The organism is Vibrio sp. D431a (assembly GCF_030248655.1).
Lineage (GTDB): Bacteria > Pseudomonadota > Gammaproteobacteria > Enterobacterales > Vibrionaceae > Vibrio > Vibrio alginolyticus.
The window spans coordinates 1-80,848 of the sequence record NZ_JAHGAP010000031.1 but is presented as its reverse complement, the minus strand read 5'-3'; the positions used below and the strand labels follow the sequence as shown (position 1 = coordinate 80,848).

The 80,848-nt window shown below is 44.3% G+C and carries 70 protein-coding genes and 2 tRNA genes; 23 read left to right on the top strand and 49 right to left on the bottom strand.

Annotation, left to right across the window (positions count from 1 at the left end):
* Window positions 1–14 precede the first annotated feature (14 nt).
* The 3 genes from KJB35_RS24035 to KJB35_RS24025 form a co-directional block, all read right to left on the bottom strand.
* Complete coding sequence (locus KJB35_RS24035; RefSeq protein ID WP_285356618.1) at window positions 15–419, bottom strand: hypothetical protein; 405 nt, start codon at window positions 417–419, stop codon at window positions 15–17.
* Between the two features lie 147 nt (window positions 420–566).
* Complete coding sequence (locus KJB35_RS24030; protein WP_025634814.1) at window positions 567–1,085, bottom strand: hypothetical protein; 519 nt, start codon at window positions 1,083–1,085, stop codon at window positions 567–569.
* Window positions 1,086–1,232: 147 nt separating this feature from the next.
* Complete coding sequence (locus KJB35_RS24025) at window positions 1,233–1,706, bottom strand: hypothetical protein (RefSeq protein WP_239717814.1); 474 nt, start codon at window positions 1,704–1,706, stop codon at window positions 1,233–1,235.
* Window positions 1,707–1,967: 261 nt separating this feature from the next.
* Between KJB35_RS24025 and KJB35_RS24020 the strand changes: the two genes are divergently transcribed.
* Entirely contained in the window at window positions 1,968–2,930 is a 963-nt protein-coding gene (locus KJB35_RS24020) for an integron integrase (protein ID WP_017636093.1), read from the top strand.
* 43 nt (window positions 2,931–2,973) lie between these two features.
* On the opposite strand, the gene KJB35_RS24015 is transcribed toward KJB35_RS24020, so the two are convergent.
* The 8 genes from KJB35_RS24015 to KJB35_RS23980 form a co-directional block, all read right to left on the bottom strand.
* A complete protein-coding gene (locus KJB35_RS24015; RefSeq protein WP_017820440.1) occupies window positions 2,974–3,447 on the bottom strand; it encodes a DUF2947 domain-containing protein in 474 nt (157 codons plus the stop codon).
* 13 nt (window positions 3,448–3,460) lie between these two features.
* Complete coding sequence (locus tag KJB35_RS24010; RefSeq protein WP_005376917.1) at window positions 3,461–4,048, bottom strand: HD domain-containing protein; 588 nt, start codon at window positions 4,046–4,048, stop codon at window positions 3,461–3,463.
* Window position 4,049: 1 nt separating this feature from the next.
* Window positions 4,050–4,634, bottom strand: a complete 585-nt coding sequence (gene rimJ, locus KJB35_RS24005; protein WP_005388271.1) for a ribosomal protein S5-alanine N-acetyltransferase — start codon at window positions 4,632–4,634, stop codon at window positions 4,050–4,052.
* Window positions 4,635–4,670: 36 nt separating this feature from the next.
* Window positions 4,671–6,215: a transcriptional regulator TyrR gene (gene tyrR / locus KJB35_RS24000; protein ID WP_017820442.1), complete on the bottom strand. Its 1,545-nt coding sequence runs from the start codon at window positions 6,213–6,215 to the stop codon at window positions 4,671–4,673.
* 100 nt (window positions 6,216–6,315) lie between these two features.
* On the bottom strand, window positions 6,316–7,356 hold the full coding sequence (locus KJB35_RS23995) for a YcjF family protein (RefSeq protein WP_170893453.1): 1,041 nt from the start codon (window positions 7,354–7,356) through the stop codon (window positions 6,316–6,318).
* Window positions 7,353–8,729 carry a YcjX family protein gene (locus tag KJB35_RS23990; RefSeq protein WP_170893454.1) on the bottom strand — a complete coding sequence of 459 codons (1,377 nt, stop codon included), beginning with the start codon at window positions 8,727–8,729 and terminating at the stop codon, window positions 7,353–7,355. Before KJB35_RS23990 ends, KJB35_RS23995 begins: the two co-directional genes overlap by 4 nt.
* A gap of 255 nt (window positions 8,730–8,984) precedes the next feature.
* A complete protein-coding gene (locus KJB35_RS23985) occupies window positions 8,985–9,170 on the bottom strand; it encodes a hypothetical protein (protein ID WP_005376906.1) in 186 nt (61 codons plus the stop codon).
* A gap of 174 nt (window positions 9,171–9,344) precedes the next feature.
* Window positions 9,345–10,862 (bottom strand): fumarate hydratase, encoded by a 1,518-nt coding sequence (locus tag KJB35_RS23980; protein WP_005376905.1) that lies wholly within the window; start codon window positions 10,860–10,862, stop codon window positions 9,345–9,347.
* Between the two features lie 270 nt (window positions 10,863–11,132).
* On the opposite strand from KJB35_RS23980, the gene pabB reads away from it, so the two are divergent.
* Entirely contained in the window at window positions 11,133–12,497 is a 1,365-nt protein-coding gene (pabB, locus tag KJB35_RS23975) for an aminodeoxychorismate synthase component I (RefSeq protein WP_213908178.1), read from the top strand.
* 311 nt (window positions 12,498–12,808) lie between these two features.
* Here pabB and KJB35_RS23970 read toward each other — a convergent pair whose 3' ends face one another.
* Both KJB35_RS23970 and KJB35_RS23965 read right to left on the bottom strand, forming a co-directional pair.
* Complete coding sequence (locus KJB35_RS23970; protein WP_005388280.1) at window positions 12,809–14,509, bottom strand: ATP-binding protein; 1,701 nt, start codon at window positions 14,507–14,509, stop codon at window positions 12,809–12,811.
* 7 nt (window positions 14,510–14,516) lie between these two features.
* The gene (locus KJB35_RS23965) at window positions 14,517–15,056 is read right to left on the bottom strand and encodes a heme NO-binding domain-containing protein (RefSeq protein ID WP_005388282.1); all 540 of its coding nucleotides are present in this window, start codon (window positions 15,054–15,056) and stop codon (window positions 14,517–14,519) included.
* Window positions 15,057–15,287: 231 nt separating this feature from the next.
* On the opposite strand from KJB35_RS23965, the gene KJB35_RS23960 reads away from it, so the two are divergent.
* The 5 genes from KJB35_RS23960 to KJB35_RS23940 all read left to right on the top strand — a co-directional run bounded on the left by KJB35_RS23960 (window position 15,288) and on the right by KJB35_RS23940 (window position 21,434).
* Window positions 15,288–15,887, top strand: a complete 600-nt coding sequence (locus KJB35_RS23960) for a CoA pyrophosphatase (protein ID WP_005376901.1) — start codon at window positions 15,288–15,290, stop codon at window positions 15,885–15,887.
* Window positions 15,888–16,232: 345 nt separating this feature from the next.
* Window positions 16,233–17,486, top strand: a complete 1,254-nt coding sequence (locus tag KJB35_RS23955; protein ID WP_005388284.1) for an aromatic amino acid transport family protein — start codon at window positions 16,233–16,235, stop codon at window positions 17,484–17,486.
* Window positions 17,487–17,583: 97 nt separating this feature from the next.
* Complete coding sequence (locus KJB35_RS23950; protein WP_005376899.1) at window positions 17,584–18,945, top strand: L-serine ammonia-lyase; 1,362 nt, start codon at window positions 17,584–17,586, stop codon at window positions 18,943–18,945.
* A 211-nt stretch (window positions 18,946–19,156) separates the two neighbouring features.
* Entirely contained in the window at window positions 19,157–20,872 is a 1,716-nt protein-coding gene (locus KJB35_RS23945) for an EAL domain-containing protein (RefSeq protein ID WP_169628565.1), read from the top strand.
* Window positions 20,873–20,966: 94 nt separating this feature from the next.
* Entirely contained in the window at window positions 20,967–21,434 is a 468-nt protein-coding gene (locus tag KJB35_RS23940; RefSeq protein ID WP_169628564.1) for a GNAT family N-acetyltransferase, read from the top strand.
* A gap of 89 nt (window positions 21,435–21,523) precedes the next feature.
* Here the strand turns inward: KJB35_RS23940 and queD are convergent, their stop codons facing one another.
* Window positions 21,524–21,886 (bottom strand): 6-carboxytetrahydropterin synthase QueD, encoded by a 363-nt coding sequence (gene queD, locus KJB35_RS23935; protein WP_005376896.1) that lies wholly within the window; start codon window positions 21,884–21,886, stop codon window positions 21,524–21,526.
* A 293-nt stretch (window positions 21,887–22,179) separates the two neighbouring features.
* On the opposite strand from queD, the gene KJB35_RS23930 reads away from it, so the two are divergent.
* Entirely contained in the window at window positions 22,180–23,805 is a 1,626-nt protein-coding gene (locus KJB35_RS23930; protein ID WP_025767294.1) for a methyl-accepting chemotaxis protein, read from the top strand.
* 189 nt (window positions 23,806–23,994) lie between these two features.
* Complete coding sequence (gene asnS, locus KJB35_RS23925) at window positions 23,995–25,395, top strand: asparagine--tRNA ligase (protein ID WP_017636101.1); 1,401 nt, start codon at window positions 23,995–23,997, stop codon at window positions 25,393–25,395.
* A gap of 91 nt (window positions 25,396–25,486) precedes the next feature.
* On the opposite strand, the gene KJB35_RS23920 is transcribed toward asnS, so the two are convergent.
* Window positions 25,487–25,711 (bottom strand): hypothetical protein, encoded by a 225-nt coding sequence (locus tag KJB35_RS23920; protein ID WP_017636102.1) that lies wholly within the window; start codon window positions 25,709–25,711, stop codon window positions 25,487–25,489.
* Window positions 25,712–25,809: 98 nt separating this feature from the next.
* Window positions 25,810–27,201, bottom strand: coding sequence for a PLP-dependent aminotransferase family protein (locus KJB35_RS23915; protein ID WP_213908177.1), 1,392 nt, complete (start codon window positions 27,199–27,201; stop codon window positions 25,810–25,812).
* Window positions 27,202–27,460: 259 nt separating this feature from the next.
* On the opposite strand from KJB35_RS23915, the gene KJB35_RS23910 reads away from it, so the two are divergent.
* The 3 genes from KJB35_RS23910 (at window position 27,461) to KJB35_RS23900 (ending at window position 29,759) form a co-directional block, all read left to right on the top strand.
* A complete protein-coding gene (locus KJB35_RS23910) occupies window positions 27,461–27,691 on the top strand; it encodes a hypothetical protein (RefSeq protein ID WP_005376886.1) in 231 nt (76 codons plus the stop codon).
* Window positions 27,692–27,936: 245 nt separating this feature from the next.
* The gene (locus KJB35_RS23905; protein ID WP_005376885.1) at window positions 27,937–28,236 is read left to right on the top strand and encodes a hypothetical protein; all 300 of its coding nucleotides are present in this window, start codon (window positions 27,937–27,939) and stop codon (window positions 28,234–28,236) included.
* Between the two features lie 332 nt (window positions 28,237–28,568).
* Window positions 28,569–29,759 (top strand): amino acid aminotransferase, encoded by a 1,191-nt coding sequence (locus KJB35_RS23900; RefSeq protein ID WP_017636105.1) that lies wholly within the window; start codon window positions 28,569–28,571, stop codon window positions 29,757–29,759.
* An 89-nt stretch (window positions 29,760–29,848) separates the two neighbouring features.
* Here KJB35_RS23900 and KJB35_RS23895 read toward each other — a convergent pair whose 3' ends face one another.
* Window positions 29,849–30,490: an outer membrane beta-barrel protein gene (locus tag KJB35_RS23895; protein WP_005376883.1), complete on the bottom strand. Its 642-nt coding sequence runs from the start codon at window positions 30,488–30,490 to the stop codon at window positions 29,849–29,851.
* Between the two features lie 314 nt (window positions 30,491–30,804).
* Between KJB35_RS23895 and KJB35_RS23890 the strand changes: the two genes are divergently transcribed.
* Entirely contained in the window at window positions 30,805–32,694 is a 1,890-nt protein-coding gene (locus tag KJB35_RS23890; protein ID WP_169628544.1) for a DUF294 nucleotidyltransferase-like domain-containing protein, read from the top strand.
* A gap of 8 nt (window positions 32,695–32,702) precedes the next feature.
* On the top strand, window positions 32,703–33,422 hold the full coding sequence (locus KJB35_RS23885; RefSeq protein WP_005376881.1) for a 3'-5' exonuclease: 720 nt from the start codon (window positions 32,703–32,705) through the stop codon (window positions 33,420–33,422).
* Window positions 33,423–33,492: 70 nt separating this feature from the next.
* Here the strand turns inward: KJB35_RS23885 and KJB35_RS23880 are convergent, their stop codons facing one another.
* Complete coding sequence (locus tag KJB35_RS23880) at window positions 33,493–35,376, bottom strand: methyl-accepting chemotaxis protein (protein ID WP_005376880.1); 1,884 nt, start codon at window positions 35,374–35,376, stop codon at window positions 33,493–33,495.
* A 231-nt stretch (window positions 35,377–35,607) separates the two neighbouring features.
* Window positions 35,608–37,179 carry a BCCT family transporter gene (locus KJB35_RS23875; RefSeq protein ID WP_005376879.1) on the bottom strand — a complete coding sequence of 524 codons (1,572 nt, stop codon included), beginning with the start codon at window positions 37,177–37,179 and terminating at the stop codon, window positions 35,608–35,610.
* A 387-nt stretch (window positions 37,180–37,566) separates the two neighbouring features.
* Here KJB35_RS23875 and KJB35_RS23870 point away from each other — a divergent pair, with 387 nt between their 5' ends.
* Complete coding sequence (locus KJB35_RS23870; RefSeq protein WP_005376877.1) at window positions 37,567–38,043, top strand: MarR family winged helix-turn-helix transcriptional regulator; 477 nt, start codon at window positions 37,567–37,569, stop codon at window positions 38,041–38,043.
* A 40-nt stretch (window positions 38,044–38,083) separates the two neighbouring features.
* Here KJB35_RS23870 and KJB35_RS23865 read toward each other — a convergent pair whose 3' ends face one another.
* The 6 genes from KJB35_RS23865 to KJB35_RS23840 form a co-directional block, all read right to left on the bottom strand.
* Window positions 38,084–38,722, bottom strand: coding sequence for a response regulator transcription factor (locus KJB35_RS23865; RefSeq protein WP_206949232.1), 639 nt, complete (start codon window positions 38,720–38,722; stop codon window positions 38,084–38,086).
* Window positions 38,715–40,070, bottom strand: a complete 1,356-nt coding sequence (locus KJB35_RS23860; RefSeq protein ID WP_205461184.1) for a cache domain-containing protein — start codon at window positions 40,068–40,070, stop codon at window positions 38,715–38,717. Before KJB35_RS23860 ends, KJB35_RS23865 begins: the two co-directional genes overlap by 8 nt.
* A gap of 151 nt (window positions 40,071–40,221) precedes the next feature.
* The gene (locus KJB35_RS23855) at window positions 40,222–41,508 is read right to left on the bottom strand and encodes a TRAP transporter large permease subunit (RefSeq protein WP_005376871.1); all 1,287 of its coding nucleotides are present in this window, start codon (window positions 41,506–41,508) and stop codon (window positions 40,222–40,224) included.
* Between the two features lie 12 nt (window positions 41,509–41,520).
* Window positions 41,521–42,060: a TRAP transporter small permease subunit gene (locus KJB35_RS23850; protein WP_005376869.1), complete on the bottom strand. Its 540-nt coding sequence runs from the start codon at window positions 42,058–42,060 to the stop codon at window positions 41,521–41,523.
* 115 nt (window positions 42,061–42,175) lie between these two features.
* A complete protein-coding gene (locus KJB35_RS23845) occupies window positions 42,176–43,267 on the bottom strand; it encodes a TRAP transporter substrate-binding protein (RefSeq protein ID WP_017636112.1) in 1,092 nt (363 codons plus the stop codon).
* Between the two features lie 414 nt (window positions 43,268–43,681).
* The gene (locus KJB35_RS23840; RefSeq protein ID WP_005376863.1) at window positions 43,682–44,086 is read right to left on the bottom strand and encodes a hypothetical protein; all 405 of its coding nucleotides are present in this window, start codon (window positions 44,084–44,086) and stop codon (window positions 43,682–43,684) included.
* A 273-nt stretch (window positions 44,087–44,359) separates the two neighbouring features.
* Here KJB35_RS23840 and KJB35_RS23835 point away from each other — a divergent pair, with 273 nt between their 5' ends.
* Complete coding sequence (locus KJB35_RS23835) at window positions 44,360–45,025, top strand: DUF2982 domain-containing protein (RefSeq protein WP_005376857.1); 666 nt, start codon at window positions 44,360–44,362, stop codon at window positions 45,023–45,025.
* A gap of 18 nt (window positions 45,026–45,043) precedes the next feature.
* On the opposite strand, the gene KJB35_RS23830 is transcribed toward KJB35_RS23835, so the two are convergent.
* The 15 genes from KJB35_RS23830 to nrfB form a co-directional block, all read right to left on the bottom strand.
* Window positions 45,044–45,700: an MBL fold metallo-hydrolase gene (locus KJB35_RS23830; RefSeq protein WP_005376855.1), complete on the bottom strand. Its 657-nt coding sequence runs from the start codon at window positions 45,698–45,700 to the stop codon at window positions 45,044–45,046.
* A gap of 129 nt (window positions 45,701–45,829) precedes the next feature.
* Entirely contained in the window at window positions 45,830–46,378 is a 549-nt protein-coding gene (locus KJB35_RS23825; RefSeq protein WP_031778936.1) for a DUF882 domain-containing protein, read from the bottom strand.
* A 166-nt stretch (window positions 46,379–46,544) separates the two neighbouring features.
* Window positions 46,545–48,086 carry a murein L,D-transpeptidase gene (locus tag KJB35_RS23820; RefSeq protein WP_213908176.1) on the bottom strand — a complete coding sequence of 514 codons (1,542 nt, stop codon included), beginning with the start codon at window positions 48,084–48,086 and terminating at the stop codon, window positions 46,545–46,547.
* 153 nt (window positions 48,087–48,239) lie between these two features.
* Complete coding sequence (locus KJB35_RS23815; protein ID WP_005376850.1) at window positions 48,240–49,322, bottom strand: DUF1513 domain-containing protein; 1,083 nt, start codon at window positions 49,320–49,322, stop codon at window positions 48,240–48,242.
* Window positions 49,303–50,340, bottom strand: a complete 1,038-nt coding sequence (locus KJB35_RS23810; RefSeq protein WP_005376849.1) for an imelysin family protein — start codon at window positions 50,338–50,340, stop codon at window positions 49,303–49,305. The genes KJB35_RS23815 and KJB35_RS23810 overlap by 20 nt, the downstream gene beginning before the upstream one ends.
* 10 nt (window positions 50,341–50,350) lie before the next feature.
* On the bottom strand, window positions 50,351–51,733 hold the full coding sequence (locus tag KJB35_RS23805) for a di-heme oxidoredictase family protein (RefSeq protein WP_065274667.1): 1,383 nt from the start codon (window positions 51,731–51,733) through the stop codon (window positions 50,351–50,353).
* Between the two features lie 92 nt (window positions 51,734–51,825).
* Complete coding sequence (locus KJB35_RS23800) at window positions 51,826–53,088, bottom strand: imelysin family protein (RefSeq protein ID WP_199266795.1); 1,263 nt, start codon at window positions 53,086–53,088, stop codon at window positions 51,826–51,828.
* A gap of 174 nt (window positions 53,089–53,262) precedes the next feature.
* Window positions 53,263–53,859, bottom strand: coding sequence for a GTP cyclohydrolase II (ribA, locus tag KJB35_RS23795; RefSeq protein ID WP_025767283.1), 597 nt, complete (start codon window positions 53,857–53,859; stop codon window positions 53,263–53,265).
* Window positions 53,860–54,130: 271 nt separating this feature from the next.
* The gene (locus tag KJB35_RS23790) at window positions 54,131–54,307 is read right to left on the bottom strand and encodes a hypothetical protein (RefSeq protein ID WP_020480909.1); all 177 of its coding nucleotides are present in this window, start codon (window positions 54,305–54,307) and stop codon (window positions 54,131–54,133) included.
* Window positions 54,308–54,453: 146 nt separating this feature from the next.
* Window positions 54,454–54,864, bottom strand: coding sequence for a heme lyase NrfEFG subunit NrfF (gene nrfF, locus KJB35_RS23785; RefSeq protein WP_213903913.1), 411 nt, complete (start codon window positions 54,862–54,864; stop codon window positions 54,454–54,456).
* On the bottom strand, window positions 54,851–55,384 hold the full coding sequence (locus KJB35_RS23780; protein WP_213908174.1) for a DsbE family thiol:disulfide interchange protein: 534 nt from the start codon (window positions 55,382–55,384) through the stop codon (window positions 54,851–54,853). Before KJB35_RS23780 ends, nrfF begins: the two co-directional genes overlap by 14 nt.
* A complete protein-coding gene (locus KJB35_RS23775) occupies window positions 55,362–57,269 on the bottom strand; it encodes a heme lyase CcmF/NrfE family subunit (protein ID WP_213908173.1) in 1,908 nt (635 codons plus the stop codon). The genes KJB35_RS23780 and KJB35_RS23775 overlap by 23 nt, the downstream gene beginning before the upstream one ends.
* A gap of 9 nt (window positions 57,270–57,278) precedes the next feature.
* The gene (gene nrfD, locus KJB35_RS23770) at window positions 57,279–58,250 is read right to left on the bottom strand and encodes a cytochrome c nitrite reductase subunit NrfD (RefSeq protein ID WP_005443386.1); all 972 of its coding nucleotides are present in this window, start codon (window positions 58,248–58,250) and stop codon (window positions 57,279–57,281) included.
* On the bottom strand, window positions 58,247–58,933 hold the full coding sequence (gene nrfC / locus KJB35_RS23765; RefSeq protein ID WP_285358569.1) for a cytochrome c nitrite reductase Fe-S protein: 687 nt from the start codon (window positions 58,931–58,933) through the stop codon (window positions 58,247–58,249). The genes nrfD and nrfC overlap by 4 nt, the downstream gene beginning before the upstream one ends.
* 1 nt (window position 58,934) lies before the next feature.
* Window positions 58,935–59,537, bottom strand: coding sequence for a cytochrome c nitrite reductase pentaheme subunit (gene nrfB / locus KJB35_RS23760; protein ID WP_064354129.1), 603 nt, complete (start codon window positions 59,535–59,537; stop codon window positions 58,935–58,937).
* 450 nt (window positions 59,538–59,987) lie between these two features.
* Between nrfB and nrfA the strand changes: the two genes are divergently transcribed.
* On the top strand, window positions 59,988–61,415 hold the full coding sequence (nrfA, locus tag KJB35_RS23755; protein ID WP_213908172.1) for an ammonia-forming nitrite reductase cytochrome c552 subunit: 1,428 nt from the start codon (window positions 59,988–59,990) through the stop codon (window positions 61,413–61,415).
* A 130-nt stretch (window positions 61,416–61,545) separates the two neighbouring features.
* Here the strand turns inward: nrfA and KJB35_RS23750 are convergent, their stop codons facing one another.
* The 3 genes from KJB35_RS23750 to gyrA all read right to left on the bottom strand — a co-directional run bounded on the left by KJB35_RS23750 (window position 61,546) and on the right by gyrA (window position 65,603).
* Entirely contained in the window at window positions 61,546–62,100 is a 555-nt protein-coding gene (locus KJB35_RS23750; protein ID WP_047103266.1) for a hypothetical protein, read from the bottom strand.
* A gap of 42 nt (window positions 62,101–62,142) precedes the next feature.
* Window positions 62,143–62,766, bottom strand: coding sequence for a tetratricopeptide repeat protein (locus KJB35_RS23745; protein WP_025767276.1), 624 nt, complete (start codon window positions 62,764–62,766; stop codon window positions 62,143–62,145).
* Window positions 62,767–62,891: 125 nt separating this feature from the next.
* Entirely contained in the window at window positions 62,892–65,603 is a 2,712-nt protein-coding gene (gyrA, locus tag KJB35_RS23740) for a DNA topoisomerase (ATP-hydrolyzing) subunit A (RefSeq protein WP_017636128.1), read from the bottom strand.
* Between the two features lie 475 nt (window positions 65,604–66,078).
* Between gyrA and ubiG the strand changes: the two genes are divergently transcribed.
* From ubiG to yfaE, 4 genes are all read left to right on the top strand, one after another.
* Window positions 66,079–66,786: a bifunctional 2-polyprenyl-6-hydroxyphenol methylase/3-demethylubiquinol 3-O-methyltransferase UbiG gene (ubiG, locus tag KJB35_RS23735; RefSeq protein WP_017636129.1), complete on the top strand. Its 708-nt coding sequence runs from the start codon at window positions 66,079–66,081 to the stop codon at window positions 66,784–66,786.
* Between the two features lie 501 nt (window positions 66,787–67,287).
* A complete protein-coding gene (nrdA, locus tag KJB35_RS23730; protein ID WP_005376819.1) occupies window positions 67,288–69,570 on the top strand; it encodes a class 1a ribonucleoside-diphosphate reductase subunit alpha in 2,283 nt (760 codons plus the stop codon).
* 83 nt (window positions 69,571–69,653) lie between these two features.
* Window positions 69,654–70,787, top strand: coding sequence for a class Ia ribonucleoside-diphosphate reductase subunit beta (gene nrdB / locus KJB35_RS23725; protein ID WP_005376818.1), 1,134 nt, complete (start codon window positions 69,654–69,656; stop codon window positions 70,785–70,787).
* Window positions 70,787–71,068, top strand: a complete 282-nt coding sequence (gene yfaE, locus KJB35_RS23720) for a class I ribonucleotide reductase maintenance protein YfaE (protein ID WP_005376817.1) — start codon at window positions 70,787–70,789, stop codon at window positions 71,066–71,068. The genes nrdB and yfaE overlap by 1 nt, the downstream gene beginning before the upstream one ends.
* A 96-nt stretch (window positions 71,069–71,164) precedes the next feature.
* Here the strand turns inward: yfaE and KJB35_RS23715 are convergent, their stop codons facing one another.
* Window positions 71,165–72,397, bottom strand: a complete 1,233-nt coding sequence (locus KJB35_RS23715; RefSeq protein ID WP_213908171.1) for a CinA family nicotinamide mononucleotide deamidase-related protein — start codon at window positions 72,395–72,397, stop codon at window positions 71,165–71,167.
* Window positions 72,398–72,588: 191 nt separating this feature from the next.
* On the opposite strand from KJB35_RS23715, the gene KJB35_RS23710 reads away from it, so the two are divergent.
* Window positions 72,589–73,491, top strand: coding sequence for a DUF3943 domain-containing protein (locus KJB35_RS23710; RefSeq protein ID WP_005376815.1), 903 nt, complete (start codon window positions 72,589–72,591; stop codon window positions 73,489–73,491).
* Window positions 73,492–73,712: 221 nt separating this feature from the next.
* A complete protein-coding gene (locus KJB35_RS23705; protein WP_005376814.1) occupies window positions 73,713–74,225 on the top strand; it encodes a glycine cleavage system protein R in 513 nt (170 codons plus the stop codon).
* 77 nt (window positions 74,226–74,302) lie between these two features.
* Here the strand turns inward: KJB35_RS23705 and nspC are convergent, their stop codons facing one another.
* From nspC to KJB35_RS23680, 5 genes are all read right to left on the bottom strand, one after another.
* Window positions 74,303–75,436 carry a carboxynorspermidine decarboxylase gene (gene nspC / locus KJB35_RS23700; protein ID WP_213908170.1) on the bottom strand — a complete coding sequence of 378 codons (1,134 nt, stop codon included), beginning with the start codon at window positions 75,434–75,436 and terminating at the stop codon, window positions 74,303–74,305.
* A 103-nt stretch (window positions 75,437–75,539) separates the two neighbouring features.
* Entirely contained in the window at window positions 75,540–76,784 is a 1,245-nt protein-coding gene (locus tag KJB35_RS23695; RefSeq protein ID WP_012841628.1) for a carboxynorspermidine synthase, read from the bottom strand.
* An 18-nt stretch (window positions 76,785–76,802) separates the two neighbouring features.
* Window positions 76,803–79,679: a pyridoxal phosphate-dependent class III aminotransferase gene (locus KJB35_RS23690; RefSeq protein ID WP_191115988.1), complete on the bottom strand. Its 2,877-nt coding sequence runs from the start codon at window positions 79,677–79,679 to the stop codon at window positions 76,803–76,805.
* Window positions 79,680–80,577: 898 nt separating this feature from the next.
* A tRNA-Gly gene (locus tag KJB35_RS23685) sits at window positions 80,578–80,653 on the bottom strand.
* A 13-nt stretch (window positions 80,654–80,666) separates the two neighbouring features.
* Window positions 80,667–80,753 (bottom strand) — tRNA-Leu (locus tag KJB35_RS23680).
* Window positions 80,754–80,848: the final 95 nt, after the last annotated feature.

Sequence of the window (80,848 nt, the reverse complement as noted above, 5' to 3'; positions counted from 1 at the left end):
TCTTAAACAGTTTGTTATGACTGTAGCCAAAGAGGGAGATCAATTGGTTTAGGCTTTGAATTGTGGCTAGGTTTATAGGCTTGAATTAAAAGCGTTTCGAGCAATAACCTACTACTTTCCTCTGGCTCTTGAACAAAACGCATTTCCGACCACTGTTCCCACCAACCTTTATCTTTATGAGGGGAAGTTTTGTCGTGTAGCCTCGCTTTCACTCTTCGACCAGTCTGACCTACATATAAACAAGTGCCCTCTGTGTCAAAATACGCATAAACAGCACCAGTCCCATTATCACCCAAGCCATTTCGTTCAAAGAATACCGTTCTGTCAATACCGCTTGAGTTTTGAATAAACCAATCTTTAGATAGTGATGCTGTGTGTTCAACTGCACCTACAAGCTCTTCAAGTAATGTGCTTTTCATAAATTCCCTTGAAAGTCATAACGCCGCATTAAGGTGTGAGCAACGCGACCACGAAACTCGACCATACCACCGTAAACACAAAACCCAACGTTGGAATGAAAAATGCCAAGCGTTGGGAATCACTCTTAAATGCTTTGTTAGGCATTTTTAGTACAATTCACGATTACCTAGTTTAACGAAGTCATCATGAGCTTTTATAAATGCTGGAACTAAACCGTTAATCTCTTTTGCTTCTTCTTTTATGTGATCTGGTATTGGTCCAAATGCTAGGTTATCCGGTCGTACTGAACGCATTTTGTAGGTTGGTGCTATTGTTACCGTGTTGCCAGCAATAGCTATCCCTAATTTTTCTGCTGCTTCGTAAAGCGTCTTGTGCTGCTTTTGAAGCTTACTATTGGAGAACTCAAAATCGGGTTTATACCAATTATCTACATAACTAGATAAAGGTCGCCAATAATCTTCAGAGAACTGTGCCAAAAAGTCATGTTGTCTATAAAATTCGGCAGCTCCCGTCGTAACAAACATCCCTTTATATTGTTCGAATAACTCTAAGTCATGGGTATTTACCTTGCTGGTTCCAAGAGTGAACTCTCGAGCCTTATCCCAGAAAAACCAAACAGCGGTAACCCCACCGAGTAAAGTTGCAATCGCTAAAACTATTTCCATTTACGCCTCATTGATGCCTAACGCCCAATTAAGGTGTGAAGCACGCTACCACAATACTCAAATTGGACGCCATAGACACTAAACTTGACCCAAACCAAAATTGCCAAGCGTGCTGAATCACTCTTAAATTGTTTGTTAGCCCTGATCTTACTTGGTGCCTAGAGGGCGGAAATTAGGAGAGCGCCACTCTGTCTGTTTCTTGGTGAAACGCTTAAATGGTTTGACGTAGATTGGCATACACTCCCACTTAACTCTCTCCCAATCATGCTTAAGCAAGAACGACATAGCATTTGAAAAGTCAGCCATAGAACCTTTGTGAGTCAGTTGATCAAACAACACCAATAAGTGTTTATCGTAATCACAATTCGGGTTAATTGATGTAGAAAGACGTGCTCTTAACTTTTGGATTTTATCATCTGCCGGAATTAAATCTGCACTAAATAGCTCTGCTACTTCTTGAGTTAATACCCGCATTTCTTGACGCCACTTAGTCCGTTCTTTTGTCACTTGCTCAATATGAACAGCTCTCTCTTCCTTTCGTAGGGACAAAAACGAAGCAAACCACCCACCTATTGCCGTTATGCTGATACCTGCAAACAACGAAGTTAAATCTATATCCATTAATACCTAGCTTTATCTAAAATTTAAATTTGTGCGACAAGGGCTAACGCTTTCTATACGGCGATTTGCCGTTTTTCTGGCAGGCTACCGCCTTCTTTCTTATCAAAAGCGCTATCAATCGTAGCACTTATATGCATGAAACAAATAGAAAAACAGTATGAATATGTGTGGTGGCGCGCGCAATTAGGCGGCGCACAGCACGCTAATTTCAAAAGTGGTGATACATTAACGGAGCTGTATAAATAAACAGGTTAATTTATCATGAAAAGTCAGTTTTTACTTAGTGTAAAAGAGCACATGCTTACTCGTCATTATGCGAATAAAACTATCGAAAGTTATCTTTTTTGGATAAAACGTTTTATCACTTTTCACCAGCTCGCCCACCCATCAACACTAGCAGAAGATGATGTCATTCAATTTCTGAGTTACTTAGCGGTAGAAGAAAAAGTTGCGGTAAAAACGCAAGCTTTGGCGCTGAACTCAATATCATTTTTATATCGTGATTATTTTAAAACCCCACTATCACTTGATATGAGATTTCAGAAATCCTTGACCGAAAAGAAACTTCCCGTTGTGTTAACCAGGGAGGAGATCCGAAGATTCGTTCAGCATATCGACCCGAGGTATAGACTCCATATTCAGCTACTTTACGGCTCCGGGCTTCGAGTTATGGAATGTTTACGCTTAAGAGTTCAAGACATCGATTATGATTATGGTGCAGTTCGCGTTTGGCAAGGAAAAGGAGGTAAAAATCGTACAGTCACATTAGCCAAAGAACTACATGAACCACTCAAAGCTCAAGTTAATTTAGCAAGAAACTACTACTTTAAAGATAGGCACATGCCTGGTTATGCGGGCGTATATATCTCTGAAGGTTTACGACGTAAATACCCAAAAGCGGAGCTAGATTTTAACTGGCACTTTTTGTTTCCATCAACAAAGTTAAGCGCAGATCGAGACACTGGTGAACTCAGAAGGCATCATATCAATGAAAGCGCAATACAAAGAGCTGTAAAGCGCGCGGCAAGCGACGCAAGCATTGAGAAAACTGTAACTTGCCACACACTAAGACACAGTTTTGCCACGCATTTATTGGAATCTGGCGCAGACATTAGAACTGTTCAGGAACAATTAGGGCATACTGATGTAAAAACCACGCAAATCTATACTCACGTTATCGAGCGCGGGGCTGGTGGTGTGTTGAGTCCATTATCCAGCCTTTAGAAAAACAAAGCCACCTCGAAAGGTGGCTTTGTTTTATAACTCTTTATTGACGAACACCGAGTTTCACATTGCCTTTTGAATCAAACCAAAGTGCTTGCGAACGGCGACGTCCTATTAGTATCGGACCATCGTCATAAAAGAGAAAGTTCTTCCAGTGCTTTTTAAAAATAGACCATTTCGTTTCGATGACATTGTACTTCTCGTAGCAAAAGTAAACGGTTACATCGTCTTGCCAATCGATATGTGCCTCAGCTTCCACTGGCATGTCAGGATCGTCCGACTCCCACGCAGCCATCCAATCCACAGTTTCAGACCAATTCGCCTCATTCATTGGCCAGTCTTGGGAACTAAGTCTATCCATATCAGGGCTTTGAGCACTGATATTTTCTTTCCAAAATTGTGCTGAGCGGGCTTGGCTCATCGGCTTAATAAAAGCCAAATCTTCTTCTGGCACAGGCATCGACTGATGCGTAAAAATCCATTTTCTTTGGTATTCGTCCAAAGGCAAATAAGACATTCAGTCTCCTTTATTACGATTTCAGCCAACCTTTCTCTGTGGCTTCTTCAATCAACTCTTTCGCTTTGTCCCATAAGGTAACAGAGCCAAATTCAATTCGTTTATTAATGGTAAGTGCTTGTTCGCGTGAGACACCATGTTCCTTCCAACTCTGACCATTATTATGGTAGTTCAAGAGCATTGGAATTAACCGATCGAGTGCTTTTGCATACTTAGCATCATCGGTCTGCGCGGCTTCAAATTCATGCCAAAGCGCCAATAGCTCTTGCTCCTGATCGCTGGGTAACATACCAAACAAGCGCTCTGCGGCTCTGATTTCTTTTTCTGCTTGCTCTTGAGACGCAGCAGTATCATAAACAAAGGTATCGCCCGCGTCGATCTCTACTACGTCATGTATCAATAACATTTTCATCACTCGGCAAATATCAACAGGTGCATTCGCATGCTCTTCCATCAATATTGCCATCAGTGCGACATGCCAACTATGCTCACCACTATTTTCGAGGCGCCCTTCAGCACTTTTAACTCGAGTTCGGCGCAAAATGCTTTTGAGTTTATCGAGCTCGATTACAAGTGCTAACTGCTTTTCCAATCGTTCCATACTATCGCCCTTCTGGCTGCCAATTCGGATTAATAAGCGACGTTAGAACGTGGTCTTGCCACTCACCATTAATCAAAAGGTAATCTTTTGCATACCCTTCTCGGTTGAACCCTACATGCTCTAGCACAGATTCACTGCGTTTATTGTGAGGCATGTAGCCAGCTTGAATACGATGCAGTTTCTGAACGTTAAACATGTAGTCGCAAGCCATGGTTAATCCACGACGCATATAACCATGCCCTTGCGCTTTTTCAGCGAGAGAATATCCGACGTTACAAGAATAAAAAGGAAAACGACTCAAACTACTAAAGGATATCGTACCTAGCATTTCACCCGAAGAGGCTCTGACTAAAAGGCAATAATACCCCAATCCCATTCGATGCAGCTCATTGAGCTTGATAAGCTTTTGCAACCAACCGTTCACTGAGAAAAAAGCCTCTTCACGTTTCGGTTCAAACGGTTTCAGGTATTCTCGGTTGGCTTGAAAATATTCGGCAATCATATCTGCGTCACCGATTTCAGCGGTACGAAGAAGCAAGTCACCGTCCAACTTATGAACGGCGATAGATGAGCTGTTATCTTCCATTACAAATGATTAATTCCGTCTTTTCGTTCAATTCGATTAATTCTTACGTATACCGTAATCACGCAGTTTATTAGCGATTGAGGTATGCGATACATTCAAGCGCTTAGCAAGCTTGCGGCTTGATGGGAATGACTGATACAAACGTTCCAGAACTTGAGATTCATAATCACGCATGATCTCATCCAAAGAACCGTCGATGTTAAGCGTTGCACTACCAGCGCCGACTGACTGAGGCTGAGGTAAATTGAAGTGATCCGCGTTTAGTATATCACCATCCATTTCCGTGAGCGCTCGAAGAACCATGTTATCCAGCTGGCGCATGTTTCCTGGCCACTGATAATTTGCAAGGGCATCAACTAGACCATCATCAAACTCTGGCTTATCAATCCCAAGCTGTTGAGCATGTTTCGCCACAAACAACTCAAGCAATGGTGCAACGTCGTTTGAGCGCTTACGTAACGGAGGAATGCTGAGCGTAAGTACGTTGAGACGATAATACAAATCTTCACGGAACATTCCTGCTTCAGAAAGCTCGGCAAGGTTATGTTTTGTTGAAGCGATGATACGAACATCGACATGCATCTCATCTTCTGCACCGACACGACGGAAATTACCATCCTGTAGAAAACGTAACAGCTTGATTTGAAGGTGCGAACTCATTTCACCGATTTCATCAAGAAATACCGTGCCGCCATTTGCTTGCTCAAAGATGCCTTTGTGGCCTTGTTCATGATTGAATGAACCCGGCGCATGACCAAAAAGTTCGGTTTCTGCTACATCGTCAGGCATCGAAGCACAACTCAAAACTAGGAATGGCTTGCTCGCGCGGCTAGAACGGCTGTGGCAAGCTTTAGCAAGCATTTCTTTACCAGTCCCCGTTTCGCCCTCAATCAACAATGGTTGGTCAAGCACAGACAGCTTTTTAGCTTGGTTCATTAGTGCTTTATGACGGTTCGATATACCAACAAAGTGCTCAAAACCCAGAGGATTATGCAGCGGTAGTGCTTCTTCAATTCTGGCAACTTGCTGACTAGAGCGAATCGTCATTAGAGTACTCGCTAGAGTCGAGTTTTGCGCTTCGTCTCGGATATAAACGGGCATCAACTCTAGAACATAGTCCAAGCCATCAATCACAAGGTTTTCCCGCGTTCGACCATTAACACCTTCAGACCAACGAGAGAAACGAACACTTGGTAACAAAGCACCGATTTGAGTACCAATCACTTCTTGCTTGTGAAGGCCAAGCAATGAAAGTGCAGACATGTTTGCCATGTCTACGGCACCTTTAAGATCAATGGCAAAAACCGGATCGGGCAAGTTATCAACTAACGAGAGCAGCTCCGTATTGTGGCGCTCCATCGGCATAAACTGGATTTTACGTACGTCTTTCACCCCCGGAATACGGCGGATTTCAGCCATCAGCTCACTAAACGTATCAAAATCAATATCTGGGCAATTCAAATAGATAATACCGCTAATATCGATTTCGATACCACGCAAGTCGATGCTTTTAGACGCTAAAATATCGAGCAGTTCTCGGGTCAAGCCGAGTCGATCTTCACATAAGACTTCAAGACGCACTTAAAATATCCCAATTCACAACTGTCAGGAAAAGTTGACAGTAGTTTCTATCATGCTTGGAATGGCGTCAAGCAATCCTATCCATCAAAGTTGATATTCGTTACGGTTTCATCGTAATTGATGCAACTTTCGCCGCCACTGCCTTGCGTATGGTGCCCAACTTAACCTGACGGTCAGGATACCAGGGTAGTGGACGCAATAAGGTCATCGCTTTCAAGCCCAAACGTGCCGTTAGAATACCAACACCTAGTCCCTGCCCCGCACGAGCAGAAACTTTGCCAGCAAGATCCATCGACATCAAATCCATACTGGCATCAATAGCGAGCTCACTGGCACCAGCCGCCGCCATATTGACAAATACCGCTCTTAGTAACTTGATGCGAGATGCATAACCTAGCTCTACCCCATATACCTTGGAGAGGTTGTCGATCATTTTGAAATTTCGCCAAGCCACCAGCAACATATCAGCGGCAGCCAGAGGGCTCACGGCGACTAGGGCCGCACACTCGGTTGCGTGCTGTGATACGATTTTCGTTGCCAACTTGTCTTGTTGGCTCACCACCATCGAGTCATACATATCAAGAATTTCAGCGTCACTATGAGCAGGGTTGATACTGTTCTGCCAACGATCAAAGCCCGGATTCTCTGCCATCACACCACTTTGTTCTGCTACGGTTTCGCAAAAGTCTTCCCCTTTCCCAACGCTCTCACTATTAACAAGTGCTTCTGCTTCTTCTTGAACACTAAAATGATTTCGTAGTTTTCGCAGTTTCCAAAGCTCTTTACCCATAGCTCCTAAACCAAGCGAAGCGATCGCAGCAATAAACCCCGTCCAGCTTAAGGCCAGCCAATCAGAAGCCTGAATTGCGGTTATAACCGAGTCCACCGCTTGCCAGCCAACCAAACCAGCAAAAGTTGCAAATACGCCAGTCACGAGCCATTTTCTGCCCGATTTTGGACGAATGACATGCTCGAGTTGCAATTCCTGTTCGGTCTCCTGGTGCGCTTCTTTAACTTCAACAGGTACAAATGTTTCTTTTTCGCCGAATGTTTGCTGCGCCGTCAACTCCGGTTGATTCGATTGCTGCTCTTTTTCCATTACCTTTTCAGAGAAAACTTGTTTTTGCTTCAACTCACTCATTTCAATTTATCTCCAATCAGGTAATCCAATGCTTTGTCTAAGCGTATGTGCTTCATTGGCTCATCATTCGGTGAGGGCATCGGACGAAACGACGTAAAATCAAACCCGTTGTTTTGCCAATACGCTGCATTTGGTAGCTTTTTCGGCACCTCTCCGGGAAACATAGTCATCGGCTCACCACCCAATGTTGTTCCTTGTAACGCCGGGATGGTCTTATCTCCAGAGGAAATAAACCCCGTCGTGGTTGCTTGGATGGAAGCGATACTCATGCAGCTCATCTCAATATTCTCGTAGGCTGCCGTTTGCCACGCTGGATGCACCATTTGTTGGAGCAGAGACACCAAATTGGGGTGCTGATCGGGCGTGATATGATCCGCTTTTGTAGCAGCAAACAACACTTTGTCGATTTTTGGTGAGAACAAACGACGCAAAAAGCTACTACGACCATAGCGGAAGCTATGCATGATCTGTTCTAGCGCTTGGCGCATGTCGTAAAACGCTTCATCACCGGCATTGAGAGGCTGCAAACAATCCACCAGTACAATCTGGCGATCGAAGGTCGCAAAATGATGCTTATAAAACGCTTTCACTACTTTCTGTTGGTATTCCTGAAAACGGGCTTCTAGCATCGCTAAGTTACTGCCCTTGGGCGCTTTGCTTTCCGAATCAGCACGACACGGAAAAAACTGTAGCACCGGCGCGCCTGCTAGCTCACCAGGTAATACAAAGCGGCCAGGCTGAACCCAATGAAGGCCAGAGTCTTTACAAGAATGAAGGTACTCTGTGTATGTGTGTGCAACTTTCTCAAGTAGTTTCTCATTCACTTCTGCAAAGAGATCCACTTTCTCCAGTTCAGAAAGCCAAGCTTTGGCTAAATCGCCACGCTGGCCTTTAAGTGCATCAAACTGAGTTTGCGACCACGTTGCAAAGTCCATGTCCAATAAAGGCAGGTCGAGCAACCACTCTCCTGGATAGTCGATAATATCAACATTTAAAATTGCGGTTTTACTCAACAGCTTTTTCGTAGTTTTATTTGGTTTGTACTTGAGCGCTAAGCGAATCTCACTCACATCACGTGTCGGTACTGGCCACTGAGGTGGAGTGGCATGAATTTGGCTCATCGCCTCATCGTAAGCAAAGCTTGGCACCATCATATTCGATTGAGGCTCACGCTTCGCCCCAATAAGGCGCTTATCTCTAGCCGCAGTCAAAAGAGGCAAATTGTCATGGGTTGCAGTATGAAGAAGCTGATTCACTAATGACGTGATGAATGCCGTCTTACCGGCACGAGAAAGTCCGGTGACAGCAATTCGAACATTAGAGTCCATACCTCTGTTGATAAAGTCATTAACTTCTTTCTTTATTCTCTTCATTACGCTTCTTTATCTTACTCCACTTTAAAACAACGTTGTCAGCGACTTCGAATTTCGATCTATGAATACTGTTCTATCCCGAATTCTATGAGTTTAACTTTATATACCTTAATAAAAGATGAACAAAACATCCGGCTTAATGCTGTGTTAAAAAAGAAAAGCCCCTGAGTGGTTCAGAGGCTTACTTAATCTACAGCATTAGTAACTCTATATGCGCTGATTACTATGTTAAACAGGAACCCGCTTTCTTTAAGCCTAGTCGTCTTCGATTAACTTATAGATAACAAATAGAGCGATTTCCAAAATCAACCACAACACACATGTGATGGTCACGTACTTTTCATCAAAGATGCTGATACCGTGAAGAATCAAGTCATAGCCAACAAAGCCACCTATCACTACAGCAAGAATAATTTGTAGAATCTGAATAAAACGAGGCATGCCGTCTCCTAATTATTGTTCGCATAACGTTTGATTGCTATGCCTAAAGGTTTATATCCTTAATTATATAGACAAAAAGTGCAGGTTTCGCTGCACTTTTGTCAATTGTTTGCTAGGTAAATCAGCACCTTGTCACATTCTCTCTACTGAGACGCAGCAAGATTGCCCTTTGCCTTATGCTTCCATCTCTTGAATTTTCACTTTCCAAGTGTCTGGACCAATTTGGTGCGCGTTAACACCATTTGAGTCGACAGCCACTGTTACTGGCATATCTTCAACTTCAAATTCGTAAATCGCTTCCATACCTAAATCTTCAAATGCGACAACGCGAGCTTTCTTGATCGCTTTCGCCACCAAGTACGCAGCGCCACCGACAGCCATTAGGTAAACCGCTTTGTGGTTCTTGATAGATTCAACCGTTGCAGGGCCACGCTCAGCTTTACCGATCATGCCCATGATGCCGGTCTTTTCTAGCATCATGTCGGTGAATTTATCCATACGCGTAGATGTTGTTGGGCCAGCAGGACCAACGACTTCATCACCAACTGCATCAACAGGGCCTACGTAGTAAATGAACTTACCGTTTAGATCTACGCCTTCAGGCAGACCTTCGCCATTATCTAGCATGCCTTGAATACGTTTATGCGCAGCATCACGACCAGTCAGAATTTTACCTGATAGAAGAACCGTTTCGCCTGTCTTCCACTCTTGTACTTCTTCTTTAGTAATTGTATCTAAGTTTACGCGACGCGTATTTTCGCCCGCTTCCCAAGTGATGTCTGGCCAATCTTCTAGTTTAGGTGGTGTTAGCTCTGCTGGGCCGCTACCATCAAGCGTGAAGTGCACGTGACGAGTCGCCGCACAGTTCGGGATCAAACAAACAGGCTTAGAAGCCGCGTGCGTTGGCGCAGTTTTGATTTTAACGTCGACAACAGTCGTCAAACCGCCAAGACCTTGCGCACCGATACCAAGTTTGTTCACGCGATTGAAGATATCCAAACGAAGCTCTTCTTCTGCGTTTTGTGGGCCACGGTCAATAAGCTCTTGAATATCGATGTGTTCCATTAGAGATTCTTTTGCCAATACCGCTGCTTTTTCAGCCGTACCGCCGATACCAATGCCAAGCATGCCAGGAGGACACCAGCCCGCCCCCATTGTTGGTAGCGTTTTTTCTACCCACTCAGCAATATCGTCAGATGGGTTTAGCATCACCATCTTAGTTTTGTTTTCGCTACCGCCGCCCTTCGCAGCGATCTGAATTTCAACTTTATCGCCCGGAACCATGTTGATATGTACGACGGCAGGCGTGTTGTCTTTGGTATTAATACGTTTACCAGCAGGGTCCATAAGTACTGACGCACGCAACGGGTTATCAGGGTTCGTGTACGCTTGTCGAACACCTTCATCTACCATCTGCTGAACCGTCATGTCGGTCGAATCCCATTGCACGCCCATACCGATGTTGACGAAACACGTCACAATACCAGTATCCTGACAAATTGGACGGTGACCTTCTGCGGACATTCGGGAGTTAATTAGGATCTGAGCAATCGCGTCTTTCGCGGCTTGACTCTCTTCGCGGTGATAGGCTTTTTCAAGAGCTTGAACAAAGTCTAGCGGGTGGTAGTAAGAAATATACTGTAGCGCATCAGCGACACTGCTGATCACATCCTGCTTGCGTATTACCGTCATTACATGCCTCGTTATAGTTATGCTTCCATTATTGGCTTGGCTTCAATCGTGTTTGTTAAGCTTATTGCTCTTTTGAGCTTCGTTTTTTATAAACAATTGTCGAACGGCTGATATCGACACACGAAATGCTGAAGTTGCCTACTTGTAAACCATCTCAAAACCCTATGAATAGAGGGAGTTTGGCTACACAGAGGAATATGATACTCTTGCTGCCCATGACATGCCATGCAGTGAACGATCTCTTTGTCACAAATTACACAAATGAACAACATGGACAATCAATTCATTGATTTTAAAGCGTTGGAATACGCACCAGAGTTTGCTCTTCACCTTTTTTCTCGCATTCAACACCAGCCTTGGGCGATGTTGCTGCGTTCTGCATCAAAAACGCATATCGATAGCCGCTTCGATGTATTGGTTGCCAACCCAATTGCAACGTTAGAAACCACTGCCGACAACACACAAGTTGAAACGCCATCGAATGCCTATTCAACTCAAGATGACCCATTCACGCTGCTTCATCAGTTGCAAGAACAGTGGCTTCCTCACGTAGAGTTAAATAAAGAATTGGATTTGCCTTTTGTCGGCGGTGCGCTCGGTTACTTCAGTTACGATTTAGGTCGCCGCGTAGAAACGATGCCAGAAGTGGCAGAAAAGGACCTCAACACGCCGGATATGGCGGTAGGTCTGTATGAATGGGCCGTTGTTGTTGACCACCAGCTAAAAAAAGCATGCTTAGTTGGTCAGAATATCGAGCAAGCTTGGCAGTGGTTAAACGAGCAAAAAGCAGAACAAACCGTTGACTTCGCTTTGTCTGGTGCTTGGCAGTCAAACATGACGAAAGAGAGCTACGCCACTCGCTTTGACCAGGTGCAAGAATACTTGTTGAACGGTGACTGTTATCAGATCAATTTGGCGCAGCGCTTTAACGCACCGTATCAAGGCAGCGAGTGGCAAGCGTATCTGAAATTGGAGTCCGCCAACCAAGCGCCATTCTCAGCGTTTATCCGTATGCCTGAGTCTTCGATTTTGAGTATCTCTCCAGAGCGCTTTTTAGAGCTCAAAGATCGCGTCATTGAAACAAAACCAATCAAAGGTACTCGCCCACGCAGCGAAGATCCAAAGCAAGATAACGCTAATGCCCATGACTTGCAGACAGCGGAAAAAGATCAGGCAGAAAACCTGATGATTGTCGATTTGCTGCGTAATGATATTGGTCGGGTTGCATCACCGGGTAGCGTTCACGTGCCAAAGTTGTTCGATATTGAAAGCTTCCCTGCCGTGCATCATTTGGTGAGCACCATTCGTGCAAGTTTGGATGAACAATACGCTCCTGCGGATTTGCTGCGAGCGTGTTTTCCAGGCGGTTCAATTACGGGCGCTCCTAAAGTTCGCGCAATGCAGATCATTGAAGAACTGGAGCCGCATCGACGCAGCGCGTATTGCGGCAGTATTGGCTATATTTCACGCCATGGTCGTATGGACACCAGCATTACCATCCGAACTCTTGTCGCGGAAAAAAACAAACTTTACGCTTGGGCTGGCGGCGGCGTCGTGGCAGATAGCGATTGCGCCTCTGAGTATCAAGAAACGTTGGATAAGCTTTCAAAGATTTTGCCAGCGCTGCAATCGTAGGTTTCAAAAGCGGACAATGCCGCTCGTTTAACAGCGAGTGGCATATTTCTGTATCTCATCACCCTGCACAACGACGAAGGAGCGTGATACAGGTTCTTCTATTCAAGCACTTTGTGGTCAAATTTGTTTCATTACCCGCTCATCGTGCTGCTACTAGATTCTTAGTCTCGCCAAGGCTCGCTAGAATGACCCAAAAAACATCGTTAAATGATCGGCATTATCCGGTGTGGTGCGTTTTTTTGTGTGTTTTATTTGCATGTACTTTAGCTTTTAGCCGTTGGCCAACAAACATACTTTTTAAGAGGCAGCGTCTACTGCTCAAGCCACTTACACATAATCTGTTCGATATCGGTTGCTGTGTACGGCTTAGTGAGGATGTCGTCCATGCCTGAATCAATGCACTTTTGACGCTCTTCGATGGTAGTGCCAGCGGTTAATGCAATAATAGGATGAGTAAAGCCACGCTCTCTCAGATACATCGTCGCCTCATAACCATCCATTTCAGGCATTCGGCAGTCCATGAATATCAGTTCGTAGTCTTTACTTTTCACCGCTTCTAATGCTTCTTTTCCGTTGGCTTTTAAATCAGGTGTAATGTCGAGTTTTTTCAGCATTTGAGTAACAATGACTTGATTCATTCTGATGTCATCAACCACTAATATTGAGCGTCCTGCTAAATCGCTTCGCTCTATGGTGACCAATTCCCCCTCTGCTGTGCCTTGTGCTTGCCCTTCCTCAAGAGGAATAGCAACTTTAAAAGTTGTCCCTTTGCGCTCTTCACTCTCAAAGCTAATTTGACCTTGCATCAAATCCACGAGGTTTTTACAAATCGCGAGACCTAAACCTGAGCCTTCAAAGCTGCGTTTCGCCGAGCGATCAACTTGGACAAATGGATCAAAGAGTGACGGCTGTGCTTTTATTGGGATGCCAATACCAGTGTCTTCAACCTCAAAATAAGCCGTGCCGTTAAGCCATTCCACCCGTAACACGACACCACCCAAGTGAGTAAACTTAATCGCGTTTCCCACCAAGTTAACCAAAATTTGTGTAATGCGCTCTAAGTCACCGACTAAAAATTCAGGGATCCCCAGCTTTTTGTCGATAGAGAAATGGATGCGTTTTTCCGCAGCCTTAGCTGCAAATACACCCATGATGGCTTTTTCAAGCTCCTCCCAGGCAAAAACTTTATGTATGATTTCCATCATACCGGCATTCATCTTACTGAAATCAAGAAGATCATTAATGATAACTCTCAGTAAGTCCCCTGATTGAGTCAAATTGCTCAAGTATTGACGCTGCTCTTCTTCTAATTGGGTTCGACTCAATAACTCCGCACTACCCAATACGCCATTGAGAGGAGTTCGCAGCTCATGGTTAATCATGGCGACAAACTCCTTCGTCGCTTTTTCTGATTCCTCAGCCCGCTTTCTCAGCTCGACCTCTCGCTCTAAACTTAAGTGTCGACCAATAACACCATGAACTAAGTCAGACACGAGCTCCATCTGTTTGGAAATAAAAGACTGATCGATTTGATCTTGCAACACAGAGAAAATCAACTCCCCAACCGTTTCCCCATCAATGATAACTGGCAAATGCAAATTCTCTCCCTGCCAATTAGGAGAAGTTAAAATCTCGTTGTTATGACGAAGCTGTAAGTGACCAAAGTGATGACGACGCAATGAGCTCAGCTTTGTAGCGTCAAGAAACAAGTAAGCCGCAGAAATGATCGAGTTAGAAGTGAGCTGCTCAATAAAGCTCGCTATCATTGCTTCATCGAACGTGCTCGATAAAAAAGTACGACCGAACTTAATCAACGTGGCATCAATTTGCTCTTCAAACTCAAACTTACGCAGATCCTTTTTAGATTTCAGCTCCAGCTTTTTCAATGCAACACTGAGTTGCTGGTTGGATTCATATAACTCTAAGCTTTTCTGTTCCAACAGCTGCTCAGCTGCTTTTCTTGATGCAACTTCTCGTTTGAGTTTCCTTTCTAATGAGGAACTTCCCGTCATATCGTTCTTATTGAGCCTCTAACCAAAAACGTACTTTGCTGCCATCTTCTGACTGGTTTTGATGTTTGATATGAACTACCTCACCAAAATGTGCAGCACAACCTTTTATCAATCCTAAGCATACGTGAGACATACATCTTGCGCTGTGGTAGTCAAATACCAATTGGGATTGGTTTTCACTAATGAAATCAAATTGCGGAGGGTTAGCATCAGGATAGAGCTTCTTAACTTCGACATGAATAAAGTCTTCAACATGGCGAACAAATTGAAACGTCGTTTCACACTGTTGCAAACTGGCGTGACTAGGAATGGAGCGAAGTAAATTCAAAAAGACGCACTCTCCAAACACTTCTTGCAGTTGCTCGGGGGGAACACCAGATACTTTACTGAGATTCACGATCAACTTAACCAAGTCTTTGTGATCGTAACTACCAACAGCGGTGTAAACACCTTCATCGTTAGAAAGATCGAGAACTTGGTCTAACACATCAAGGCCGAATTTCTCTTCTACTAACTCCATGAACTCGGTGAAAATAATCCCTTTCATTGGCCAATACTTGCCCTATAGTGACGTCCTAAAATAAAGAATGGTGTATAACCTTATAAGTTTCAAATTAATATGTTCAAGCAGAGTGAGACACACAACACAAAGAGGGAAAGTGCTGGCGAGTGCTTTAATGCGAATGTTTTATTTGGTAACCAGTAACGATAACGCCATACGCTTTGCCGTCTTTGAGTATAATAAATAATGGTTAGGCACGATAAATAAGGACTCAGTTTGGTTATCGACAAAACTCATTTACTACAGAACTTTCAATTTCGGCTTCCAACGGGCTACCACAAAGAGTCCCTTGCACGACTGAAATGGATGAAAGAAAAGTCCCTGAGAGATGCGGCAGTCTTAATCGGTTTTGTGGAACGCGATGACGGGTTACAAGTCATTCTGACTAAGCGTGCAGCCCACTTACGCCATCATCCGGGACAAATCAGCTTTCCCGGTGGCAAATATGAGCAGGAAGATATTCAGCTCGTGAATACAGCTTTAAGGGAAACCAAAGAAGAAGTTGGGATAGAAGATGAGCATATTCATGTGTTTGGTCAACTGCCTACACTACCAACGATTAGTCAATTTAATGTGACACCTTTTTTGGCTTTTGTTTCTCCGGAATATAAAACGCATATTGACCCAAATGAAGTAGAGTCAGTTTTTGAGGTTCCTGCCAACCATATTCTGAACCCCAAAAAATTGTATAGCACCAAATTTGACCTAAAAAGAAGCAGTCATCGTGTATTTGCTATCCCATATAGACAGCATTTCATCTGGGGCATGACGGCACAAATTATCGAATCAATGCAAAAACATATTATTTCACATTAAACAGTTGTTGATATCGGTGCTTTTATAGGCGCGATCATTATGCGCATCAATATTAATAAAACGTTGCTTCATAAACATTCATTCACATTAGATTAATTTTCCATTTTCACCGCAAACGCTTGCGGTGAAATAAATTTATACAAACAGCCCTATTGATAAGTTTTTCTAATTTTACTCATTAGCAGAAATCACGAGTAGCACATCATTTTCGTGATAAAAAGCAGGTTTTTGACATATCATTCAATAAGCGTAAGCAATAAATGATTTAGATCTAATTTTCCTAGTGTAAAATCTTGCAAAATTACTCCCGACTTATTTCCTGTTCCCAAAATGAGTAACTAAAAAATGAATACAACTACTTCTGCGGTTTCTACCGCACAATCGTCTAGTAAGTTTTCTTACAAAGACTTTACCTGGTGTCTGTCCCTTTTTGGTACGGCAGTAGGTGCAGGTGTACTGTTTCTTCCTATTAAAGCAGGTGCAGGTGGCTTTTGGCCATTAGTAATCCTAGCCCTAATTGCAGCACCAATGACTTGGTTCGCACACAAATCTTTAGCTCGTTTCGTTCTTTCTGCGAAAAACCCTGAAGCGGACATCACCGACACAGTAGAAGAGCACTTTGGTAAGACTGGCGCAAACCTTATTACGTTCGCTTACTTCTTCGCTATCTACCCAATCGTACTTATCTACGGTGTTGGTATCACAAACACAGTTGACTCTTTCCTAGTTAACCAAATGGGCATGGAATCTATTCCTCGCTGGCTACTTTCTGGTGCACTTATTGCTGCAATGACAGCAGGCGTAGTATTCGGTAAAGAGCTTATGCTGAAAGCAACTTCAGCAATGGTTTACCCTCTCGTGTTCATCCTACTAGCTCTGTCTGTATACCTGATTCCTGGTTGGAACACTTCAATGATGGAAGTGTCGCCTGACTGGGGTGCAATGCCAGCTATCGTATGGCTAGCAATCCCTGTTATTGTGTTCTCTTTCAACCACAGCCCAATCATTTCTCAGTTCTCTAAAGAGCAACGTCGTGTATATGGTGATGACGCAGTTAAGAAAACTGACGCTATCACTGGTGGCGCAGCAATGATGCTGATGGGCTTTGTTATGTTCTTCGTTTTCTCTGTTGTACTTTCTCTGTCTCCAGAGCAACTAGCAACGGCGCAAGAGCAAAACATCTCTGTTCTTTCTTACCTAGCAAACGTGCATGAATCTCCACTGATCTCTTACATGGGTCCATTGGTTGCTTTCGCAGCGATCACCTCTAGCTACTTTGGCCACTTCTTAGGTGCGCACGAAGGTCTAGTTGGTCTAGTGAAATCTCGTTCAAAATCACCAGTAAGCAAGATCGAGAAGATGTCTCTAATCTTCATTGTAATCACAACTTGGATCGTTGCTATCGTTAATCCAAGCATCCTAGGTATGATTGAAACAATGGGTGCACCGATGATTGCGGCAATCCTATTCTTGATGCCAATCTTCGCAATGCAAAAAGTTCCTGCGATGGCTAAGTACAAAACTTCAGCACCTGTGCAAATTTTCACAGCAATCTGTGGTCTTGCTGCAATTAGTTCTGTAATCTACGGCGCTCTTTAATCATCTCTGCCCAGTGCAGTATGATTAATCCAAAAATATAACGATAAAATTAAGCCTCCCAACTCCCCTTGGGAGGCTTTCTTCTGAGGTAATCGATATGATTAGTGTTTTTGATATCTATAAAATCGGTGTTGGACCTTCAAGCTCACACACTGTAGGCCCAATGAAAGCGGGTAAAGAGTTTATTGATGATCTTCGTGCAATGGGAAAACTGCGCGACATCACTAAAATCACCGTTGACGTTTATGGATCACTATCACTGACAGGGAAAGGTCACCACACAGATATTGCTATCATCATGGGTCTTGCAGGCAACACTCCTGAGAAAGTTGATATCGATTCTATCCCGGGCTTTATCGCTCGTGTAGAAGAAACTGAACGCCTTCCTGTTGGCATGCACTGTCACACAGTATCGTTCCCACGTGAAGGTGGAATGAACTTCCACAAAACAAACCTAGAGCTACACGAAAACGGCATGCAGATCCACGCTTGGATTGATGACGAAAAGGCGTACTCAAAAACTTACTACTCTATCGGCGGTGGTTTCATCGTTGATGAAGAAAATTTCGGTAAAGAAGCTGAAAACCCAGTAAAAGTACCTTACCCGTTTACAACGGCAGAGGAACTGGTTAACCAATGCCACGAAAGTGGATTGTCCATCAGCGCACTAACCATGAAGAATGAGCATGCGCTTCATTCAGATGAAGAAACTCGTACTTATTTCGCAAACATCTGGCGCACAATGCGCGAGTGTATGGATCGCGGTATGAATGAAGAAGGTATTTTGCCTGGTCCACTGCGTGTGCCTCGCCGTGCAGCAGCACTTCGCCAGCAGCTACTTACTTCAGAAAAGACAACAAACGACCCAATGTCTGTTGTTGATTGGGTAAACATGTTTGCTTTCGCAGTAAACGAAGAGAACGCAGCAGGTGGCCGCGTTGTTACAGCACCAACTAACGGTGCGTGTGGCATCATCCCTGCGGTACTGGCTTACTACGATAAGTTCATCCAAACTGTGACTGAAAAAGATTACATCCGTTACTTTGCGGCTTCTGGCGCAATCGGTGGTCTTTACAAGCGCAACGCGTCTATCTCTGGTGCTGAGGTTGGCTGTCAGGGTGAAGTTGGCGTGGCATGTTCTATGGCAGCAGCAGGCCTTGCTGAGCTTATGGGTGGTAGCCCAGAGCAAGTGTGTATGGCAGCAGAAATCGCGATGGAGCACAACTTAGGTCTAACGTGTGACCCAGTTGCAGGTCAGGTTCAGGTTCCATGTATTGAGCGTAACGGTATTGCGGCAGTAAAAGCAATCAACTCTACTCGCATGGCACTACGTCGCTCTTCAGCTCCAACTGTTTCTCTAGATAAGGTTATCGAAACCATGCTAGAAACAGGTAAAGACATGAACGCGAAATACCGCGAAACATCTCAAGGTGGTCTAGCAATCAAAGTGATTTGCTAACACGCCTTTCTGAATACCAATCAAAACCCGAGTCTGTGCTCGGGTTTTTTTATACCTAAAAAACCCAGGAAAATGCGTTATCAGGACAAGTAAAAAAAACCTAAAACGTTGAATATATCCAAATATTATGGATATCTCAGTAAAAAATCACATCTCTTCCCTAGCTTTATTGATAACGTAGCCAAAAATTAAACTTGGAGCACATCAACACATGATTAGGTTTGAAATTGGAAACCAAATCTGCGTTTGCTTGTCCGAAAACGAAATATCTCTAGAGCTCAATCAGTCACTCCACCACTCCATTCCTGTCAACCCAAATGAGTACGCCATTCTGTCAACTATCGCCACATACGGCAGTTTAAATACGCCGATTAGTCAGCGGTTAATAGAAAGCAAAATCACTCAACAATACAAAATGACACTGCCTGAAAATGGCTTTAAAAACGCGGTGGCCGCTCTAAGAAAGAAATTTCGCAAGCTCACGGAAGAACACTTAACCACTAACAAAAACATTATCGAAAACATTCACCGGACCGGATACTTCATCCCTTTTACTATGCAAAACAACCATCAGAATGGCATCGAACATCAACAGAAGATCAATCAATACACAACCAATAGTCTTCGAAAAGCACTTCGTATTTGCCTGCGTAATAAAAAGATCTATTCAGAAGCGATGTGGGTTGTGTTGATCACTGCGATCATTTTCTTTGCTATCTGTTACTACACGATAAACAGCATCGTTAAACATAATTATCTGGATAACGCCTTCGAAATTGCAGAGAGCCTTTCCCGCAGGAGTTGCTTTGCTAATGAAAGCGAACTGAAGTCGCTATTTGATAATGTGAAGTTGGTGGAATCGAGCATGATGCTAGATCGTTTCAATATTCGATGCTTAGTCACTCCAGAAACCGTTGTCCCTGTCAGCAAAAAAGCCTTTGAAGAGTGGAGTAACAATAACAATTACACGACCCAATCATTTGACTTAAATAACGCAACTGTTTTGGTTCGTGTTAAAAACATTAACTTATCCGACAATGTTGAAAATCATATTTCACGTTTTTTTCTTTCCGGTATGAAGCTATCAACGAATACCGGAACGTCGTTAGAGATTGGTAACACCAATGAACGCTTTTTCAATTATCACGTAAAGAATAGTGGCTATAAAGAGGTGTATTACATCTCTGGACCGTTTCAAAGTATCATTCTACTGAGCTTACTTTTTCTCATTATACTGCGTCACCGCTCCCTACAAGCCTTTATGGCTTACTTGTGCGCAATTCGACAATTCAAAATAAAACTGGAGCCGATTTATAACACTTCGGCACAAAAGATTGTGCACTACGAAGCCCTCTCCCGGTTTAAGGTAAAAAATACGCAACGGTTTATTGAAACACTGATCCGCAATGGATTGCTGCTAACTCATACCTTACTGGTGATTGATTCCATCTACACCAAGCAAAAAGCGTTGCCCATCCCTATCAGCATTAACGTTTGTCCTTCTTTGCTGCGAGGGCGTAACTTTTCAATCCTATATAGAGAGCTATCTAATCGGGATTGCCGTTTGCTGACAATCGAAATCACAGAAAATGCATCGATGTACTATACCTCTGAGATTTATGGCAATGTCGCGAAACTAAAAGCTCTGGATTGTAAAATCAGTATTGATGACTTTGGCACCGGCAATAATAATGTGGCGCTTATCAGCAAGCTGAATCCGGACTATCTCAAAATCGACCGAGAATTTGTTATTGGCCTAAAAACTGATGATAAAAAGATAGAAACCTTGCGTCAGTTAATTGCTATGGGTAATACGTATCGCTGCACGGTCATTGTTGAAGGCGTAGAAACCGCAGACAGTGCTCACTTACTCACAACATTGGGCGCATACATTCACCAAGGTTATTATTACCCTCTTCATTGCTAGCTTTTCTTCACTCGGTTAGTTACTTAAAATAGATCTAATACTCTATAAAAACTCGTGGTGGCATAAAGGTATGCCGCCAATTTGTGATTGAGCGATGATTGCGATTAAACCCACCAAACTGAAAGATTTTTCAAGTTTGATGCAATTGGATGTGCAAGAAGAGCAAAAAGGATTTTTTACACCGTTTGAAATGGCTTATCAAAAACGTAGTAAGTCAGAGGCGTTGTTTACGATTTATTCTGATGACCTATTAGTAGGCTATCTTGTTATCGATAAAGGTTTCTCCCAACATGCGCCGTTTGCTAAACGATACGAACTGGAGCTTAAGTACTTGATGATTGATCAACGTTTCCAACGTCAAGGGGTTGGGAGTGAGGCATTGCGTAAACTGTTCCTTTATGCGTATACCATTAACCCTAAAAGCACTTCTCTTTGCGCCACTGTCCCACAAAGTCAGCAATACGCTATCAGTTTTCTTGATGCGTGCGGATTCATTAATACAGAGGAAACAACATTGGGTGATAATGAAAAAGAATGGATTCTACGACACCCATTAAGCTAGCTGGTGAAGCATAATCAAAATTGGGCCATTCAGATACAACAAAGGCAAGCTTCTCGCTTGCCTTTGTTTAATGCTCAACAGAAAGTGACTTATTCGCCTTTGTAAATACAACCCGCTGTGCACGTTTCTTTGATTTCTACTTTACTTAGCAGTGGTAAGCTTGGCTTAAGCTGCTGCCAAATCCATTTTGCTAACACTTCGCTAGTCGGGTTCTCTAACCCTTCAATGTCGTTTAGGTAGTAATGGTCTAAGCGATTGTAAATTGGTTTAAATGCAGCTTTGATCTCTGCAAAATCCACTACCCAACCTGTATGTGGATCAACTTCACCTTCTACATAAAGACGAACAAGGAAAGAGTGTCCGTGCAAACGACCACACTTGTGACCTTCTGGTACGTGTGGCAAATGGTGTGCTGCTTCGAACATAAACTCTTTGTATAATTCTGTTTTCATCTTGATTCTCAGGCTTTAAAAAGACAGGCAATACTAAGGAATTCGCTGCCAAGAGACAAGCGTTACCCCATACAAGCGTAGCAAAAACTTCCGCTTGTTCCTGGCCTCTTTGCTATCACTCACACCAAAGCGCCGTATTTCTGTCACGCGCCAAACATTTGATTACACAGCACTCACATCACAATTACATATCCCCAACATGTGTGGGGTCACAATCATTCATTTCGTTGTTCGCAGTGCGCATTTGTGCACATTAATATTGTGCAGTTCGTTCCAATTACACTTATAAATTTATGCGCTCAACTATCACTTTTAAGCTCTTACTGGCGTTAATTGCTGTCTTCAGCTGCGTTCTAGCTGCCTCTACGGCTTACCAATACCATCAACAAAAAACCTTAATCAATGATGTTCTTAGTGAACAACTCCATGATAAGGCTAGTAATTATTTCGATAGCCTAAATATGATGATGCTTACGGGCACCATGTCGCAAAAAGAAACCTTACGTCAAAAGGCCCTGGCCCAAGAAGGCATTGAAGCAGTTCGCGTGTTGCGAGCTGATACTGTGACCAAACTTTACGGACCTGGGCAACAAAACCAGCAGCCTGTCGATGATATTGATCAACGAGCGTTGAATGGTGAACTGGTGATTGAACCAATCTCAGCCGATTGGGGCAAAGGGTTAGTAGTCGCGCTACCAATGAAATCGAGCGAAAATTACCGTGGCACCAACTGCGTTTCTTGCCACGTTGCACCAGCAGGAGAAGTGTTGGGCGCGATTCGCTTGGAATACAACATGAATCATGTCAATTCAATGATCAGTAAACAGGCAATGTTTGCGATGGGAATAATGGCCGTAATCGCATTTGTGGGCTTCATCATAACGATGAGTTTGATTCAAAAAATCATTGTACGACCAATTCAAAGAACGTCGAAATTCATGTCGAATGTGAGCCATAGCAAAGATCTATCTCAACGACTTATGCATCACCAACAGGATGAAGTGGGCCAACTTTCTACAGCCATCAATTCATTCATGGATACGGTCTCCGAAAGCTTAGAACGTGTGCAAGACACCTCTCACTCACTTGCCGACTCCGCGAGTAAACTAACTGCTGTCGCGCAGTCCACAGATAAAGCGGCCAATAACCAACAGCTAGAGACCAACGAAGTACAAAGTAATATCACCGATATGTTGCAGCAACAAACTGCGGTTGAGGACTCGACTAATAATGCTACTGTTTTGGTCAATCACACCGTTGATGTCGCCACTCATAGTGCAAGCCAAGCACACAACGTCAGTGAAGACATCAAACAACTAGTAAGTAACATTGATACCGTACGGGAAAAAATCAGCTCTCTAAACCAGAGAACCGAAGAAGTGTCGTCCATTCTTGTGGTTATTAAGGGTATTGCAGAACAAACCAATCTGCTCGCGTTGAATGCTGCTATTGAAGCCGCCCGTGCCGGAGAGCAAGGACGCGGTTTTGCGGTCGTCGCGGAAGAAGTGCGTAACCTGGCTTCTAGGACGGCTGAAGCCACTGGTAATATTGAACATATCATTTCTCAATTCCAGCAAGGAAGTGAAGAGTCATTAACTTCTGTTGATACCGTCTGCCAGTTTGCTCATCAACGCTCTGTCGATGTCGAGGCACTATCAGCCACAATGCATAACGTTGTTGACGAGATGCGCCAAGTGCTCAGACATGCAGAAGATATCCAAAACCAGACGCAAACCACATCTGATGTAAGTCAGCATATTCAATCTAAAATAGATGTGATCACACTGCATGCTAACGACACATCGCAATCAGCATCGCACACGCGTGATATTAGTGTTGATTTAGAGCATCTATCCGAACGTTTAGAGCAATTACTAAACCAATTCACACTTTCAGAGCACAAAAGAGTGAATAAATAGAGAGATTCTCCCCATCAAAACGAATATAAAGGTTGATGCGAGCGAATTGACAGGTAATATGTCTCGTTGAATCTGTAAAATGCTACCCAACTCAGCGCTTAGCTTGTTTTTTGAACAAAAATGTTATTAGACAAGTACTTTAAGTAAGCGTTGAGTTGAATTTTTACCTCAATGGAGAATATTGAAAACATGACTTACGCGCCTGTATCAGACGTATTGAAAGGTCAGCTAGCAGTAGACAGCGAAGTGACTGTTCGTGGCTGGATCCGTTCACGTCGTGATTCCAAAGCTGGAATCTCTTTCCTTGCCATATATGACGGCTCTTGTTTCGACCCGATTCAGGCCGTGGTCCCAAATAATCTTAATAATTACGAAGACGAAGTATTAAAGCTAACGACTGGCTGCTCTGTTGAAGTAACTGGTAAGATTGTTGAATCTCCTGCAAAGGGTCAAGACTTCGAACTTGCTGCCACTGACGTTAAAGTGGTTGGTTGGGTTGAAGATGCTGAAACTTACCCAATGGCAAAAACTCGTCACTCAATCGAGTACCTACGTGAAGTTGCGCACCTTCGTCCGCGCACAAACGTAATCGGTGCAGTAGCACGTGTACGTAACTGCCTATCACAAGCAATCCACCGCTTCTACCACGAGCAAGGTTACTTCTGGGTATCTGCGCCGTTGATCACGGCTTCAGATGCTGAAGGCGCTGGTGAAATGTTCCGCGTATCTACGCTAGACATGGAAAACCTTCCTCGCACTGACGCTGGTAAAGTGGACTACAACGAAGACTTCTTCGGTAAAGAGACGTTCCTAACCGTATCTGGTCAGCTAAACGCAGAAGCTTACGCTTGTGCGCTAAGCAAAGTTTACACTTTCGGCCCTACTTTCCGAGCTGAAAACTCAAACACAAGCCGCCACCTAGCAGAATTCTGGATGGTTGAGCCTGAAGTTGCGTTCGCAGAACTGGATGATGTAGCGAAACTGGCTGAAGACATGCTCAAGTACGTGTTTAAAGCGGTGCTTGCAGAGTGTCGCGATGACCTTGAGTTCTTCGCTCAACGCATCGACAAAGAAGCAATCACTCGTCTAGAGCAGTTCGTTTCTTCTGACTTCGCGCAGGTTGACTACACTGACGCAATCCAGATCCTTCTTGATTCAGGTCGTGAGTTCGAATTCCCAGTTGAATGGGGTATCGATATGTCTTCTGAGCACGAGCGTTTCCTTGCTGAAGAACACTTCAAAGCACCTGTAATCGTTAAGAACTACCCGAAAGACATCAAAGCATTCTACATGCGTGCTAACGATGACGGTAAAACAGTTGCAGCGATGGACGTTCTAGCACCGGGCATCGGCGAAATCATCGGTGGTTCTCAGCGTGAAGAGCGCCTAGACATTCTAGATGCACGTATGCGTGAAGTGGGTATCGATCCTGAACATATGAGCTGGTACCGCGACCTACGTAAATACGGTACAGTGCCACACGCAGGCTTCGGTCTAGGCTTCGAGCGCCTAGTATCTTACGTAACTGGTATGGGCAACGTTCGTGACGTGATCCCATTCCCACGTACTCCTCGCTCTGCGAACTTCTAATCACTTTTTAGTGATATCGAATTAAAAAGACCTCCCATGTGGAGGTCTTTTATTTTGTACGAATGATTTTCTAGCAACCGGTGTATGCACTCTAGTTGTTATTTTCGTCGTCATCCTCATCTGCTCGCGCTGCGTATTTTACTCCAACCACACACAAGCCAAACATCACAAATGGGATAACGGCAGCAGTGTATTCCGTCCAAACCATATGAGAAAAAGATTTCGCCAATATCAAGTGTGCAAACACCAACAAAAATGCGCTAAAAATAGCAACACCCATCAACCTAAGTTCATGCTTTACCAACTGCTTTTTCATTACGGCTCCTAACCTAAATGGTTGTCTGCCCATGATTGAAACACAGCTTCGGTATCGTCCACTGATACAGTTTGAGCAAAAAACAGGTAAACAGTTGGCTAATGAAGTAATTCTCCGACCGTCTTCACGGCTTGTTCTAATTCATCATTTACAGGTAACGATGTATTAAGCCTCAGGTAGTTCTCATAATTTGGAGCGACAGAAAACAACTGACCAAATGCTACAGTGATGTTCGCTTCCAATAACTTCTGATAAATCGCTTTTCCGCACTTTGTTTTCGGCAGTTCTATCCAAAGAAAATAGCCGCCTTCCGGTTGCGTGTAACGAATCGATTGGGGAAAGTACTTATCAACCAGTTCAATAAACGCCAATTGCCGCTGCTCAAGATTCTTTCGCAGTTTTCTAAGATGGCTATCATAACTATCGTTTTGCAAGTAATGCGCGATACCCTGCTGGATTGGTGCACTGCCTGACAACGTCGAGATAAGTTGCAGCTTTTGAAGTTGCTCATTGAAGCGTTTGTTTACCACCCAGCCCAGCCTATAGCCAGGGCAAAGGCTTTTTGAAAATGATCCACAATGCAACACGCGCTCTTGTGTATCAAAAGCTTTAAGTGAGCTTGGCTTTTTTTCAGAAAAATAAAGCTCTGAATACACATCATCTTCGATCAAGTACACATCGTATTTATCAGCCAGTTCGACGATACGTTGCTTCTGCCCGTCACTTAATAAGGTTCCTGTTGGATTGTGAAAGTTAGTCATTAACCAACATGCGCGAACATCATTGTCGGCAAAAGTCGCTTCAATTTGATCCACTGAATGTCCAGTTAACGGATCCACCGTTATTTCTATCGCCTTTAGACCTAAACGTTCAATCGCTTGAAGTGCGCCATAAAACGTCGGTGATTCAACTACAACAGTATCTCCAGGCTGGGTCACGGCCTGAAGGCTCAAATTCAACGCTTCTAATGCGCCAGAAGTAACGACAATATCATCATGGGTAAACACCATACCTTGTTGGATGTACCGTTGAGCAATCAAACGGCGTAAAGACTCACAGCCCGGCGGCAAGTTATCCAATAACGTCTCTGCCCCCATCTTCCTGCCTGAGCTGGCTAGGTTGCGGTTTAGCGCTTCTAATGGGAACAATGCTGGGTCTGGAAACGCGGAGCCAAACTTCACCGCATTCGATGAGGCCTGATTTTTGAGGTAGTCGTAAAGTTCATCGTTGATGCTAGAGCGATAAACGGAAGTGGCTGGAGAACTCGGTTCGAAGCGGTCCAACTCCGCAGTCACAAAGTATCCAGACTGAGGTTTCGCTGCGACCCAACCTTGTGCTTCGAGCAGCTGATAAGCTTGTAATACCGTACCTGCGCTGACAGAATGGTTTCGGCTTGTTACACGCACTGATGGCAGCTTTTCCCCTGCTCTCCATGTATTTTGCTGAATCTGCGTTTTGAACAGCTCAGCCAGTTGACGGTATCGGTTCATGTTTCCCTCATTTCACTTACAGCCGCACCATAGCATACTTCGCGCCAGCATTCTGATATGGGAGTATTCAATTTAGCAACGTAATTTATCAAGCTTATCAATAGATATTTCAGCCACGAAGTGAGCGTTTATATCCCATACTTTGACTGTTACACACATATTGCCTCACATCTTTGCAATACCTAAAAGCCAAGGTTTTACGTTGGACTGAGTGCGTTAAACTCACTTCGAGCTACGGTCTTTAAATCAGGAGGAAGCGATGAAAGTTTTTACAATGGACGATCTCTCGTATCGCGGAAAACATAAAGGTGTACATAGTTGGGACCATCCTGGCAGTACCACCCCTTATTATTGGCATCCTGATTGGCTGCATATCGCTGAAGATGCTTTGGGTGAACACAAAAAGGCTGACCTTGAAGTCCCTGATGGAGAAACAGCTACAGAAGAGCATGTAAAAGCGGCGATTCTCAAACACTTGAATGACGAGTAGTTTAGGCTCTATCACCGTTCAAGAATAGCATTAGGTAGGCGAATCCATCGTCGTATGCTTTAAACACAAATAAAGCTAAAACCTGCCAAATAGTAAATTCTTCTGAATGAGAAGTACGCATCTTCTATCGCGTTCAAAGGGCAAAATAAGTCGATTGTTATCACATTAATTTTCATTACATCTGTTACATTTAAATAGTAATGGTGATGCACACCTCAACTCATGGATTATGAGAGAAAACAATAATGGCGAAATACAACGAAGAAGATATTAAATACAAAGGTGAATCCAACGGCGTACATTCTTGGAGCTCTCCTTCCGGCCAACCTTATTACTGGCATCCAGATTGGTTACACGTTGCAGAAGATGCGACGGGTACGCATCCGAAGCAAAAACTTGAAGTTGAAAAGACAGAAGTACCAACCGAAAAACACGCATTAAAAGCGATCTTAAAGCATATGAACGACTGGGCGACTGAAAAACTTTCTTCTAACCCTGACATCGAAACCAATGCGGTTGAGTCGGAAATCAATCTGAAGAAGTAACCCCAACCGATATCCATACTTCTAACAGTAAACGCTCCACCTTTGGTGGGGCGTTTTTGTCTCAACAAATCCTCACTAGACAACTATAAACGCGTTAACGCAAAGCACTGAATTGAAACGATTGGGATGTGTGCAAAACTTCTCCAACCATGGCATAAATGCCCTTCAAACTCTGTGCCTACCAAACGTTTTCATGGCAAAAACTTTAGTTATGTTAGAATTCTGTTTCAAATCGCAACTTTTTTAGGTTTTCTTTTCAGTAACGGTTGTAACCAATATTGCTGAAAGGTATAAATGTTAGCACACCCCTTCGATTAACATGGATGAAGATTATGTTTGAAAAAGTAGTTGCCGCTCCGGCTGACCCTATTCTTGGCCTTACTGAAGAGTTTAAAAAAGATGCTCGCGCAGACAAAATTAACCTTGGCGTAGGTATTTACAAAAACGAGCAAGGCGAAACTCCCGTTCTTGCGACAGTAAAGAAAGCTGAAGCAGCACTTGTTGAAACTGAAAAAACCAAATCTTACCTAACCATCGAAGGCACAGCAGAGTACGGTATTGCAGTGCAAAAACTGCTTTTCGGCTCTGATGCAGAAATTGTAAACGAAAAACGCGCTAAAACAGCTCAAGCTCCGGGTGGTACTGGTGCACTACGTGTTGCCGGCGAGTTCATTAAACGTCAACTAGGCGATGTAAAGATCTGGATCAGCAACCCAACATGGGCGAACCACAACGGCGTATTTACTGCTGCTGGTATCGAAACGGCACAATACAGCTACTACAATGCTGAAACAAAAGACAAAGACTTCGATGCGATGCTAAATGATCTGCAATCTGCATCTGAAGGCGACATCGTGCTTCTACACGGCTGCTGTCACAACCCTACAGGGATCGATCCTACGGCTGAAGAATGGGAAACATTGGCGAAACTTGTCGCAGAGAAGAAATTGCTTCCTCTGTTCGACTTCGCCTACCAAGGCTTTGCTAAAGGTGTGGAAGAAGATGCTGCAGGTCTTCGTACTTTTGCTAAGTACAACAAAGAAATTCTAGTCGCGAGCTCTTTCTCGAAAAACTTTGGCCTATACAATGAACGCGTAGGTGCCTTCACGTTAGTAGCTGAGTCAGAAGAAGTCGCAACAACCGCATTTTCTCAAGTTAAAGCCATTATTCGCTCTATCTACTCTAACCCACCTGCACACGGCAGTGCTGTCGTGACTCACATTCTTGGCAACGCCGAAATGCGTGCGGAATGGGAAGCTGAAGTAGCAGAAATGCGTGACCGTATTCAAGAAATGCGTGAACTATTTGTAGCGACACTAAAAGCAGAAGGTGTGGACGCAGACTTTAGTTTCATCGAACGTCAAAATGGTATGTTCTCTTTCTCTGGTCTTTCTAAAGAGCAAGTTAACCGCCTTAAAGAAGAGTTCGGTATTTACATTGTCGGTTCTGGCCGAATCAGTGTTGCTGGTATGACGAAGTCAAATATGGGCCCTCTGTGTAAAGGCATTGCAGCGGTTTTATAATCGACTGTCGCATACTTTGTTAAAAGGAAAGGTCAGCATAAGCTGACCTTTTTTGTTTTAACTTAACGCCAAAAACGAACCCGTCCGATCTAGTAGACAAACTTCAAACTCAGCCCAACTTCATTGACGTAATCTGAGCTTTCACCGCTGTAATCAGTATCTCTAAACTGATAAAAAAGACCAGTGCCGATGACTTTATGCCATTGGTAGTTAAGACCGATCTTAAAATTGTTCTCATCAACGATATCACTACGGTTCAACTCCACTTCAGCTGTCGCAATAAGCTTTTCACTGAGCAAGTAATTCACCCCAACAGTTACAGCTTGAATCAATTCGCTATCGGAAGACAACGTATTATCCGTTTTGTCGTCCGTCGCTTTCGCTTTGATTGCGCCTATTCCATATATCCCGTAGATATCGAATTGCTCTGTAACTCCATAACGGTAACCACCACCAAACAAAAGGCGGTCAATGCGAAGAGTAAAATCATCCGGATGGAAAAACTGCGCTGAGTAATCAACATTAAACAACCAATTCTCAGTAAACAAATAGTTACCACCGAGTCCCACTGTGGTCGTATTAGAGTTATCTAACCATTCTTCGTTTGTCGTTCCGGCACCAACATCCAAATGAATGTGTTCGTACCCAAATTTTTCTGCTTGGTCCATGACCACTGCGCTTGATATCGCCGGCAAAGCAGCTAAAGAAACAAGCAATAAATTTCTCACCATTCGACTTCCTTTCATGAGAATTATCTAAACACTGTATTCCATCGCCTGAGCTACTTGGCTCAAGAAGAATAGCTTAATCTAAAGACGTGATAACGATCTGAAACAGCCAAAGATCTAATCAGTCATCACGAAGAAAACATATCGGCGACGTCTTTTTCAATTGAGGTGACCATATAGTAGTAAAAATGAAGCTCCCTTATCGTGCGATATGTCAGAATCTTATGACTGAGCACGAAAATCGCGGTTCAGATAAGACTCTGTTTTAAAACTAAGTTAAGATTACTTTATTATTTGCGAACTAAAAGGCGCCTTCGATGGATGCAGAACTTCTCGAGATTTACAACTTTCTCGCCAAGTATCCCCCGTTCAATGAACTCCCTGAAGAAACACTAAACAAGGTGACAGAGAGTATCGAAATCTCGTACTACCGAGAAGATACCCCCATCATCCATTTTGGAGACTATATCCAAGATTTATACGTGGTGCGAAGCGGTGTTGTTGAAGTTTATCGACGCAAAGGTGAGCTGTATAATCGCCTTGACGAAGGTGACCTATTTGGCCAGATGGGCATGCTCACCAATAACAAAGTCCGCTTTCCGGTAAAAGCCATTGAGGATACCCTGCTCTACTGTATTCCTGGTGACATTTTCCAAGAAATTTACGATAACTTTGATTCCTTTGCGGATTTTGTTGAAGTTGAAAATAGCGCTCGTTTACGCCAAGCCATTTCAGAAAACAAAGACGCCAATGACCTGACGACGTCGAAAGTGAAAACCTTGCTGACTGGCGATGCTCATACGATTGATCGTGGTCAGACAATCCAGCAAGCCGCGCAGCAAATGGCGAATGACAACGTATCGGCTTTACTTATCGTCGACCCAGATTTCGTTCGTGACGAAGACGATCCACAGTCCCCAGTACTTGGTATCATTACCGACCGTGACTTGTGTACCCGTGTGTTAGCTGAAGGTTTGTCCCCACAGGACGATGTGTCCAGTGTGATGACCACGGAGGTCATGTCTCTTGACCACAACGCTTACATCTATGAAGCAATGTTAACGATGCTGCGTTACAACGTACATCACCTACCAGTGGTAAAAAACCAATTACCAATCGGTATTATCGAAACCACCGACATTGTTCGTTATGAATCTCAGAATTCGTTGTTGTTGGTGAGTAGTATTTTCCAACAACAGACTATCGAAGATTTAGCCGTTGTTGCCGAAGAAGTGAAAAGCAGCTTCGTGCGTCTGGTCAATGAAGATGCCAACTCTCACATGGTGGGTAGCGCGATGTCGGTCATTGGCCGAAGCTTCAAACAGCGTCTGCTAGAAATGGCAGAAGAAGAGCTTGGTCCACCGCCAATTCCTTATTGTTTCCTTGCACTTGGCTCAATGGGGCGAGATGAGCAACTGTTGGTGACTGACCAAGATAACGCCATCATTCTAGATGAAACTTATCAAGAAGAGAAACATGGTAAATACTTCGAAGCCCTAGCAAAATACGTCAGCGATGGGTTAGATGCCTGTGGCTACAAATATTGCACAGGCGATATTATGGCAACCAACCCACTGTGGCGCATGACTCGTTCAGAATGGGAAGAGTGTTTTGCTGACTGGATTGATAACCCGAACCCGAAAGCACTACTCAACGCCTCCATCTTTTTCGACTTGGATGGCGTCTATGGCCGCTTAAAATGGGCAGAACAGTTAACTAGCTTTATTGTTCGTCGCGCTCGAAAGAACAACCGCTTCTTAGCGTGTTTGGCTCGTAACGCACTAAACAGAACACCACCTCTAGGCTTCTTTAAAGACTTCGTGATGGAAAAAGATGGCAGACACAACAACTCCATCAACCTCAAACGTCGCGGTACTGCTCCTCTGGTCGACTTAATTCGCGTTCACTCTCTGGCGGTTGGTTCACGAGCACAGAACTCGTTTGAGCGTCTTGACGACATTATTGATGCTGGCATTTTGCCAAAAGGTCGAGCACAAGACTTAAAAGACGCGTTAGAGTTTATTTCCATGGTGCGTATTCGTCACCAAGCGACGGATGTGGAACTAGGCATTGATCCTGATAACAATATCGAACCGGAAAACCTCTCTGAGTTTGAACGTCGCAACCTAAAGGATGCATTCCAGATCCTAAGCAATGGTCAAAATTTCCTTAAGTTCCGCTACCAAGCGAACAAGAGCTTTAAGTGAGGTTTAGCATGATTAAAAAGCTCTTTCAGAAGCCAACCATTCAGTGGCCAACGAAGTTTGAACAAAAGCTGGAGATGGCGAAGGATGAGAATTTAATTGCGTTTTATAGCAACAAGCCGCCTGCTCCAGAAACACCGTTATCTGAGGTGGAGTTCGTGGCGTTAGATTTCGAAACGACGGGTTTGAATCCTGAAAAACATGACATCATTACTATTGGTTTAGTGCCGTTTAACCTGAAGCGAATTTTCCTACGTAACTCGCGTCATTGGAAGGTACGTCCACAGCGTGCACTCGATGAAGACTCAGTCATTATACACGGTATTACTCACAGCGAATTGATCGATGCGCCTGACTTAGGCGATATCTTAAGCGAGCTGCTACCATGCTTAAGCGGGAAAATCATTGTTGTTCATTACCGTCGTATCGAGAGAGAGTTTCTGGATAAAGCGCTCAAAAGCCGTTTAGGGGAAGGTATTGAGTTTCCTGTTTTAGATACGCTGCACCTTGAAGAAACGATTCAACAGAAACGTTCAGGCTCTCTCTGGGAGCGTTTAAAAGGGAAAAAACCAGAATCGGTTCGGCTAGCGCAATCTCGACGCCGTTATGGGCTGCCAGACTATACGCCTCACCATGCATTAACCGATGCAATTGCTACCGCAGAGCTACTGCAAGCGCAAATCGCCCATCATTACAGTGAAGAGCAACCCATCAGTGAGTTCTGGCTGTAATATACTTCACGCTTAATAGCGATCAAAAAAGGAGCCTGATGGCTCCTTTTTTACTTAGGTTGAGACAAGATTACAGCTTAAAGCGTTGAATCTCTTGTTCAAGTTCGTGTGATAGCTCAGACAGGTGAGCAGCTTGTTCTGCTGCTTGATGAGCTTCGACTGACAGCTCGTTAGACACGTCACGAATACCTTCAGTGTTACGAGTGATCTCAGTGGTTACCGATGCTTGCTCTTCTGCTGCTGAAGCAATCTGCGTTGCCATATCACTGATACGCTCAACAGCAGTGTGGATTTGCGTCAAGCTCGCTGCAGCCGCATTGGCATCATCAACACTGGTATCAGCTAGACGACGACTGTCACCCATAATACCGACCGCTTTGGCTGTTGTGCCTTGTAGCATCTCGATAGTTTCTTGAATCTCTTGCGTTGAAGCATGAGTACGTTGGCTCAATACGCGGACTTCATCTGCAACCACAGCAAAACCACGGCCTTGCTCACCTGCACGTGCCGCTTCGATCGCCGCGTTAAGTGCAAGTAGGTTCGTTTGCTCTGCAATGCCTTGAATCGTTGATAGAATCGTATTGATGCTATTTCCGTGTGCTTCTAGCTCTTGAATCACATCAGTAGCAACTTGAACTTCTTGCGCTAAGTTCTGAATAGAGCCTTGCGTTTGAGTTACTTGGCTTGAACCGTGTGAACAAGCTTGAACCGCTTCTTCTGAGTTACTTGCCGTGCTATCAGCATTACCTGCAATTTCTTGTGTCGCTGCTGCCATTTCGTTCACGGCCGTCGCCACCATGTTGATTTCATCTTGCTGGTAAGAGATACGCTGACTACGCTCCTCAGCTTGCTGTGCTGTCGTGCGTGCTTGCTCTGAAAGCGCAGAAGATACGTGGCTAAGCTTAGTAACCATTGTGTGCATGTTGCCAACAAAACGGTTGAAGTTTTCCGCCAGTTTACCTACTTCATCATCACTGCGTGGCTCTAGGCGTTGCGTTAAGTCACCTTCGCCAGATGCAATTTCTTCCAGTGCATTTGATACGCGGTTCAAGTCACGGAACAAGAAACCAACTAGCCAAGAAACTGCAAGAATAACCACAATCGTGATCGCCACAGCAGTGAACAATAGATCTCGTAGCAATACCGCATGACCTGCTTCTTCTGTTGCGCGATCCATTTCAATCGCAAACATCCAATGCGTGCCAGGAACTTTATTGAAGTAGTAAAGCTTCTCTTTTCCTTTGATTACCGTATCTTCGATACGACCTTCATCGGCGGCACGCTCAATTGCCTCTTCTGAAAAATCTTTTAGAACACTGGTGATAGGCTTAAGCGTCAAGCTTTTATCTGGATGCGCTAAAAAGGTGCCTTCATTCATGTCGATTAGCATCGCATGCGCGTTTTCACCTGCATCTAAGTTAATCACATCGCTGATAAGCTGATCGATCAGTACATCCGCACCAACAACACCAACAAACTGACCATTTTTCATTACTGGCTCAGCAATGGTCACAAGTAGTGCATTCGTGATTGCGTCTTGATATGCGGCTGTGATGATTTGCTTACCCGCTGCATCAGCATCCTTGTACCAAGGACGTGTGCGAGGGTCATAATCAGCACGGTTACGCTCCGGATGAGAGCGGTACATATCACCGTTTGGTGTACCAAGGAAGATGTCATCGAAGCCACCAGCCTTGCGAGCTTGTTGTAGGAAAGGAACAACGTCTTGCTCGGTCGAGTAGTCGTTGAACGCAGTGGCAATATCTTTACGGATATTGACCCAATCAGAAATTCCCTCTGACGCAGTAGTACTAAGACTTTGCGCACGTGAATAGACACCTGAACGAGTCTGATCAAATAATTGACCAGCCGACAACCAAGTAAGTGCTGTTGCCATCACAACAACAGCAGAAAGGCTTGCGCCTATAAGCTTTTGTTTTAATGATAATTTCATATTTATAGTTTTTTGAGTTGGGAGAACAGTTAAGGTGCATGAATATTACACACTTTTTTACGACTATTCACTAATTTTTAAAAAACAAAATAGCACATTAACTCTTTGTAAAATATGAACTTTCATGTGTCATTTTTTTGTCTCGAGCGTCATAAAAACCGCACAAAAAAAGCCAGCAAATTGCTGGCCTTTTGATTGATTGTTAGTCAAACGGTTTTATAAAATGCCGAATTACTGACGCTCTGTTCTCATACCCATCAATAAGCTCACACACATTGCAAGCAGAATGAAGGTAAATGGCAGTGCTGTAGAAATGGCACCAGCCTGAAGAGCTTGAACCGCCTCGGAGCCACCAATCCATAGCAGAGCAACCGCAATTGCACCTTCCATGAATGCCCAGAAGACACGTTGAAGTACAGGTGCATCAACTTTACCACCTGCCGTGATACTGTCGATAACAAGTGAACCAGAGTCAGAAGACGTAATGAAGAACACAAGTACCAACACAACAGCGATGATAGAAAGCATGCTACCAAATGGAAGAACATCAAACATTTGGAACATAGCGAGAGATACGTCAGTCAAGCCATTTGTGCCCAGCTCACCTACTTTATCAACAACTTGCTCGATCGCCAGGCCACCAAATACAGACATCCAAACAACGGTAACCGCCGTTGGAACCAGTAGAACTGCTGTGATGAACTCGCGAACGGTACGGCCACGAGAAACACGCGCGATGAACATGCCTACGAATGGCGACCATGAAATCCACCAAGCCCAGTAGAACACTGTCCAGCCTTGGAACCAAGCTTCGTCCGTACGACCAAACGGGTTACTTAGTGGGATGATATTCTCTACATATGCCATAAGTGTGGTTGGAATCGAACCTAGGCTCGCCGCCCAACCGATAAGACCAACAAGGAGAAGTAGCAAGAACGCCACAACCATGTTGATGTTACTAATGACTTTAACACCACCATCGATGCCGCGTACGACTGAAACAACAGCAAGTAAAGTCACCACGGTAATAACGACGATTTGCAGACCTAGGCCTGGCTCAACACCAAATACGTGATGAATACCACTTGCTGCTTGCTGCGCACCTAGACCTAGGGATGTAGCAAGACCAAATAAAGTCGCAAGTACAGCCAGAATGTCCACAATGTGGCCAGCCCAACCCCATGCACGATCACCCAGAAGTGGGTAGAAGATCGAACGCATAGATAGCGGTAAACCTTTGTTGTAGGCAAAGAATGCTAAAGAAAGTGCTACAACACCGTAAATTGCCCATGGGTGAAGGCCCCAGTGGAACATCGTTGCACCCAGTGCCAATCTCGCGGCTTCTGGTGTATTTGCCTCAACACCAAGTGGCGTTTCATACCAACCGGTGAAGTAAGCGACAGGTTCTGCAACACTCCAGAACATTAAACCGATACCCATACCAGCTGCAAATAGCATTGCAAGCCATGACATAAACGAGTAATCGGCAACAGCGTCTTTACCACCTAGTCGAATCTTACCCATTGGTGAGACGATAAGCGCCAAACAGAAAATAACGAAAATGTTACCTGCAATAATGAACAACCAATCGAATGAACCAATAATTTTCCACTTCAGCCCATCAAGTGCCGTCTTTGCGGTATGTGCATCTAGAACTAATGCAGCGACAAGAAACAGCGCAATCAAACCTGCACTAATACCAAAAACTGGGTTATGAACATCAAAACCCCATTTTTGAACGTTGTCCTGACCTACCGTATAGTCGGTACTATCGATACTGTACTTATCTATACCCTTTGTCATCGTTCCTCTCTATTTTTGTAGTGTTTTTACGTACCAAACAAAAAAATCTTTCGAACACGATACGTTTTGCATTCCGTGAAGGCGCAAGATCCTATCATTTGACACGTTTTTGTCTATCTTTTTGCTATTAAAAAATCCAATAACTTACTTTTCACTGTGTGGTTACGGCCTCTGATAGAACAAATCACTACTACAATAGTTAGACCACAAACATTTATTGCTATAATAATTTTAGCTCTTCTTATTTTGTCGAAAAGGCGCGACAAAATGGTATTGAGGACACGGCGTAAAATTGTAGAGGTAATTTTTGATTTCCCCCCTTTAAATAAGGGCGCATTTAAGTTAGTGTCGCCTCGATAAATGTTCCCTACAGACTGGATGAATAAATTGGAAAAGTACGAAGAAGTATTGGTCTCGATTCGTCAGATCATCCGCGCTATTGATTTACATTCTAAAAAGCTGAGCAAAGAGTCTGGATTGACTGCTCCACAGTTGATTTTGATGCGCGCTATCAATGACTTAGATAACGTGACGATTAAACAGTTGTCTAGCCACACTAACATGAGCCAAGCGACCGCAACGACCATTCTAGATAGACTAGAACGAGGCCAGTTTGTTGAGCGTCAGCGCAGTGTTCAAGACAAGCGTAAAGTGCATGCTGTACTTACGAGCAAGGGCCAAGAAGCCTTAAAACAAGCACCAACGCCGCTGCAAGAGCACTTCATTAATCGATTCCAAAAATTGGAAGAATGGGAGCAATCCCTTCTACTATCTTCCGTTCAACGCATCTCGACGATGATGAATGCAGAGGACATCGATGTTGCTCCAATGCTAGAGCTTGGTAGCATTACCAAAGCCGATTAGTTTCGCTCCCACGTGCTCGCTTTTTGCGGGCACTACTCTCCTACTCAGTCAACCCAGTTTCAAACGCATATTTTGCTAACTCTGCCGTCGAATGTAAGTCCAACTTGTGCTTAATGTTATGGCGATGCGTCTCTACCGTTCGATAACTAATATTGAGTAAAGTGGCGATTTTCTTGCTGCTGTTTCCTTGAGCAACTAATTTAAGTACCGCTTCTTCCCTGCGGCTGAGAGGATTCGTTTTTTGCGTGGCAGGCACCACTTCTTGGGTAAAGAGTGTTTGTGTGACGGATTCACAGAAGTACGTCGAGCCTTGGTTCACCGTTTTTATTGCTTGCACCATTTTCTCGGCCGAGATTTCCTTGAGCATATATCCTACGGCACCAGCTTGCATGACCTTCATGATGTACTCGCGATTATCGTGCATGGTCAACATAAGTATTTTGCTCTCTGGGCGCGCTTCTTTAATTACACCAGTCGCTTCAATACCGTTCATTATTGGCATGCTGATATCCATCAATATGACGTCCGGTTGCAAGAGCTTTGCGACCTCTATCGCTTCCAAGCCATTACTTGCTGTACCCACCACTTCGATGTCAGGCTCTAACTCCAAACGAGCCATGAAGCCATCCAACACCACTTGATGATCATCGACAATCACTACACTAATCGGCTTATCCATAAACTATTTCATCCAAATTAAGCAGCACGGTAATCTCTGTTCCCAAGCCAAGCTCACTCATTAGCTCAAATTCACCACCGATGAACTCTACACGCTCTTGCATATTCCTTAACCCAATCCCTTGTTGGTGCACTGCTTGGTTAACCACAAACCCAACGCCATCATCACGTATGAGTAATTGCAGCATATTGCCCATTTTTTGCAAAGTAACCGTTACTTTTTTCGCTCGCGCATGTTTTTCAATGTTATTCAAAGACTCCTGAGCGACGCGATATAGCGTCGTTGCGACTTCCGAAGTCAGTTTGTGCTGCTGAGTATCGAAATTGCTCTCGATATCAATCCCGGAATGGGAATGAAAATCCTGTAGCAAGGTCGTCAGTGCTGCTTCTAAACCGATATCATCGAGGGCGCTTGGACGGAGCTGATGAGAAATATGCCGCACCTCATTTATCGCGGTGACGAGCGATCGTTGTGATTTATCTAAGTGGGATTTGAGTTTTTCGTCTTCCAGTCTATGACTCATTAAGTCTAAATGACATTTACTGGAGACTAACAACTGATTGATTCCATCATGCAGTTCTCGCGCTAAATGCTTTTTCTCATCTTCTTGGAACATCACGGTTTTATGTGCCAATTCTTTCAGGTTCTTATCAGCGAGGCGATGCTCGTGCAGATTGATCGCCAGAGTGAGAACAATGATTACAGCAACGGTCACCGCTAAGATCACGACGACTGAGAAAAATGTCGTTTCGATATTTTTGTTCACCGCCGCGCGCATATTGGCGACTTCTCGGCTTACATCCTCAATATACAGCCCAGTCCCTATCATCCATTCCCACTTATCGAGCCATGCAGCGTAACTAAGCTTAGGGACAACTTCACCCGTAGATGGCTTTTGCCACAGGTACTGATGAAATCCACCACCGGATTGCGCTTGATACAATAGAGCTTCGATTAAGCGATCGCCATTTTCGTCTTCAAGATAGAGTAAGTTTTCCCCGACAAGCTCCGGAAGAACTGGGTGTACAAGGTTGGTACCATATTTATCATAAGCAAAAAAATAGCCGTCCGACCCATAACTCAAACGATTTAAAATCGCTTTCACACGCGTTTTGGCAGCACTCTCTTCTAAAGTCGGATCGTTGTAGATGTAAGAAATGGAGTCAAAAGCGACGTCGACCGTATCTTTCAGCGCCGCTTCTTTTGATTGGATCAGGTTTTGATGAAAGATCTCCACCTCCCTTTTGCCAAGGGTCTTAGTTTGATAGATAGAGATCCAGCTGATACTCGCTGACACCAATACCACGGGTATCAGTGTCAGCAGAATTAACTTTGCTTTGAGAGGCATCCCTTCCCTCCATGAAACGCTGCCTTTACAGCTTACTATCTTAGCAGTACAAACGAATCGATTGTGTCTGCATAGACATAATTAACAGCTTAACAACTTGTCTCAAAAGGTAAAAACTCTCAGTTCACAAAATCTCTTTATTATCGAGTGATTAACTCATACCGTAAAAACCTGGGAAAAACAGCAAAGACGCCAACACAACAATCTGAATCGCGATGAACGGCATCACACCTTTGTAGATATCTCGCGTAGTAACCCCTGCTGGAGCGACACCTTTTAGATAGAACAAACTAAAGCCAAATGGCGGTGTGAGGAACGACGTCTGCAAGTTCATCGCAATAAGAATCGCAAACCACGTCATATTAATGCCCATCAATTCAGCGACTGGCGCAATAATTGGCACGATGATAAAACAGATTTCAACGAAGTCGATAAAGAAACCTAAAATCAGAATCACCACCATGGTAATAATAAGGAATCCCCACTTTTCACCCGGCAGTTCTAACATCCACTCTTCAACTAAATAATCACCACCGGTGTAGGTAAATGCCATTGAGAAGGCGGTCGCACCAAGTAAGATCGCAAAGACCATTGCGGTTACCTTAACTGTCTCTTTTGATGCATCATAAATCATCGACCAACTAAACTGTTTATACAATAGCGATAAAATAATCGCACCTGCACCGCCCAGTGCCGCTGACTCTGTTGGTGTTGCAATCCCTGCAAAGATGGAGCCCAATACCACGATGATCAATGCTAAAGGTGGCAATACAGCTTTCAGTGCGGTGAGCACTTCTTGTTTACGACTGATCGACTCATCACGCTCTATCGCCTGTGCGGCTTGAGGGTTCAACTTCGCGTAGATGAGAATGTAGATCACATAGGCGCCAACAAGTGTAATACCGGGCCAGATCGCAGCTTGAAATAGGTCCCCTACCGGTACGCCAAGTACATCACCCAACAAGATCAACACGATAGAAGGTGGGATAATTTGGCCCAACGTGCCAGACGCACAAATAGTCCCACACGCTAAACCTTTGTCGTAATTGTACTTGAGCATCACAGGAAGAGATATTAAGCCCATCGCAACAACTGATGCGCCTACCACACCCGTTGAAGCTGCAAGCAATGCGCCAACTAACACGGTAGAAATAGCGATACCACCGCGAACGCCACCGAACAAACGCCCCATTGATTCTAGTAGCTGTTCAGCAAGCTTGGTTTTCTGTAGCACTAGCCCCATAAAAACGAACAGCGGTACGGCCATTAGCACCGTATTTTCCATAATGGACTGAATTCGATATGGCATAAAAGCAAACATCTCGATGCCTTCAGCCCAAACACCAAAAATCAGCGCGATACCACCAAAAGTAAAGGCAACGGGAAATCCCAATAGAAGCGCAAAGAGCGCAACAAAAAACATCACTATACCGATCATAATGACTTCCTTTTACGACTTACCGTTATTACCGGCATAGATGAGATGAGGGTTGACAATTTTGTTGATTGAATGAAGTAACAATCCAATACCACTCACCGCCATAAAGAAAAATGACAGCGGAATCATCGCTTTGATAATCCAACGATATGGTAAGCCACCTGGGTCACCAGACGTCTCGCCTAACGCGTAACTTTCCTTGGCGAAATCAATACCAAACCAAGCTACCAGTAGGCAAAAAGGGAATAAGAAAAATAGTGTGCCTATGATGTCGATGATGGATTGTGCTTTGTAAGATAAGCGTTCATAAAAAATGTCGACGCGAACATGGCCACCGGACTTAATTGCGTAAGGCACACCAAGCAAGAACACGGCAGAGAATAGATGCCATTCCATTTCTTGGAATGCGATAGACACATCATTAAACACGTAACGCATGACAACGTCGTACACAACGTTTGCTAACAACAAAATAAACAGGATGCTGGATAACCATCCGAGGAAATCGCTAAAGCGGTTAAATAATCGCTCAATATAAATAAGACTTCTCATTCCGAACTCCGTGGAACGTTTAGATGCGCTCCGCTATGGTGCGGAGCATTCATTATGAAGTTTTCTTGGGCTTCGATAGCAGGCTAAACCTCTCGGCATCGCCTGCTTCATAACGTTATTGTTGAGCTTGACTGTTTAAGTACGCTCGGTGCGAAATATCTGACCATGGTCGAACTTGATTCATATAGTTCGCTTGCGACTCTTGAATCTCTTTCGCCAAAGCATCTTTTTCTGCATGTTCTTTCAACAAACGATCGTTTGCTTCTCGCAACGCAGCTACTACTTCAGGTGGGAAATCTTTTACTTCAACATTTGGGTATTCAGACTTAATAGATGCCCAGTTTTTGCCGCTTTCGTGTTTCGATTGCGTGTACATATCGTAAGCGGCCGTTTTCATGGCTACTTGCAAAATCGCTTTTAGATCATCAGGTAAACGATTCCAGGTACGCTTGTTAACGAGGAACTGAAGCTCAGTCGCTGGCTCATGCCAACCTGTGTAGTAGTAAGGCGCGATTTTGTGGAAGCCCATACGTAGATCCAGCGATGGACCAACCCATTCCAAGGCATCAATCGTGCGACGCTCTAGAGAAGTATATAGCTCACCAGGGGCGATATTCGTTGGCTTGGCACCTAACTCAGCCAAAATCTCACCAGCAAACCCTGGGATACGCATTTTCAAACCCTGTAAGTCCTCGACGGACTTGATCTCTTTTTGGAACCACCCGCCCATCTGAGTATCGGTATTACCGCCAGGGAAAGACATCAAGTTATGTGGAGAGTACACTTTTTCCATCAGCTCCATACCACCGCCGTAGTAAAACCATGCATACTGCTCAGTTGGCAACATACCGAAGGGCATAGAAGTGAAGTAAAGTGTGTTTGGAACCTTACCCTTCCAGTAATAAGACGCTGAGTGACCCATGTCATACTGACCCGACTTAACCATATCAAACACCCCAAAAGGCGCTTTATGCTTGTTTGCGGAATCAATGCGGATTTGCAAACGTCCGTTGGACATCTCTTCCGCCATTTTGGCCATGTTTTTTGTGGTATCACCAAAAATTGGGAAATTAGGCCCCCAAGTTTCAGCAAGCTTTAAACGATAGACTTTTTCAGCAGCGTTTACAGAAGTCGCTGCGAGTGCCATCGCGGCAGCGACAGCGGTTGTTTTGAGCACTCGTTTTAAAGATTTTTGGATTAGACTCATCGTTCACGTCCTTTATCACCAAGGTTATTGTTGTCATCCATTTCATTAGGATTGGCTGTATTCGGTATAAAAGATGTAACAATGTTGTCTAATGCGAAATGGGCATGAACACGGAAGCGAGTAATTCATCAATAAGGCATTAGCCTAAGGTATTACGTACAAGTACGTAGGACAATCGTCATGACAAAAGACTGTTAATAGCAAAATCAATAAATTATATTTTTATCTATGAATAAAAATAAAAGACAATACGTACGTATTTTTCTGCCAAAAAATTTACATAGTATTTAAGAAAATGTGACAAACCACTTATTGGTAGTGTTAAAGTCAGTACTTAATGCATTATTTCCAATACCAAGATAAAAAAATACCTCGGCATCGGCCGAGGTATTCAATCCAGAACGGTAGCGGTAATTAAACTGCTTTGTAGATAACTTTGTTACCTGCTAACTGCTCTTTTTGAACTAGGTTTTCTTCAAGAAGCTTCTTTAGTGCGCCAGTAGCCCATGATGCCGCTTTAGTATCTTCTTGACCTGCAGCTAGACCGATGCCTTTAGGGTTAATACCTTCAGCATTCGCCATAACGATGTCTAATACTTGTTGTTGCTTAGGAGTAAGGGCAACATCAACTGTTTTCACTGCAGCTACTTTTTTATCAGCTACTACTTTCTCCGCAACAGCTTTTTCAGCAACAGAAGGTGCTACTGCTTTTTCCGCAACAGGCTTCACTGCTTTAGGTGCTGCAGCTAAGTTTGCTACTGTCGCTTTAATGCGTTTTTGCAGTTTCATCTGCACTTTACGCTTATGAGCAAGTCTCATTGAATATTTCTCCAGTTCACTGCATCTCAGCAGGGATGAAAATTTGAAGCGCGTTTTATACCAAAATTCACAAGCAATTTGTAGGTTTTAGCGGCGAAATGCGATGAAAAATGCGCTCAAAGCATAGAACGTCTACTATTTAATCAGATATTTTATGAACGGATTTATTGAATACTGGGTATAAAAACAGAGGTTTGTTTTATTTTAAATGCAAATCAATGCACATAAAGCTACCCACTTATTTTTGGACAAGTATTCGATGAGGTTATAAGCATGGAAACGCTGCACCTAACAAATTCACATTTCAAACCCGACTCCCCTATCAACAGAATACTTTTGTTGCTCGTTGCACTCATCACTTTGTTTTTGGTTGCCATTTCTCCGGGATGGAAGCAAGCCATGTTGTCGGTCATTTTGATGTCTGCAATCGTTGGTTTCGCCATCTTGATGATTAAGAAAAGCCAAGTCACTTTTACGCTGACAGCTTCTCACTTTCAGCAACACCTTTTTAAAGGGGGTTGGGTCGTCCGATGGCGAAATATTGAGTCAATCGGTATTTGTAGCTACCAACAGGAAGGGTGGCACCAACCGCTACCTTGGATCGGTATTCGTCTAAAACACTACTCACCCTACTTAAATTCAATCTGCCCTCGTATAGCGACAGAAATTCTCCTCAGCCAGCGAGCACTGCTTTACTTGGGCGCGAAACAAAATCAGTGTGAAGATAAGTTTGAGGATATGGTGCTTGACCCTAAACCGTATATAAACAGAGATGGGATTGAGTACAAAGGTTTGTTAGCGATGCTCGCCAACCGGATGAAGTATCAGAGAGGTTTCTACGGCTACGATCTATTTATATCAGCAAGTGATCTAGATCGTGAGGCTGAGGACTTTGTGGGACTGACTCGGCGATACTTAGCTGCCGCCGAGCCAGAATAATGCTTAGTACACGCACTTTTAGTAAAGCGGCATCTCGTCAGCAACGAACGGGTTAGTTTTACGCTCGTGACCGAAAGTCGATTGAGGGCCGTGACCAGGGACAAACGTGACATCATTGCCTAAAGGCCACAATTTCTCTTTGATAGAGCTAATCAACGTATTGAAATCGCCTTGTGGGAAGTCAGTTCGACCAATGCTACCGTTAAACAAAACGTCACCCACAAACGCTAAACGCGCTTCTTCGCTGTAAAGCACAACGTGACCAGGTGTATGACCAGGTGTATGGAATACGTTCAGCACTTGATTACCGAAAGTGACAGTGTCACCCTCATTTAGCCATTGGTGCGGTTCAAACGCTTCTGTCAGCGGGAAACCAAACATTTGGCTCTGACCTTCCAAACCTTGCAACCAGAAGTTATCTGCCTTGTGAGGACCAACAATCTCTGTACCGCCAAGCAGTGCAGACAGCGGCTCCGTGCCACCTACGTGGTCCAAGTGACCGTGTGTTAGCACGAGGTTTACCACGTCAACACCCAGCTCTTTGATAAGCATAGCGAGCTGCTTTTCATCGCCGCCAGGGTCAACCACAATGCCTTTCATGGTTTCGTCACACCAGACAATAGAACAGTTTTGAGAGAAAGATGTTACTGGAACAACTTGGTATTTCAGAGCCATAGATAACCTATACCGAATAAATTTGCGTGAAAACTGCCGCAACTATGACACTAAGGCCTAGCGACTTCAAGCTTTGAACTGTGGGTAATCGACGACGTTCTGAGACTAGAAACCTTGTCTCAACTGGCACTACCAAGAACGAACAGCACCCGTATCGATATGAACAAAGTTACTGCCTGGATAATAACCCACGCCACCGGCTTTTAGGCTTAATGCAGCATCACGAACTGTTGAAAGCTTCACACCGTCTAAACGGAAATCAATGGCCTTTCCTTCCATGTGCATGCTCTTTTTCGCTACACGAGAAGACCCGTTGCGCAGCGAGGCATTAGTGGCAGGAGAACGGTAACCTGAAATGACGATCACCTCTGCTTCTGTACCAATTAACTTTTGAATTTGGCTTATTTGATCGAACAAGCGTCGATCCATGGGATGAACCTCATTTCGTCGATGGTCTCGACAAAACTCATTCAGCCTTTGAAGTTCATCATTAATGTATCGTTTTCCATCGAAATAGCATGTTTCGAGGATCTCTCCAGTATTAAGATTGTTCATCGCCAGCGCACGTGGCTCGTCAGGGAGTGAAGCCCAAGAAAATGATGGCAGGGCAGACGCCAACACCACACCACCAGCGGTCATTTTAAGGAAATCTCGGCGGGAAAAGTTACGACTTACCATTTCAAAATACAGTGCTCAACAACTAGACAAGTCGTGGACATTAACCAAACACATTTGTCACGTCAAATGCATAAAACGCTCCATCTTGATTTTCAGATGCAGTAATTATTGCTTAATTATTGAACGAAAAGAGAATTCTTCGTTTTGTAAATTTTCCTTAAAAATTTCAACTGCGGTGATCGTACTTATAGATATCATCACGGTAGTAAAGCGTTCCCTCTTCCAACCATGCTGTTTGATAAATGATGTGTACTTGAATGCGCTCTCCCAAAGGAACTGACGTGTTAGACCGACGAGAACTTTCTCGCTTTTTCGCTAAACGTTCTTCCAACCCCTGAGTTTTGAACAGAAGTTCTGCTAACCGGTCTGCATGTTCTACACGAACACATCCTGAGCTGAATGCGCGTCTGTCCTGTTCAAACAAGTTCTTACTTGGCGTGTCATGCAAATAAATAGCTTGTGGGTTAGGCATATTGAACTTGTACAATCCCAGTGCATTTTGTAAGCCTGACGCCTGTCGCATACGATAAGGAAATGTTCTCGGATTCACCGTTGCCCAATTGATGGTTGTAGGGTCAATAATTTCGTTCGAAGTCCAAGACCGAATGATTTGAATGTTATGGTTAATCAAATACATCGGATTACGTTTTACTTTAGGAATAATGTCTTTAACCATGATAGTCCAAGGCACGTTCCAAGTTGGGTTGAGAATAACTGAATCCAGTGCTACCGACATGATGGGCGTTTTTCTTGATGCTCTCCCTACCACAACTTTAGACTCAAACAAGGGTTGACCGTCATGCCAATACGTGACTTCGTATCCAGGCACGTTAACAAAGACAACATTATCCCTTTCTTTCGACCAAATTCTTGAACGCTCAGAATTCAACGCCAACAGATGCAATCGCTCTTGAGGAGAAAAGTTGATCCATCGAATGGTATTCGGGCCGATAACGCCATCTTCTTTCAAACCATGAATACGCTGGAACTCTTTTATCGCAAGCTCTAATTGTTCGTCATATTCTTCAGTGACTAAATCCAAGTAAGAAACATCTACGCCTACGATCTCCATTCGCTCAATCAATAGGGGTCTGTTTTCTAATATATCGCCAACACGTGCTAGCCCAGTTTGTTGATAGGCAGGATATTGGTACTGAGAATGTTCCGATAGCGAAGAATAGGCGGAGTAGAAAGCATCATCTGTTTGTAATGGAGACCGGAGACTTGCCAAAAACTGACCAAGTTTGCCAACCGTAATCTCATTACTCAAAATCGATAAAGTATCGATGCTAGGAGCGGGTAACGTAACATGGGCTTTGTCTGTAAATAGCCAATTAATCCCTTCTTCGGGGAGTTGCTCAAGATAACTAAGGTACATCAAGAGTGAGTCTGTCATCACTAAATCGAAGTCGAGATTATCTCCCTGCCACCTTACTTGGTTTATCCGGTGAAGTTGATTTTCGAATTCGTCGGTGACATCCGCAAGAGCAACCAGGTTTACTTGAAAAAGAAACTGCTCAATATCACTTTCATTTTCCCAGTTCAAACGGTAATTGGTGCTTTGATACAGTTGATCAATCACCTCTGGATAATGGATCATTTTTTCTACAGACAGCTTTTGTACCGCTCCCTCTTGCTCGACTTGCGCTGAAGCTTCGAGAGAAACGACGGTGGAAAAGCTGCAAAACGGCACCAGAAGTGCCGTCATGATTAAAACCCTAGCAAACACTGAAATGATCCTTGCGCTACTTGCCATAATAAAAAGTATGGCAAATATCTCACAGCTTGCAGGTTTAAAATTAAGAATCTGATGCCGAAAACGACAACAAAACTCTCTATAAGTAATTACTCAATGATCTTTCTAGATAATTCTCGACCAATGGTTGTCCCATTGCACTCCGCTTGCGAAGGTACTTTTTGACTCCTCAGGTCTTTGCTCTACCACTTTTCCCGCCCCAGAACTGACTCGGAACTCATCGCCATAGACCACAACACCAGAGGCATCTGGTAACGCACTTAGCTCGACCAATTTGCCCGTAGATTTAGACCATATACCATAACAACTGCCCGGAGGCGAAGTGGCTAAGATCCATTCATCGGTTGCTGCAATACTCGCAACGTAGTGATTGAAACGCGCCCACTCTTCAGGATCAGCTTGTAGATCCTGCATCTCACCACCACGCGTGTGCATGGCGATCAAGGCTGGATACTCGTCCGGCTCACCACGATATTGTTGCCCACAAAGCACGGTTTCCGCACCATCATGAGCTAAATGGCGAATACTCAACTTATGATCCGGTAAAGACACTTGATCCAATAGCTCCCCTTCTTGTGAAAGGTAACTCAGACTCGGTCTCATGCTATCAAGATTGAGAGGTTCACGGCCATTAGTGTGTACGCCACCAACGCCAATCGCCAATGCGCCATCAGGCATCATGATCACTTCATGAGGGCCAAGGCCAAAGCCTGTTAACTCATCGATCTTTTGATATTGCTTCTGTACATCATAAACACCAATGATCCCGCGGCTTGTCCCCCTCTCCCCTTCTGTGGCAAATAGCAACGTGCCGTCATGGGAGTAAACACCATGTCCGTAAAAATGGCGATTTGGCGTTGCTAGTTGCAGTTTGATCATCTGCTCTGAGCGATAATCAAACACCATGAAGAAAGTACCAGGTCGACGACCAAAAACTACGGCGTGGCCTTGTTGGTTGGTTGCCACACCGTGACCACGCTCAGGAATCGGCAATGAAGATAGCGGCATACCATGCTCATCCGCCACCACCGCTGCATATTTATCTCGGCCAATGATAGAGCAGCCGATCAACGCAGGCTCACGTGAGCTTGTTGAAGAACAACCAAATGGCATCATAGGTGTAGCCGCCCCGAATAGAGCGGCTTTCAGCAAAGTTCGGCGGGTTTGATCAGTCACCATCGGTTGCATTAAATCCTATAACTACGCCAAGCTCGATTGCCACTTCTTCGTGAATCAGGTACTTCAATTGCTCTAGCTTATTGTATTGAGCAAGCACCATGCGATAGCCTTCTTTTGTTTGTAGTGCAGCAAACAAGCTCTTATCTTCTGGCCAAGTTTCTAACGCCATTTCAAACTGATGAACAACACGGTCTGCGAGATCTGCATGGCCTTGCTCTCTTAGTAGCGCATCTAGACCATTTCCGTTCGCAAAGTACAACGCTTCCATCCCTTGAAGGTTGGCTTTTAAGTTTGAAAGTGAGGTCTCTGAACGCCACGATTCTGAAAAATACGGGCGAGGCTTACCAATCTTCGCTAGCGGTCGGCTCAACTTCTTCATGCTGTACTCAAGCTGATTCGAGAGCAGTGAAATGTACTCAGATTCCCATTCCGTCATCTCTAGCGCTTTCCAAGGGTTCTCTGCCCAAGAATCCGCGATGATCTGCGCTTTGTTATCGAGGTTTTCTGCAATCGCTACGCCTGTCACACAGGTATTGCTATTGCTAGATAAGGTCGACGCTTTATCGTAAAGCAGCCATTCCAATGCACCTAAACCTTGCACGGTGACACTTTGGGTGGAGATACCTTCTGCACTCCAAGCTTGATCAGATTTCGTCAGTACAGACATTTTACGACCAGTGGTGTTCTTTTTATCTGGCCAAAACTGAACATTCCAGCTTTGCTCCAACGCCGTAGCAGGGCCACGTTCTTGACCTTGTAATGCCATCCACGCAAGCATCGTTTGATGCCATTGCTGTTTTACTTGTGCATCATCTTTCGACTCTGATGCGCAGTAATCCGCGAAGCGCTGTTCAAGTTCTGTGGTTTGCGCTAAAAACGTCTGAGCTGATTGAAACTCAACCTCGTACACGCTTTGAGAAATATGACTTGTACTCTCAGGCTTGGCTGAGCTCGAACCGATGGTCGATTGGCAACCAACCAAACTTAACGTTGCGGCAATCGCACTCACTAACAGTGTTTTTTTCATGGTTGCTTCCTTATAGAGAGTTCAGAAACGCAATGAGAGCATCACGTTCTTTTTTGTTCAGAGCTAAAACATTTTGTTTCGCCGTTTCAGCTTCGCCGCCGTGCCACAACACCGCTTCCATCAGGTTACGAGCGCGGCCATCATGTAGAAAGTACGTGTGTCCGTTTACTTCTTCGGTATAACCAATACCCCACAACGGTGCCGTTCGCCATTCACGGCCGTTTGCTAAGTATTCCGGACGGTTATCGGCTAAGCCTTCACCCATGTCGTGCAGAAGCATGTCGGTGTATGGATGGATAAGCTGCTCAGAAAGCGCTGGTAACTCTGGTCGCTTCGCCGTTTTAACACTGGTTTTATGGCAGCTTTCACAACCAGACGCAGCAAAGATTTGCTGACCAAGTTTCACGCTAGGCTCATTGATGTTACGGCGAATAGGTACGGCTAAGTGTTGGCTGTAAAACTCTACGAAGTCGAGAATATTTTCACTCACTTCAGGTTTGCCGCCATTTGGCATGTCGTCACAAATGCTTTGTTTCGAGGTACAGTTTTCATTTGGGAATAAATGGCTCGTAAGACCCACATCACCATTAAATGCTGCTGCATTTTGCTGCATTAGCGTCGGTTGTCCTGCTTTCCAGCCAAAACGACCAATCGAGAAGTCGTCCTTTTCAATATCCCACACCTTATTGACTTTGCCTGAGATACCGTCTTTGTCGGCATCTTGTTCATCAGCCCAAGCAAGTAGCGTTTCGTCGGGAATACTCTCCAACAAACCAAGGCCGATCATTGGTGGTGCCACGCGTGCTGAGAACTCGGTATCTGGGTGCATATCGCCGTAACCCAGATCGGTAATGTTCAAATGAGGTTTTCTTAGCGTCACCGTCGTACCGTCTTTAAATTTCACTGGGACATCGGTGTAAGTGATTTCGATTTTGCCTTCTGGCGTTTGATCTTGCAGAGCGAAATCTTGAAGCTGGCCACCATAAGTCGGCTCAGGTATGCCGCCATCTTTGATGTAAGCTTTCTTTTGTTCTGGCGTCATCGCAGGAATGCTTAAGCGCACTAACATAGACACGGCATGTAAATCATCTTTCTCTGGCGGATGACCACGACCGTCTTTGATGTGACAATTCTGACAACCATTGGTGTTAAAAAGCGGGCCTAGGCCATCACGAGCGTCCGTTGACGCTGGCGCTTGTACCCAAGGGTTACGGAAAAAGCTGTTACCTACGCTAAAGTCGAGGCGTTTGCTCATTGGCAAGTTAGCAGCAGGAAGAGAATAGGCATTCGCGCCGTCTTTTTTAACACTGGTTTTGCCACCAGACTTAACATCATAAGCCATGGCAGAAGAAGAAAGGATCGCGGCTAGCGCAGAAATTAGGTATGGCTTCATATCATTGCTCTACATAGACAACAAGGGTGATAACAACGAGCTCAAACGTCAAAAGGGCTCACAAAGAGCCCTTATTTATTATGGTTTTCTTATTAAAACTCGTGGTCAGCAGTATCAGGGCTTAGGCTGTCGATGCCGACAATGTTTGCCGCTCGCTCAATCGCACCAGTTTGCGCTACCAACGACATGATGGTGTCGTTTACCAGCGCGTTGCCTTGTGCGTTACCCGCCGCAATAAGTTGGTCAAAATGCTGGTTATTCTTCTCTGCAGAAGTCACTAGCTCACCAACTTGGCTAAGTGTTGTATCAAACTGCTTTTGAATGTCGGTCGCGGCTTTCTTGTCTTTTTGAGCAACAAGGTCAGCGATACTTGGACCAGATAGCTCTTTGCCGTTTACTCCTTTGTATGTACCTGTGTAAACGTTGTAGATGCCTTGCTCGTTGTAGTAGTGAGAATTATGCGTGTTGTCTGAGAAACAATCGTGCTCGTCTTCAGTTGAGTTCGCTTCTAGTGCCACTTTCATGCGCTCACCCGCTAGCTCACCTAGAGAAAGAGAACCCATGCCGAATAGCATCTTACGTAGACCATTGTCCGCTGAGTCGTTCAGTAGCTCTTCACGGTAGTTACCTTTTACTTCAGCAGACCACTGCTTTTCCATCCACTCAAGGTCTTGAACCAGTAGATCAGCGGCTGCTTTTAGGTACTCTCCACGACGCTCACAATGGCCATTCGTACACTCAGAACCCACAACGAAATCAGTGTAAGCACGTTGACCTGCGCCTGCGTTAGTGCCGTTTAGGTCTTGGCCCCAAAGCAAGAATTCAATCGCGTGGTAACCTGATGCAACGTTTGCCTCAGAACCACCTACTTCGTTTAAATCTGCTAGTAATTCTGGCGTAATTTTTGAAACGTCCAGTTTAGAAGCACCGATCTGTAGGCTAGTGTTCGCGATGATGTTGGCAGCAGCGCCCTCGTTACCCAATTCGTATTGGTAATCAGCCGCTACGTAGTCAATCAAACCTTCATCAAGTGGCCATGCGTTCAGCTGACCTTCCCAATCATCAACAATCGCGTTACCAAAACGGAAAACTTCAGACTGTTGGTAAGGCACGCGAGAATCTAGCCAAGCTTGTTTTACTTCTTCAAGCTTTTTCGCTGATGGTGATTTTAGGAATTCGTCGATTTTTACATCCAGCGCTTTCGCTGTTGTTACTGAATCAGCAAACACAGCATGGGCAACGTCCGCGTAATGTTCGACAACTTGTTGTTTAGTTACTGTAGCAGCAACGGTAGAACCACTGGCAATGAGGAGTGATGCAGCAATAGATTGGACTAAAACTTTTTTTGCATTCATCTGAAGCATCCTTGTTGAGCTTTTCAATTATCGTATTGGTAGTGCTAATTATTCTTATTTGCACTTTAGTCTCGAGATAATACAAATTTACAATTTATTTGCAACTCCAGATACAAAAAAACCTCATAAAAATGAGGTTTTTCACAGGCTTTATTGTCAGTTTTATCTTTAGGATTAAACCTTTAGGTCATGTTTTCCGTGAGAGACTTTTGCCTTCAGATAATTTTCGTTGCCATCTTTGATATGTGCAGAGGTATTGACAACCTCGCCAATTTCAATTCCGTACTCAGATAACTCACGAATTTTCTTAGGGTTGTTCGTCACGAGGCGGATCTTATTCACGCCTAAAGCTTCTAGCATTTGTGCTGCTTCTGTGAAATCACGCAGGTCATCATCAAAGCCCAAATGGTTGTTAGCTTCGTACGTGTTCATGCCCTGGCTTTGTAAGCGGTATGCATCGATCTTATTGTACAAACCAATACCACGACCTTCCTGACGGAGATACAGGATGATACCACCGGACTCGCCCATGCGATTGATCGTCTCTTCTAGTTGCTCACCACAGTCACAGCGTGAAGAGTGGAACACATCGCCTGTCAAACACTCAGAGTGCATACGAACTAAAGGCATGTCCTGAGTTTGGTCCGCTTGTTTAAAGATAATAGCAACATGCTCTTTGTCTGTCTTCAGACCATGGAAAGACAGAATTTCGGCATCAATGTTACTTTTTGCCCCGACTTTAAAATCTACTCTGGCACGTACTTCCGCCATATCTATACTCACTCGATTTATTGCTTGATGCGCTTGATGCGTTTTCGTTATTGCATTCATGGGATTTACTCGTTGCTCTTCAACTATGGGGACTGATACCGCATTTTGCAATATAGAGATCACAATTGAGGGCAGTTATCCACTCAAGACAGCAAAAGAGAAACACTCTCCAACTGAACAATTGTTATATTATAACAATTTAAAAAAACTACAATAAAAAACCCCAGACAAATTTTGTCTGGGGTTTCAAGAAGGTCGTTTGGTCTATCTTTTAATGGGTCTGACTGCGCTTCCAAACGGCGAGTTCAATCCAAACTGCTTCGAGTTCTTGGATTTCCTCGTCGGTCAACACGGCGAGCGTTGAAGTAACTTGAGGCAGGTTCGGTGATTGCAATGCACGAATCTGCGAATAGAAGTCTTTTTTAAGTTGTAATATAACTGAATCCACTGCGTGCACCTATTTCGTTCTTTTATTACTTATCCAGCTCAAAATTTTTATTTTCTTTATACTGGAAACTTCATAAATTCGGAAAAATGATAACATTCTGCTTGTTAAGTGCACAATTTATTTTTAATAGTGGAATAACGGTCACATTAATTACGCTTCACCATTCGGATCGAATATAAGACAAAAAAGATCAAAAATAGCACAGGAAAGATCCACAACAGCGCTGTGGAATAATTTAATGGTGGTTGATACAGAACAATATTCCCATAACGAGCAACTAGATAGTCCTTTATTTCTTGATCTGAGCTGCCTTCATTGGCCATCGTATACACTTTCAACCTCAGGTCTTTAGCCGCCTGTGCATTAGACTCGACAAGGTTTTGGTTTTGACACTGCGGGCAGCGTAATGTCTTGGCTAGCGAGTTTGCACGCTGTTGCACTTCAACAGAATGAAACTCAAACAGATCAACATTCTGTTCTATATCCGCACTTCTCGTGAAAGGAGAAAATAGTATAAATAGGATTAAAGTGAGGAGAAGATTATTAAATCGAAACATTCAAGTATCCTGAAAATATATCGTTCCATTTATCTGCCGTTAGCTCTCCACGATATTTGATCAATATACGACCATTTGGATCAATCAAGTAAGTTTCCGGCGTTCCGATAACACCTAGCTCCACAGCGAGCTTTCCATTAGGGTCACTAATTACTTCAATATATGGATTTCGTTTAGAGCTCAAATATTCACGAGCGGCTTGTTTTTGATCTCTATAATTCAGCCCAATAATAGGCACACCGAGTTCTGCTAACTGCAATAATTCTTCATGCTCTCGCTTGCATACCCCACACCAAGATGCCCAAACATTCAATAATTTATATCCGTCGCTTTTGAACAACTGCTCAGAAACCATGTCATCAGAGATCAGAGAAGTAGAGCGAAAATTAGGTGTCTCTAAATTTCGTTTTGGGGACAATTCAACATGTGGTCGCTCAGACAAAGCCACCGCAGTTACTACAGCAAACACGGCAACAGCCACAAACAGACCTGCGAGTTTAAGCGTATTTCTCGATCGCATTGATAGCCTCTCTCCTTTTCTTTAGGCCGGTTAATAGCGCACCAAACACAGCTAGTAGCCCGCCAGACCATATCCACCAAATACCTGCGCGGTACTGAACTTTAATCGCATAAGCATGAGTATCGACTTTGTCACCCAATGTCACGTAATAATCGCCATGCCATAGTGAACGAATCGCAGGCTCGGTCATATTCATCACTCGCACAGGGTAATGACGCTTTTGCGGGTTGAAATTGAGCATGCGGCCATCTTCCAAGTGCAAGGTGATCTGTCCTTGTTCAGCGGTGTAGTTTGGCCCCACCAGCCATTCGATACCATGATAATCGATAGTGATCCCCGCCCTTTGTTGAGAACTGCCGGGTTCGACACGTAAATTGTGTTCATATGAGTAATGACTGTTGAATACAGCTCCACTCACCGCCAGCGCAAAACCGATATGTGCCATCACGATTGGCATGAGTTTACGTTTATTGGAACAGCGAAACAGCATAACGAGATGCGCCACAATCACCCAAGTAGCCAACGTTATGGTTAGCAATACTTCGAAATGCAGTGCGTGCACTAAGAAGATAAACCCGATCCCAGAGACAAGAGATAACGCAATACTGATCGCAATATCAGCGCTTACACTCGGCACTGTGCCTTTTGTCCATTTCAGCACCGGCATGAAAGCTAAGGCAATCAGAGCCAGTATGCTTAATGGCAAGATCAGACTATTAAAATAAGGTGCGCCAACTGAAATGTTTCCTAAACCGAGCAGTTGATAAACCATCGGATAAAAAGTGCCAAGAAAAACGATAGCAGTCGCAATAACCAGCAGCCCTTTGGCGATGTAAGCAGTGTAAGCTCGGCTCGCTAGAGATTGAAGTTTGAAGCGAGGGAGTTGTTCTCCTCGCAAAATCAATACGCCAAAAGTGATGATGACAAGCAAGCTCAATACACCAAGCAGCACTAAACCTTTAGTTGGGTCCACCGCAAAAGCGTGCACTGAAGTCAACACGCCAGAGCGCACCACGAATGTCCCTAAAATGCTTAGGTTGAACGTAGCAAACGCCAGTGCATAGGTGCTCCAAATTGCGCCTCTGTTACGTGTTGCGACAACACCGCTGTGCAACAAAGCAGTACCAGTAAGCCAAGGGAGTAGAGAAGCGTTCTCCACAGGGTCCCAAAACCACCAGCCGCCCCACCCTAGCTCATTGTACGCCCACCATGATCCCACCAAGATACCCAACGTGAGCGTTCCCCATGCAAAAAACGCTGCGCTTCGAGCAACCACATACCAATCGCTCATCGGTTGTTTACCCAATAGGGCTGCTAATGCAAAAGCTAATATTGCTGCGTAACCGACATAACCGAGATAAAGCAATGGTGGATGAATGATAAGCCCAACATCTTGCAACATTGGGTTTAGATCTCGTCCTTCCGACGCCAATACTTGGGCATACTCGAACGGGTTAGAGGTCATTAACGTGAACCAAGCAAATGTCGCAATAAGAACGTTCATGATTCCTAAACAGTCACAAGTATATTGGGCGTTGAGCGGTGACTTAAATGCAGTAAACAACGCCCATAAACTCAAGGTGACGACCCAAAACAACATGGAGCCTTGGTGCCCGCCCCAAGCGGCAGCAATTTTGAACGCCACGGGAAGTTGACTGTTGGAATGCGTAACAACATATTCCAACGCGAAGTTGTCTTGCACGAAGCAGACGATCAGAAGTGCTAAACAAATGATGGAAGCTAAGCTAATGATGTGGGACATCGCGACTTGATGCGGCAATGTCGCCTTCTTACCCATAGCACGACGTAGCCAATGCAGCAACGATGCACAAGTCGATGTTACAGCCACCAATATCAGTAAGAAGAACCCTAGCTCAGCCTCCATTTTTCCCCCTTACACTATGGTCATTTGACCGGCATAGAGAATGAAAGTACGTAGCATAAGTACGCCAACCAAGCTCAACGTCGTGACCACAAAAACGTAACTGCCTTTGTGGCGCACTTCTGAAGGCGTTAACCAATTGAGAGTCAAAGGCGTAATCATGCCGATGAACACTACGCCAACCCAGAACCATTGAGCCCAGAATCCACTCGAAATAGCATTCCAAGCCGCGACTTCGTTCTGACCACCGCTGAAGATCAGTCCAGTAAAGAATGTCACTAAGACAAACAACTCAAACAACACTACAGGGCGTTCAAATCCGTGCACCCAAGACACACTTGGGCTGCTGGTCGACTCTTTAAACACCAAGATGCCGAACATCAAGCATGCCGCTGCACCCGAGGACAAACTAGAGAACAGGAACAAGATTGGCAGTACTGGATTGTTTAGCATTGGGTAAGTCTTCAATGCAGACAATAGAAAGCCAGTGTACGCTGCAAGCACGATGGCTAAGAAGCCCAAGAACAATTCAATTGCGTTGTTGGCTTTCCCCGCCTTAATCAAAATGCCATCGGCAAAATCCAACAGTTTGCTCGGTAACTTACCCTCACAAAAGCTGATGATTTGATGGCGGAAGATAACGCCGATCCAAACAAACAGCACCAGCATGTACACTTGGAACAAGATCACGCCCATCGACATCACAGACGTTGGGTTGTAGTAGATCATGATCTTCCAAAACTCTAAAGGCTTGGTTAAATGGAAAATCAAAATTACCAACCCAGCAATGATGCCAAATGGTGCGAGCCAAGCCATCGCTTTCATGATGCCGTTGTTTGCAGGATCACCTTCAATCACTTTGCGTTTTAAATAGATTGAAATCATCACCGCACCCGCTGACATCCCAGCAAGGAATAAGTAAATCGCGATGATCCAATCCCAGACTAACGAGTCAAAGTGGAATGCACTTTCGAAGCCGTTCATGATGACACCTCCCCTTTGCTATGCGGAATTTTGTACAGTTTAGGTTGCGTACCTAAATGCGATTTATCGCGATAGACAACATGGCTTTCGATAGCTTTGCTCACCTCGCTAGTTGGGTCATTCAAATCACCAAAGATGAGTGCTTTTGTTGGGCAAGATTCCACGCAAGCTGGCTGCTTACCTTGCGCTAGGTTAGTATCACGGCAGAAGTTACATTTATCCGCAGAGTGATCGACTGGATTAAAGAAGCGCACTTGGTAAGGGCAAGCGGCAAGGCAATAACCACATCCGACACATTTCTCTTTGTGCACATCCACGATGCTGGTCGCTTCATCTTTGTATGCAGCGCCTGTTGGACAAACGTACACACATGGTGGGTTATCACAGTGCTGACAGGATTCGCGAGTAAACTGGTATTCCACATCTGGAAATTCGCCAATCGGTTCACTGCGATGAATTTTAAGTCGCGTTACGCCTTCAGGGACTTTATTTACTTCGCGACAAGCATCGGTACAAGCGGTACAGCCAATACAGGCATTTTCATCATGAACCATACCCATGCGTTTCGCTTGTTCACTGTTGCTGGCATAGAGAGAGGAGCTAACAACGGAAGTGCCTGCAACGCCTGTAGTTAAAATCAACGCGCCGCTGCCGGCTAAAAAGTTTCTTCTCGAACATTTCATGCTATCTCTCCTCTTCTTTGGCAAGTTCAGGTTCGACGGCAAATTCAGAGTGACAATCCACACACTGCTTGATCAGTTGTTTTCTGTCGTACGACAACGCTTTGGTTTTCGCTGCGTGTACATCGTGGCAATTTGAACAAGTGAGGTTTTTGGCGTGCACATCGTGCGTCCAGTGGCTCTCTCTCAGTTGTGTCGGTGCATGGCAATCCACACATTGGCTGTTGGCTTTAAGAATCATGCTTGGATCAAGGAACACTTTGTCGTGTACCTCTTTCGATTGCGCGGCAGAAAACTTAATCACATCAGGTGCACCTTCACGATGGTCGGGACCAATGTTGCTATGGCAGTTAGTGCAATTAAGTTGCTTCCCTTGGCTGAGTAGAGCTTGCGAGTCATGCGATAGGTTCAGAGTCTCTTTTGCATCCTTATGACATTGCAGACACTTGTAGTCTCGGTCACGGATCAACTCGACTTGATGACGCTCAGCTTGAGCACCTTCAATCGGCTCTGAAGAAGTCGCATGGGCGGCGATGGAGAAACCATAGATGGCAAAGACGAAGAGAAGTTTCAGCATTGTCTCTATGGTCAATTTTATATTGCCCATATTGTTCTTTCCTTAGCTCGATAATAATTGATAACTATTCTCAATTATTTATTTGAGCGACAATTAATTTCCTCTGAAGATGTTTTTTAGACCTTCAAATGACATCAATTCTTATTTCGGAAAGCCACAACGCTAAACCTATATTTATAATACCTCTATTATTCATAAGGGGTAGAAACACCTGCTCAAAAAGCGAACCAAATCACCCTATTTTTAAAAAGGTTAAAAACCCAAAGCATTGTAGAACAATGACTTAACAACTACCACTTTAGAGGTATATAAATTCAAACATGACTGAGATCACTGGTGTAAATTGATCTAAAACAAGACAAGATTCACTCTCTATTTCATCTATCCAATTAAGCAATATTATTAATCGTAGATCTCCAGTTCTTATTTGGAATAGCTCCTCACAACGCTGCTAATAAAAACGAATATGGAGATAACACTGTGAGCATAAAACACTGGATGAGCGCACCTATTGCGGTTGCGACCTTATTCGCCAGCCAATTATTTTTGGTTGGCGCTCCGTTAGCGGCAGAAGAGAAGGATTTTATCGATCCTCGTAACGATGTCTTTGAACAGAACCACCCTGATCAATACCATTCTTGGAAAGCAACATCCGAAAGTGAGCACATTGAAGATGCTCTAAGTGAAGACCCAAACATGGTTATCCTGTGGGCTGGTTATGGCTTCGCGAAAGACTACAACAAAGCGCGCGGTCACTTTTACGCACTTGATGATGTTCGCCAAACCTTACGTACTGGCGCACCAACCGACGAGAAGTCCGGGCCTATGCCGATGGCGTGCTGGAGCTGTAAAAGCCCAGACGTTGCTCGCGTGATTGGTGAACGTGGTGAAGACGGTTATTTCGAAGGTAAATGGGCACGCTTAGGCTCAGAAATCGTCAACCCTATCGGTTGTTCCGATTGCCACAACACGGGCTCTGAAGCCTTCAAGAAAGGCGAACCCGCGCTGGCACTGACTCGCCCATACGTCGAGCGTGCTTTTGATACTATTGGTAAAAACTTTGATGAACAGTCTCGCCTAGATAAGCAAGCATCGGTCTGCGCTCAATGTCACGTTGAATACTACTTCACCGGCCCAACTAAAGCGGTTAAATTCCCATGGGATATGGGCACCACCGTTAATGACATGGAGAAATACTACGACGCGTTGAATTTCAAAGATTGGACGCATGCCGTATCTAAAGCGCCGATGCTAAAAGCACAACACCCAGGTTTCGAAACTTGGAGAGCGGGTATTCATGGTAAAAACAAAGTGGTGTGTGTGGACTGCCACATGCCTAAAGTGACCAAAGAAGACGGTACGGTGTACACAGACCACAAAGTGGGTAACCCATTTGATCGTTTTGAAGACACCTGTGCGCAATGCCATACCCAAACTAAAGAGCAGCTACAAGGCATCGTTTCGACTCGCAAAGCGCAAGTATTGAACATGAAGCTAACCGCTGAGAAGCAAATCGTAGCGGCACACTTTGAAGCAGGCGCAGCGTGGAAAGCAGGTGCAACAGAAGCAGAGATGGAACCTATCCTACAAGATATTCGCCACGCACAATGGCGTTGGGACTACGCGATTGCTTCTCACGGTGTCCACATGCATGCTCCTGAGGTAGCACTAGAAGTACTTGGTACTGCAGTTGACCGCGCTGCTGACGCCCGTACCAAGTTGGTTCGCTTACTGGCAACCAAAGGCATTACTGACCCTGTTCAAATTCCAGATATCTCGACCAAAGCGAAAGCACAGCAAGCACTGGGCATGGATATGGATAAGATGAACGCAGACAAGAAACACTTCCTAGAAACGGTGGCACCAGAATGGGATAAAGCAGCAGCTGAACGCGAAGCCACATATTAGTCTAACTTGCAGAGGTTAGTTTATAGATACAACAAGGGGCGTACTGAACGCCCCTTTTTTTTGTTTATTTGTTTCTTTGTTATCTTTATTTCTTCATCCCCGATTCTATCGAGAGACAAAATCGAACGTACTAGCGACGAGGAAGCCTCGGTCTAGGCTGAATATTTGGACGTGCTTTAGGTATCTGCACATTTGGACGAGCAACTGGACGCTGGATCTTCGTTTCCGGTAATGCTTTTCTTTGTTGAACCTTTTCTTTTACCGCTTTGTCTTGTAAAGTCGCTGGCTCAATACGTTCCGGACGATTCTCCCATTTGGTTTTAATCTCTTGCTTTTGCTCGTCAGGCAATGATTGCCAATGATCGTCGAGTTGGCGTTTCATGTTATCGATATTGGCGGACATATCATCGTCTTTCCAATCTTCGACTTTGTCTTTGATGGATTGCTGTTGGTCTTCATCTAAACCATTCCACCACTCTTCCAGTTTCTCTTTGTATTCATCGTCGTTATCGCAACAGCCCGGATAGTAATAAATCCAGTAGTCGTCATGATCGTACCACCACGGATCGTAATAACCCGATGAATAATAAACCATAGAGGAAGAGCCAGAATGATCGGAAGAGCTACAACCCGCCAGCACAGAGCCGCACAGCAAAACCAATATGCTTAGTGCTTTATTTTTCATTCGTTGCCCACCTTTCTCTCTATTGCTTGTTAAATTGTACGCTTACAATAGCTCTTTTGCTTTGTTAATAGAGTTAATGATTTGCACCCTATCTAAATTTGGATCATTAGAATCTAATAATATTACCCAGGCATCAATCGCTTCCTGAAATCGGAATGACAGAAAATGATCATTTGCGATCAAAGACAAAGCGGCTTCATTGTGCGGTTCTATCTGCAAAGCTTGCTCCAAAAGCAAGCTAACTTCTTGCGTCATTGATTGCTGGTGAATGTAGTACAAGGTAGTCGCCTTTGCAGCAAGTTGCGTGGCACTGACTGGCTCAGTCAGTTGGATCGCGTAATCAAAACAAATCAACGCACCGTCAAATTCACCCTCTAGCAGGTAGCCCTGCCCGAGTTGGAACCACAATTCAGCGTTGTTCGGATCTTCACGCAACTGGTCTTGAATCTCTTTCATGATGTCACGAGCAGTCATCATTCGTGACATTTCCGCGTGTATTGGTTTAGGCGGTGTTTGATGAAGCAATAAGAAACTGGCACTCGTCACGACAAGTACTAACAGGCAAAAGCCAAACCATTGAGCAGGTTTAGCTTTTGATGCACTCAGTGATAAGAGTACGATAAACAACCCCATCAGAGTGATGGCAGCGAAAAACCAAACAGACATAACACGTCCTGTAAACAAAGATAACGTCAGTGTACGCATTTCTTACTTTAAATGCGTTGATACAGATACAAAAAAAGCCGAGCAACTAAGGGCTCGGCTTTTCATATCAGGATAACGATGTAAGATTACTCTTCGTTACCTTCCTCTGCATCATCAGCAGCTGGAGCGTCTTGCTGCGTATTTTCATCTGTTGACTCTAACGCTTCTGCATCTTCATCAGCAGGCAGCTCTTCATCATCAACTTCTTCAATACGTTGCAAACCAACAACTGATTCATCTTCCGCAGTACGGATAAGCGTTACACCTTGTGTGTTACGACCAACTTGGCTAACTTCACCCACACGAGTGCGTACTAACGTGCCAGCGTCGGTGATCATCATCATTTCATCACCTTCAACAACCTGGATAGCACCAACTACCGGGCCATTTCGCTCAGAAACTTTGATAGAAACTACACCTTGAGTGCCACGACCTTTTGTCGGGTACTCGCTAAGTGCTGTACGTTTACCATAACCGTTTTCTGTAACCGTTAGGATATCGCCTTCGTGCGAAGGAACAATAAGTGATACAACTTGGTCATTTTCAGCCAGTTTCATACCACGAACACCAGAGGCGGTACGACCCATAGGACGAACACCTTTAAACTTGATCTCTGGCTGACCATTCTCATCAAGAACTGGTTTACCATTTTCATCAAGTACTGGAATCTCTTCTGCTTCTTTAAAGCGAACCACTTTACCCGCTTTAGAGAACAGCATGATTTCGTTTTCGCCGTTAGTGATATCCACACCGATTAACGAATCGTCTTCACGTAGGTTCACAGCGATTAGGCCGTTTGAACGTACGTTTGCAAACTGGTTCAACGGCGTTTTCTTAACCGTACCGTCACCTGTTGCCATGAAGATGAATTTGTCTTCAGAGAATTCATCAACACGTAGAATCGCGGTAATGCGCTCACCTTCTTCTAATGGAAGGATGTTCACAATTGGCTTACCACGCGCAGTACGGCTCGCTAGAGGCAATTGGTAAACTTTCAGGCGGTATGTCTTACCACGAGTAGAGAAACACAAGATGTTATCGTGGGTATTCGCCACTAGAAGACGCTCGATATGGTCTTCATCTTTCATCTTAGTCGCACTCTTACCTTTACCACCACGGCGCTGTGACTCGTAGTCGCTCAGTACTTGGTACTTAACGTAACCACCGTGAGATAGAGTAACAACAACGTCTTCACGTGCGATCAGCTCTTCCATGTCAATATCATGGCTCGCAGCTGTGATTTCTGTACGACGAGCGTCACCAAAGCCGTCACGAACCGCTTCAAGTTCCTCACGGATAACTTCCATCAAACGCTCAGTGCTCGCAAGGATATGCATGAGTTCAGCGATTTCTTCTAGAAGTGTTTTGTATTCGCCAAGAATCTTCTCGTGTTCTAGACCTGTTAGTTTATGTAAACGTAGATCTAGGATAGCTTGTGCTTGTTGCTCAGTCAGGAAGTACTGACCATCACGAATACCGTATTCAGGCTCTAGCCATTCAGGGCGCGCAGCATCTGTACCAGCACGCTCAAGCATTGCTGAAACGTTGCCTAAATCCCAACCACGAGCGATAAGACCCGCTTTTGCTTCAGCCGGTGTAGGTGCCTTACGGATAAGCTCAATGATTTCATCAATGTTAGCAAGCGCTAGAGCTAAACCTTCAAGGATATGAGCACGTTCACGCGCTTTACGCAGTTCGAAGATAGTACGACGTGTCACAACTTCACGACGGTGATCAACGAAGCACTTCAACATATCTTTTAGGTTGAATAGCTGTGGCTGGCCATTGTTTAGGGCCACCATATTGATACCGAAAGTGGTTTGCAGCTGAGTCTGAGCGTAAAGATTGTTTAGAACTACTTCGCCCACAGCATCGCGCTTACACTCAATAACAATGCGCATACCGTCTTTATCTGACTCGTCGCGCAGTGCACTGATACCTTCTACTTTCTTATCTTTAACTAGCTCAGCGATCTTTTCGATCAAGCGAGCTTTGTTCACCTGGTAAGGAATTTCAGTGACGATAATGGTCTCTTTACCATTCTTCTCCACTTCGATGTCCGCTTTCGAACGCATGTAGATTTTGCCGCGACCTGTTTTGTACGCGTCTACAATGCCTTTACGACCGCTGATAAGCGCCGCCGTTGGGAAATCAGGACCAGGAATGTAATCCATTAGTTCATCAATAGTGATTTCTTCATTATTGATGTATGCAAGACAGCCATCAATCACTTCGCCAAGGTTATGAGGCGGGATGTTGGTTGCCATACCTACTGCGATACCAGAAGCACCGTTAACCAATAGGTTTGGAATTTTAGTTGGAAGAACCGCTGGGATCTGCTCAGTACCGTCGTAGTTTGGTACGTAGTCTACGGTTTCTTTATCTAGGTCAGCCAATAGTTCATGGGCAATTTTTGCCATTCGAACTTCGGTGTAACGCATTGCCGCAGCAGAGTCGCCATCGATCGAGCCAAAGTTACCTTGACCATCGACCAGCATGTAACGAAGCGAGAACGGCTGAGCCATACGTACGATTGTGTCGTACACAGCACTATCACCATGTGGGTGATATTTACCGATTACGTCGCCGACAACACGGGCTGATTTTTTATATGGTTTGTTCCAATCGTTGCCTAGTACGTTCATCGCGAATAAAACGCGGCGGTGTACTGGTTTTAGGCCATCACGCACATCTGGAAGAGCACGACCCACGATGACTGACATCGCATAGTCTAGATATGAACCTCTAAGCTCATCTTCAATGTTTACGGGCGTGATCTCTTTAGCTAAATCGCTCATAGAGCCATTATCCCTCTATTATCTGATCGTAATTACGATACGTGTAAGGTGCAAAAATATAACACACAATTCATCACTTCGGCATCACTTTCCCTCTCCTTTTATCAGGTTGTGAGCTTGGTTATGAATCAAATGTCGAGAATTTGCACACTCATCCCATATCTTTCTGATTAGTGGTTATATTTCGGTCAATATTGAGCAAAATCGGACTCTTTACGCGGAAAAGCGAGGTAAATTCCTTTAACCACACAACGCGAAAATGCAGGTTTTAGAGTTATTGTCACTGGCACTAGTTCAAGGATGAACCAAAAACAATAGCTAGCGCTTTAAAAATTACAGGCACCTGTCTCGATTGCCGCGCCAGTGAACTCTGTCATTGTCCCTTAACTAAGCACATCGAGGTTGTTTGGGTGTAAAACGTTGGAGTATACTGGCGCCCTCTAAAGGACTCAGATTGAATGCAATAAAACCAATTATGACTAAAGCACAAAACGTCGACCCAAGTGAAATTAAGAAATTCGAGGACATGGCTTCTCGATGGTGGGATTTAGAAGGCGAGTTTAAGCCGCTTCATCAAATTAACCCACTTCGTTTGAACTATGTACTTGAAAAAGCAAATGGCTTGTTTGGCAAGCGAACACTTGATGTCGGCTGTGGTGGTGGCATTCTTGCTGAAAGCATGGCAAAAGAAGGCGCTATTGTGACGGGGCTTGATATGGGTAAAGAACCATTAGAAGTCGCGCGACTACATGCATTAGAAACAGGCACTCAACTGACCTACATTCAGAGCACAATAGAAGACCACGCTATAGAAAACGCAGGAACTTACGATGTCGTGACTTGTATGGAGATGCTTGAACACGTTCCAGATCCTCTCTCCGTTATCCGCTCTTGTGCTGCGCTAGTCAAACCCGGTGGTCACGTGTTTTTCTCAACTTTGAACCGAAACATTAAGTCGTACTTATTTGCTATTGTCGGTGCTGAGAAGCTTCTTAAGATTGTTCCTGAAGGCACTCATGAGCACGATAAGTTTATCAAGCCAGCCGAAATGATGAAGATGATAGACCAAACTGACCTGACGGAAATGGGCATTACTGGGCTTCATTACAACCCTCTAAATGACAGCTACAAACTCGGTCGTAATGTAGATGTAAACTACATCGTTCATACTAAAAAATACTGAACGCTATTAAGTTAAAAAATGAGTTTTGTGATTGACATTTTTTAAAGAAAATGAATCGGAAGCGGTAGCACAAAGTTGCCGCTTTTTTTGTCTTTTTATGGCTAAAATTCGTGCTCTAGATTCCATTTTGACCAAGCCATTTTTCGTAGATAAAAACGGCCAAAGATCAAGGAAAATATTTTTGCATGCGGTTATTTCTAAACCGATCTCGAAACCGTACTTTTAACCATTCAAGTCTGCCCTTTTCTCATCGGTTAGTGTTCACTTACTGATTTTTTTCATTTTGTCAGTTATCCACAAGTCATCCCCGATCTGTACCTTGATAAATCAGTGTAATAGCACTATCTTGTAACCCGCAAACAAATGAACCCCTATATGTTGTGTTTAAGCGACAATATATAGATAGACTTTGATCACAAAGCCGCCGCAAGCTTTACTCATATTGCACATAAACAAACAAAAATACGGCTTTTATCAGTTTTCTTAGGGAAATAAAGCAGAATGAACCAACAACTTACCGTCACCAAGCGTGATGGCCGTAAAGAAAGTATCGATCTGGATAAAATCCACCGCGTTATCACTTGGGCTGCAGAAGGTCTAGATAATGTTTCGGTTTCTCAAGTAGAACTTCGCGCTCACATCCAGTTTTACGACGGCATCACAACGACAGATATTCACGAGACAATCATCAAGTCTGCGGCAGACCTGATCTCTGAAGAGACTCCGGATTACCAATACCTAGCTGCTCGCCTAGCGGTATTCCATCTGCGTAAAAAAGCGTATGGCCAATACGAGCCACCAACGCTTTATGATCACGTGTCTCGCCTCGTCGATATGGGTAAGTACGATCAACATATTCTAGAAGACTACACAAAAGCAGAACTCGACGAACTTGATGCGTACCTCGACCATAAACGCGACCTAAATTTCTCATACGCGGCAGTTAAGCAGCTAGAGGGTAAGTACTTCGTACAGAACCGTGTTACGGGCCAAATTTACGAAAGTGCTCAGTTCTTATACATCCTTGTAGCAGCGTGCTTATTTGCGAAATATCCAAAAGCGACACGTCTTGATTACATCAAACGTTTCTACGATGCGACATCGACATTTAAGATTTCTCTACCTACGCCAATTATGTCTGGCGTGCGTACCCCTACTCGCCAGTTCAGCTCATGTGTTCTGATCGAGTGTGGCGACAGTCTTGATTCTATTAACGCAACAGCAAGCTCAATTGTTCGTTACGTATCTCAGCGCGCTGGTATTGGTATCAACGCAGGTCGTATCCGTGCATTAGGCTCAGAGATTCGCGGTGGTGAAGCATTCCACACTGGTTGTATTCCGTTCTACAAGTACTTCCAAACAGCAGTAAAATGTTGTTCACAAGGTGGTGTACGTGGTGGCGCAGCTACTGTGTTCTACCCAATGTGGCACGGTGAAGCACGCTCACTAATGGTACTTAAGAACAACCGTGGTGTTGAAGAAAACCGTGTTCGTCACATGGACTACGGTGTTCAGTTAAACAAACTGATGTACCAACGTTTAGTTGAAGGCGGCAATATTACGCTATTCTCACCATCTGATGTACCTGGTCTGTACGACGCATTCTTCGAAAACCAAGAAGAGTTTGAGCGTCTATACGTGAAGTACGAGAACGATCCTTCAATCAAGAAAGAAACGGTTAAAGCGATTGAAATGTTCACTCTGCTAATGCAAGAGCGTGCATCAACGGGTCGTATCTACATCCAGAACGTGGACCACTGTAATACTCACAGCCCATTTGATTCTGAAGTTGCTCCAGTTCGTCAGTCGAACCTATGTTTAGAAATCGCACTACCAACGAAACCATTAACTAACGTTGAAGATGACTCAGGCGAGATCGCACTGTGTACGCTTTCTGCATTCAACTTAGGTGCTATCAAGTCTCTAGATGATTTCGAAGAGCTATCCGATCTTGTTGTTCGTGCGTTAGATGCACTGCTTGATTACCAAGATTACCCTCTACCAGCGGCATACAAATCGACTATGAACCGTCGTACGCTAGGTGTTGGTGTGATTAACTTTGCTTACTACTTAGCGAAGAATGGCGTGAAATACTCTGACGGTAGCGCGAACGGCCTAACTCACCGTACGTTCGAAGCAATGCAGTACTACCTATTGAAAGCATCTGTAGCACTGGCGAAAGAACAAGGTAAGTGCCCTTCATTCGACGAGACGAACTACGCGAAAGGCTTACTGCCGATTGATACGTATAAGAAAGATATCGACCTAATTTGTGACGAAGCGCTGCACTACGACTGGGACAGCCTACGTAAAGAAATTATGGAGCACGGCCTACGTAACTCAACACTGACTGCGCTAATGCCTTCTGAGACTTCTTCTCAGATTTCAAACGCAACTAACGGTATTGAGCCACCACGTGGTTACGTTTCAGTAAAAGCTTCGAAAGACGGTATCCTGAAGCAAGTTGTACCAGAGTTCACAGAACTTAAAGACAGCTATGAACTGCTTTGGAATATCGGTTCGAACGACGGTTATCTACACCTTGTGGGTATTATGCAGAAGTTTGTTGACCAAGCTATCTCTGCTAATACTAACTACGACCCGTCACGTTACGAGACTGGCAAGGTTCCAATGAAGAAACTACTTCAAGACCTGCTAACAGCGTATAAGTTTGGTGTGAAAACGCTTTACTACCACAACACTCGTGATGGCGCGAAAGATGAACAGAAAGACGCTGTTCAACCACAAGATGACGATTGTGCTGGCGGCGGTTGTAAGATTTAATCTTCCCGTACCTAGCGAACCCGTAAAGACAGACTATCGATAACCTCCCCCTTACGGGGAGGTTTAAAAGGAATTGAGGCATTATGGCTTACAGTACTTTTAACCAAAAAAAGAATGACCAATTGAAGGAACCAATGTTCCTAGGTCAATCAGTAAACGTTGCACGTTACGACCAACAAAAGTTTGAGATTTTCGAAAAACTTATCGAGAAACAACTTTCTTTCTTCTGGCGTCCAGAAGAAGTAGACGTATCTAGCGACCGTATCGATTACAACAAACTGCCAGATCACGAGAAGCACATCTTCATCTCTAACTTGAAGTACCAAACACTTCTTGACTCTATCCAAGGCCGCAGCCCTAACGTGGCACTGCTGCCGCTTGTGTCTCTACCAGAACTAGAGACTTGGATTGAGACTTGGTCTTTCTCTGAAACGATTCACTCTCGTTCTTACACACACATTATTCGTAACATCGTGAACGACCCTGCGGTGGTGTTTGATGATATCGTTGAGAACGAGCACATTCTGAAGCGTGCAAAAGACATCGCGCACTACTACGACGATTTGATTCAAGCGACGAATGATTACCATCGCTACGGTGAAGGTGAGCATGTCCTTAACGGTGAAACGGTTAAGGTTAGTCTGTACGATCTTAAGAAGAAGCTGTACATCTGTCTGATGTCTGTTAACGCATTAGAAGCTATTCGTTTTTACGTCAGTTTCGCATGTTCTTTCGCTTTCGCAGAACGCGAACTAATGGAAGGTAACGCGAAAATCATCAAGCTGATCGCTCGTGACGAAGCACTTCACTTAAACGGCACGCAGCACATGATCAACCTGCTACGTAACGGTCAAGATGACTTCACTTTTATGCAAATCGCAGAAGAGGCAAAACAGGACTGTTTTGACCTATTCAAAGAAGCGGCTGAGCAAGAAAAAGAGTGGGCAGAGTATCTATTCAAAGATGGCTCTATGATCGGTCTAAACAAAGACATCCTAAGCCAATACGTTGAATACATCACAAATATTCGTATGCAAGCGGTAGGTCTACCAGCAGCGTATCCAGAAGCAACAACTAACCCAATTCCATGGATTAACGCTTGGTTGTCTTCAGATAACGTTCAAGTTGCGCCTCAAGAAGCAGAAATCTCTTCTTACCTTGTGGGTCAAATTGACAATGAAGTTCGCGCAGATGACTTCGAAGGATTCGAGCTGTAATGGCAACACTCAAAATCAACAAACTGATCAGCATTGAATCCAACCCTTCCAATACGATTTTGGAAACAATGGAGCAAGCTGGCCTATTACCAGAATACAACTGCCGTGATGGGCACTGCGGCGCCTGTCGCTGCAAATTGGAGTCTGGTGAAGTGGAGTATGTTGGTTTTGCCATGGCTTACACACAAAGTGATGAAATATTACCTTGTATCTGTAAAGCAAAATCAGATTTGTCACTTAGCGGCGTTAACTACGCGATGAAAGAAAAGCAGCGCGCATAACGTTGACTCGACGGTATAAAATGCAAAAGCCAAGGTAATCACCTTGGCTTTTTTGTCTCTGTGTTTTGTCTCTCAGACTACTGTATAGAGCTTTGGTTATAAAGCACTGCTCGGGAGGTGCATCTCTTTAACTTTCTCTAAAAATGCATAATGCGCAAACATTGGTTTACGTTCTAGGTAGCGACGCAACAAGTCTAGTGCTGCCGTGCTGATCACTTTAACTTGATCATTGCGCTGATACTTTTTCGAGAGTTTATATAATGCTCCCCACTCGCCTGACGGTGTCGATAAAGCGACGGAAAAAACACCCTCTTCAATATGGCCAGTAACGAGTGATAAATCCGTCCCACACTTCTCTCGCGTAGCGCCAGCCAGAGCAAACGTCTCTGCTAATGGATCTCCGCTGTTGGCCATCGCTTGAGTCAGGCTCGGTAGTATCCAACCATGCCCTAGTAGCTTTTCAGCGTTTTCATCGCCGTTTAGCCAGTACGTTAAGTATCCTCCGCTACTTTTTTCGGAGGTCGACACCGTTAGTCCTTTATCGACCAACAACTGGCCGACATTTTCAACCATAGGTAAGTCAATACTAACGGTATTACTCTCAAGGTGTTTATTAATTATCTGTACTAGTTTCAAACGCTGTTCAATCTGATCTGAAGGACCAAAAAGTTTCACTTCAATAAAAGGCAAGTAAGAGCGATACCCTAGCTCATAGCCTTGAGGAAGTTTTAGCTGATCTAGCTTATCTGAAATACCGGATTCAGACAGACCAAACGTGTAGATTCGACTACAACATGAGCCTTGAACATCGGGAAACACTCTTCTCAGATCGGGAAGAATTTGCGTCTCTGCCATGAGCTTAAATTCACTTGGTACACCCGGTGTGAAATAAAAAATGGCATCATTAATCAGCATTTTGAAACCGCAAGCAGTGCCTATCGGGTTGTCCAATATCTCTGCCGTTTCTGGCAGCATTGCTTGCTTTAAATTACTGTCCGGCATAGGGATGCCACGTCGAGCATACAAACTTTCTAGATGCTGCAACCACTCTTTGAATAGCACCAGTTTACAATCGGCGGCTCTCGCGGCGGCGGCAGCACTCATGTCATCCGTTGTAGGGCCTAAACCACCATTAACAATAACCACATCGTTGTTAAAGCTGAGCATTAAAAACTCTTCAACCAAACTCGATAGGCTATCACCAACCGTTGAGCGCTTTGTTAAGCCAAATCCATGTTGATAAAACAGGCTAGACAACCATGCCGCATTAGTATCAACAATATCACCGTGGAGGACTTCCTCACCAGTACTAAGCATTGCTATTTTCACAACTGACTCCTGAACGTAAGCACAATCCTATTTTCGTTATAGCGCTTATTTTTCTTTTTATTTGGACAAATCTCGCCGAGGTTTGTTGGGACTAAATAAGGGTCAAGTGTTTAAATGATTGATGTTTTGAGGGATAATTACGAGCCCGAACATACACCATTAACTCGGAGACCTTTGTGTCAAAATCATCCATGTTCAAGACGACTCTAACAGGCCTTTGCTTGGCTTCGTCAGCGCTTGCGCACGCAAGTCACTATGACCTAAGCCGTCATACAGAGTTTTCTTACACACCTGATTGCTTGTCAGGTTACTGCGAAACGACGACTCTGTACACCTTCGAGGCTCAAAATCGCGGTGTTATGTATGAACAGAATAATGATGATTCGCTAAACCTTGACGCAGGGCTTCAGCCTAAACATCTCATCATCCCTCAAGATAAAGACTGGGATTATCTGATGGGTCAAACCTACACCATTCTAGGTCTCAGTATCGCGACCGTAGGCATGATGACTTTTCTTCCAGAAAGTATCACCAAATGGGACGAAGAAGACCGAGACATGAGTAAGTTGGGGCAAAAGTGGAAAGATAATGTCTCTGACGGCCCCGTTTGGGATCGCGATGAACATGTCCTCAACTACATCATGCACCCATATTTTGGCGGCGTTTACTACACGGCAGCACGTCACGCTGGCTATAATGAATTTCAATCGTTTTTGTACTCCGCAACTATGTCGACGTTCTTTTGGGAGTATGGCGTGGAGGCGTTCGCAGAAGTACCATCTTGGCAGGATATTTTTATCACACCATTCTTTGGTGCTGTTGTTGGTGAAATGATGTTAACGGCTGAGCAAGACATTATTGCAAACGGCGGCGAAGTTATGGGCTCTGAAACCGCAGGTGATGTTTCGCTCTTCTTCTTAAACCCTGTTGGACATATTCATTATTGGGTAACTGATGCATGGGGCGGTAGTGCAGAACTACAATTCAATTCATCACCTTGGTTTGGAAACCAAGATGTTGCAAAATTCGCCATGGACGCAGGCGCAAACTACGACAGTCAATTTTATGGTGTCGAGTTAAAAGTAACGTTCTAATCCTAAGTTGATACTCGGTAAAAAGCAGCCTTACGATGGCTGCTTTTTTGTGCTCTGAACATTGTTTTAATTATTTGCATCACGAATTAGTGTTAAAAATTGACTTTCATCAAACCTTACCCGCCCTTAGCACCTACACTAAATAAAAGGATTTATTCCAATAACTTAAGTAGCACGTTTATTCGTACTGCGTCCAAACCTTGATTCCAGGAGGGGACATTATGAACACCGTATTTATTGTTAATTTTGTCGGACAAGCGTCACCCGCCACGATTAAAGAGCTCGCTGCAATCACACACGAAAACGGCGGGAAATGGCTGATCAGCAAAGTAAACTTTATCGAAGACCAAGTTGCAGGTGTCATCAAAGTAGAGCTTCCAAGAGAAAATGCCGACATCGTTAAACAGGCGTTCTCTTCTTGTCAGACTCTTGTTGTTAGGTTCGTCGACTCTGAGCCTCATTCATATCGTGAAGACACTATCTTCCAGCTTCGTTTAGATGCCAACGATAGAGCGGGTATTGTGAATGAAATTACTCACGTTCTCGATAATCAAGGTATCTCAATTTTAGATATGGATTGTCAGCGTGTATTCATTGCTGGAGGCGGAGGGGTAAGCTCTAGCTTATTCAGCGCTAAAATGGCGATAAAACTGCCTAGCGAGCTAGAAATTGAAGACATAGCCAATGAGTTAGAGTCTCTGAGTGAAGACACTCGTGTGATTGTGGAGAGTTAATCACGTACTGTTATCGTTTCCCCAATAAAAAGAGCAGCGATTAAGCTGCTCTTTTGGTGCTTATGGCGCGATACGTCTTATTTCACTGACCACTGAGATAGTGAACGTTTGAAATCAGAGTAGTCAAATTCATTCAGTTTTTGAATGTCACCATTCGAGCGTTCACAGTAGACCGACGGCATACGTAGACCGTTAAACCAGTTCAGTTTCACCATGGTGTAACCGGCACTATCTAGAATATGCAGACGCTGTCCTATCTCTAGAGGCTGTTCGAAGTTCGCCACGCAGAACTGGTCACCAGCCAAACAAGAGCACGAGCCGATCACATACTCATGTTCACCATTTTCAGATGCTTCAAGAATTGACGCTGGCTCATTGTAGATCAACGTATCTAAGCGGTGAGCTTCTGTTGCTGAATCCACAATCGCGGTTTTCTTTACGTTCTCAACGATATCAACCACAGTGACCACTAGGTCAGTCGTCTTGGTAATGATCGCTTCGCCCGGTTCTAGGTACATTTGCACGCCGTGTTTTTCAGCAAACGCTTTCAGCGCTAGGCCAAGCTTTTCGATGTCATAACCCGGCCATGTGAAGAACACGCCGCCACCCATGCTTACCCAGTCCAGCTTATCTAGGTACTCGCCAAACTGAGCTGAAATAGCATCGAGTAAACCGATAAACGCATCCACGTCTTTGTTCTCACAGTTCATGTGGAACATTACGCCATCAATACCATCAAAAATTTCCGGTTTGATGTGATCAGCCTGAACACCAAGACGAGAGAATTGACGCGCTGGGTTTGCTAAGTCTTGCCCTGAATAGCTCACACCTGGGTTCAGGCGCAAGCCAATCGATGCTTTACCTTCGACAATATGACGATAAGCCGCTAGCTGTGACTGAGAGTTAAAGATCATCTTGTCAGAGATGTCCGCCACATCGCGAACGTCATCTTCGCTGTAACCCACGCTGTATGCGTGTGTCTCACCACCAAACGTTTCGTAGCCAAGCTTCACTTCAAACGGGCCAGAACTTGTTGTTCCGTCTAGGTAAGGCTTGATGATGTCGAATACACCCCATGTTGAGAAGCACTTCAGAGCTAATACAAGCTTCACACCAGAGATGTCTTTTAGCTGTTTTGCTTTCTCTAGGTTCTCAATCAGCTTGTCTTCATTGATCATGAAGTATGGCGTTTTTAGTTCGTTTTGTTGCATTTTGATACCTTACGTCCCTTCGCCTTAGCAAAGGCACTATAAAATCGAACAAAGCCGACGCAAGTGCATCGGCTTAAACGTACAAATAAGAGTCGCTAAATTCTTACTTCAATTTATGGATAACAGGTTGTCCTGGCTCCAGTTCTTGAACATGCCAATCTAGACCAATAGATGGCATGGTTTCTAGGAATGGGTCTGGATCTAGTTGTTCCATGTTGAACACGCCTTTGTCTGCCCACTTGCCACGGAAGAACTGCAAAGCCGCAGTGATCGCTGGTACGCCAGTGGTGTATGAGATAGCTTGGTGTTCAACATCTTCGTATGCGACTTCGTGATCAGCGTTGTTGTAAATAAATACACTGCGCTCTTTACCATCTTTCTTACCTTGAACCCAAGTACCGATACACGTTAGGCCAGTGTAGCCTGGTGCGAGTGATGTTGGATCTGGTAGTAGTGCTTTTAGCACGTGCAAAGGTTGAACAACCGTACCGTCGTGAAGCGTTAGTGGATCTGGGCTGAGTAGACCGATGTCGCGCATCACATTGAAGTAGTTTAGGTAACGGTCACCAAAGCCCATCCAGAATTCGATGCGTTTCGCCGGGATGAACTCTTGCATAGATCGAACTTCGTCGTGCGCCATTGAGTACACTTTGTGTGAACCACAATTCGGGAATTCAAACTCAAGCATACGTGAGTGACAAGGTACTTGTTTCCACTCGCCGTTTTCCCAGTAGAACGAATCGCCTTGAATCTCAAGCATGTTCGTTTCTGGATCAAAGTTAGTTGCGAACTTCTTACCGTGGTCGCCTGCGTTTACATCCATTACGTCGATAGTATCGATTTCATCGAACAGATGCTTCACTGCGTATGCGGCAAACACCGATACTACGCCCGGATCGAAACCAGCACCAAGAATACCTGTAATGCCCGCTTCTTCAAACTTCTCACGGTAACCCCACTGCCAATCGTAAGCTTGAGGTACTTGTTGGCCTTCAGAGCACAAATCAACCGCAACAGATGTATCAAGGTATGACACTTTAGCTTGGTAACATGCTTCCATAATAGACATGTTCACCCAAGGAGGACCTGCGTTGATCACTAAGTCAGGTTGTACTTCTTTAATTAAAGCAACTAAAGAATCTACGTCGTCCGCGTTTACCGCTCGCGCTTCTAATTTCTTAGTTGAATCTTTCAGATTGTTTTTCTTCTGAATCGATTCGATGATTTTCTCACACTTACCTACGGTACGTGATGCGATTGTGATATCACCCAGAACGTCGTTGTTTTGTGCTGCTTTATGTGCAACTACCCAGCCAACGCCGCCTGCACCAATCTGTAGAATTGCCATAGTTTTCCGTTACCTTTGTTAAACTAGCTCTGCCGCTAGCGTATTGATTTTTGAGAGCAAAGATTCAAAGTCCGCCGTCGTCAGACACGGGTTCAAAATCGTAAATTTCAATGCAGTTTTATCGTCGACAATGGTTTCACCCAATACCGCGATACCGCGTGTTAACGCTTCTAAGCGCAACGTTTTGTTCAGTTCATCAAGATCCGCTGATTCATGTGTCGCGCGGAACAGAACCGTAGATAGTGATGGTTCAGCCAACAACTCAAAGTGTTTGTTATCTCGAATCATGTCCGCCACTTCAAGCGTCTGTTCAAGCAAATGATCATACATATCGCCTAGGGCTTTTGGCCCTACGCTTTGCATCGTCATAAACACTTTGAGCGCATCAAAACGCTTAGTTGTCGCAATAGACTTATCCACCAAGTTCGGTAGTTCGTCGTGTTCGCGGTTCAAATAGTCTGCATGGTGAAGCAGGAATTTAAAGTTAGACTTGTCATTTACCAATAGCGCACCACAACTGATGGTTTGGTAAAACAGCTTATGGAAGTCTACGCTGATGGAATGTGCACGCTCACAACCTTTCAGACGCGCTTTTTGGCTACTTAGAATCAGAGCTCCACCGTATGCACCGTCGACGTGCATCCACATGTCATGTTTCGCTGCGATATCGGCGATAAAGTCTAAGTCATCAATAGCACCGTGATCCGTTGTACCCGCGGTGCCAACAATGGCAAATGGGATCAAACCTTCTGCTTTGGCCTGATTGAGAACTTCGTCTAACTTAGTGACATCCATCGTTCCATCGGCATTAGCATCGACGGTCATGACCGCTTTTTCACCCAATCCCATCCAAGACGCTGATTTTTGAACCGTGAAGTGGGATTTTTTCGAACATACAATACGTAGCTTGTCTGCGTATTCAGGAAGGCCAAGCTTTTGAATTGAGTGTGCACTGAGTTTGTCAGCAATCCAATCTCGCGCAAGCATCAAACCCATTTGGTTACTTTGCGTGCCGCCGCTCGTGAAGATACCGTCCGCTTTTTCACCTAACTCATATTTATCGCATAGCCAGTTCACAACTTTCTGTTCAACATAAGTCGCTGATGAAGCTTGATCCCATGAGTCCATCGACTGGTTCAAAGCCGCAATCATTGCCTCTGCCGCAATCGCTGGCATCAACGGTGGAGTATGCAGGTGAGCAATACAATCTGGATGTTGAGTAAAAATTGCGTTTTTCGCGACCAGATCAGCAGCATCGTCGATAACGGATTTAAGAGGCGCATTTCCATTATCAAGATCAACGTCGTGAATTGCTGCTTCCAATGCTTTTGGATCCATACCTGAATACGGTGCAGTCACTTGTTCAAACACTGACTTCATTGCCGTAGTAGTGTGATTCATCACCGAAGCAAATTCATTGCTGCCCATCTCTCCAGTGTGGATGAAATGCTTCTTCCATTCATCTTGTGGCTGAGTTTCGATGTGACTACCGCCAGCGGCTAAAATCGCGTCTTCAAATACACGTAAAGCAAAGTCGATTTGCTCAAACGAGATGATAAGAGGAGGAAGGAAACGAATTACTGCGCCTTCGCGTCCACCTTTCTCAACGATCAAGCCACGCTCGAGTGCTGCGCGTTGAATAGAAAGTGTAAGTTCACTATCCGCTTGAGGTTCACCAAATTTATTGAGCTCACCGTTTGGAGTTTTAATCTCCACGCCTAGCATCAAACCTTTGCCACGAACCTCTGCGATACAGTTCACACGCTTTTGAATACTTTCAAGGCCGTAGCGCAAGTACTGACCCGCAATATTGGCATGCTCAACAAGATTATCACGCTGGATAATTTCTAATGCTTTCGCACCAGAGACCATGGCTAACTGGTTACCACGAAATGTACCTGTGTGCTCGCCCGGCTTCCATGTGTCATGTTGCTTATTGATAACCAATAGCGACATTGGTAATCCACCGCCAATTGCTTTTGATAAACACAGAATATCTGGAACAATGCCCGACTCTTCGAACGCGAAATTGTAGCCAGTTTTACCAACACCACACTGGATCTCATCGAAGATCAGTAAGATACCGTGTTCATCACAAATACGACGTAACTCTCGTAGCCAGAATGCTGGCGCAGGAACAACACCACCCTCACCTTGCACTGGCTCCACGATAATCGCGGCAGGCTTCATAATGCCTGACTCATCATCGTTTAAAAGACGATCGATATAGCGAATACTTGCTTTCGCACCTTCATCACCGCCAAGCCCAAAAGGACAACGCAGGTTGTATGGGAAAGGCATAAAGTGCACATCCGACATCAAACCAGTTCGACGCGCTTTCGTGCCTAAGTTACCCATCATCCCCATCGTACCATTAGTCATACCATGGTATGCGCCACGGAAGGCAAACATAGTGTTGCGACCGGTAGTCTGTTTCGCGAGCTTGATAGCAGCTTCAACCGCATCAGCTCCAGACGGGCCACAAAATTGGATAACGCTGTTCTCGCTTAACTCTTGAGGAAGAAAAGATTTAACAGATTGAATAAACGTCGTTTTTGCTGATGTTGCAATATCTAGCGTCTGATATGGCAGTCCTGAATCTAATTGCTCTTTCAGAGCTTGGTTTATTTCAGGATGGTTATACCCCAAAGCTAGAGTGCCTGCCCCCGCAAGGCAGTCTAGAAAGATCTGTCCACGCGTATCTTCAACCAAGCACCCAAAGGCTTGTTTAATTGCGATCGGCAAACGACGTGGATAAGAACGTACTTCAGATTCATGCTCAGCCTGATCAATCAATACTTGATCTGGCGTTAAGTCATACGTTCCCTCAACGATAGGAACCTGAGACGAAAAAATGTTTGCGATATTGCTATCGACTTCAAAGGCAGTGCTCATACTACATAATCCCTTGAATTATAATAATTCTGTATCCTGTATTAATAATCATTAGAATGAAATTACAGGAGGTGTGAATACCCCTCCGCATTTGTCAGTGCATAAATGACAAATACAGATCATCCACCACGATACTCGCGGCTTTATATGTAAAAGGGATTAATCAAGGTTCTGTAATGCACCCGTTTTGTAAAACAGGACATTTCGGCAGTATGAAGCTGATTAGTGTGTGTTTATTCAAAGGTTTCAATGTTGGGTTTCCCATTAATATGCCGCGTTTACAGCATTAGTATCCCGTCTATCGACAAAAGGCTTTGCCGATACCTACCCTACGCAGTGTCACAATCAGCTTGAATGGTCACTACGCGTATCCCCCAGAGATCAAACGTTGTTAATTACGCTCCGAGATTGCGCGCGAATTTATCACAAAATAAAATCTTCTGGCAACGATTTTTCATATTAGTAACAGTGATGTAAATCACAACAAAACATACCCCATTGCAACTCACATGTTCATATTCATGAGCTATGCTTTTCTGCTTCTCTCAAATAGCTGTTATTTAAACAAATATTCTTGAGATATCATCACCTCATCTAAACAGAGGTTTAAGGTTGTGCTGCTTAATCGTAAAACATTCCTTTCTATATCCGGAACATTTAAAAAGATAGCATTCTCGTCACAGCTTTGCCTGGTTCAAGAGTGGTTATTCTCCACAAGTGATGGTTTAAACATAGACTAGTAGGAATGGCTAAGATGCTTTGCAATGGCAGAATGAACAATCACTTGAGTCAATGAGACAAAGGGTTCGTTACTTAACGAAGTCTGTGACAGAAAAGAAGTTTGAGATTTTCAAAAAATACGAAAAAGGCCTAACATTTTCATGTTAGGCCTTAAATCTGGAGCGACACACGAGGTTCGAACTCGTGACCTCAACCTTGGCAAGGTTGCGCTCTACCAACTGAGCTAGTGTCGCATTTAATATGAGATGGTGCCCCGGGCCGGACTTGAACCGGCACAACGCGAACGTCGAGGGATTTTAAATCCCTTGTGTCTACCAATTCCACCACCAGGGCACACAAATATTCTTTGTGATGCCTTTACAGAAAAGTAAAACACCATCTGATACCGCTAATGCCATATCAATAAAACTTGGAGCGACACACGAGGT

What these genes read in the sequence shown, in the direction of transcription:
- KJB35_RS24020 (WP_017636093.1), top strand. Translation starts at nt 1,968, where the DNA reads ATGAAAAGTCAGTTTTTACTTAGTGTAAAAGAGCACATGCTTACTCGT.
- KJB35_RS23820 (WP_213908176.1), bottom strand. Translation starts at nt 48,086, where the DNA reads ATGACGGCACTTCTGGTGCCGTTTTGCAGCTTTTCCACCGTCGTTTCT.
- KJB35_RS23855 (WP_005376871.1), bottom strand. Translation starts at nt 41,508, where the DNA reads ATGATCGGTATAGTGATGTTTTTTGTTGCGCTCTTTGCGCTTCTATTG.
- ubiG (WP_017636129.1), top strand. Translation starts at nt 66,079, where the DNA reads ATGACTAAAGCACAAAACGTCGACCCAAGTGAAATTAAGAAATTCGAG.
- ribA (WP_025767283.1), bottom strand. Translation starts at nt 53,859, where the DNA reads ATGGCGGAAGTACGTGCCAGAGTAGATTTTAAAGTCGGGGCAAAAAGT.
- nrdA (WP_005376819.1), top strand. Translation starts at nt 67,288, where the DNA reads ATGAACCAACAACTTACCGTCACCAAGCGTGATGGCCGTAAAGAAAGT.
- KJB35_RS23705 (WP_005376814.1), top strand. Translation starts at nt 73,713, where the DNA reads ATGAACACCGTATTTATTGTTAATTTTGTCGGACAAGCGTCACCCGCC.
- KJB35_RS23800 (WP_199266795.1), bottom strand. Translation starts at nt 53,088, where the DNA reads ATGAATGCAAAAAAAGTTTTAGTCCAATCTATTGCTGCATCACTCCTC.
- KJB35_RS23880 (WP_005376880.1), bottom strand. Translation starts at nt 35,376, where the DNA reads ATGAAATTATCATTAAAACAAAAGCTTATAGGCGCAAGCCTTTCTGCT.
- KJB35_RS23875 (WP_005376879.1), bottom strand. Translation starts at nt 37,179, where the DNA reads ATGACAAAGGGTATAGATAAGTACAGTATCGATAGTACCGACTATACG.
- KJB35_RS23815 (WP_005376850.1), bottom strand. Translation starts at nt 49,322, where the DNA reads ATGCAACCGATGGTGACTGATCAAACCCGCCGAACTTTGCTGAAAGCC.
- KJB35_RS23930 (WP_025767294.1), top strand. Translation starts at nt 22,180, where the DNA reads ATGCGCTCAACTATCACTTTTAAGCTCTTACTGGCGTTAATTGCTGTC.
- nrfC (WP_285358569.1), bottom strand. Translation starts at nt 58,933, where the DNA reads ATGAAATGTTCGAGAAGAAACTTTTTAGCCGGCAGCGGCGCGTTGATT.
- KJB35_RS24035 (WP_285356618.1), bottom strand. Translation starts at nt 419, where the DNA reads ATGAAAAGCACATTACTTGAAGAGCTTGTAGGTGCAGTTGAACACACA.
- KJB35_RS23810 (WP_005376849.1), bottom strand. Translation starts at nt 50,340, where the DNA reads ATGAAAAAAACACTGTTAGTGAGTGCGATTGCCGCAACGTTAAGTTTG.
- KJB35_RS23950 (WP_005376899.1), top strand. Translation starts at nt 17,584, where the DNA reads ATGATTAGTGTTTTTGATATCTATAAAATCGGTGTTGGACCTTCAAGC.
- KJB35_RS23850 (WP_005376869.1), bottom strand. Translation starts at nt 42,060, where the DNA reads ATGAGAAGTCTTATTTATATTGAGCGATTATTTAACCGCTTTAGCGAT.
- KJB35_RS23845 (WP_017636112.1), bottom strand. Translation starts at nt 43,267, where the DNA reads ATGAGTCTAATCCAAAAATCTTTAAAACGAGTGCTCAAAACAACCGCT.
- asnS (WP_017636101.1), top strand. Translation starts at nt 23,995, where the DNA reads ATGACTTACGCGCCTGTATCAGACGTATTGAAAGGTCAGCTAGCAGTA.
- KJB35_RS23990 (WP_170893454.1), bottom strand. Translation starts at nt 8,729, where the DNA reads ATGAAGAGAATAAAGAAAGAAGTTAATGACTTTATCAACAGAGGTATG.
- KJB35_RS23890 (WP_169628544.1), top strand. Translation starts at nt 30,805, where the DNA reads ATGGATGCAGAACTTCTCGAGATTTACAACTTTCTCGCCAAGTATCCC.
- KJB35_RS23865 (WP_206949232.1), bottom strand. Translation starts at nt 38,722, where the DNA reads ATGGATAAGCCGATTAGTGTAGTGATTGTCGATGATCATCAAGTGGTG.
- KJB35_RS23970 (WP_005388280.1), bottom strand. Translation starts at nt 14,509, where the DNA reads ATGACGGGAAGTTCCTCATTAGAAAGGAAACTCAAACGAGAAGTTGCA.
- KJB35_RS23695 (WP_012841628.1), bottom strand. Translation starts at nt 76,784, where the DNA reads ATGGCAATTCTACAGATTGGTGCAGGCGGCGTTGGCTGGGTAGTTGCA.
- KJB35_RS23885 (WP_005376881.1), top strand. Translation starts at nt 32,703, where the DNA reads ATGATTAAAAAGCTCTTTCAGAAGCCAACCATTCAGTGGCCAACGAAG.
- nrdB (WP_005376818.1), top strand. Translation starts at nt 69,654, where the DNA reads ATGGCTTACAGTACTTTTAACCAAAAAAAGAATGACCAATTGAAGGAA.
- KJB35_RS24025 (WP_239717814.1), bottom strand. Translation starts at nt 1,706, where the DNA reads ATGGATATAGATTTAACTTCGTTGTTTGCAGGTATCAGCATAACGGCA.
- KJB35_RS23945 (WP_169628565.1), top strand. Translation starts at nt 19,157, where the DNA reads ATGATTAGGTTTGAAATTGGAAACCAAATCTGCGTTTGCTTGTCCGAA.
- KJB35_RS23985 (WP_005376906.1), bottom strand. Translation starts at nt 9,170, where the DNA reads ATGCCTCGTTTTATTCAGATTCTACAAATTATTCTTGCTGTAGTGATA.
- KJB35_RS23750 (WP_047103266.1), bottom strand. Translation starts at nt 62,100, where the DNA reads ATGAAAAATAAAGCACTAAGCATATTGGTTTTGCTGTGCGGCTCTGTG.
- KJB35_RS23780 (WP_213908174.1), bottom strand. Translation starts at nt 55,384, where the DNA reads ATGCGATCGAGAAATACGCTTAAACTCGCAGGTCTGTTTGTGGCTGTT.
- KJB35_RS24010 (WP_005376917.1), bottom strand. Translation starts at nt 4,048, where the DNA reads ATGGAACGATTGGAAAAGCAGTTAGCACTTGTAATCGAGCTCGATAAA.
- yfaE (WP_005376817.1), top strand. Translation starts at nt 70,787, where the DNA reads ATGGCAACACTCAAAATCAACAAACTGATCAGCATTGAATCCAACCCT.
- rimJ (WP_005388271.1), bottom strand. Translation starts at nt 4,634, where the DNA reads ATGGAAGATAACAGCTCATCTATCGCCGTTCATAAGTTGGACGGTGAC.
- KJB35_RS23745 (WP_025767276.1), bottom strand. Translation starts at nt 62,766, where the DNA reads ATGTCTGTTTGGTTTTTCGCTGCCATCACTCTGATGGGGTTGTTTATC.
- KJB35_RS23825 (WP_031778936.1), bottom strand. Translation starts at nt 46,378, where the DNA reads ATGGTAAGTCGTAACTTTTCCCGCCGAGATTTCCTTAAAATGACCGCT.
- KJB35_RS23965 (WP_005388282.1), bottom strand. Translation starts at nt 15,056, where the DNA reads ATGAAAGGGATTATTTTCACCGAGTTCATGGAGTTAGTAGAAGAGAAA.
- KJB35_RS23940 (WP_169628564.1), top strand. Translation starts at nt 20,967, where the DNA reads ATGATTGCGATTAAACCCACCAAACTGAAAGATTTTTCAAGTTTGATG.
- KJB35_RS23835 (WP_005376857.1), top strand. Translation starts at nt 44,360, where the DNA reads ATGGAAACGCTGCACCTAACAAATTCACATTTCAAACCCGACTCCCCT.
- KJB35_RS23955 (WP_005388284.1), top strand. Translation starts at nt 16,233, where the DNA reads ATGAATACAACTACTTCTGCGGTTTCTACCGCACAATCGTCTAGTAAG.
- KJB35_RS23860 (WP_205461184.1), bottom strand. Translation starts at nt 40,070, where the DNA reads ATGCCTCTCAAAGCAAAGTTAATTCTGCTGACACTGATACCCGTGGTA.
- KJB35_RS23710 (WP_005376815.1), top strand. Translation starts at nt 72,589, where the DNA reads ATGTTCAAGACGACTCTAACAGGCCTTTGCTTGGCTTCGTCAGCGCTT.
- KJB35_RS23995 (WP_170893453.1), bottom strand. Translation starts at nt 7,356, where the DNA reads ATGAGTGAGTTGAAGCAAAAACAAGTTTTCTCTGAAAAGGTAATGGAA.
- nrfF (WP_213903913.1), bottom strand. Translation starts at nt 54,864, where the DNA reads ATGTTTCGATTTAATAATCTTCTCCTCACTTTAATCCTATTTATACTA.
- queD (WP_005376896.1), bottom strand. Translation starts at nt 21,886, where the DNA reads ATGAAAACAGAATTATACAAAGAGTTTATGTTCGAAGCAGCACACCAT.
- KJB35_RS23910 (WP_005376886.1), top strand. Translation starts at nt 27,461, where the DNA reads ATGAAAGTTTTTACAATGGACGATCTCTCGTATCGCGGAAAACATAAA.
- KJB35_RS23840 (WP_005376863.1), bottom strand. Translation starts at nt 44,086, where the DNA reads ATGAGACTTGCTCATAAGCGTAAAGTGCAGATGAAACTGCAAAAACGC.
- KJB35_RS23920 (WP_017636102.1), bottom strand. Translation starts at nt 25,711, where the DNA reads ATGAAAAAGCAGTTGGTAAAGCATGAACTTAGGTTGATGGGTGTTGCT.
- KJB35_RS23915 (WP_213908177.1), bottom strand. Translation starts at nt 27,201, where the DNA reads ATGAACCGATACCGTCAACTGGCTGAGCTGTTCAAAACGCAGATTCAG.
- nrfB (WP_064354129.1), bottom strand. Translation starts at nt 59,537, where the DNA reads ATGGGCAATATAAAATTGACCATAGAGACAATGCTGAAACTTCTCTTC.
- gyrA (WP_017636128.1), bottom strand. Translation starts at nt 65,603, where the DNA reads ATGAGCGATTTAGCTAAAGAGATCACGCCCGTAAACATTGAAGATGAG.
- KJB35_RS23830 (WP_005376855.1), bottom strand. Translation starts at nt 45,700, where the DNA reads ATGGCTCTGAAATACCAAGTTGTTCCAGTAACATCTTTCTCTCAAAAC.
- KJB35_RS23895 (WP_005376883.1), bottom strand. Translation starts at nt 30,490, where the DNA reads ATGGTGAGAAATTTATTGCTTGTTTCTTTAGCTGCTTTGCCGGCGATA.
- KJB35_RS23805 (WP_065274667.1), bottom strand. Translation starts at nt 51,733, where the DNA reads ATGAAGCCATACCTAATTTCTGCGCTAGCCGCGATCCTTTCTTCTTCT.
- nrfD (WP_005443386.1), bottom strand. Translation starts at nt 58,250, where the DNA reads ATGAACGGCTTCGAAAGTGCATTCCACTTTGACTCGTTAGTCTGGGAT.
- KJB35_RS24015 (WP_017820440.1), bottom strand. Translation starts at nt 3,447, where the DNA reads ATGTCTTATTTGCCTTTGGACGAATACCAAAGAAAATGGATTTTTACG.
- nspC (WP_213908170.1), bottom strand. Translation starts at nt 75,436, where the DNA reads ATGCAACAAAACGAACTAAAAACGCCATACTTCATGATCAATGAAGAC.
- KJB35_RS23775 (WP_213908173.1), bottom strand. Translation starts at nt 57,269, where the DNA reads ATGGAGGCTGAGCTAGGGTTCTTCTTACTGATATTGGTGGCTGTAACA.
- KJB35_RS23900 (WP_017636105.1), top strand. Translation starts at nt 28,569, where the DNA reads ATGTTTGAAAAAGTAGTTGCCGCTCCGGCTGACCCTATTCTTGGCCTT.
- pabB (WP_213908178.1), top strand. Translation starts at nt 11,133, where the DNA reads ATGGACAATCAATTCATTGATTTTAAAGCGTTGGAATACGCACCAGAG.
- KJB35_RS23980 (WP_005376905.1), bottom strand. Translation starts at nt 10,862, where the DNA reads ATGACGGTAATACGCAAGCAGGATGTGATCAGCAGTGTCGCTGATGCG.
- KJB35_RS23905 (WP_005376885.1), top strand. Translation starts at nt 27,937, where the DNA reads ATGGCGAAATACAACGAAGAAGATATTAAATACAAAGGTGAATCCAAC.
- KJB35_RS23690 (WP_191115988.1), bottom strand. Translation starts at nt 79,679, where the DNA reads ATGAGCACTGCCTTTGAAGTCGATAGCAATATCGCAAACATTTTTTCG.
- KJB35_RS24030 (WP_025634814.1), bottom strand. Translation starts at nt 1,085, where the DNA reads ATGGAAATAGTTTTAGCGATTGCAACTTTACTCGGTGGGGTTACCGCT.